The organism is Neobacillus sp. MER 74 (genome assembly GCF_023714155.1).
Window position 1 is genome coordinate 57,672 of the sequence record NZ_JAMAUV010000007.1, and the last position, 115,343, is coordinate 173,014.

The 115,343-nt window shown below is 38.1% G+C and carries 101 protein-coding genes, 3 pseudogenes and 1 other annotated feature (2 of these 105 cut by a window edge); of the genes and pseudogenes, 32 read left to right on the plus strand and 72 right to left on the minus strand.

The features are described 5' to 3' along the window. Nucleotides 1-490, plus strand: partial view of a nucleobase:cation symporter-2 family protein gene (locus tag M3610_RS13770; protein ID WP_251459797.1) — the end only. The gene continues 824 nt to the left of window position 1, outside the view; the window shows 490 of its 1,314 coding nt (coding positions 825-1,314); the start codon falls outside the window, past its left edge; its stop codon occupies nucleotides 488-490. Between the two features lie 90 nt (nucleotides 491-580). Here the strand turns inward: M3610_RS13770 and M3610_RS13775 are convergent, their stop codons facing one another. After that, nucleotides 581-808 carry a spore germination protein gene (locus tag M3610_RS13775; RefSeq protein WP_251459799.1) on the minus strand — a complete coding sequence of 76 codons (228 nt, stop codon included), beginning with the start codon at nucleotides 806-808 and terminating at the stop codon, nucleotides 581-583. A 113-nt stretch (nucleotides 809-921) separates the two neighbouring features. After that, nucleotides 922-1,407 (minus strand): hypothetical protein, encoded by a 486-nt coding sequence (locus M3610_RS13780; protein ID WP_251459801.1) that lies wholly within the window; start codon nucleotides 1,405-1,407, stop codon nucleotides 922-924. 229 nt (nucleotides 1,408-1,636) lie between these two features. On the opposite strand from M3610_RS13780, the gene M3610_RS13785 reads away from it, so the two are divergent. From M3610_RS13785 to M3610_RS13805, 5 genes are all read left to right on the plus strand, one after another. Then, nucleotides 1,637-2,536 carry a putative selenate ABC transporter substrate-binding protein gene (locus M3610_RS13785; protein ID WP_251459802.1) on the plus strand — a complete coding sequence of 300 codons (900 nt, stop codon included), beginning with the start codon at nucleotides 1,637-1,639 and terminating at the stop codon, nucleotides 2,534-2,536. A gap of 13 nt (nucleotides 2,537-2,549) precedes the next feature. Beyond that, on the plus strand, nucleotides 2,550-3,302 hold the full coding sequence (locus M3610_RS13790) for a phosphonate ABC transporter ATP-binding protein (RefSeq protein ID WP_251459804.1): 753 nt from the start codon (nucleotides 2,550-2,552) through the stop codon (nucleotides 3,300-3,302). A 1-nt stretch (nucleotide 3,303) separates the two neighbouring features. Beyond that, the gene (locus tag M3610_RS13795; RefSeq protein WP_251459806.1) at nucleotides 3,304-4,941 is read left to right on the plus strand and encodes a PhnE/PtxC family ABC transporter permease; all 1,638 of its coding nucleotides are present in this window, start codon (nucleotides 3,304-3,306) and stop codon (nucleotides 4,939-4,941) included. Between the two features lie 300 nt (nucleotides 4,942-5,241). Beyond that, on the plus strand, nucleotides 5,242-6,414 hold the full coding sequence (locus tag M3610_RS13800; protein WP_251459808.1) for an MFS transporter: 1,173 nt from the start codon (nucleotides 5,242-5,244) through the stop codon (nucleotides 6,412-6,414). A 71-nt stretch (nucleotides 6,415-6,485) separates the two neighbouring features. Continuing rightward, a complete protein-coding gene (locus tag M3610_RS13805; RefSeq protein ID WP_098576434.1) occupies nucleotides 6,486-6,815 on the plus strand; it encodes a hypothetical protein in 330 nt (109 codons plus the stop codon). Between the two features lie 54 nt (nucleotides 6,816-6,869). On the opposite strand, the gene M3610_RS13810 is transcribed toward M3610_RS13805, so the two are convergent. After that, nucleotides 6,870-7,721 carry a D-alanyl-D-alanine carboxypeptidase family protein gene (locus tag M3610_RS13810; RefSeq protein ID WP_251459810.1) on the minus strand — a complete coding sequence of 284 codons (852 nt, stop codon included), beginning with the start codon at nucleotides 7,719-7,721 and terminating at the stop codon, nucleotides 6,870-6,872. Between the two features lie 79 nt (nucleotides 7,722-7,800). Continuing rightward, complete coding sequence (locus M3610_RS13815; RefSeq protein ID WP_251459812.1) at nucleotides 7,801-8,175, minus strand: DnaJ family domain-containing protein; 375 nt, start codon at nucleotides 8,173-8,175, stop codon at nucleotides 7,801-7,803. 307 nt (nucleotides 8,176-8,482) lie between these two features. On the opposite strand from M3610_RS13815, the gene M3610_RS13820 reads away from it, so the two are divergent. After that, nucleotides 8,483-9,835 (plus strand): arsenic transporter, encoded by a 1,353-nt coding sequence (locus M3610_RS13820; RefSeq protein WP_251459814.1) that lies wholly within the window; start codon nucleotides 8,483-8,485, stop codon nucleotides 9,833-9,835. 650 nt (nucleotides 9,836-10,485) lie between these two features. Here M3610_RS13820 and tuaH read toward each other — a convergent pair. The 17 genes from tuaH to M3610_RS13905 form a co-directional block, all read right to left on the minus strand. Next, nucleotides 10,486-11,643 carry a teichuronic acid biosynthesis protein TuaH gene (gene tuaH, locus M3610_RS13825; RefSeq protein WP_396953648.1) on the minus strand — a complete coding sequence of 386 codons (1,158 nt, stop codon included), beginning with the start codon at nucleotides 11,641-11,643 and terminating at the stop codon, nucleotides 10,486-10,488. 15 nt (nucleotides 11,644-11,658) lie between these two features. After that, entirely contained in the window at nucleotides 11,659-12,417 is a 759-nt protein-coding gene (gene tuaG / locus M3610_RS13830; protein WP_251459822.1) for a teichuronic acid biosynthesis protein TuaG, read from the minus strand. An 11-nt stretch (nucleotides 12,418-12,428) separates the two neighbouring features. Next, complete coding sequence (locus M3610_RS13835; RefSeq protein WP_251459825.1) at nucleotides 12,429-13,118, minus strand: hypothetical protein; 690 nt, start codon at nucleotides 13,116-13,118, stop codon at nucleotides 12,429-12,431. Nucleotides 13,119-13,132: 14 nt separating this feature from the next. Further along, the gene (tuaE, locus tag M3610_RS13840) at nucleotides 13,133-14,575 is read right to left on the minus strand and encodes a teichuronic acid biosynthesis protein TuaE (RefSeq protein WP_251460075.1); all 1,443 of its coding nucleotides are present in this window, start codon (nucleotides 14,573-14,575) and stop codon (nucleotides 13,133-13,135) included. Nucleotides 14,576-14,599: 24 nt separating this feature from the next. Continuing rightward, nucleotides 14,600-15,541, minus strand: a complete 942-nt coding sequence (locus M3610_RS13845; protein ID WP_251459827.1) for an NAD-dependent epimerase/dehydratase family protein — start codon at nucleotides 15,539-15,541, stop codon at nucleotides 14,600-14,602. A gap of 15 nt (nucleotides 15,542-15,556) precedes the next feature. Beyond that, nucleotides 15,557-16,891 (minus strand): UDP-glucose 6-dehydrogenase TuaD, encoded by a 1,335-nt coding sequence (gene tuaD, locus M3610_RS13850; RefSeq protein WP_251459836.1) that lies wholly within the window; start codon nucleotides 16,889-16,891, stop codon nucleotides 15,557-15,559. Between the two features lie 24 nt (nucleotides 16,892-16,915). Further along, nucleotides 16,916-18,112 carry a teichuronic acid biosynthesis protein TuaC gene (gene tuaC, locus M3610_RS13855; protein WP_098576424.1) on the minus strand — a complete coding sequence of 399 codons (1,197 nt, stop codon included), beginning with the start codon at nucleotides 18,110-18,112 and terminating at the stop codon, nucleotides 16,916-16,918. Between the two features lie 13 nt (nucleotides 18,113-18,125). Further along, on the minus strand, nucleotides 18,126-19,571 hold the full coding sequence (gene tuaB / locus M3610_RS13860) for a teichuronic acid biosynthesis protein TuaB (RefSeq protein WP_251459838.1): 1,446 nt from the start codon (nucleotides 19,569-19,571) through the stop codon (nucleotides 18,126-18,128). Between the two features lie 16 nt (nucleotides 19,572-19,587). Further along, on the minus strand, nucleotides 19,588-20,169 hold the full coding sequence (locus M3610_RS13865) for a sugar transferase (RefSeq protein WP_251460077.1): 582 nt from the start codon (nucleotides 20,167-20,169) through the stop codon (nucleotides 19,588-19,590). 370 nt (nucleotides 20,170-20,539) lie between these two features. Further along, entirely contained in the window at nucleotides 20,540-21,850 is a 1,311-nt protein-coding gene (locus M3610_RS13870; protein ID WP_251459840.1) for a hemolysin family protein, read from the minus strand. Between the two features lie 69 nt (nucleotides 21,851-21,919). Continuing rightward, nucleotides 21,920-22,324 (minus strand): MerR family transcriptional regulator, encoded by a 405-nt coding sequence (locus M3610_RS13875; protein ID WP_311315825.1) that lies wholly within the window; start codon nucleotides 22,322-22,324, stop codon nucleotides 21,920-21,922. A 159-nt stretch (nucleotides 22,325-22,483) separates the two neighbouring features. Beyond that, the gene (gene map, locus M3610_RS13880) at nucleotides 22,484-23,221 is read right to left on the minus strand and encodes a type I methionyl aminopeptidase (protein ID WP_251459844.1); all 738 of its coding nucleotides are present in this window, start codon (nucleotides 23,219-23,221) and stop codon (nucleotides 22,484-22,486) included. 140 nt (nucleotides 23,222-23,361) lie between these two features. Further along, nucleotides 23,362-24,162 (minus strand): hypothetical protein, encoded by an 801-nt coding sequence (locus M3610_RS13885; RefSeq protein ID WP_251459845.1) that lies wholly within the window; start codon nucleotides 24,160-24,162, stop codon nucleotides 23,362-23,364. A 268-nt stretch (nucleotides 24,163-24,430) separates the two neighbouring features. Continuing rightward, entirely contained in the window at nucleotides 24,431-25,531 is a 1,101-nt protein-coding gene (locus M3610_RS13890) for a pyruvate kinase (RefSeq protein WP_180230247.1), read from the minus strand. A 596-nt stretch (nucleotides 25,532-26,127) separates the two neighbouring features. After that, a complete protein-coding gene (locus M3610_RS13895) occupies nucleotides 26,128-27,486 on the minus strand; it encodes an arsenic transporter (protein ID WP_251459847.1) in 1,359 nt (452 codons plus the stop codon). Nucleotides 27,487-27,973: 487 nt separating this feature from the next. Beyond that, nucleotides 27,974-28,345 (minus strand): hypothetical protein, encoded by a 372-nt coding sequence (locus M3610_RS13900; RefSeq protein WP_251459849.1) that lies wholly within the window; start codon nucleotides 28,343-28,345, stop codon nucleotides 27,974-27,976. Nucleotides 28,346-28,468: 123 nt separating this feature from the next. After that, entirely contained in the window at nucleotides 28,469-28,963 is a 495-nt protein-coding gene (locus M3610_RS13905) for a hypothetical protein (protein ID WP_251459851.1), read from the minus strand. Between the two features lie 334 nt (nucleotides 28,964-29,297). On the opposite strand from M3610_RS13905, the gene M3610_RS13910 reads away from it, so the two are divergent. From M3610_RS13910 to M3610_RS13925, 4 genes are all read left to right on the plus strand, one after another. After that, entirely contained in the window at nucleotides 29,298-30,383 is a 1,086-nt protein-coding gene (locus M3610_RS13910) for a CotH kinase family protein (protein ID WP_251459853.1), read from the plus strand. A 139-nt stretch (nucleotides 30,384-30,522) separates the two neighbouring features. Next, the gene (locus M3610_RS13915; protein WP_251459855.1) at nucleotides 30,523-31,020 is read left to right on the plus strand and encodes a hypothetical protein; all 498 of its coding nucleotides are present in this window, start codon (nucleotides 30,523-30,525) and stop codon (nucleotides 31,018-31,020) included. 59 nt (nucleotides 31,021-31,079) lie between these two features. Beyond that, nucleotides 31,080-32,438 (plus strand): hypothetical protein, encoded by a 1,359-nt coding sequence (locus M3610_RS13920; RefSeq protein ID WP_251459857.1) that lies wholly within the window; start codon nucleotides 31,080-31,082, stop codon nucleotides 32,436-32,438. 190 nt (nucleotides 32,439-32,628) lie between these two features. Next, on the plus strand, nucleotides 32,629-33,306 hold the full coding sequence (locus tag M3610_RS13925; RefSeq protein ID WP_251459859.1) for a DUF2642 domain-containing protein: 678 nt from the start codon (nucleotides 32,629-32,631) through the stop codon (nucleotides 33,304-33,306). 125 nt (nucleotides 33,307-33,431) lie between these two features. Here the strand turns inward: M3610_RS13925 and M3610_RS13930 are convergent, their stop codons facing one another. Then, nucleotides 33,432-34,073, minus strand: a complete 642-nt coding sequence (locus M3610_RS13930; RefSeq protein WP_251459861.1) for a phosphatase PAP2 family protein — start codon at nucleotides 34,071-34,073, stop codon at nucleotides 33,432-33,434. Nucleotides 34,074-34,389: 316 nt separating this feature from the next. Further along, nucleotides 34,390-34,761, minus strand: coding sequence for a DUF2500 domain-containing protein (locus M3610_RS13935; protein ID WP_251459863.1), 372 nt, complete (start codon nucleotides 34,759-34,761; stop codon nucleotides 34,390-34,392). A gap of 199 nt (nucleotides 34,762-34,960) precedes the next feature. Between M3610_RS13935 and M3610_RS13940 the strand changes: the two genes are divergently transcribed. Together M3610_RS13940 and M3610_RS13945 are read left to right on the plus strand one after the other, a co-directional pair. Further along, nucleotides 34,961-35,353 (plus strand): thiol-disulfide oxidoreductase DCC family protein, encoded by a 393-nt coding sequence (locus M3610_RS13940; RefSeq protein WP_251459864.1) that lies wholly within the window; start codon nucleotides 34,961-34,963, stop codon nucleotides 35,351-35,353. Nucleotides 35,354-35,442: 89 nt separating this feature from the next. Beyond that, nucleotides 35,443-36,633, plus strand: a complete 1,191-nt coding sequence (locus M3610_RS13945; RefSeq protein WP_251459866.1) for a M14 family metallopeptidase — start codon at nucleotides 35,443-35,445, stop codon at nucleotides 36,631-36,633. 173 nt (nucleotides 36,634-36,806) lie between these two features. On the opposite strand, the gene M3610_RS13950 is transcribed toward M3610_RS13945, so the two are convergent. Beyond that, nucleotides 36,807-37,361, minus strand: a complete 555-nt coding sequence (locus M3610_RS13950; protein WP_251459868.1) for a GNAT family N-acetyltransferase — start codon at nucleotides 37,359-37,361, stop codon at nucleotides 36,807-36,809. 1,021 nt (nucleotides 37,362-38,382) lie between these two features. On the opposite strand from M3610_RS13950, the gene treP reads away from it, so the two are divergent. The 5 genes from treP to M3610_RS13975 all read left to right on the plus strand — a co-directional run bounded on the left by treP (nucleotide 38,383) and on the right by M3610_RS13975 (nucleotide 44,376). Beyond that, the gene (treP, locus tag M3610_RS13955; RefSeq protein ID WP_251459875.1) at nucleotides 38,383-39,807 is read left to right on the plus strand and encodes a PTS system trehalose-specific EIIBC component; all 1,425 of its coding nucleotides are present in this window, start codon (nucleotides 38,383-38,385) and stop codon (nucleotides 39,805-39,807) included. Between the two features lie 79 nt (nucleotides 39,808-39,886). Further along, on the plus strand, nucleotides 39,887-41,554 hold the full coding sequence (treC, locus tag M3610_RS13960; protein ID WP_251459877.1) for an alpha,alpha-phosphotrehalase: 1,668 nt from the start codon (nucleotides 39,887-39,889) through the stop codon (nucleotides 41,552-41,554). A gap of 14 nt (nucleotides 41,555-41,568) precedes the next feature. Continuing rightward, the gene (treR, locus tag M3610_RS13965) at nucleotides 41,569-42,282 is read left to right on the plus strand and encodes a trehalose operon repressor (protein WP_251459879.1); all 714 of its coding nucleotides are present in this window, start codon (nucleotides 41,569-41,571) and stop codon (nucleotides 42,280-42,282) included. 124 nt (nucleotides 42,283-42,406) lie between these two features. Further along, nucleotides 42,407-43,084, plus strand: a complete 678-nt coding sequence (locus tag M3610_RS13970) for an SOS response-associated peptidase (protein ID WP_251459881.1) — start codon at nucleotides 42,407-42,409, stop codon at nucleotides 43,082-43,084. A gap of 257 nt (nucleotides 43,085-43,341) precedes the next feature. Next, nucleotides 43,342-44,376, plus strand: coding sequence for an ion channel (locus M3610_RS13975; RefSeq protein ID WP_251459883.1), 1,035 nt, complete (start codon nucleotides 43,342-43,344; stop codon nucleotides 44,374-44,376). A gap of 42 nt (nucleotides 44,377-44,418) precedes the next feature. Here M3610_RS13975 and M3610_RS13980 read toward each other — a convergent pair whose 3' ends face one another. Beyond that, a complete protein-coding gene (locus tag M3610_RS13980) occupies nucleotides 44,419-44,856 on the minus strand; it encodes a GNAT family N-acetyltransferase (RefSeq protein ID WP_251459885.1) in 438 nt (145 codons plus the stop codon). Between the two features lie 134 nt (nucleotides 44,857-44,990). Here M3610_RS13980 and yyaC point away from each other — a divergent pair, with 134 nt between their 5' ends. Next, complete coding sequence (yyaC, locus tag M3610_RS13985) at nucleotides 44,991-45,584, plus strand: spore protease YyaC (protein ID WP_251459887.1); 594 nt, start codon at nucleotides 44,991-44,993, stop codon at nucleotides 45,582-45,584. A gap of 153 nt (nucleotides 45,585-45,737) precedes the next feature. Here yyaC and M3610_RS13990 read toward each other — a convergent pair whose 3' ends face one another. Then, a complete protein-coding gene (locus M3610_RS13990; protein ID WP_142333007.1) occupies nucleotides 45,738-46,145 on the minus strand; it encodes an SET domain-containing protein in 408 nt (135 codons plus the stop codon). A gap of 169 nt (nucleotides 46,146-46,314) precedes the next feature. On the opposite strand from M3610_RS13990, the gene M3610_RS13995 reads away from it, so the two are divergent. Next, nucleotides 46,315-46,707 (plus strand): hypothetical protein, encoded by a 393-nt coding sequence (locus M3610_RS13995; RefSeq protein ID WP_251459888.1) that lies wholly within the window; start codon nucleotides 46,315-46,317, stop codon nucleotides 46,705-46,707. Nucleotides 46,708-46,815: 108 nt separating this feature from the next. Here M3610_RS13995 and M3610_RS14000 read toward each other — a convergent pair whose 3' ends face one another. Further along, nucleotides 46,816-47,139 (minus strand): hypothetical protein, encoded by a 324-nt coding sequence (locus M3610_RS14000; protein WP_098574619.1) that lies wholly within the window; start codon nucleotides 47,137-47,139, stop codon nucleotides 46,816-46,818. A gap of 178 nt (nucleotides 47,140-47,317) precedes the next feature. Here M3610_RS14000 and M3610_RS14005 point away from each other — a divergent pair, with 178 nt between their 5' ends. Beyond that, nucleotides 47,318-47,746 (plus strand): VOC family protein, encoded by a 429-nt coding sequence (locus M3610_RS14005; RefSeq protein ID WP_251459890.1) that lies wholly within the window; start codon nucleotides 47,318-47,320, stop codon nucleotides 47,744-47,746. A 454-nt stretch (nucleotides 47,747-48,200) separates the two neighbouring features. Here the strand turns inward: M3610_RS14005 and M3610_RS14010 are convergent. Continuing rightward, nucleotides 48,201-48,715: pseudogene (locus tag M3610_RS14010) on the minus strand (YbaK/EbsC family protein). A gap of 323 nt (nucleotides 48,716-49,038) precedes the next feature. Between M3610_RS14010 and M3610_RS14015 the strand changes: the two are divergent. Further along, nucleotides 49,039-50,418: a Mur ligase family protein gene (locus M3610_RS14015; RefSeq protein WP_251459892.1), complete on the plus strand. Its 1,380-nt coding sequence runs from the start codon at nucleotides 49,039-49,041 to the stop codon at nucleotides 50,416-50,418. A gap of 138 nt (nucleotides 50,419-50,556) precedes the next feature. Here M3610_RS14015 and M3610_RS14020 read toward each other — a convergent pair whose 3' ends face one another. From M3610_RS14020 to pruA, 8 genes are all read right to left on the minus strand, one after another. Further along, nucleotides 50,557-51,585: a YheC/YheD family endospore coat-associated protein gene (locus M3610_RS14020; protein ID WP_251459894.1), complete on the minus strand. Its 1,029-nt coding sequence runs from the start codon at nucleotides 51,583-51,585 to the stop codon at nucleotides 50,557-50,559. Nucleotides 51,586-51,690: 105 nt separating this feature from the next. Further along, nucleotides 51,691-52,908 (minus strand): ATP-grasp domain-containing protein, encoded by a 1,218-nt coding sequence (locus M3610_RS14025; protein WP_251459896.1) that lies wholly within the window; start codon nucleotides 52,906-52,908, stop codon nucleotides 51,691-51,693. 252 nt (nucleotides 52,909-53,160) lie between these two features. Continuing rightward, on the minus strand, nucleotides 53,161-53,880 hold the full coding sequence (locus M3610_RS14030; RefSeq protein ID WP_098574625.1) for a YebC/PmpR family DNA-binding transcriptional regulator: 720 nt from the start codon (nucleotides 53,878-53,880) through the stop codon (nucleotides 53,161-53,163). A 260-nt stretch (nucleotides 53,881-54,140) separates the two neighbouring features. Beyond that, nucleotides 54,141-55,406 carry a threonine ammonia-lyase IlvA gene (gene ilvA, locus M3610_RS14035; protein WP_098574626.1) on the minus strand — a complete coding sequence of 422 codons (1,266 nt, stop codon included), beginning with the start codon at nucleotides 55,404-55,406 and terminating at the stop codon, nucleotides 54,141-54,143. A gap of 90 nt (nucleotides 55,407-55,496) precedes the next feature. Beyond that, nucleotides 55,497-55,741: a binding site (T-box leader), on the minus strand. 201 nt (nucleotides 55,742-55,942) lie between these two features. Then, nucleotides 55,943-56,197 carry a biotin/lipoyl attachment domain-containing protein gene (locus tag M3610_RS14040; RefSeq protein ID WP_098574627.1) on the minus strand — a complete coding sequence of 85 codons (255 nt, stop codon included), beginning with the start codon at nucleotides 56,195-56,197 and terminating at the stop codon, nucleotides 55,943-55,945. A gap of 89 nt (nucleotides 56,198-56,286) precedes the next feature. Further along, the gene (locus M3610_RS14045) at nucleotides 56,287-57,552 is read right to left on the minus strand and encodes a Glu/Leu/Phe/Val family dehydrogenase (RefSeq protein WP_098574756.1); all 1,266 of its coding nucleotides are present in this window, start codon (nucleotides 57,550-57,552) and stop codon (nucleotides 56,287-56,289) included. A 75-nt stretch (nucleotides 57,553-57,627) separates the two neighbouring features. Further along, nucleotides 57,628-58,833 carry an ornithine--oxo-acid transaminase gene (locus M3610_RS14050; protein ID WP_251459897.1) on the minus strand — a complete coding sequence of 402 codons (1,206 nt, stop codon included), beginning with the start codon at nucleotides 58,831-58,833 and terminating at the stop codon, nucleotides 57,628-57,630. 71 nt (nucleotides 58,834-58,904) lie between these two features. Then, nucleotides 58,905-60,449 (minus strand): L-glutamate gamma-semialdehyde dehydrogenase, encoded by a 1,545-nt coding sequence (gene pruA, locus M3610_RS14055; protein ID WP_251459899.1) that lies wholly within the window; start codon nucleotides 60,447-60,449, stop codon nucleotides 58,905-58,907. A gap of 307 nt (nucleotides 60,450-60,756) precedes the next feature. Here pruA and M3610_RS14060 point away from each other — a divergent pair, with 307 nt between their 5' ends. Beyond that, on the plus strand, nucleotides 60,757-61,269 hold the full coding sequence (locus M3610_RS14060; protein WP_251459901.1) for a gamma carbonic anhydrase family protein: 513 nt from the start codon (nucleotides 60,757-60,759) through the stop codon (nucleotides 61,267-61,269). 63 nt (nucleotides 61,270-61,332) lie between these two features. Here M3610_RS14060 and M3610_RS14065 read toward each other — a convergent pair whose 3' ends face one another. From M3610_RS14065 to nirB (M3610_RS14095), 7 genes are all read right to left on the minus strand, one after another. After that, nucleotides 61,333-62,661, minus strand: coding sequence for an MDR family MFS transporter (locus M3610_RS14065; RefSeq protein ID WP_251459903.1), 1,329 nt, complete (start codon nucleotides 62,659-62,661; stop codon nucleotides 61,333-61,335). Between the two features lie 78 nt (nucleotides 62,662-62,739). Beyond that, nucleotides 62,740-63,981, minus strand: coding sequence for an ATP-binding protein (locus M3610_RS14070; protein WP_251459905.1), 1,242 nt, complete (start codon nucleotides 63,979-63,981; stop codon nucleotides 62,740-62,742). Between the two features lie 229 nt (nucleotides 63,982-64,210). Next, nucleotides 64,211-64,987: a uroporphyrinogen-III C-methyltransferase gene (gene cobA, locus M3610_RS14075; RefSeq protein ID WP_251459906.1), complete on the minus strand. Its 777-nt coding sequence runs from the start codon at nucleotides 64,985-64,987 to the stop codon at nucleotides 64,211-64,213. A gap of 25 nt (nucleotides 64,988-65,012) precedes the next feature. Continuing rightward, nucleotides 65,013-65,336: a nitrite reductase small subunit NirD gene (nirD, locus tag M3610_RS14080; protein WP_098574634.1), complete on the minus strand. Its 324-nt coding sequence runs from the start codon at nucleotides 65,334-65,336 to the stop codon at nucleotides 65,013-65,015. Between the two features lie 29 nt (nucleotides 65,337-65,365). Further along, on the minus strand, nucleotides 65,366-67,780 hold the full coding sequence (nirB, locus tag M3610_RS14085; RefSeq protein ID WP_251459908.1) for a nitrite reductase large subunit NirB: 2,415 nt from the start codon (nucleotides 67,778-67,780) through the stop codon (nucleotides 65,366-65,368). Nucleotides 67,781-67,874: 94 nt separating this feature from the next. After that, entirely contained in the window at nucleotides 67,875-70,022 is a 2,148-nt protein-coding gene (gene nasC, locus M3610_RS14090) for an assimilatory nitrate reductase catalytic subunit NasC (RefSeq protein ID WP_251459910.1), read from the minus strand. A gap of 15 nt (nucleotides 70,023-70,037) precedes the next feature. Beyond that, entirely contained in the window at nucleotides 70,038-72,422 is a 2,385-nt protein-coding gene (gene nirB / locus M3610_RS14095; RefSeq protein WP_251459912.1) for a nitrite reductase large subunit NirB, read from the minus strand. Nucleotides 72,423-72,805: 383 nt separating this feature from the next. Here nirB (M3610_RS14095) and M3610_RS14100 point away from each other — a divergent pair, with 383 nt between their 5' ends. Beyond that, a complete protein-coding gene (locus M3610_RS14100) occupies nucleotides 72,806-74,011 on the plus strand; it encodes a nitrate/nitrite transporter (protein WP_251459914.1) in 1,206 nt (401 codons plus the stop codon). Nucleotides 74,012-74,064: 53 nt separating this feature from the next. Here M3610_RS14100 and M3610_RS14105 read toward each other — a convergent pair whose 3' ends face one another. The 3 genes from M3610_RS14105 to M3610_RS14110 form a co-directional block, all read right to left on the minus strand. Further along, nucleotides 74,065-77,229 carry an ATP-binding cassette domain-containing protein gene (locus tag M3610_RS14105; RefSeq protein WP_251459916.1) on the minus strand — a complete coding sequence of 1,055 codons (3,165 nt, stop codon included), beginning with the start codon at nucleotides 77,227-77,229 and terminating at the stop codon, nucleotides 74,065-74,067. 157 nt (nucleotides 77,230-77,386) lie between these two features. Further along, entirely contained in the window at nucleotides 77,387-77,518 is a 132-nt protein-coding gene (locus M3610_RS28000) for a hypothetical protein (RefSeq protein ID WP_257148528.1), read from the minus strand. 146 nt (nucleotides 77,519-77,664) lie between these two features. Next, nucleotides 77,665-78,537, minus strand: coding sequence for a proline-specific peptidase family protein (locus tag M3610_RS14110; protein ID WP_251459918.1), 873 nt, complete (start codon nucleotides 78,535-78,537; stop codon nucleotides 77,665-77,667). A gap of 305 nt (nucleotides 78,538-78,842) precedes the next feature. Between M3610_RS14110 and M3610_RS14115 the strand changes: the two genes are divergently transcribed. Together M3610_RS14115 and M3610_RS14120 are read left to right on the plus strand one after the other, a co-directional pair. Beyond that, nucleotides 78,843-79,355: a DUF3231 family protein gene (locus tag M3610_RS14115; protein WP_251460079.1), complete on the plus strand. Its 513-nt coding sequence runs from the start codon at nucleotides 78,843-78,845 to the stop codon at nucleotides 79,353-79,355. A 117-nt stretch (nucleotides 79,356-79,472) separates the two neighbouring features. Then, nucleotides 79,473-81,424 (plus strand): annotated as a pseudogene (locus M3610_RS14120) (GTP-binding protein). 120 nt (nucleotides 81,425-81,544) lie between these two features. Here the strand turns inward: M3610_RS14120 and M3610_RS14125 are convergent. From M3610_RS14125 to M3610_RS14150, 6 genes are all read right to left on the minus strand, one after another. Next, nucleotides 81,545-82,369: a pentapeptide repeat-containing protein gene (locus tag M3610_RS14125; protein WP_251459920.1), complete on the minus strand. Its 825-nt coding sequence runs from the start codon at nucleotides 82,367-82,369 to the stop codon at nucleotides 81,545-81,547. A gap of 87 nt (nucleotides 82,370-82,456) precedes the next feature. Continuing rightward, nucleotides 82,457-83,662 carry an MFS transporter gene (locus M3610_RS14130; RefSeq protein WP_251459922.1) on the minus strand — a complete coding sequence of 402 codons (1,206 nt, stop codon included), beginning with the start codon at nucleotides 83,660-83,662 and terminating at the stop codon, nucleotides 82,457-82,459. Between the two features lie 195 nt (nucleotides 83,663-83,857). Then, entirely contained in the window at nucleotides 83,858-84,589 is a 732-nt protein-coding gene (locus tag M3610_RS14135) for a TerC family protein (protein WP_251459924.1), read from the minus strand. A 229-nt stretch (nucleotides 84,590-84,818) separates the two neighbouring features. Beyond that, the gene (locus M3610_RS28330; RefSeq protein WP_251459926.1) at nucleotides 84,819-85,940 is read right to left on the minus strand and encodes a YARHG domain-containing protein; all 1,122 of its coding nucleotides are present in this window, start codon (nucleotides 85,938-85,940) and stop codon (nucleotides 84,819-84,821) included. Nucleotides 85,941-86,159: 219 nt separating this feature from the next. Next, entirely contained in the window at nucleotides 86,160-86,648 is a 489-nt protein-coding gene (locus M3610_RS14145; RefSeq protein ID WP_251459928.1) for a GNAT family N-acetyltransferase, read from the minus strand. A 168-nt stretch (nucleotides 86,649-86,816) separates the two neighbouring features. Further along, nucleotides 86,817-87,842 carry a DUF3231 family protein gene (locus M3610_RS14150; RefSeq protein ID WP_251459930.1) on the minus strand — a complete coding sequence of 342 codons (1,026 nt, stop codon included), beginning with the start codon at nucleotides 87,840-87,842 and terminating at the stop codon, nucleotides 86,817-86,819. A 194-nt stretch (nucleotides 87,843-88,036) separates the two neighbouring features. Here M3610_RS14150 and M3610_RS14155 point away from each other — a divergent pair, with 194 nt between their 5' ends. Beyond that, nucleotides 88,037-88,510 carry a hypothetical protein gene (locus tag M3610_RS14155; protein WP_251459932.1) on the plus strand — a complete coding sequence of 158 codons (474 nt, stop codon included), beginning with the start codon at nucleotides 88,037-88,039 and terminating at the stop codon, nucleotides 88,508-88,510. A 1,114-nt stretch (nucleotides 88,511-89,624) separates the two neighbouring features. Here M3610_RS14155 and M3610_RS14160 read toward each other — a convergent pair. The 10 genes and pseudogenes from M3610_RS14160 to M3610_RS14205 all read right to left on the minus strand — a co-directional run. Beyond that, nucleotides 89,625-91,814, minus strand: a pseudogene (locus tag M3610_RS14160) (heavy metal translocating P-type ATPase); the annotation flags it as partial. A 204-nt stretch (nucleotides 91,815-92,018) separates the two neighbouring features. Then, entirely contained in the window at nucleotides 92,019-92,225 is a 207-nt protein-coding gene (gene copZ / locus M3610_RS14165; protein ID WP_251459934.1) for a copper chaperone CopZ, read from the minus strand. Nucleotides 92,226-92,270: 45 nt separating this feature from the next. Further along, nucleotides 92,271-93,443 carry an ABC transporter permease gene (locus M3610_RS14170; protein ID WP_251459935.1) on the minus strand — a complete coding sequence of 391 codons (1,173 nt, stop codon included), beginning with the start codon at nucleotides 93,441-93,443 and terminating at the stop codon, nucleotides 92,271-92,273. Then, entirely contained in the window at nucleotides 93,436-94,125 is a 690-nt protein-coding gene (locus tag M3610_RS14175; RefSeq protein WP_285851223.1) for an ABC transporter ATP-binding protein, read from the minus strand. Before M3610_RS14175 ends, M3610_RS14170 begins: the two co-directional genes overlap by 8 nt. Beyond that, complete coding sequence (locus M3610_RS14180; protein WP_251459937.1) at nucleotides 94,125-94,988, minus strand: efflux RND transporter periplasmic adaptor subunit; 864 nt, start codon at nucleotides 94,986-94,988, stop codon at nucleotides 94,125-94,127. The genes M3610_RS14175 and M3610_RS14180 overlap by 1 nt, the downstream gene beginning before the upstream one ends. Nucleotides 94,989-95,349: 361 nt before the next feature. After that, nucleotides 95,350-95,997 (minus strand): response regulator transcription factor, encoded by a 648-nt coding sequence (locus tag M3610_RS14185; protein WP_251459938.1) that lies wholly within the window; start codon nucleotides 95,995-95,997, stop codon nucleotides 95,350-95,352. Further along, on the minus strand, nucleotides 95,975-98,488 hold the full coding sequence (locus M3610_RS14190) for a PAS domain-containing sensor histidine kinase (protein ID WP_251459940.1): 2,514 nt from the start codon (nucleotides 98,486-98,488) through the stop codon (nucleotides 95,975-95,977). Before M3610_RS14190 ends, M3610_RS14185 begins: the two co-directional genes overlap by 23 nt. Nucleotides 98,489-98,629: 141 nt before the next feature. Further along, nucleotides 98,630-99,052, minus strand: coding sequence for a FosM family fosfomycin resistance protein (gene fosM / locus M3610_RS14195; protein ID WP_251459941.1), 423 nt, complete (start codon nucleotides 99,050-99,052; stop codon nucleotides 98,630-98,632). Nucleotides 99,053-99,058: 6 nt separating this feature from the next. Beyond that, nucleotides 99,059-99,235 carry a hypothetical protein gene (locus M3610_RS14200; RefSeq protein ID WP_251459943.1) on the minus strand — a complete coding sequence of 59 codons (177 nt, stop codon included), beginning with the start codon at nucleotides 99,233-99,235 and terminating at the stop codon, nucleotides 99,059-99,061. Between the two features lie 13 nt (nucleotides 99,236-99,248). After that, entirely contained in the window at nucleotides 99,249-99,593 is a 345-nt protein-coding gene (locus tag M3610_RS14205; RefSeq protein WP_180230142.1) for an avidin-fold protein, read from the minus strand. A gap of 186 nt (nucleotides 99,594-99,779) precedes the next feature. On the opposite strand from M3610_RS14205, the gene M3610_RS14210 reads away from it, so the two are divergent. Continuing rightward, nucleotides 99,780-100,469 carry a YetF domain-containing protein gene (locus tag M3610_RS14210; RefSeq protein ID WP_251459945.1) on the plus strand — a complete coding sequence of 230 codons (690 nt, stop codon included), beginning with the start codon at nucleotides 99,780-99,782 and terminating at the stop codon, nucleotides 100,467-100,469. A 50-nt stretch (nucleotides 100,470-100,519) separates the two neighbouring features. On the opposite strand, the gene M3610_RS14215 is transcribed toward M3610_RS14210, so the two are convergent. From M3610_RS14215 to M3610_RS14240, 6 genes are all read right to left on the minus strand, one after another. Next, nucleotides 100,520-101,176 carry a potassium channel family protein gene (locus tag M3610_RS14215; protein WP_251459947.1) on the minus strand — a complete coding sequence of 219 codons (657 nt, stop codon included), beginning with the start codon at nucleotides 101,174-101,176 and terminating at the stop codon, nucleotides 100,520-100,522. Nucleotides 101,177-101,211: 35 nt separating this feature from the next. Then, nucleotides 101,212-102,588, minus strand: coding sequence for a TrkH family potassium uptake protein (locus tag M3610_RS14220; protein WP_251459949.1), 1,377 nt, complete (start codon nucleotides 102,586-102,588; stop codon nucleotides 101,212-101,214). A 57-nt stretch (nucleotides 102,589-102,645) separates the two neighbouring features. Further along, nucleotides 102,646-104,223 carry a cation:proton antiporter domain-containing protein gene (locus M3610_RS14225; protein WP_251459951.1) on the minus strand — a complete coding sequence of 526 codons (1,578 nt, stop codon included), beginning with the start codon at nucleotides 104,221-104,223 and terminating at the stop codon, nucleotides 102,646-102,648. Between the two features lie 371 nt (nucleotides 104,224-104,594). Further along, nucleotides 104,595-105,605 carry a DUF3231 family protein gene (locus M3610_RS14230; protein ID WP_251459953.1) on the minus strand — a complete coding sequence of 337 codons (1,011 nt, stop codon included), beginning with the start codon at nucleotides 105,603-105,605 and terminating at the stop codon, nucleotides 104,595-104,597. Nucleotides 105,606-105,726: 121 nt separating this feature from the next. Next, a complete protein-coding gene (locus M3610_RS14235; RefSeq protein WP_251459955.1) occupies nucleotides 105,727-106,839 on the minus strand; it encodes a glycosyl hydrolase family 18 protein in 1,113 nt (370 codons plus the stop codon). A 240-nt stretch (nucleotides 106,840-107,079) separates the two neighbouring features. Further along, a complete protein-coding gene (locus M3610_RS14240) occupies nucleotides 107,080-107,376 on the minus strand; it encodes an antibiotic biosynthesis monooxygenase family protein (protein ID WP_251459957.1) in 297 nt (98 codons plus the stop codon). A 313-nt stretch (nucleotides 107,377-107,689) separates the two neighbouring features. Between M3610_RS14240 and M3610_RS14245 the strand changes: the two genes are divergently transcribed. Next, nucleotides 107,690-107,998 (plus strand): hypothetical protein, encoded by a 309-nt coding sequence (locus M3610_RS14245; protein ID WP_251459959.1) that lies wholly within the window; start codon nucleotides 107,690-107,692, stop codon nucleotides 107,996-107,998. Between the two features lie 63 nt (nucleotides 107,999-108,061). On the opposite strand, the gene M3610_RS14250 is transcribed toward M3610_RS14245, so the two are convergent. Further along, nucleotides 108,062-109,252 (minus strand): acetyl-CoA C-acetyltransferase, encoded by a 1,191-nt coding sequence (locus M3610_RS14250; protein WP_098574668.1) that lies wholly within the window; start codon nucleotides 109,250-109,252, stop codon nucleotides 108,062-108,064. Nucleotides 109,253-109,623: 371 nt separating this feature from the next. Then, on the minus strand, nucleotides 109,624-110,358 hold the full coding sequence (gene fabG, locus M3610_RS14255; protein ID WP_251459960.1) for a 3-oxoacyl-ACP reductase FabG: 735 nt from the start codon (nucleotides 110,356-110,358) through the stop codon (nucleotides 109,624-109,626). A 318-nt stretch (nucleotides 110,359-110,676) separates the two neighbouring features. On the opposite strand from fabG, the gene M3610_RS14260 reads away from it, so the two are divergent. The 3 genes from M3610_RS14260 to phaC all read left to right on the plus strand — a co-directional run bounded on the left by M3610_RS14260 (nucleotide 110,677) and on the right by phaC (nucleotide 113,149). After that, nucleotides 110,677-111,159: a polyhydroxyalkanoic acid synthase subunit PhaR gene (locus M3610_RS14260; RefSeq protein ID WP_098574670.1), complete on the plus strand. Its 483-nt coding sequence runs from the start codon at nucleotides 110,677-110,679 to the stop codon at nucleotides 111,157-111,159. A gap of 89 nt (nucleotides 111,160-111,248) precedes the next feature. Next, nucleotides 111,249-111,992: a 3-oxoacyl-ACP reductase gene (locus tag M3610_RS14265; RefSeq protein ID WP_098574671.1), complete on the plus strand. Its 744-nt coding sequence runs from the start codon at nucleotides 111,249-111,251 to the stop codon at nucleotides 111,990-111,992. A gap of 80 nt (nucleotides 111,993-112,072) precedes the next feature. Further along, nucleotides 112,073-113,149: a class III poly(R)-hydroxyalkanoic acid synthase subunit PhaC gene (phaC, locus tag M3610_RS14270; protein WP_098574672.1), complete on the plus strand. Its 1,077-nt coding sequence runs from the start codon at nucleotides 112,073-112,075 to the stop codon at nucleotides 113,147-113,149. A 233-nt stretch (nucleotides 113,150-113,382) separates the two neighbouring features. On the opposite strand, the gene M3610_RS14275 is transcribed toward phaC, so the two are convergent. Together M3610_RS14275 and M3610_RS14280 are read right to left on the minus strand one after the other, a co-directional pair. Further along, entirely contained in the window at nucleotides 113,383-114,042 is a 660-nt protein-coding gene (locus M3610_RS14275; RefSeq protein WP_251459962.1) for a DUF429 domain-containing protein, read from the minus strand. A gap of 21 nt (nucleotides 114,043-114,063) precedes the next feature. Next, on the minus strand, nucleotides 114,064-115,343 hold the 3' portion of the coding sequence (locus M3610_RS14280; RefSeq protein WP_251459964.1) for an AAA family ATPase. Its footprint extends 13 nt past the window's final position; the window shows 1,280 of its 1,293 coding nt (coding positions 14-1,293); its start codon lies off the right edge, out of view — the gene reads right to left on this strand; it ends in the stop codon at nucleotides 114,064-114,066.

Here is a 115,343-nt window from a genome sequence, read left to right on the forward strand (position 1 = left end):
AGCAAGTATTATTGGTGCGATATTTAATGCGTTCCCATACACAACCTATTCTCAAAACGTAGGACTTGTCCAGCTTTCAGGTGTTAAAAGCAATAACGTCATTTATACAATGGGCGGCATGTTAGTTTTTCTTGGGTTTATTCCGAAAATTGCAGCCTTTACTACAGTTATTCCAACACCTGTACTTGGTGGTGCAATGGTGGCTATGTTTGGAATGGTCATTGCTTATGGAATAAAAATGCTTGGTAACGTAGATTTTGCTTCACAAGAAAATCTCCTAATCATAGCTTGTTCAGTTGGGATGGGAATGGGTGTAACAGCCGTACCGGATATGTTTGCCCACCTGCCTGAGAGTGTTAAAATCCTTACCAGCAGCGGCATTGTCACAGGAAGTCTAACTGCAATCTTTTTAAACATTGTTTTAAATGTAACAAAGTCAACAAAGCAAATGAAGCAAGTAAATGAAGTAAATAATCAAATTGCCTCATAATAATAGAAAATAATGTAAAAGGACGATACTAAAAAAGGTAACGTCCTTTCTTTTTTATTTCAGGAAATGTTATCAAAAAGGCGATGCCATTCAAAGCATCGCCTTAATTATTTCTAACAGGTCTGTTATGTTTCTTTTTGTAGTGGAGCTTACTCTAGACCTTGAAGTTATATTTGTTTTTGTATTATCACTTCCCGAACCTGTATTTTCCGATGTGATTGTGATTGGACTAATACAAACCGCTCCGCCAAAGTTTACAATCCCACCAGAAATGGTACCGATTGATATTCCCTTTTCATTGATTGCCAAACGATTCACCCCTTCCCCTCTTTTTTACTATTATATGGACAAGGGTATTCATGTGTTTAAGCATCTAAAAAAATAAATAAACAGCAAAAAGAAAAGAGCCGCGGATGCAGCTCAAAATCTATTCATTCTGGTATTTTTGGTGCTTTACAGGAACTCATTTCTAACTTACATATCCACTTATAAAAACCTAATAGTATGATCAGTAAAATCGGGTCAAGAATGGCTGCGTGCCATAACTTCCACCATCCATAATGAAAGTAACCCCACGGAGCAGGCAGCAATGTGATGGCTTCATAAATCAAAATCAGAATGACAAAAATGATAATATAAAATATTTTCTTAATGATTTTTGATTTAAATGGAAAGTAATTTAAAAAAATCATATTAGCAGCGGGCACTAATAATATATGTGGAAGCAATCCTTCCCAATCAATTTCCTTATCAAAATACCAATATCCATGGTATTTGAATTCAACCATCACATCGAACAATACTTGGAAAGCGACCGTAAATGTCCATATATGGACAATTTGATTACCTGTTAGAAGTTTATTTTTCTTAAAAGCAAAATAATTAAATGAAATAATGGCAATTAGTAATCCAATCATATCTAATTCCTTTTTCTTTTATTTTGCCCTTGTTATATGGAATATTATTCAACGTAAAAATTTGAGGATATTTGGAATGCCTACCATCTATAGATAAATATGTATTGTTATCTATAATATCGATTAGTAAATATTATTTAAATCGATTTAATGAATTTATAATCAAAAATCATTTAAGTATAATTCTAAAAGTACAGAGAAACTATTACAAAACTAAGGTGGAATTAATGTGAAAAAATGGCTTTCTGCTCTTATTCTTGTTATGCTGGTATTTTCGTTAGCTGCTTGTGGGCAAAGTAATGAAAAAACGAGTGAAGGAAAAAAAGAAGCGACCAAAAATGAAGTATTTAAAATTGGAGCCATTCCTGACCAGAATGCTGCAGATTTAGATAAAGGGATGACCGCTGTTGCAAAATATCTTAGTGAAAAAACTGGTATGAAAGTTGAATTTGTACCGTCTGTGGATTATGCAGCATTAGTAACTGGTTTCCAACGTGGGGAAATTCATATGGCTTGGTTTGGCGGCTTAACAAGTGTACAAGCTAGAAACCTTGTTCCTGAAGCAGAATCAATTGTGCAACGACCACGGGACGCGGAGTTTCATTCGGTCTTTATTACCCAATCATCTGAAAATATCACAAAGCTGGAAGACTTAAAAGGGAAATCATTCACATTTGGCAGTGAAAGCTCCACTTCCGGCCATTTAATGCCAAGATACTTCCTAACTGAAGCTGGAATAGATGCCAATACCGATTTTGATGGCAAGCCCAACTTCTCCGGTTCACATGATACAACTTATAAGTTAATTGAATCCGGTGCCTTTAAGGCGGGCGCACTCAATGAGGCCGTTTGGGAAGCAGCGGTAAAAGAAGGTAAAGTGGATACGAAAAAAGTAAAAGTATTCTATACCACCCCTGCTTACTATGACTATAACTGGACTATCAATAGTAATGTCGAAGAAGTCTTTGGTAAAGGAACTAAGCAAAAAGTTAAAGATGCCCTTCTATCCATTACGGGAGACCAAAAGGAAATTGCGGATTTATTCCAAACGGAGAGTTTTGTCGAAACAAATAATGATAATTACAAAAAGATTGAAAAGGTAGCAAAAGAGTTACAGATTATTAAGTAGTAGGTGTCGTAGAATGTCTTCAAAAACAATGATTGAAGCAAAAAATATATCGAAACATTTTGAGGGGAAGATAGCTTTATCTTCCCTTTCTTTTTCTATTGAGCAAGGGGAATTGGTTGCCTTAATAGGACCAAGCGGCGCGGGAAAAACTACATTATTAAATTCCATAGCCGGACTCGTGCCAATCCAAAACGGGGAACTAATAATCGATAGCCATCCAATATCAGCCTATAAAAAAAGCAAAATTTTTGCTAAAAAAGTTGGCGTCATTCGGCAACAGTTTGATCTTATTGGGTCCATTGCCGTCATTCATAATGTCCTGGCGGGACGATTAGCGGAATGGGGCGTTATCAAATCCCTCTTCTCATTACTTGTTCCCCAAGAAAAAGAAGTTGCTTTGACAGCACTGGATCGAGTTGGTCTTTCTGATAAAATCCATGAAATTACGTCCACTTTATCTGGAGGCGAACAGCAGCGTGTCGCAATGGCAAGATTAATGGTCCAAAAACCTGAAGTGGTTTTAGCGGACGAGCCTGTAGCCTCCCTTGATCCGGCGCGTGCGGAAGATGTTTTAGCCATGCTTATCAAAATCGTTTCAGAGCAAAAACAAACATTAATCACAAGTATCCATTCCGTCGAATATGCTCGTAAATATTTTACAAGAATCATCGCCCTTAAAAATGGGGAAATTCTTTTTGATTTACCGACAGAAAAAGTAACAGATGGTTTGTTAAGAGATCTTTATCGGTTAAAGGAGCAAGGGTGAGATGTTGGGACGTAAATCAGTCTTCGGTATGTATAATCGCTTCCTTCTCACGTTACTTTTGACGGCCGTATTCGTTTGGAGCTTGTATTCGATTCAATGGAATGCCGATCTATTCCATGCAGGTGGAATACCGACATTGTTGCAAATATTTGAAGGACTCATTCAACCGGACCTTTCTGCTGAGGTATTAATGAAAGGGATTGAATCAGCTTGGATAACGCTAGCCTATGCTGTTGCCGGCATGTCACTTGCCGTTATTTATGCACTAATAGTCGGTATTCTTGCCTCTGGAACATTAACCTCAAGCAGGGTTGCTCGGTTAACGTCTAAAGTATTTTTTAGGGGAATATTAGGCTTCACGCGTTCAATTCATGAGTTAATATGGGCCTGGCTTTTCGTTGCTGCCGTAGGTCTTTCCCCTTATGCAGCCATATTTGCCCTTGCAATTCCATATGGAGGGATACTTGGCAGAATTTTTGCGGACATGTTAAATGATGTGCCTGATCAGCCAATTACGGCCTTAAAATCAGCAGGAGCATCCAAACTGCAGCTACTCACCTACGGCTATTTTCCTTTGGTTTGGGCCGACATGATCAGTTATACGATGTACCGCTTTGAATGTGCCATTCGGTCTTCTGCGATTATGAGTTTTGTTGGACTTGGCGGTCTAGGCTACCAAATTCAATTATCATTGGCTGATTTGAAATACGATCAAGTCTGGTCATATGTTTTTTTTCTAATTGTTCTTGTTATATTGGTAGATGTTTGGAGTAATTTTGTCCGTAAGGGGTTAACAGAACGGAAACGCCGAAAGGGATTCAGTCCTGGCTGGCTTTCTCTTCTTTTCACCTTGCTTTTAGTAGTTTGTTCATGGGGATTTATCAAGGTCACTGAGAATGCTCAATTTTTTGAATTATTATCTGATAAGAATATTGAATATGCAAAAAAATTTTTCGGTGGTCTGATCGGATTAAATGATGCCACCCCTGCTTTCTTCAACGCTGGCAGTTGGGCCGCTGCTTTGAAACTCACGCTTGAAACATTGGAAATGAGTATTATGGCCATTGGATTTGCGACCATCGCTGCTTTTTTTACAGTGATTCCTGCAGCTAGAAATATAGCTAATGGGGGGTTAACTTCTTCAAAGAAGTGGTATAACTGGATTCTTTATGGAATAATTCGCATCACCTATATCTTTTCTCGTTCTGTTCCTGAGTTAGTTTGGGCAATGATGATTATCTTTATTTTTAAACCCGGTTTACTGCCTGGGGCAATCGCTCTTGCACTCCACAACTTTGGGATTCTTGGTAAGCTTTGGGCAGAGGTGATTGAGGATATGGACCCGCGTCCTATAAGGAATTTAGCATCTACAGGTGCATCGAAAATCCAGATTTTCTTCTACGGTATCCTGCCCACGGTATTACCACGATTTCTCACTTATATTCTTTATCGCTGGGAAGTCATCATGAGGACAACCATTGTGGTTGGTTTTGTTGGTGCGGGTGGTCTTGGTATGGAGTTTAAGTTGGCAATGAGCTATTTCCAATATACAGAGATTACCTTGTTACTTCTTTGTTATATGATTCTCGTCATAATCGCTGACTTTGCATCAGAAAGTACGAGAAAAGCTGTTAAATAATCTTGCGAAGCCCACTCGCAGCTGGGCACTGGAACTAGATTCAGCAAAAAACACCGTTTCCCTTATGGAATGGTGTTTTTTTGTGGTTTTTATCACTCTGATATCAATTGCTAGCAATTTGCTTAATTATAGCTATCTTTTAGCTAAACAAGTGATAATTAAAGTATTGCATACTATTTCCACCCAAGGAAATAATTGATGCATGAGACTTGTTTTTCTATCAACATTTCCATTATCCTATTGATAGGAAGAAAGTATGTATTATCAACGAAATTAAATGTCATCTAGGAGTGAAATTCTTTGCAATCAAAGTCCGCTTTACCGATTTTATTTGTAGTTATGTTTTTGGTGATGGTGGGATTTGGAATTATCATTCCAGTTTTACCTTTCTATGCCGAAGAAATTGGGGCGAATCCAACCGAACTAGGATTACTTATGGCGGTGTATTCGCTCATGCAGCTTATTTTCGCTCCAATGTGGGGGCAAGTTTCTGACCGAATTGGGCGAAAGCCAGTGATGATGATTGGGATAGCTGGACTTGGTCTCTCCTTTCTAATTCAAGCATTGTCAACAGAGCTTTGGATGTTATTCGCGGCAAGAATTATTGGCGGTATTCTTTCCTCTGCTAATATGCCTACCGCCATGGCATACGTTGCCGATATCACCACCGAAGAGAATCGCGGCAAAGGAATGGGGATTGTTGGTGCAGCAACGGGCTTAGGCTTTGTTTTCGGTCCAGCAATTGGTGGTATTTTCTCAAAATTCAGCTTGAACATGCCCTTTTATCTTGCTTGTGGATCTTCTTTCATTACCTTGATTCTTGTTTTCCTTTTGCTAAAAGAATCAAAACTGAGAACAGAGGCAGGTACCAAAAAACAACCCTCTTTTTGGAAGGCGTTTAGCGGGGCTGTAACGGTTCTGTATCTAGTGCAATTATTAATTTCTTTATCCCTGGCTGGTTTGGAAGCAACGTTTGCTTACTTTGCTGCGAAAAAGGCAGATTTAGATGCTGCTCAACTTGGCTATATTTTTATGATCATGGGATTTGGGAGTGCGATTGTCCAGGGTGGTCTAGTTGGTAGATTGACGAAGAAATACGGGGAAAGGATGGTTATCCAGTCAGGTATCATTGTTTCTGCGCTTGGATTTGCTTTAATTTTATTGGTGAATAGTTTTGGTACTGCAGCTCTTTTTCTAACTATATTTGGTTTAGGGAATGGAGTCATTCGTCCAAGTGTTTCTTCTCTAATTACGAAAACGTCAAGCGCTGGCCACGGAAGTTCAACTGGCCTATTATCTTCCTTTGACTCACTTGGCCGAATTATTGGTCCTCCACTTGGTGGTTGGCTGTTTTCATTGGCCATCGGGCTTCCGTATATTTCTGGTGCAATTATCTCCATTGCTGCTTTTATTCTATTTTTACTTTTTCGACCGCAGATTGCATCTGTTAAATCAACAAATATACAAAACTAAACAAGATGCATATGTTTTTAGGACACGCATAAAATGGGTTACGAGGATGAAGTGAAAAAGGAGCCCATTTTATGAAATTAAAAACCTTTATTAGTATTTGTTGCTTATTGGCCACATTAGGTTTTGCAGCATATCTTGATTCACCGTACTCATTTATTAATAAAAACTTTACCTATTCAGCCGATCAACCTGTAATGGCACAGCCTGTAGAAGTTGAGCCTTCCAGCGATGTTCCCGTTTTGGAGGAAAAACTAGAGAAAATCGAAAAAGTGGATGGCTATATCGTAGAAACGTACCAGGAGTACGAGGTATATAAAGACAAGGATGGGAATGTATTAAAAAGTGAGCCGACAGGTAAAATCGATACTTTACATTATTGGGATGACCAAGAACAACAGTAAGACCGCTGACAAGGCGGTCTATTTTTTGAGGTCAAATGAATGGGTCCCTCCTCACTACCTACCTTCCGGAAACTCATTTTCTGACTTCATATGGGCAAATGAATAGTTTGCCATGGTTTGAATATCGCTGTATTTTGACTGTTTATCGGTTTTCATGACAACCGAGATAACTTCCTTATTTCCTTTTTTTAAGTATTCCAATAGTGTATGATGAGCCGCATTTGTAAACCCAGGTTTACCAGTAATCGAGTTTGGGCTCCTGTGAAATTTAAATAGATTACTGATTGTCTTTTCTTTCTTGCTTGTTTTAATCATTGTTTTTCGTGTAGTCATAACCTTTAGTACATTAGGATGTTTAAGCGCTTCTTTGGTGATGAGGGCCATATCGTAGGGTGTTGTATAATGGTTTGGGTCATGAAGCCCATTTGATGTAACGAAATGAGTATTTTTAAGGCCCCATGTTTTGACCCTCTGATTCATGAGAACTGCAAATCCTTCTTCACTTCCGGCCGCGTTCTCAGCAATTGTAACGGCGACATCATTCGCACTTAATAATAATAAAGCTTTCATCGCGTCTTGTTTAGAAATCATTTCCCCTGCTGTAAGCCCCAAACAGAGGCATTCTTGATTCGCCGCATGTGAGCTAACCCTTAATAAGGTCCCATCTTTTATTTGTTCATCTAAAATAATGGCCGTTAACACTTTCGTCATACTTGCAGGAAATGCTTTTGAGTGGGCATTTTTGTTGTAAAGAATTTCGCCTGTCACTGCATCAATGGCTACTCCATACACCCCCACAATATTGGGGACCTCTGATTCAGCAGCACTGATCCTATTCGGTACCATTCCTCCTATTAGAAACAGGACTGACAATAATGTTGCAGCAATCTTATTGATGGTAGACATGACGTATGTACCTCCAGTAATAAACCCTTTATCTTCTTGCAATTATTTTGTTCCATTTTTAGTGAAGCCAGACAACTACTTATTTAATTTTTCCATAAATTTTCTCCGCATAACTGCCGAAACGTCCATTCGAATTTTTCCTTCTTTGTGCCATCACTTTTTCAAACTGCAACTGTTTCCTTGTTAGTTTTTCTTGTAAACTGTTAATTTCTTCGTCATCAGTGGCGGCGGAAATGAGATCATTTAAGGTAATCAATTCTTTTCGTAAATCGACTTGGTCTGAAATGAATCCTGCATTCTTAAGCATTCGGTAACCCATTTTCATTTCTGCGCTCATCCCTGGCAGATCATCTTTAAGTTCCAACGGCTTGCCCAACCCAGGCAGATTTTCGAATTCCCCATTTTTTATTGCTTCTTTTATTTTATCTTCCGCTATTCTTGAAAATAAGTCCATGACACACCTCTTTTTAATATCTATTTTAACTTATTTGGAAGAAATTTAGTAAACATAAACTAGTTAAGAGAGCCGCCGTATTTTCGGGGGCTCTCTCTGTCTTCAACCACTATAGACTCAAGCGGAAATTCGGAAAAAACAGGTACAAACCTAAAGCCTGTCTCAGTCGGGAGACATATACATACAGTACAAAGTCACAAGAGGGATAGATGGAATGGAGGGATAGATGCGGATGCAAAACGTGGAGGTAAAGTCGCTCATGATTGATTTCATGAAATACTAGCTTCCGAAAGGAGAAATTTATTCAATGATTTGGTTAACGATAGCTTCTTTTTTACTCACCCTAGGATTTATTTTTTGGAGACCCCGAGGTATTAATGAAGCAATCCCTGCTGCGATTGGTGCGATCGTTGTCATCTTAAGTGGGAGTGTTACATTCTCTGACCTCGGTCTAATAGCGGAAACAATCAGTGGTGCCGCGATTACCATAATGGCGACAATAGTAATGGCCATCGTCTTAGAAAGTTTTGGGTTCTTTAACTGGATGGCAGAAAAGCTTGCAGAAAAAGCAAAAGGGTCTGGCATTCGATTATTCTGGTATGTCAATCTATTGTGTTTTTTAATGACACTCTTTTTTAATAACGACGGAAGTATTTTAATCACAACACCAATATTAGTTATACTGCTAAATAATATGGGCTTAAAAAACCACCAAAAAATTCCGTATTTGCTTTCAGGTGCATTAATCGCGACCGCTTCAAGTGCGCCCATTGGCGTAAGTAATATTGTCAATCTAATCGCCCTAAAAATCGTCCACATGAGTTTGTACTTGCATACGGCGATGATGTTTGTCCCTGCAACACTTGGTTTACTTCTACTGACCTGGCTTTTGTTTCTTCGCTTCAAAAAGGTCTTACCAAAAACGATCCCTACTAATGTAATTGGGCTTTCACTCTCTTCTTATCATCCACTTAAGCCAAGTCCATTGAAACATGCTTCTGAGAAAGACCGATCGAGATTTATGAGAAACGTTCTACTGTTTGTCTTTGCGGTTCGTGTCAGCCTCTTTGTCGCATCGTTTCTGTCTATTCCAGTTTCGCTTATGGCAGTTTTTGGCTCTTTTGTCCTTTTAGGTTGGAGATGGGCATATTTAAAAATACCTCCCACCGATATGGTGAAGAAAACGCCGTGGTATATCATCGTTTTCGCTTTTAGTATGTATGTGATCATTTACGGTTTAAATAATATTGGTCTAACAGAGTGGCTCATCCACTTCATGCATCCACTGGTTTCTGGAAGCCTGCTTCATGCCAGTGTACTAATGGGTGTCTTGTTATCCGTTCTTTCGAACATATTTAATAATCATCCTGCGTTAATGGTCGGCACACTAACATTAACAAATATGGATCTACCTCTGCTCAGTTTAAAAATATCCTATCTTGCCAATGTCATAGGAAGTGACATGGGATCATTATTACTACCAATGGGAACTCTGGCCACGTTAATGTGGATGCATATTGTAAGGAAAGGAAAAGTCATGATTAGTTGGTGGCAGTATATGAAAATAACCTTCGTTGTTATCCCGCCAGCTACCTTGTTTACCTTGGTAATTCTATATTATTGGGTATCATGGCTATTTGGAGGCACACTTCAGAACTAAAAAATGATTTTAATAACAGATAGAAAGGTGTTATTCAGATGAGCAAAAAAATGTCCACAAAGAAAAATCCATCCTGTTTTGGCTGACGAGGTTGGATTAATCATTCACTACTTTAGTTGTTTTTAGACCGTGTCTTGAGCTCACGGTCTTTTTTTATGAGACTTACTACATATTATAAATATATGTATTTTCCTTATATTTGTTCAAGATTATAAAAGTTTTCATATGGACCTGTGCTAAACAAGCCTCAATATCTATAAAATAAATATAACAATACTTTACAAAAGGTTAACATCGAATCAACTATTTCTTAGTATTTACTGGATAAAATGTAACTATAGCCATTCCAATACAATGGTTCATTTTTATAAGTAATTTCCAAATGGGGAGGTAGTTGTATGAATAATTTTCTTAATATTCTGTTTCTGATTTTTATTTCGGCAGCATTTATACGGATTTTTTATTACTCATTTTTTAAATCAAAATCAAATAGACATTGACTGGGTTAAGTATTTACTATTCTTTTTTGACCCGCAAGTATTTCCTTCATCAAAATTCCACACCTGTGATCATTTACACACTCAAAAAACAACTATCAAAAAAAGAAACCCTTTATGGGTCTCCAAAAATTGACGCTATCTCGGTTTGTTTTAAACCAATCTAAACATGTCCTCAAATACTTCGTTCCAATTTTTTGATTTAGCAAGTGTCTTACGCTTATGAATCATATTTTCATCATTTATAGTCCCTTCTAATTGTTCACATACTTGGATGAATTGGTTCGTACTATCGGTATCTAAATAAGCATAGACAGATTCCTCGGCATATTTTTTCGTTGAGGGCAAATGCAAACCAAGTACCGACTTCCCCGCTGCTAAAAACTCAAATAACTTTAATGGAAAGACAGCTTGATTATATTGAGAGGATTTGTATGGCATAATACCAATATCAATTAAGTTCATATATTTTGGTACTTCTGAAGGTTCGACACTTCCAGTCCATAAAACATTTCTCTCGGTTAATAAATCTTTAAATTTTGGATGATCATTCGTGCCATCTGGACCTACAAACAGAAAAAGCCATTCTCGTTTTTTTTGTGCTGCCTCCTTTATCAAATCAAAATCCAGTTTCGGTTTAATGCCACCGATAAATCCTAAAACCGTACCATTAAATTGAGCAGGTAGAATATTCTCCATTTGTGTTGGATTGTTCGCAAATAAATCATATTCTACCCCATTTTCAAAGGTGAACACCTTTTCTTGGGAACCTAAATTTTCTACTATTCTCGAACTTAGATACTCAGAGGTGCAAGTAATTACATCTGCCCTTTGAATAATCCGATTTTCAGCTTTTGATATGATATTTTTTCTAGAATTAGCTAGGATGGAGTTTTTCCCACTGATAGGCGAAGTCCATAAATCACTGCAATCATAAACGACTTTATTCCAGGAAAAGAGGTCAGAAAGGATTGGGTAACCTGGAAAGGTATACCATAAATTCACTTTATACTTTTCCTGTTCTTCTCTTAAATATTGTAATAATGGGTGAAGTTTTGATCTATGAAATTCATCAATATATCGTCCAAACCGAAACACTTTATGTGGCAATAAATCTTGTATGGTCCATTGTTTTATTCCATTTGACAATCTAGAGCAGGACTTTTCTTTTTGTGTTGGTGACGGGCATAACCAAATAACCTCTTTTGTATCTGAATGTTTTTGAAGATATTCTGCAAGCCGATGTCTTCGGTAACGTAACTGGTCCTGCCCCCACTCCCCTGTTGCCACAATGATATGTATATTCTTCATTTGTCCCATCCCTTTTTAAATTCTTTTTAGTAGAGCATGAAAGGCATAATGTGAAAAACACCAAAAAGCTTTGATGACGTTAAGTTTTTCTACCTTGCGATATACAAACCAATTCATTTTTGCTGCTTTCCACTTATTCCTTGATATTGAAGGATTCCCAGTCCGATACTCGGCCAAATTTTCATTTAATCCGTATGCATTGAACCCCTTTTTTAATATGGCTAGCCAGGTGGCTAAATCCTGTCGTGTGCGTATGTTTGGCATCTGAAAATGGCCAACCGTCTTTCGATCAATCATGACTGTCAAACATCCAATAATCGTATTCTTTAGCATATCATCGTACGAAATTTCCTCAGGAGCAGATATCTGTTTGTTCAACAACACCCCTTTATTTGTTACAAGTTCGTAGCGGGTAAATGTAAAAGCATAGTTATTGGATTGCATGAAAGAAAGCTGTTTTGCTAATTTTTCAGGTTTCCAGCAATCATCACTATCAAGAAATGCCACATATCTGCCTTTTGCATGCTGCAAAGCTGTGTTTCGGGCTACCGCAGCCCCGCCATTTTGATGTAAATATAAAACATGAATTCTTTCATCTTCTTTTTCAAGTTGCTCTAAAATAGCTGGTGTCTTGTCAGTAGAACAATCATCGACAATAATCATTTCCCAGTTTTGATAGGTTTGTTTTCTAACAGAAGTGATTGTTTCCTCGATAAACACACTGGCATTATATGAAGGCGTTATAATTGAGATCAGTGGCTGCTGTGGATTCATGAAATAACCTCCTATTCAAATGACTGTTCCTTGAAAATGATGGGAAAAACGATCCATAGAAAGCTTAATGTGACGCCCAATAATATCCCTAATACTGCTCTTTCCTTAGAGTTGAAAGCTCTATTTTCAGTACCAAGTGCATTAAAATCCGCAGGTTTTAATATTTCAGCATGTCTTATGTCGTCTTTAGCAGTCTTAAGTTCATATAAGAAACGCTGCTGGTCTACTTTTGCCTCAGGTCCTACTTTTTCATTTGTTATTGCATCGATAGATTCTTGAATGATTTTCTGTTTTTCTTGGAACCTATCTAGATCGATGGCGATAAAAGTACTAGTAATCTCGTTAAGGACCTTGGCTGTGCTTTCCTCTGAATGATCTGAATATGAAAGATTAATGATGTTATCAGGTCCCATAGTTACATGTAAATTCGTATTTATTTCCTCAAACTTTTCCTTCCATAGATCTTTCAAATGTTCTTCATAAAAAGGAGCGTTTGTTAATAAACTGATCACAGGTTTAGGATTATTTAACTCAGGATTCATATAGTTTCCCAAGGATATCGAAGTTTCTAATGTATAACTTGATTTCTCTTGTCCCACGGGAAGAAGCCATCCAATTATGCCCAGAAAAATGGTAGTTGCTAATAATATTAAGAAGTATTTGTTCATTCTTTCTTTTAATCGTTGAATCATATGTCCCATTTTAACCTTGCTCCTTAGTAGGATTTTTCATGTTGATGTTGATTTTTCGTGTCTTTAAGCACAGAAACCGTAGAAATAACTAATCCTAGAAATACCCAATGAAAAAATAGATTACTAATAGAGCTCGGACTGATACTCGAAACAGCAAATCCAATTAGCCCCATCATACACGCTTCAAGTAATCCTTTTTGGTTTCTATTTCTTCCAACTCTATAAAATTTATAAAGACGTATGAAAAGATAGGCATACATAGTTATGTAACCAAGTAAAATACCAATTCCGAAATTACCCATAATTTCCGCAAGCCAATTATGAACTTCTACAACATTATTAGTTGGATAGATGGATTCGTTTTTCAAATAGAATGAGATATTGCCTGCTCCCACCCCGAATCCGAAGCTATCTAATATGTATTGAAGGGTATTCTTCAGTAAATTTAATCTTGCTACATTAGATGGAAGCATTCCATTACTAAGATTGATGGTTGAAGCGTTAAACAAATCTACTAACTTGCCGAAAAATACAATCGTACTCAATAGAAATACGGTTGATCCGATAGTAACGGCCATTTTCTTTAAAAATCTTGGAAGAAGGATAAACATATAAACAAGTAATCCAATCATTACACCAAGCAAACTTGCCCGTGAATCTGTCAAATAAATGAGATACACACAAATAATAGCTAGAAGTATGCTGGTTGTTTTCAAAAATACATGTTTACTATTTTTTGTTAAAGCTAGATAAAAAAAGAACGATATCGTAAGAAATGTGGCAAAATCATTTTGATTAAAGAAAACAGATGTTGGATATGACAGCTTATATTCAGGACCACCGTACAATGTTGATGTAGGCAGCTGGATGTGAGCAAAATGATTGATTAATCCAATCACCATTAAAAAGACTGTCATAAACATCCAGATTCCATAAAACAAGAACAAACTAGTCATTTTTCTAAATGTAAAGACGGCCAAAAAGACAAACGTTATTCCCATACCCAAAAGAATTAACGACTTAATACCCTCTATAATTGATTTTGCCCAAAGTAGTGATACCGAACCATAAGCCATCCAAAACAGTAGAAAAAGCAATATCCCTTTTACATTTACTTGATTCCAAAATTGAGGAAGATTCCTTTCTTTTATTGCATGAAACAAAAAGACTATAACTGCTGCGATTAGAACCAAGCGATACAAAAATATGCTAAAAAATCCAACATGAATGTTTAGAACTGATTGATTCAGAAATGTTGTCATGACTAATAAATACATAACGGCGGGAAATTGCGGTTTACTAATAACATTGCTTTTTATAAGTAAAGTAATAACGATGACCGCCCATACCCCAATAAAAATCATCATTATAACCGGCATTTCAACAAGTGAATAGGTAATGGCCAATCCTGCTAAGAGAAAAGCTGACACACCTGTTGCTTGTTTAACTAGTAGATTACTTTGCATCAAACTTCCTTCTCCTTTTTCAAACTAACCATTTAATGATTGCAATTGGTTTTCCTTTGAGAACTGGAGAGTCGCCTGTAACCCTTCGAACAGGTTGACAGCCGGCACCCAATTTAGTATTGTTTTCGTTTCTTCGTTTTCAAGAATACTATGCCTAATATCGCCTGCACGCTCTTGTTTATAGATCGGGCGCAGATTCGAACCAGCGGCTTCAGTCATCGTTTCAAACAGTTCATTGATAGAAATACATGAGCCGGAAGACGCATGGACACAAATATTTTCTTTTACATTTAGTGCTTTTACATTTGCTGTTGCCACATCTTTAACAAAAATAAAGTCTCTCGTTTGCAATCCATCTCCATATATGAAAGGTGTTCTATTTTCGGTGAGTTTATCTGAAAAAATAGCTACGACTCCTCCTTCACCCTTTGCGTCTTGTCTTGGTCCATATACATTGCTGTAGCGCAAAATACTATATGGCAGCTGATACAGTTCACAAGACATTTTTAAATAATTTTCAACCGATAGCTTTGTAAGTCCATATGGTGATTCCGGATGAGTTGGGTGTGAAATGGTAACAGGCAGTGAAACCGGGTTTCCATACACCGCAGCAGACGAAGCAAATACAAATCTTTTCACCTTTGATTCAATCGCTGCTTTTATAATGTGCAGCGAACCCTTAATATTTACTTTTTCATCAAATAGAAAGTCTTTAACAGACTCCGCCACACTTACTTGTGCCGCTTGGTGAATAATATAATCTGGACTAAGAGAAACAATTAAATCAATTACGCTAGGATGGGTAATGTCGTGATTATAGATCTCAATAGGTAAGTGATCGATGTTTTTTTGTCTGCCTGTTGAAAAATTATCAATGACTGTGACATGGTAATTATTTTGAAGCAATTCCTCTACTATATGGGAGCCAATAAATCCTGCTCCGCCTGTGACGATTACTTTTCTCATCAGAATAACCTCCTCCTATATTGCCTTTGTTGTGAAAGATCCCGCTTGAATGGCTGGTCTTCCAACTGAAAGATACGTATATCCAAGTTGTTTCATCAACTCTAAGTCAAAGAGATTCCGTCCATCCACCATTAGAGGCTGTTTCATTAATTGCTTTACTAACGGTAAATCTAATGTTTTTACATCCTGCCAATCTGTTAAAATCACGCAAGCATCTGTTTCCCGAATCGTTTCATATATATTCTCTGAATAGGTGCACTGATAGCCGATCTGTTTTTTTGCTTCTACGATCGCGATGGGATCATATGCCTTAACGATTGCCCCCTGCTCTGTTAAGTAAGGAATAATATCCAGTGCCGGAGAAGACCGAATATCATCGGTGTCTGGTTTAAATGCTAATCCTAGAACACTAATTGTTTTCCCTTTAAAAGAACCTAATGCACGTAATAATTTTTTTACCAGTTGCACCCTTTGTCCTTCATTTGTATCAATCACTGCCTTGATTAATTTAAAATTGTATCCACAATCCTCAGCAATATGAAGAAGTGCAGCAGTATCTTTAGGAAAGCAGGATCCGCCAAATCCAACACCAGCTTGTAAAAATTTATTGCCAATCCTGCTATCAAGACCAATTCCCTCGGAGACTTTAGTAACATCGGCACCAACACGTTCACATATGTTCGCAATATCATTTATAAATGAGATTTTGGTTGCCAAAAATGCATTGGCAGCATATTTAATGATTTCCGCCGTTTCTAAAGAAGCTTTCACAATATTGGCCGTAAAGGGCTGATGTATTTCCTCAATCATTTGAAAAGCTTTTTCGCTTGTTGCACCAATGACGGCACGCTCCATATTCATCGTATCCTTAATAGCCGAACCTTCTCTTAAAAACTCAGGATTAGAGACAACGTCAAAAGGATGGTTTCCATTGTTGTATTCTTGAATAACCGATTCTATTAATTTTCCAGTTCCGACAGGTACCGTACTTTTAGTGACAATTACTTTATAATTATTTAAATTTTCACCAATTGATTTAGCGACTTGTTTTACATAGGTTAAGTCAGCCTTACCTGATGATGTCATTGGGGTGCCGACTGCAATGAGAATTACCTCAGCATCTTGGATCTCTTGACTGATATTAGCGCTAAATTTAAGTGTTCCTTTGCGAACATTTTTATGAACTAGTTCTTTTAATCCTGGCTCATAAATCGGCATAATCCCCTTTGTGAGTTCATTAATTTTTATTTGATCAATATCGCAACAAGTAACCTGGTTTCCTGAATCAGCAAAACATGTACCTGAAACGAGTCCAACATATCCAGTTCCAATAACAGCTATTTTTTTCATCCTTATCAATCCTTTCGGTTCGTATTACTTGATCGTTGAATAAATGGATTCTATTGTCCGTTTATAAACAGCTTTTAATAAAACGGCATTTCGGTCAGCATGATAGTTTTTTTGAATATGTTCATAGAGTTCATCCTGAACATGTGTGGTAAAGGGATTTCTGTTTAAAATCTCGTTTAATCGAGTCACTAGGCTGGATACCGATTTACTATCAATTAAAAGATGGCGATGCTCACCAAATAATTCTGGGACACTCCCCACTTCAGTACAAATTACAGGCACCTTCAAGGCTAGTGCTTCAATAACAACGGTTGGCATCCCTTCTGTATAAGATGGGAGAGCAAACACATCACTAGCAAGCAAATAATCACTTATTCTTTCATTTTCAACCTGCCCCATAAGGAACAACCGTCTATTGAAGTCGGAATGCTGGGCTAATTTTTCTTTAGCTGGTCCATCGCCAACAAACAAAATGGCTACTTCGTTAGAAAGCCATTGAAGTGAATGAGCAAGTTCAAAAACTCCTTTTGCTTCTGTTAATCTTCCTATAAAAACAATAATCTTCTTTTCTTCAGGGAGTTGGAGGCGTCTCCTGATTTGCGTTTTGGTTTCATCACTAGGTTTAAAGCGTGATAGGTCAACCCCGATGGGAAGCACCATACTATCTCTGCCTGTTAACTCCTTTGCTTTATTCCTAAGGCTTTCACCCACTGCCAAGACCAGGTTTGCCGCATGTACGGTTTGTTCGAATATTTTTTTCGATCTTGCACTATAAAAAGGATAAATATTTACATCACTGCCATGTAACGTTAAAATCCATGGCAGCTTTTTATGTTCTGCAACTATTCTCGCTGCCCCTCCAGACGGCATGGCAAAATGTGCGTGAATTAAATCGGGCTCTATTAAGCCATCAGACATTGTTTTTAAGATGGAAGCTGCCATCCGTTTATCCGGTTGAGACCATCTGAGTTGGCCCGGAAGTGCTAAATAAGGCGGACGGTAGACCGTCACTCCTTTTCGAACATACTTAAATGGGATCTCCTTATTTGCTCGATACTGCCTTTTTACATACTTGATTAAGGTTGAATGACGCGGCACAGGACAAATCACCGTAACCTCTACGCCTAAACGGATTAATGATTGAACTTGAGTTTCATGAAAAACACCTTGCCCTGGATATTCGTCACTTGGATAGACACTTGTAATCCATAAAATTTTCATTATGTTTGCCCTCTTATTTGTTTTTTACGATCTTCAAGAAAAAATCGGGATAAACCCTATACAAAAGCAAAATATAGGCGATCGCACTTATTCCTACGGAAAAAATTAGCGGCCATATGCTGGTTTGAGTAAAATAAAAGCTCGAAATCTTTTTCAAACAAAAGGCGAGTGTTGTTATGAGCAAAGATAATAAGAATGGAACAGAAATAGTTTGCAGATATTGCCGAAACCGAAGCTGAATTAACCAGTTTAATAACCATCTTCCAACTAAGAAATTTACCAGGCTTACTCCTGCATAGGTCCAGGCTACAACTTCCAAATTATTCGTCATTACCGCTATCCATAAAGAGGCCCCATAGAGAATGAGAACACCGGCATCCCAATAAAATGCTATATTAGCTTTTCCTTTGGCTAAAATAACGGATCCATTGGGATTCATTAAAACCCTAAGAATGCCTACGACTGCCATGATTTGTACAACTGGAACGGCGTCCAGCCACTTTTGTCCAAAAACAGTTAAAATAAACACATTAGATACGGCGGTGAGACCCATTAAGATGGGAAACGAAACTAGACTCAACAATTTTGTCATGTGTAAGAACCCATCAGTTATTAATACTTGGTTTTGGTGGCTTTTCGAAAAAACCGGAAAAGCAACCCTTGTAATAATCGGATTAATCTTTAAGACTGGTATGGTCACGATTTGATAGGCCAGATTGTAAATACCTAGTGCCTCAGCGCCCATAAAGCGGCCAATTAATATTACATCAAGGTTGGAACCAATTCGGTTGACTAACCGGGAGGCTAATTGGTAGGCCCCAAACGCCATGTATTCCTTGCATTCCGACAAATCAAATACGAATGATGGGCGCCATTTCTTTTGATAACAGATAAAATAAAGAATGCCTTTTAATGAATTAAGAACGACTTGTGAAATGACAAAGGCGTAAATTGGACTAATGATAAGTATGAGGATCACTAATATTAAAAAAGAGGTGAATGTTGTCCCTGCTTCAATGGCCCCAAGTAAATTAAATCGCAAATCTTTTTGCAGCAAATATTGGCATTGCTGCCCGACCGGAGCGATTAAAAACATCACAGCCAATATTCGAATAAGTTCGATTAATTCACCTCGATGAAAATATGTCGCAATCAGCGGGCTAAAGAGAAATAAGAGCACAAACAGCCCTACACCTACTACCATATTTATCCAAAACAGTGATGACAATATACGGGCAGAAACCTCTTCTTTTTGAATCACTGCTGTACCAAAACCAAGATCCAGCAAGATCTGGGCAAAAACTACAATCGTGGTAATCATTCCTACTAGCCCGAATTCGGATATACTCATTAGTTTGCCAAGCAGCCCAAACTGGATAATTTGGATGGCTGTTATCATAAGTGTAGAAATTCCCGTCCACTTAACGCCTTTATGTAATTGATCTCTGATGACTGACATAAACTTCCCGCCTTTATTAACGTGCTCCCTCACCTGTGAAAATCACTTTGAATGTCTTCACCATAATTTTGACTTCAAGTGAGAAGGTTAAATTTTGTATGTACGCCAGGTCATATCGAAGTTTTTCACTTGGAGAAATATCATACCCGCCACTAACCTGAGCAAGTCCTGTTAAACCTGGTTTGACTAACAACCGATTTTCGAATCCCTTTATCTCTTTATTAAATTTCGCTGTAAAGAATGGTCTTTCGGGTCTAGGCCCAATAATGGACATGTCTCCTTTTAAAACAGAGAACAATTGAGGCAGCTCATCAATGCGAGTCTTTCGGATGAATGCTCCCACTTTTGTAATACGTGGGTCATTTACCTCAGCCCACTTTGCCCCTTCCCTCTCAGCATCCATATTCATGGAGCGTAACTTCATCAGCTTGAATCGCTTCCCATTCTTTCCAAGTCGCTCTTGTACGTAAAATGGAGAACCAGGTGTTTCAATCACAATGAGGATTGAAAATAAAAGAACTATTGGTATTGCAATTATTAACCCTACGGTTGCAAGGAAAATGTCATACGCTCTTTTTAGATAGAGATACTGTTCCACATTCTTTGGTAATGTGAGTTTTGATGATGATACCTTTAGATAATCTTGGTAGAAATTGTAGCTTTTTTCAGTACTCACAAATTGATCACCCCAAAAGATTTATTGATAATGAGACTGGCTAGCCCATACGTAAAGTATAGGTACATAATTTGAAGCTGCTGTTGAGGAAGGGTGAAGAGTTTGTAAAAGATTTTGAATATTTATGAAGTTTATAAATACTTTGTAAAGTTCTTTACAAAATATAGGTAGAATTATCGATTAAATGAAAAAGCTGCACCAAAAAGGATGGGGATCAATCTCCTTTTTTGGGACAGCTTTTAATGATTATAAAAAAATACCCCCTTGATTAGACAAGAGGGCATTAATTAAGCTAAGCGATGGATTCTTGTTTAGCTATTTTTAAAATTTCTAGTGATTTAATATGGTAACCATCGATTTCAAGCACTTTGAATTCATAATCATCATATCTAACTTTATCACCTTCGACGAGATCCATCTTTTCAGATAAGATCCATCCGCCGATGGTGTCCATATCTGAATTTTCGAGATCAAGCCCGAATAAGTCATTGATTTCATCAATCAGAACTTTACCATCAACGATCGTTTTGTTTTCACTGATTTTATTGATTTCGGGTACTTCGTCCGCATCAAATTCGTCACGAATTTCGCCGACAATTTCCTCAAGAATATCTTCAACAGTCACTAAACCAGCAGTACCGCCATATTCATCCATTAAGATTGCCATATGAACACGTTCTTTTTGCATTTTTAAAAGCAAATCATGAATTGGAATCGATTCAATCACTTGAATAACAGGACGAACGTACTCTTGAATCGAGGTTTCAACATTCTTCCCTTTGATATATTCAGTAAACACTTCTTTCATGTTTACCATACCAATGATGTTATCTTTTTCACCATCAATTACTGGGTAACGAGTATAATTTTCTTCCGTTACAATTTGAAGACATTCATTTAATGATTGTGAGATATCAAATGCAACGATCTCCGTACGAGGCACCATAATTTCATTTGCATTCCTGTTATCAAATTCAAAGATATTGTTTACATATTTATATTCCGATTGATTAATCTCCCCGCTCTTGTAGCTTTCAGAGATGATTATTTGGAGTTCTTCTTCTGAGTGTGCAGCTTCATGTTCTGAAGCTGGTTTTAGACCGAAAATTCCAACGATTAAACGAGCAGATCCATTTAAGGCTTTAATAAACGGATACATGATCTTATAAAAGAGCATCATCGGTCTTGCAAAGATCAAAGTGACCGTTTCTGCCTTTTGAATGGCAAAAGTTTTAGGTGCTAGTTCACCCACCACAACATGAATAAATGTTACGGATGCAAACGCAAGGATAAAGGAAGTGATACTCGAAATGGATTCAGGCATGTTCAAGTAACTCAATAACGGGTGAAGGATATGCTCAACCGTTGGTTCTCCTAACCACCCAAGCCCTAAAGCTGTCACGGTGATACCTAGTTGACATGCCGATAAATACTCGTCTAGATTTGAAACGATCTTTTTTGCCGCGACTGCATTCTTGTTCCCTTCGCTAACGAGTTGATCAATACGTGTACCGCGGATTTTAACAATAGCAAATTCATACGCTACAAAAAATGCTGTAAAAGCAATTAAAATTGCTATTATTAGTAGATTACTAATTATCAATGGTCTCCTTACTTAAATATTTAAGTAAGGAATACACCTCCTGTTTTTTACGTGTTAAATTCTTTTATTCTAGCCAAATAGTAATAATAATGATTGTGCGAGTGTACGGCCTTCAGACGAAAGTCTATTAACAAGCACATCTTTTTGTTGATGGTTTAATCTTTGTAGAATGGGTTCCATCACGTTTATTTCTTCTTTCAAATGCTGCATAATACTTGCAATCTGTTCAAAATGTTTTTCTACTTTTTGTTTATCGATGGTGCTGTCTGATTTAATTAATTCAATCGAAGATTTGATTTCTTCCAGTGGCATATTTAGATTTTTATAGTGTTCAATCATATTTAAAATCTTAATACACTCTTCTCCGTACAATCGATAATTAGAATCCGTCCGAATAGGGTTTAGTAAGCCTATTTGGGTGTAATAATCAATGGTCCGTTTAGAGATATTCTTCAATTTTGCTATTTCACCAATTCGATATAACTCCCCAAATTACTCACTCCTTCCCATATATATTAATACAAATATACCACACATCAAACCATACAGTCAACGTAATGGTTTGATGTGTGGTTTGATGTTGACAAAATAAAATATAGAACTGGAAAATGTTCTATATCTTACTTTTCATTATCATGTTAAAATCACTGGTCCGTTTTTAGTGATGATCAACGTATGTTCGTATTGTGCTACAAAGCTTTTTTCTGTAACAAACGTCCAGCCATCATCCAGTTGAAACACTTCTTCGTCATGTGTTGAGATGAATGGTTCGAAGGCAATAACCATTCCTTCCCTTAATAATCCATTGTCAGAAGTTTCATTGTAATTATAAATATATTCAGGTTTTTCGTGGATAGTGCGTCCAATTCCGTGTCCAGTCAGATTTTTAATTACGGTTAATCCATGATTTTTAGCTGTTTGGAATACCACTTTACCCATTCCATTAATTTTGGAGCCGGGTTTGGCTTTTTTTAGGCCAGCTTCAAAAGCTTCTTTTGCTACAGCACAGATCTTGCTTAAAATCTCTTCCCCTTCTCCAACTACAATCGAGATGCCGGTATCAGCAAAATAACCGTTCTTGGAACCTGAAACATCAATATTTACCAAGTCTCCTTCTTTAATGACACGACTGCTCGGAATTCCATGAGCCACTTCTTCGTTTACACTAATACATGTAAAGCCAGGAAAATCGTACTCACCTTTTGGAGCTGAAATGGCTCCTTCCTTCTCAAATAAACCAGCAGCTATATCATCAAGTTCTTTAGTGGTTACTCCAGGTACCGCTTGTTTCACTAATTCATCGCGAATCATAGCAACAATTCTGCCAATTTCTTTCAAGCCATTAAAATCTTCTTCGGTCTTTGCAATCATTCTTTTTCCCACCTATAATTTTATCTTAAGTAATGTACACCTATTAGATTGTACATTTATCTACAGGTAAAATCCAAGGATTATAATTATTAAGGGTAAAAAAAATACAGAGTTAATCCAGCTACTCTGTATTTTTTCAATCATAAGGTTTTTATTTTTTTGATAAAATTAATTTCGAGTTGAAATTTTTCGAAGATTTCTTTATAGGTGGAATTAATTAATAGCGGAAAGAGGTTTTCGATCGCTTCTTCGTACTTTTGTCCTAAAGCTTCCCGAAGAAAGACATATTCATGAAAAAGCAGCGCTTTTTCAAAATCAATTCCTAATTGGTGCAGGCCTTTATACAATTCCTTCTTTGGTATTTTTAAAATTTTGTTAAATATTTTAATGTTTTTATCAATGAATTTTTCTTCTAAATACCGTGTGACATAATCTGTGTACACCATCTGCCCAATCGCATTCGTTTCATTTTTCGTATAATTAAAGCCTATCACTCGATCTTCCTTGTTTTCACGGATGATAAAAGTTTTACTGCCTCGTAAGTGGGTAATAAAATTTTTCACGCTCTTATCAAAAATTTTATCAAATTGAATGATTTTTTGCAGTTTAACGGCAAAATCAGTATGTTCTTCACCAACTACAAATAGCCGGTCAACAATCGGTAATAGTTTTAATACCCCCTCTGACAGTTGACTGGAAGCATCATAAATAATAATATCATATTCATTTTTCATGATTTTAACTTTACGTTTTTGTTCCATTAGTGATAGTTTTGAAAATTCATGGACGAGTTCGTTTGTTATTTCTTCTTTTTCTAAAGTCCCGTACGAAATAAATGCAGCAGATACATTCGTATTTAATTTAAGCCAATTATAGATGGATAAGGCCAATTCAGTGACACCTGATTTTGCTTTTGGAGAGTAGAAGCCAACTAAATACATATCCTCACATGCCTTTTATATAAATAGTATTCAATAAGGAGGGAAGTGTTAAAGACAAGCGACTACTTTATTTAAGTTTTTAGGAAATACACAATGCTCCCACGTCTCACCGGCTAAAATTATGCTCAAAATGTTGATGCTTTTCTTATATATATGTCAGGCTCCATTTAGTATGTTATTTGTACATACGTCTATTTTTTTCACAATCAAAAAAGGTTAGGAGGTTCACAGATAATAAGTGGACAAAGAAACATGGCTCAAAACAAACTCACTTTTTTGACCAACTATTAAATACATTGTATTGAGCAGTTAAATTTAAAGAACCCCTTTGTTTTTTTGGCAAATTCCTTGATTCTGTTTTTAATAATTTTGTAAGTAATACTAACGAATCAATAATATATGGACCTTTATTAAGCATGACACAATCTGCTCGTTTTCCATAAGAGGCATCTGTAATTTCTGAACGTGTGGGGAGTCCTTTTTTTGTTAATCTTTCTAAAACGCCTGTTGCCCAAATAACTGGAATATAAGAAACGGCACAGATTTTTAATATCTCATCTTGCACATATGATAAGTTTTCAGGACCTACCTCAACGGAGAGGTCACCTCTTGCAATCATAATACCAAATGACCTAAATTTTAATCCTTCACAGATTATTCTTGCTAATTGATGGACTGCATCCTTCGTTTCGATTTTTGCAACCACCGCCATATGAATAGCGCTATGTCTCTCTAATTCATCATAAAGTTTTTTAAGGTCAAGTGGAGAGTGGACAAATGATAATCCTAAAATGTCAGCGTGTTGGATAACAAAAGGTAAATCGCCAATATCCTTCTCAGTTAAGGCACTTACATTCAAACTTACTAGTGAATCAGGCAAATTCAGACCTTTCCCCTCTTTTATTCTAAATTCACGGACTACAGTTGAACTAATCTTTATTTCAATGAATTCCTTTGTAACTTTAAGAACAACTCCTGAAATCTTTCCATCATCAATAAAAATTGGATCTCTGATTTGAACATTACGAAAAGCTTTCTCTAATGTAACTGGGACACCTGCAGGATAGTTTGTTGTTGCTGGATGCGCAAGTTTTTCTGAGTCAAGGTATAAACGTAAATGGTCTCCTGTTTTTACGGTTATTTTGACATGATTAAGTTTTCCGATGCGAACCTTTGGTCCCGCTAAATCCATAAATATTTTGCATGTTTTGTTAATATATTTCCCATTTGCTTTTAGCCTTTTTTCCGCTGTTTTTAAATTTTCTATTAGTTGTTTCCATAAATCTTGATGACCATGAGCACAGTTTATTCTTGCAATGTTCATCCCATTTACTAATAAATCTTCTAGTAGGGCTTTATTGTATATCATATTCTCATCTAAGGTGACCATTATTGTTGATTGAAGTTGAGTATTCTTTTTACCTAGGAGTACCTCCGAGCGGTTCTCCATAATGGTCCGTGATTCTAGGGGAGTGGGAACAAAAATCTTTTTGGAAGGAAACTTGGTAACATTCAAATTCTCTAATATTTTTTCTAAAGAGTATAAAACGTGCATATGCGATTGCTCAAGTGTCGGAAAGCCGTTTTCCACCAACTTTTGCCGTAATTCAAGAGTATCTTGTTCAAGAAAGGCTAGATAAGCCCATAAGTTATCCCGATTTTGAATTCCATCACTTACTGGGATGCTACTAACATTCTCCTCGCTTAATTGGATTATATGGTTATAAATCTTTAATAAATGTTTCTCCAGGTCTAGATTAGTCGTTGGAGAATTAACCACATCTTTTCACATCCTTAAGTCCGAAAGGTTCTATTTTTCTTATTATTAATTAAATGTAAAAGGTTTTGTATTAATGAATATTAAGATTAAAATATTGGAATTTTTAGAAATGGATGAATGACATGAGAACCGTTTTGGGGCAAAGGTAAAGTAAAGGACTCATCAAATGATGAATCCTGTTTTTATTATGCTGCAAATACCAATAATAGCCATAAGTATAAGCTAATGAGGGTGAAGACCATAGTGGCTGGGATAACAACAATGGTAACTTTAATATATTCCATCCATGTTATTCTTATTTTATTTGTTTTTAGAATATGCATCCATAGGAGTGTTGCAAGAGTACCGATTGGAAGGATAAGCGAGCCAATATCACTGCCAATGATGTTAGATAAGTAAACGGTTTTTGTTAATAACGGAGTTAGTCCCATATCGGTCAAGGCAAAAGTGGATAACATTAAGGCTGGATGATTGTTAAAGATATTTGAGAGAAAGGCAGTGATTGCCCCCATGGTTAAGCTTGCATGAAACAAACTGTCATTAACGATTGGTTTTAAATAGCTTAATAGAAGCTGCGACAATCCAATATTGTGTAATCCGTAGATGATGACATACATACTAAAGGCGAAGATTAATATATGCCACGGTATTTTTCCTGCTACGTCTTTTGGGTTTATCTTTAAATAAATCCATCTCCAAATCAATAAGATCATTGAACCACATACAGCAACCAATGAGACTGAGATGCCAATAAAGGAAGCGACGAAGAGACTAATCCTTACAAGGAAAACGAAGATCAACATAGTGATCATGAGTTTCTTTTGTTGGTCAAATAAGCTTTCTGACCCTTGTTGGAGTGGATGGTATGGGCGGTTCTTTTGCAGTGGGATTGAGTAGGAGTGGAAGCGGATTTCTGTTGGAATATCTTTTTTGAATACTAGGTATAAAAGATAGGATAAAAATAGTAATCCTAGTACTCCGGGAACAAACATCATTTCCGTTTGAAGATACAAATCCATACCAATGATTTTCAATGCAATTAGATTAACGATATTACTAACACCGATTGGGGCGCTTGAGGCAGTTGCGATTAACGCGCCGCTTAGTAGGAATGGAATCTTCTGCCGGTTCTTTAACTTCAAATTATTTAATATTAAAATCAATATCGGTGTTGTTATTAATATACTTCCATCGTTGTTAAAAAATAGAGTCATCAAAAAGCAGAGTAATAAGGTATTCCAAAACAATCGGATTCCGGACCCCTTTGAGAGCTTTAACATTAAAGCTGCTGTCCAACTAAAAAAGCCAAAACTTTCGAGTACGATCGCCATAACGATTGTTGCGATAATAGTAATTGCTGCCCCAGTGACCTTTGAACTTATGTCAAGTAAATCTCCGATCGAAACGCTTCCACTTAAAAAGACGAGGATGGCGCCTAATGCAGCAGGTATTGCTTCGTTTATATTTTTGGGACGGATAAAGATCAAGACCATTGTTAGAATAAAAGCGGAGATGGTGATAATTACCGTCGATTGATAATACATAAAAGTTATTTTACTCCCTTCACTTAAGTTTCCTTCGTAAGTTTCCGTTTATTCAATCTTGTCCTTTACTTCATAGTACGTCCTTATGCACCAGCTTGTTCTAAACGAATATCTCGTAAAGGGAGTAAATCAGCATCTAACTAGAAATATTTTCAAAAATTTTTCTAGATTTTTACCTATTTTTTCAGTATCACTAATACTTTTTGTTGGGTTTATGTACAAATTAATGAATAGAACGCGCGATTGATTGTTTGTTTAGCGATTAACTAGCCGTATGGCGCTGGAGTTGGATTCAAAGAACTAGCTCTATTTATCAACAATTATTTTAAAATATCCTATAAAAAAACCGATACTGTTTTAGTATCGGTCGCTTACTTGTATTCTCAACCTTTAGGGCCCTTTTTTCCGCTACTGCCACTGCTTCCAGAACTGCTGCTGCTGTCAGTGCATCCGTTACTGCCAGAGCTGCCAGAGCTGCTGGAGCTTCCTATACTCCCAGTGCTGCTGGAGCTGCTGGAGCTTCCTGTACTGCCTGTGCTGCTGGAGCTGCTGGAGCTTCCTGTACTGCCTGTGCTGCTGGAGCTTCCTGTACTGCCAGTGCTGCTAGAGCTGCTCGAGCTGCTGGAGCTACTGGAGCTGCTCGAGCTGCTGGAGCTACTGGAGCTGCCAGAGCTGCCAGAGCTTCCTGTACTGCCGCTGCTTTGTTGTCCTTTAGGACCTTTTGGCCCTCTTCCACTACTAGAACTGCCACTGCTTGAGCTACTGCCAGAACTGCCACTTCCGGTACTGCCACTTCCGGTACTGCCACTTCCGGTACTGCCACTTCCAGTGCCGGTGCTGCTGCTGCCGGTACTGCCACTTCCAGTACTACTACTGCTTGTGCTGCTGCTTCCGGTACTACTACTGCTTGTGCTGCTACTTCCAGTACTACTACTGCTTGTGCTGCTGCTTCCAGTACTACTACTGCTTGTGCTGCTAGTTCCTATGCTGCCGCTGCCGGTGCTGCCACTGCTTGAACTGCCGCTGCCTGAACTGCCGCTGCCTGAACTGCCGCTGCCTGAACTGCCACTGCCTGAACTGCCACTGCCCGAACTGCCACTGCCCGAACTGCCACTGCCCGAACTGCCACTGCCCGAACTGCCACTGCCCGAACTGCCGCTGCCTGAACTGCCGCTGCCTGAACTGCCACTGCCTGAACTGCCACTGCCCGAACTGCCACTGCCCGAACTGCCACTGCCCGAACTGCCGCTGCCTGAACTGCCTTGTTGTCCTTTAGGTCCTTTAGGCCCTTTAGGTCCTTTTCCGCTGCTAGAACTTCCACTGCCGCTTGAGCTACTGCTGCCTGAGCTGCCACTGCTACTTGAGCTGCTGCTGCTACTTGAGCTGCTGCTACTTGAGCTGCTGCTACCTGAGCTGCTGCTGCTGCTTGAGCTGCTACGGCTGCCAGTGCTGCTGTCAGAACTTCCGCTTGTGTCACTACTGGTGCTACAACTGCTGGTCGTTCCAGTAGATCCTGTACTATCTGAGGATGATTTATTGCTGCTTGCTTTTTTACCTACAGGATTGTTATCCAAAAAGCCAACTAAGCCATTTTCTTTAGCTTGCGAAAGTAAATGCTCAATATCAAGCTTTAGTACCATTTCTCCACCACTTTCCTAAACATTTTTTCTATTCTATTTCAGATTATGATGAATTCATCTATTTGACATAGACAATCATATATTTTTTTAGTCTGATTTTTTTTTAGTTATATACACATTCGTTTGTGAGGATGCATATATCTAGAAAAAATATGACTTAGGAGAATTCAAGTGTTAAAATATGAAATTTTAATTAATCCGAAGTGGTTAAGAAAATTGGATAATGACATTTGGAATGATGAATTAGTACCAGCGATATTAAAAATAGGTGAAAATCGTATTAATATTAAAGTTGCTTATAGAGGAAACGTAATAAGGGATAAGAAAAAAAAATCCTATCGAATTGTGTTTCAAAAGCCGTTCAAGATTAATGGGGCTCATGAAATTCACCTCAATGCAGAATTTTCAGATGTATCATTAAGCAGGAATAAACTATCGCTTGATTTCTTTGATCGAATTGGCGTCATCTCTCCACACTCGCAGCATGTTCTGTTGTATATCAATGGTTATAATAAGGGTATATATTTAGAGATTGAATCCTTTGATCAATATCTCCTTAAAAAAAGAAACTTGCCGGATGGACCTATTATTTATGCAACCAATAATCGAGCAAATTTCTCTTTATTAACCAAGAAAAAAGAAATAAAAAAAAGGTTGGATCAAGGATACACAATAAAATATGGCGAAAAAGAGGATATCGATGATTTGCGTAACTTTATTGCTATGATTAATGCGCTAAATAATGAAGATTTTGCAAAGGAAATCCCAAAAGTATTGGATGTAGAGAAATACTTAAGATGGGTAGCTGGAGCGGTATGTGTTCAGAATTATGATGGATTTATCCATAATTATGCATTATATAAAAATGGTGAAACAGGACTTTATGAAATTTCACCTTGGGATTATGATGGTACCTGGGGAAGAAATCTTCATGGCAGAAAACTTGATTATGACTATGTACCATTAACTGGATATAACACACTTTCTGCAAGACTTTTCCACTTTCCGCAATTTAGAAACCTTTATAATGAAATTTTAACAAGTATTTTGGAAAACGATTTTACTCTAGATGTTCAAAAACCTATAATTGATGGCTTATTCGAAACCTTAAAACCACATATTAGTCTAGATCCGTATATAAAGACTACAGCTGATACCCTTGAGCAAGAAAAAAAGGTTTATTTTAATTTTATAAAAAATAGAAACGCTTATCTAAAGAAAGAATTAACATCATTTTTTAAGGTGAAGAGTATATGAAGTTCAATTATATACTTTTTTTTTGCCTATTTTTCCCCAAAACAGGAAAAAAAGGCTACTTTATTAGTACAACATCATACCGTGATACATATAGATGCAGTGTAAATGTTTATTTAATTTGAAGGAGGAAAAGATTTTTATGAATAGAGACATGATGAAGTCTTTGGTGGGTAAAATTGTTAAGATCGATCGAGGTGGCCCAGATTCAAGAATAGGTAAATTAATGGATGTCTATGATGACCATCTGGTCCTTCTTACAGAAGATGATGGTGTCGTATACTACTGCACACATCATATTAAAAGTGTAACGGAGAATGCAAAGGATCAGTTAGAGTTCGATATTGAGGTTCCTGAAGAATTCGAATTTAAAAAAGCAGATAACTTTCAGGGGATGTTATCTTCCTTAATGTACCAATGGGTCAAAATTAATCGTGGAGGCCCAGAGAAATTAGAGGGTGTATTAGGAGAAGTAGCTACGGATTATGTTTCTTTAATTAATAAAGAAGAAATCGTTCGCCTCTCGATGTTCCACATTAGAAATATTAGCTACGGATTAAAAGTCGAAAAGCCTGAAGAAGATGTAGAAGGTCAACAGGAGCCTCGGAATGGCTCAGGCAAACAAAAAAAAGACAAATAAAAACCATATCGCTTCTCATTAGGAGAAGCGATATAGTTATCTCCAAGGAGGACACTTAAATGGGTTTAGATAAAATCTCATCTTCGTTGGATTTATTATTAGGCTATAATGTAAATCTATATATAGGTGAAGAGATAGTTAATGGTAAACTGATTGGTGTAGAGAGAGATCACATCATCGTGGAAGACAATAATAATTATGTCTTTTATTATAGTTTTGAACAGATTCAAGCAATCACAAAAAATACGAAACTATTTCAGAGTGAAGAAACAACAGCCAATTTTATAAGAACACAAAGTTTAACTGAGGTGTTAAACTCCTTTAAAAACAATTGGATAACCATCCTTTGTGTAAATAAACAAAAATTTAATGGCATAATGAGCCAGGTGGATGAAGATTTTGCAACACTCATTAATGGAGAAGAAAAAATCTTAATTAAATTAAGCCAAATTTCTAACATTTTAAAAGGATACGTTAATCAAGAAGGAACAAACAGTGTATCAACTAATGCTAGTTCGCAAAGTAATTCAAAAAATGAAAACAGTTCTAACCATAAATCTGACTCTTCTTCCCAAAAAAATGACGATGCCAAAAATAAATCTGATTCTTCTTCCGATCAAAGTGATAACAAATCTAAGAATAAATCTGATTCATCATCTTCATCATCTTCATCATCTTCATCTTCATCCAAAAGAAGTGATAAAAAATCTAAGAGTAAATCTAACTCATCATCATCATCTTCCAAAAGAAGTAAAAACAAATCTAAGAATAAATCGGATTCCTCTTCCAAAAAAACTAGTAACAAAACAAAAAATAAATCAGACGTGACCTCAAAGGAAGACAGCAGCAATTCAGTTACATCTCCATCACTAATGGAAAAAAGTGAAATGGAGCATAAGATTGAAGCAATCGAACCTAATAACACTATGGTCTGGTCACAGCCAATTAAAATTGAATCTACTATGGTTCAATCCAAGGAGGAAATTCCTACAAATATCTTTAGGGCAAAAAAATCTCAAACAAATGAAAAGGACTCTTCAAAATCATCATTTGAAATGAGAACTAAGGATATTAAGTCTGAAGATACAAAGCGGAGCAATTTGAAAGAAAACCATCAATCAGATGGAATGAAAACAGTTAAAGAAACAGCAGCTATTGTAAATACAGAAAATAATCCTGCACCACCATTTAAAGTACAACTAACTGAAGCAAGAGCAACGAAAACACAAGAGACGGTAAATTCTGCTAAGAAAACAGAACATGAAACTACATTAAACAGCAGTCAAAATGTATGGAAACAAAAAGAACCTGAGCAAAAGGTCCTTCGATTTGCTGGTGAACCAGTTAATAATGACAGTCCAAGATCTTTCCCTTTTGCGGGATGGCCAAACAGAAACAATCGGGCAACTAGATTTTAAATTTATGAAATATAAATTTAAAATTGAATAGTAGTATTTGTTTACTCCCCAAAATTCCCCTGTTACGATCCCCAAACCCCATACAAATATGAGGTGGGCATTCAAAACGAAGTATCCAAGGTATCGGTTAATCGTGTTTTAAGCCCACCTCTTTTTGTAAATGGGAAAACAAAGGAGAGGATGTGAGAATATGAAGTTGAAAGATAATATCGGTAAATATATCCAATTAGAGATTTCTGGGAAGAAAATCATAAAAGGATTACTTATTGATGTAGGCAGCGATTTATGGGTTATTTTTAATGGATATGACTACCTATACATCCCAGCTATACATTGCCAAAACTGGCGTTATTTAATACAAGATGAAATTAATAACTTCGATGGAATTTCCCTTAATGACGAACCAGCACCTATTTACAATAATAACGAAGAAATCTCATTGCGAAAAACATTAACAGCTGCTAAAGGGATTTTTACAGAAATATATGTAACGAGTAACCAAGCTTTACATGGTTATATTATTAGTATTATGAATAATTATTTTGTCTTCTACTCGCCAATTTACAAAACCATGTTTATCTCATTAAACCATTTAAAATGGTTAATTCCTTACACAAATAATCAACGTCCATACGGTTTAAGTAACGCTAATCTGCCAGTGAATCCAAGTAATATTACCTTTGCAAGATCATTCGAGGTTCAAATTGAAAAGTTGACTGGGGAATTGATTGTCTTTAATATCGCGGAAAATGAAAATGTTATTGGAAAGGTAAAAGCGATTAAGGATAATTTTGTGGAATTAATTGGCGCAAAAGAAGATCCGGTCTTTATTAATCTTCAACATATTAAAACAATCCATATGACTTAATGTCTAAAATTAAGTGTTCGAGTGGGTAATTAGTGAACAAGCACCGGCTTTTCTTTCAAAAAAAACAGAGTGTCTAGAGACACTCTTTTTATTAGAAAGAATTAATACCTTATTAAAATAATAAACTATTTTTCTTTAAGAAAAGCAGTTTCTGTTTTTTGGCTAAATGCTAATAATTCGAACGCAATCCCATAAAGGAATGTAACAAGGAACATGGAACCAATCATATCGAAAATGACATGCTGCTTTACAAATAACGTTGAAACGATAATTAAAGTACCAATGATATGAATACATAAATGGTGAATGACGTGTTTATTTTTTATATGAAGTGAAGCAAGCATGATTGTAAAAGTAGTAAGCACATGGATACTTGGGAAACAATTAAAAGGACGATCATGGTCATAAATCCATTGAACCATATTGTTAAAGTAATTATTCCCAACTATGGTTGGTCTTGGAACTGTTGTTTGAAAAAAGAAATATATAACAAAACAAATTAACTCTCCCACAACAATTAATATTAACGTCTTCAGGTATACTTTTGTATCCTTAAAACAAAAGTATACAAGATACCCAAAGATATAAGCATACCAGATGATGTAGGGAATGATAAACACTGACAAAAACGGTATCGCATGGTCAATAGAAGTACTAATATCAATCGATCTATGTGAACGGGAATTTAATAATTCATATATTTTGGCCAAAGCGGGAATGACCAGCAAGAAAAGTAAGTAGGGAGCTCTTTTTATTATATTCTTCAAGTAAGTTCCCTCCTAAAAACAATTTGTATTTTCCTAGAATACTAACTTGAAAATGTCGAACACATTACATAATACCATATAAATCGTGGAAATAAACATACTTTCCTAATTTCTAAAGAAAATTCACCTGGAAAATCAAATTCCTTTAATGTCTTTAAATGGTGTTGTTACATGGTGGCTTTATATGGTGTCAGGCACCAATTGTGGACACTTTGGGGATTTGTCCGTATCCAATGGACACTGACTTTAAAAAATGGAGAAACCATTGGTTTTTGGTTTCTCATGTTTGTTCCTTTTTTGGGTTTCCTTTAGCTTCCTATGCCCCTGCTTGGTTTCGTGTAAAGCCATGGTATCTTGTGCCTTGGAAATGTAACTCGCCGACATCTCCTTCTGCCAGAAGACCATATTCCCGCCCGCCCACACTGAATTCCATCCGGTCACCACTTTCAACTTGAAATGTGGCATAGTAGCATGTACTAGAAGAATGGTCATCCCCTCCTCCACTCACTCTCATTCTTTTAGATACAACAACTGCCACTACAGTTAAGCGAGGTTGTTTATTATTATGACTCCACGTTTTAATCCCTTTTATTACCGCAAACAAAATGAAGCCTGCTACAATAACAATAAAAATAGGGATAATGATAAACATCATATCAAAGATTTCAAAACCATCATGAAAGCCCATTCTCCCCACCCCCTTCTATCTCTCTATATTTGAAGACACACAAATTTATTTTGCCCTTTGCTCAAATATATAGGATGGATTTCCCATTTTGCAAGAATATTTTTAACAATGAAAAAGTCGAAGTAGATATACAAGAACCCCTTCTGAAAATATGCTAAACTAAAGAAAAAATCACGAAGAAATAAGGTGGTGAAACACTTTGGATCGAATCATTTTATTTGATGGAATATGTAATCTGTGTAACAACAGTGTGCAATTTATAATAAAAAGAGATACTATTGGCTTTTTCAAGTTTACTTCTCTCCAAAGCGAGACGGGCCAAGCACTTTTAAAAAAGTATGGCTTGAACAAAGATTTAAATAGTTTCGTTCTTTTAGAAAATGGTAAAGCGTATGTCAAATCAAGTGCAGCACTTCGTGTGTGCAGCAAGTTGGGAAGTGCGTGGCCTATTTTATCAATCCTTCGGTTCCTCCCTCCATTTTCAAGGGACTTCCTTTATGACATTGTGGCAAAAAACAGATATAAATGGTTTGGTAAAAAAGAAAGTTGTATGCTTCCTTTACCAGAGTGGAAAGAAAGATTTTTAGAATAATGGTTCGCCTGACACTCAATTTCTAACTAATATTTTATTCCCTTAAGCATAGATATTATTAAACAATTTTTATCATGCAGGAGGGCAAAATGGAGATTATTGTTAGAAAAGGAGATTCACTATGGAATTACAGCCAGATGTTTCAGGTAAATTTACAACTCATTAATGATTCCAATCCAAAGATTGATCACAATAATCTTAGTGTTGGCCAGAAGGTACAGATCCCTGGTTTTGTTGCTAAGGAATATCAGATTCATAGAGGAGACTCCTTATGGAGCATTGCTCAAAAGATGAACCTCCCTCTAAAAGCAATGGAGTTAATTAACCCTGAAGTAAAGGCATCCACCCTAAGTCCGGGCCAAACCATAAAAGTTCCAACCAGGATAAACTGGAGATTAGTTCAAAATGGACAAAAATATGATTACAGTCAACTGCTAACAGATATCAATAAATTACATGAGATATATCCATTTTTAAAAATTTCAAACATTGGAAAGACCGTACTCGGAAAAGAAATTCCTGAGATCCTGATTGGAACAGGTGAAAAAAGGGTTCATTATAATGGTTCTTTTCATGCTAATGAATGGATTACTTCGTTGGCGATTATGACTTTTTTAAATGATTACCTATTATCCTTAACAAATCATCAACCTATTCGAGGACTAAATGCTTCTCCCCTCTACCAACAAAGTACTTTATCAATTGTCCCTATGGTAAATCCGGATGGAGTCGAGCTCGTTTTAAATGGACCACCTGATAAGGAAGAATGGCAAAAAAGAGTGGTTGAATTTAATAAAGGAAGCACAGACTTTACAGAATGGAAAGCAAATATTAGAGGTGTTGACCTTAATGATCAATTCCCGGCTAGATGGGAATTAGAGAAAGCCCGTAACCCAAATGAACCTGGACCACGGGACTATGTGGGCGAAAAACCATTATTAGAGCCCGAAGCCATTGCGATGGCAAATCTGACAAAAGAACGGGATTTTACACGAGTGCTGGCCTTCCATACACAGGGAGAGGTCATCTATTGGGGATTTGAGAATCTTGAGCCTGCTGAGTCTGAGGTGATCGTCAAGGAATTTAGCCGGGTCAGTGGATATGAACCGGTGAAAACGATTGCCAGTTACGCGGGATACAAGGATTGGTTTATTCAAGACTGGCAGCGAACAGGATTTACAATTGAGCTCGGTCGTGGTATCAATCCACTTCCATTGTCCATGTTTGATGACATTTATAAAAAGTCATTGGGAATTTTCTTAGCAGGACTTTATATGTAAGTGAGGAGGCTGAAGAAATACAGCCTCCTCTCTCTTTATTTAAGTAGATTTTGTATGATTTATATCCCAAATGACACCATAATTAATTTCCCATTGGATGAAAACCTCAGTATTTATTTACAACACATCCCTTAAAAGACCTGCTTAACAACTAATTATTTTACAGGTCCTGATTATGCCCCTTGATACGATGCCTTATGGAACCTTTCAATATACTTAAACAGTTCCTCACCTTGTTTAGGTATATTGGTGTCAGGCACCAATATTAAATACATAGCACGATAGGATTCGGGGACCCATATGTAATGGTGTATGTATTCTGTCATGGTGAAGCCGCATTTTTTCCAGAATTGGTTTCTGGCTTGTGTTTCGGGTGTCTCCTCCGATTCGACTTCAATCACTATACTTCTCGCATTTCCTTTGGTCAGTGCCCATTTTTGGATATACCGCATCATTTCCATGCCAATCCCGCGATGCTGCCACTTGGAATCAACAGCAAGATAATCAATGATTAAAGCATCGGTGCCTTCCAGTTTACCTGTTACTGCCATGGCCACTACCTGATTCTCCACGATCCCGATATGTAAGGAACAAAGTTGTTTGCGAAACATATTGCGAATGATTTTCTCCGGCTTTGCTCCCTTTCCATCGAATGCCCGGTGGTATATAGGGCTGATTTGATTCTTCCATAATTGTGCATCCCATTTACTAATTGTATTAAATTCCAATTGCTGTTTGCCTCCTGCGCCTCTCATATATTACCAAAGTACCCAGGAATCTTGATTTTTATAAAAAAACGCTAATCGTAACTTTGTTGCTGTGTTCGATTCGTGGCCGAACATCGGTCGTCTTCAGACAGCTCAGGGGATTTCAAAGGCAAGTTTGTCCGAACATCGGTCGTCTTCAGACAGCTCAAGGGATTTCAAAGGCAAATGTGTCCGAACATTGTTCGTCTTCGGAAAACTCAGGGGATTTCAAAGGCAAGTGTGTCCGAACATCGGTCGTCTTCAGACAGCTCAAGGGATTTCAAAGGCAAGTGTGTCCGAACTTTGGTCGTCTTCAGACAGCTCAAGGGATTTCAAAGGCAAGTGTGTCCGAACATTGTTCGTCTTCGGACAAATCACGTGATTTTAAAGGTAAGTGTGTCCGAACATTGTTCGTCTTCGGACAAATCACGTGATTTTAAAGGCAAGTGTGTCCGAACATTGTTCGTCTTCAGATAGCTCACGGGATTTCAAAGGCAAGTGTGTCCAAATTATAATTCCTTCTGTAGATCTTTATGTTTAAATCGGTTCCATAAACAACAATATTACGAAAACAGCCATAAAAAAGAACCTTTGAATGAATTCAAAGGTTTAAATGAGAACTTGGTGGTCTATGCCAAGTCCCTAATTAGGAGGTCTAAACTCAGAAGAATTTAAACATCTTTATATTAACATTTTCTAAAAATTCTATCAATCATTATTGCTTTAAAGTGAGAAAGTGAGACGAAAGGCACAGAAAAAAACAAGAAATTCCCTTTTTCAAAATTGAATTTTCCTAATTGGTTTTACGTTTTTTGTAATATTTAAAATATAAATTCACCATTGACACACTTGTATATACAAGTTAAAATGAAAACGTAATCACAACTTGTATATACAAGCATCTGAAGCTTAATGAAAACGTAGCCACAGTCTGTATACTAAGTGAATAAAAAAAGAAGATAAAAAATGGGGTTTTACCCATTTAAAACAGGGGGAAAGACAAATGTCGAACTACACAGATCCATCAAAAGATCTATTAAAACACATTGGAGGCAAAGAGAACATTGCTGCGGTCACTCATTGTGTGACAAGAATGCGCTTTGTTTTAAACGATCCAAGCAAAGCCGATGTTAAGGAAATCGAATCAATTAAACTTGTAAAAGGTACATTTACTCAAGCTGGACAATTCCAAGTCATCATCGGGAACGAAGTATCTAGCTTTTATAATGAATTTGTCAAAATTGCTGGTGTGGATGGCACTTCTAAAGAAGAAGCAAAAGTAGCCGCACAACAAAATATGAATTGGCTCCAACGCATGATGGCCCACCTTGCAGAGATCTTCACACCTTTAATCCCTGCCCTAGTTGTTGGTGGTTTAATCCTAGGCTTTAGAAACATCATCGGAGATATCAAATTACTTGAGGGTGGAACAAAATCAATTACCGAGGTTTCTCAGTTCTGGGCGGGCGTTCATGCTTTCCTCTGGTTGATTGGTGAAGCGGTATTCCACTTCCTTCCAGTCGGCATTACCTGGTCGGTTACGAAAAAAATGGGTGGTTCGCAAATCCTTGGGATCGTCCTTGGTATTACACTCGTATCTCCGCAATTGCTTAATGCTTATGGTGTAGCAGATGCAAAAGAAATTCCTTTCTGGGATTTCGGTTTTGCCAAGATTAAAATGATTGGCTACCAGGCCCAAGTAATCCCAGCGATTTTAGCCGGATTAGTACTAGCATTCTTAGAAACAAGATTACGTAAAATTGTTCCGAATTCCATTTCCATGATTGTCGTTCCATTCTTATCTTTAATTCCAACAGTGTTAATTGCTCATACCGTATTAGGACCTATTGGCTGGAGTATCGGTTCAGGAATTTCTCATGTGGTGTATTCTAGCTTAACTTCAGCATTTGGCTGGATTTTTGCGGCAATCTTCGGATTTGCTTATGCCCCGCTGGTTATCACTGGTTTACACCATATGACAAATGCGATTGACTTACAATTAATGAGTGAGCTTGGCGGTACAAACCTATGGCCAATGATTGCTCTATCTAATATCGCCCAAGGTTCTGCTGTTCTGGCGATGATCTTTATTAATCGTAAGGATGAAGAAGAAAAACAAGTTTCGATCCCAGCAGCGATCTCTTGTTACTTAGGAGTAACAGAGCCGGCAATGTTCGGAATTAACTTAAAGTATGGCTTCCCATTCCTAGCTGCAATGATTGGTTCTATGATTGCAGGCGTTGTCTCCGTTGGCAGCCACGTTATGGCGAACTCTATCGGTGTCGGTGGTATTCCTGGATTCTTATCAATTCAGGGGCAGCATATGGCAATGTTCGCGATTGCCATGGTAGTAGCCATTGTAGTTCCATTCATGCTAACGGTTGTCTTTGCTAAAACACGCATGAATAAATTTTCTTTAAAAAAATAACAGCAAAATCACATAGTTTGGAGGGGGACATCCTCCCTCCTTTTCCTCATTAGATTACTTTATAGGCAGGTGCTGAAAAATGACAACAGACTGGTGGAAAAAAGCAGTCATTTATCAAATTTATCCGAAAAGCTTTAATGATACGACCGGAAATGGGACCGGCGATATTAAAGGCATCATTGAAAAATTAGATTATCTAAAACAACTAGGTGTGGAAGTCCTTTGGCTTACTCCGATCTATAAATCTCCACAACGGGATAATGGCTATGATATCAGCGATTACTACTCCATTCAGGAAGAATATGGTACGATGGAGGATTTTGACTGCTTATTAGCAGAAGCCCACAAACGCGGCTTAAAAATCATTATGGATATCGTCATCAATCACACGTCAACAGAGCATGAATGGTTTAAACAAGCACGAAGCTCGAAGGATAACCCTTATCGTGACTTTTATATCTGGAAGGATGGCAAGAACGGCCAAGCACCAACGAACTGGGAATCAAAATTTGGTGGTTCGGCATGGGAATATGACGAGAACACCGACCAATATTACCTTCATTTATTCGATGTTACCCAAGCAGACCTTAACTGGGAAAATGAAAAAGTTCGTGCTGCCCTATACGAAATGATGCACTTTTGGTTAAAAAAGGGTGTCGATGGTTTCCGTCTTGATGTCATCAACTTAATCTCTAAAGACCAAAATTTCCCGCAGGATGACAGTGATGGCCGCAAATTCTATACAGACGGCCCAAGAATCCATGAATTTTTACATGAAATGAATGAACAGGTTTTTTCGAAATACGATATTATGACGGTTGGGGAAATGTCGTCGACATCCATCGATAACTGCATTAAGTATACGAACCCAACACAAGAAGAGTTAAACATGACCTTTAGCTTCCATCATTTGAAAGTCGACTATCCAAATGGTGATAAATGGACGAAAGCAGACTTTGACTTTCATTCCTTAAAACAAATCTTATCTGACTGGCAAGTGGGAATGAATCAAGGCGGCGGCTGGAACGCCCTCTTCTGGTGTAATCATGACCAGCCACGGGCTGTTTCTCGTTTTGGTGATGATCAAAAGTATCATAAAGAGTCCGCGAAAATGCTGGCAACTGCCCTTCATTTGCTGCAAGGTACTCCGTATATTTATCAAGGGGAAGAATTTGGAATGACCAATCCAAACTTTAACTCAATTGATGAATATCGGGATGTTGAATCGTTAAATATTTTTAATATCAAGAAAAATGAAGGCATGGATGAGCAGGAGATTATTGAAATCTTGAAACAAAAATCCCGTGACAATTCAAGAACTCCAGTGCAATGGAATGCAACCAAACATGCTGGCTTCACAAGTGGTACTCCATGGATTGAAACGGCTCGTAATTATCAAGAAATTAATGCGGAAAAGGCACTCAAAGATTCTAACTCTATCTTTTCCCACTATCAAAAATTGATTAAAATGAGAAAAGAGTATGATGTGATTACGGATGGAGAATATCAGCCGATTTCCAATCAGGATGATGCTGTATTTGCTTATCTAAGGACAAGTGGTACGGAACAAGTACTCGTCATTAATAATTTTTATGGCAAAGAGCATACCTTCGTCCTCCCTGCTCATTTACATCTTGAAGTAGATAATAGTGAGATGTTACTCTCTAATTATGAGGATTCGACTGCACTTGGCCAGGACATCTTATTAAGGCCATATGAGTCAATCGTGTACTACCTGAAAAGATGAACGGAGATGTCCTTATGACGAACAAGTATCTAACAATCTATAACATCATTGTGGAGCAAATTAAAAGCGGCGAGATCCCGCCCCAAACGCTTCTCCCCTCTGAAAACGAATTAAAAGATCAATTCGAGACATCCAGAGAGACCATCCGGAAGGCGTTAAATTTGCTCTCACAAAATGGCTATATCCAGAAAGTTAGAGGAAAAGGTTCGATTGTAATCGACATCAGCAAATTTGACTTTCCGATTTCAGGACTGGTAAGTTTTAAAGAACTTGCCAATAAAATGGGCAGTAAACCGAAAACGATTGTGAACGAACTTGAGTTAATCAAGCCGGATGGTTTTGTTAGACAACAGCTTCAACTCGGCAGTAAAGATCTTGTGTGGAAAGTCCTTCGGACAAGGGAAATGGGCGGTGAGAAAATTATCTTGGATAAAGATTTCTTAGCAAAAAAATACGTCCCTTCCCTTACAGAAGAAATTTGTGCTGATTCGATTTACCAATATATTGAAAATGAATTGAACTTGACAATTAGCTTTGCCAAAAAGGAAATTGTCGTGGAGGAGCCTTCATTAGAAGACAGAGCCCTACTGGACCTAGAGGGTTTTCACAATGTTGTCGTCATTAAAAACTTCGTATATTTAGATGATGCCACCCTCTTTCAATACACCGAATCAAGGCATCGTCCCGATAAGTTTCGATTTGTCGATTTTGCTCGCAGATCCCATTGATTTCAGTAAAGAAGACCGCTTTTCCATACTAGCGGTCTTCTTTTCATTTCTACTCGTTTGGAAAGGATTTTTATCCATTAAGTTTGCTACAATAGAACTATCCAAATCGTGAGGTGGAAATAATATGTGCGGCCGATTCACATTAACAGCAACGTTCGAAGAAATCATCGATCGTTTCGATATTCAAGCCTTTATGGAACAAGAAAATTATGAGCCAAGTTTTAATATTGCTCCCTCCCAGGCGGTCCTTGCTGTCATAAATGATGGGAAGTCTAATCGGATGGGATTTTTAAAATGGGGGTTAGTTCCGCCTTGGGCAAAAGATCCGGCCGTTGGCCATAAAATGATCAATGCACGCGCAGAAACTTTGGCCGAAAAACCAAGCTTTCGTAAAGCTTTCCAAAAAAAGCGCTGTCTAGTCCTTGCTGACAGCTTTTATGAATGGAAACGGCATGAGGATAAAAGCAAGACCCCCATGCGGATTAAACTAAAGTCCGATGATTTGTTTGCGATGGCGGGAATTTGGGAAGCTTGGAAATCTCCCGAAGGAAAAACACTCTATACTTGTTCTGTCATTACAACCGGACCAAATGACCTTATGAAAGATATTCAAGATCGGATGCCAGTTATATTGAAACCAGAAGATGAAAAAATCTGGTTGGATCCATCCCTGTCAAATCCCAATGATTTAAATAAACTACTCGTCCCATTCGATGAAAGCCTGATGGAATCTTACGAAGTATCTTCCTTAGTTAACTCACCAAAAAATAACTCAATTGGGCTTATACAAAAAATTTGTTAGTCCATTTTAAAAAAATGGGCCCTTTTTTTAAAATTATTTTTTTTATTATGGACAGGTTTACTACATGCCTGTACATGCTGCTACATATGATGTACTAACCCATAAAAGTTTTCCTTCTTTAAGAAAGTGGTTCGTCCACTTTCCTTTTTTTTTGGAATTAAATAATCAAAACTTCTGGTAACACTTCATTAATCTACAAAAATAGGGAAATATAAGTCATATTTACTTGATATAGATAGGGTTGGATGTATATGGGGATGAAAATGAGAAAAATGCTTTATCATTTAATAAAGGTTCGGGATAAAATTTTTATCCCATTTGTCCTTTTATACATATTAATGGCAGCCTTAGGAATTTTACTTATCGAACCGAAAACATTTAAAACCTATATTACCTCTATTTATTGGGTTTTGACTACTCTGGCAACCGTAGGATTTGGAGACTATGCCCCCGTTACCCATGCCGGTAAAGTATATACAATCTTCTTGTATATCACAGGAATCGGACTTGTCAGCGTTTTTATTGGAAAAGTCATCAATTCAATCTATCTAATTGATAAAATGAAAGTTGGGGGCAAAATGAAATATACTGGTAAAAATCATATTATCTTGATTGGTTGGAGTGCGAAGTCTAAATTAGCTATTGAAGAAATATTAAAATCTGATAAAAAAATTGAAATTGTTATTATTGATAATTTAGAAAAAGCTCCATTGATGGAGAAGCGGCTATATTATGTGCGCGGTGATGCCACCGATGAAGAAACTCTCCTTAATGCAAATTTACCAAAGGCTACAGGAGTCATTATTTTTGCCGACCAAATCACTCAGGATAATTATGCAACCACAGATCCTGTTCTCATTGACGGAAAAACATTATTAATAGCAACCGCCATCACTACCATAGAAAAAGAATTAAATAAATCAATTCACGTCACTGCCGAGGTGATTCATCAAAAACACATCCGGTTATTTGAGCATGTAAATGTCGATGAGTTTATTCCTACTCAAGAAATGATCTCACACGCCGCAGTAAGATCCTTATTTTCCCACGGTGTCATACATATGTATTCTGAATTAATGAGCATTCAATATGGAGAAGCCATGTATGAAATTCCTACTCGACCTGAATGGAAGACCTACCGGGATGCCTTTGAAGACCTTTTGAATAAAGGGGCAACCCTAGTGGCAGACCGAGGTGACCTTCAAATAAATCAAAAGCTGGATAGTAATATCCCTGAAAATGCACAGCTTTTTGTGATTTGTGATAAAGAGACCATTTCCCTTCTCCAATAGAATGACCGCACACGAAAAGGATGCCACCACCGGCATCCTTTTTTAAATGGAATAATAATAAAAATAATTTGATTCTTTTTCAAAACCAATTTTTTCATAGAGCCTTTGTGCATTGTGATTTTCCTTACCTGTTTCCAGCATAATTCCTTTTGCTCCAGTTTCTTTGGCAAACTGAATCGCCCTATTTATTAATTGTTCTCCAGCGCCCTTTCCACGGTATTGTTCCTTCACATACAAATCATTTAGTACCCATGAGCGCTTCATACTTACCGAAGAAAAGGTGGGATACAACTGAACAAAACCAACAGGATGATTTCCTTCAACCGCCAAAAAAACAATAGATTCTTCGTTCATTAATCTAGCTTTTAGAAACTCTTGTGCACCCTCAAAATCAGACTTTTGCTCATAAAAGACCCGATATAAATCAAATAATTCAGTTAACGGTCCCAATTCATTCATCGTTGCTTTTTGAATAATCATCCGTAAATTCCTCCAGGTTTTTAATTTAATATAGAAGGATAATTTCAATAAATGCAGAATATTTAAACATGATCAAACAACTACGAAATTTGCTAGTTTACTACTTCGAATTTTGGGTCTTGGGGGAAATAAAGATGAACGCTATGAATGTTAGGCTCGATCTGTTTGAAAAAATTATTCCATTTAATCATAAGTTAGCGCCATTATTTATTCGTGACAGCTTACATTCGATTATTCCAGAAGGAACAGATCATATTTTCGTGATTGGAATAGGTTCAAATGTAATAAATGGTGACAGTCTTGGTCCATTTGTTGGTACCTTGCTTCATGATCTATATCCACAACACTTAACAGTAGTCGGGAATCTGCAGTCACCCCTAGATGGACAAACACTTGTCCCTAAGGTTTCACAGATTACTCTGCCCCAAAATAGTTTTGTCATTGCCATCGATAGTGTTCTCGGTTCAGAAAGAATCTTAAATTCCATCGTGGTTCGTGATGGGTCCCTCCTGCCTGGGTCCGGATTAGGAAAAAGTCTTCCCCCGATTGGAGACTGCAGCATTATGGGAGTTGTGTTGGAAAATGACCCAACATTAGAATGCTCTCTACTATCAACGAACCTTCATCTTATTTATACAATGGCCACAAATATTGCGAAAGGGATTTCCCTAGCTATAAGACAATACTATAAATATCCATCGTTCCATCCAATTTTGCAACAATGCTAAGAAGCGAATGTTCGTTTTTTTGGACCATTTCATAATAACAGATATTTCAAATAATTAAAATATTAATGACTCAGGAGTGGCCCGGACTTTCACGTGTATTTGCACTAATTGACTCTATAACAAAGAAAAAGGACAGATGAAGCAGCGCCGCTGCTATAATCTGTCCTTTTCTCCATTTTCCGATTCATCTTTATTGAACCAAAGCGGGTCATTATTGTCTTCTTCACCATTATAGTTGATTAGGATTTCATCCCCTGCTTTGATATCTTTGTATGCATAAAAGTCAAACGTGTGATTTGGAAAATTAATTTCATATGTAGCATTCGGCTCATATGAATGGTTAAATAGCATTCCATACCCTAAGAGAAGTGCGGTGTGGTTGATTCCATATTCAAACGCATAATCAGCAAGCAGCGTTTTCTCAATATGTACATGCTCCTCATTTGGATAAGGAATAACGGGTGCTTCATGAATCAGCTCCCCTTTTGCGATATCACGAGTTGCAAATACTCCTCTATTTAATTCCCCATCACTAAGTTTGGATGTCTTTACCTCAATCATGTTAATCACCTATTCAATCTTTCCAATGAAGTTTTTACTCTTTATATAGCTTGCCATTAACTAAACAAGAAAGCAAATGTTTTTTGCTTCACCCCCATTTTTCAGGTTCTTTTTTGAAGAGGTAAATCATAAAATAAGAATATACGTTCGCAACAAGAGGAGGGCACAAATGGGGAATTTGATTACGGGTGAAATGTTGGTGAAGTATTACGAGTTGAATAAGCAGAAAAAAGAAATAGAAATGGAAATGAATACATTAAAGGATGCTTTTCAAAAATATTTTAATAATCTAGTGGGTACGGATCATAAAGGTGAAATTACCATTAGTGGCTATAAACTCCAACGGCAAATTCGTAAGACTGAAAAATATGATGAAGTTGAAACCATTAAAAGATTAGAAGAGTTACAGATGAACGAACTGATCCAGGTAGTGAAAAAGCCCGATGAGGTAAAAATTAAGGCAGCTCTAAATTTAGGCTTGTTAAATTCCAATCATTTAGAAGGATGTATTATTTCGACTACCTCCCCTGCTATTAGCGTGAAACCAATCACGCCTAGATAACGATCTAAGGCCCCCGTATTTTTTGATGCGGGGGATTTTCGTTTATAAAAATAGTGACGAAATTGAAGAATTAGTTCAGAAGCATTTTAATTATTAAATGTTTAATAGTTATAATCTTTTTAGTAGATAACAGGTGCCGTCTTCGGCAAAGAATAATGATTCGCCTTGATGAACGTTAAAATTAACATTCTTTTTGTCATAAATCAGTTTTGCCACTTTTTCAAATTTCCCTACTTCTTCTACTGTTGGATTAACAATAATATCTTGTTTTGCATTTGTTGTCACAAATCCTTTGGGGTTATATTTCCGTTGGGGTTTCAATTCTGTGCCCCACCTTCCATCGACGAGTACGGAAATGGCTGTAAACTTTGTTTTTCGCGTTTGAATGGACCATAATTTCCGACAATTACAACGATGTATTTTGAATTTCATCACAAGTTACCTTCTTTCTGTAAATTCAAAATCGGATGATTGTAAAGTGTATTCGCTCGGAAACTGAATTATTTATCTGGGTCAGGTTATGAGTTTGGACTAATTGGAAATTTGAAATTAATCCAGTAAATGGTACAATTACCAATGTTTATATTTTATAAAAAAGGGGTTATCACACATGTCAGTGGATGTTTATCTTAATTTTAATGGGAACTGTCGTGAGGCAGCAGAATTTTACGCGGAGGTATTTGGCTTAGAAAAGCCGCAAATTATGACGTTTGGGGAAACGCCGCAGAACCCAGATTATCCGCTTCCAGAAGAAGCAAAAGGTTTGGTCATGCATACAAGGCTTAATATTGATGGAAGTAACGTTATGTTTTCTGATGTTTTCCCTGGGATGCCGTTTGTAGCAGGTAATAACATAAGCCTAGCTATTGTTAATAAAGATTTGGATAAGATTAGGTCATATTTTAACCAACTGAAAGAAGGCGGTACGGTAGTCATGGAGCTTCAAGAAACCTTCTGGAGCAAATGCTATGGTTCCCTAAAAGATAAGTTTGGTATTGAATGGCAATTTAATTACGATAATGGGGAAAGTGCTATGTAATTGGTTTATGAATGATAGAAGACCGGGCAAATTGCTCGGTCTTTTTTTGATTTACTTATTGGTGAGCATATAGTCCTTTATTGATTCCCCTGGGTGGGATATTTTTGGATCAATGAGCATCAAATGACTCCTATGGTTACGGTTTGTCTTGTTTTTATCGATTAACGGGCATCAAAGGGCTCCTATGGTTACCTTTGGTCTTGTTTTTATCGATTAACAGGCATCAAAGGACTCCTATGGTTACCTTTGGTCTTGTTTTTATCGATTAACGGGCATCAAAGGACTCCTATGGTAACCTTTGGTCATGTTTTTATCGATTAACGGGCATCAAAGGGCTCCTATGGTTACCGTTGGTCATGTTTTTATCGATTAACGGGCATCAAAGGGCTCCTATAGTTACTGTTGAACGAATTCCTCCGCATAACTCAACTGGCATCTAGGGTGATCCTTTAATTTAAACCTCGATTTGATGACTTTCTTGTGATGGCACTTCCTCTTCTTCCCAACCTTTACATACATCAATCCATTTCTTTGCAAAAGAATATGTAAATACTCTTCTTTCGTTAATTCAATCGCAGAATTGGTGCTTCCGCAAGCTGGATATAGTGTTTCGAAGCGCTGCATGGAGATATCCAAGTACACGTCTAACTCTTTATTCAATCCAAACGGACACACACCACCAATGGCATGCCCGGTTTGTTCGAGGACTTCATCGGGAGAGAGCATGCGTGCTTTGTAACCGAACTGTTCCCGAAACTTCTTATTTTCGATTTTTGCATCCCCTGCGGCAACGATCAAAATAGCCTTATCTTCGCTCCCCCGAAAAGATAAAGTTTTAGCAATTCGGGCTGGAGCCACTCCAATTGTCTCAGCCGCTTGCTCTACAGTTGCGCTGGAGGTTTCAAATTCCATTACATCCTTTTCACGATCCCATTGTTTAAAATGGGCTTTTACACTTTCCAATGACATCTTATTCATCCTTTCTAGGTTGGTAATATTATGAATAATAACACACTTTAAGGGGATAAAGCGAAAAGTTGACATGTGTTGTACCTATTAAACATCTATTTGGTCCCGTGGGCTCTTTTTTTCGGAAATCATGGGAACAATTCACCTCTAATCGTTCCCTTCGCATGACAATTTCCGCTAATTGCCTGAGTTGTTATCACACACCTGCATTAGGGGACATGTCATATGATATATAAGCCTTTGAATTTTTAATCACTTCTACCTTATCGGACAGTATTAAGGGTAGATGCTTTTTTCAAAAAAGGAACTTCAGGAGGGACATTTTGAAGACATTATTATTGGAAAACATTTTAACTGCCATGAACATTCAGCCTCATGAAAAGCAAAAAGGGATCTGGATTGAGACGGTCACTGATGACAGATCTGAAATTGGGAGTCATACTTTATATTTTCGTTTTAACAATCGAGAGGTGCCGGTTGAAAGGATAAAGAAGTACAAAAATGTATTTATCGTTACAGATACCCCATTTTCTCACATGGAAAGTTTACATCCTAATCAAATCATTATGGTAAAGAATCTTAAAGATAGTTTCTTTAAATTCACCTCGTATTACAGGCACCTGTTTAGCATTCCTGTCGTGGCCATTACAGGTACATGTGGAAAGTCTACGACGAAGGAAATGTTAAAACACATTTTAGAAGATACTCATAATGTGCAGTCAACCATTTCTAGTAAAAATGCCGATTATTACAACCTTTCATATTTATTGGGAATTGAGGAAGATACGGATGTGGCAGTGTTTGAAACAGCCGTATCTAAAAAAGGGGATATGAAGGCGTCCTGTAAGTATTTTTACCCGACAATGGGGATTTTGACGATGATAGATGTGGATCATACAGACCAAATTCGTTCATTTGATGATTATCTAGCAGAAAAAGCAAAGATTATGCAAGGGATGAACAATGAGGGAATTCTCATTCTAAACTCGGACGACCCCTATCTCTCCTCGATCGATACCTCTAAATTTAAGGGAGAGATTATCACATTCGGAAAAAACAAGAATGCTATTTTTAGGATTAAGAGATATCAATATACGTCATCAAGTATGACATTTTGGATGGAATATATGCAAAATGAATACAGAGGATATATACCGGGTCTTGGGGAGCATAGTGTATATAATTCAGTCGCTTCAGTAGCAGCCGCTGCCATGTTAGGTGTCGATATTCACTATGCGTTAAAAAGATTAGCTTCTTATCCACACATGAGATCCCATTTTCAAGTAATGGATGGTCGAAATCAAACCATACTGGTGGATGATACGTGGAAGTCAAATCCAGCTTCTTTAAGAACAGGCTTAGAGACATTAAGCAAGATTGCATTGCCATCCCAAAGAAAAATTGCTGTTCTGGGAAGAATGGCGGCACTTGGAAAATATGCCGATGAAGAATACGAAAAGGCAGGACATTTAATTGCTTCTTCGGGGGTAGATATTCTCATCACTAAAGGGTTTATTGCAAAAGATTTTCAAAAGCCTGCTATAGAGGCAGGAGTAAAGCCGCAGCATGTTTATCATTTTTCAGATCCAGATGAGATGAAAAGATTTTTTGCTTCATTTTTACGGCCAAATGACATTGTATATTTCAAAACGGGCGGGAATGACTCAGACTTTGATGATATCATCGACTTTTTAAAACGATAAATAATAGAAAATTCACATATTAAAAGGCAGCTCCCTTTCTGAATAACAACCCAATTGTTCACAATTGGAGTTGAGATTCATGATCGGTACGCTGCCTTTTGTTGTATCATGTATTCGTGTTATATGTTTGTTTGCCATTTAATCTTTATTTTTATCCGCTAAATATTTTGCATACAAAATTGTATTTTTCGCTACATCTAATTCAAGACTATATATATTTGGCGGACCTGGTCTCCAGTTCACTTCAAAAAGCCATAATTTTTGGCTCGCATCAATTCCGACGTCTATTCCTAATTCATCTAATTCATTGTCATATAAAGAGTCAAAATGATTTGAAAAACTGATTGCAAACTGTTCAAGATATCTTTTAATATCAAACCAGGAGTCACCAAACTCTGTTTTTAAAAAAATGTCCAAATATGTGCTATAGCCACCACTGGCCATATTAGAAGTTATCGTCCCTAAACGCCCAATCCTTGGATAAATAGAAGTTATTACCCATTTTCCTTCTCCATTTTTTTGGACATGCAACCGGAAATCAAAAACATGACCAGAATTTGTTTGACTGGTAATAAACTGTTGAATAATGTACTCTTGTTCTTGCACTTTATGAGATAACCAATCTAGCATTCCTTTTTCATTAATAACTGATTCGACCCCTGCATCATTTATTTTGTAATAGTTTGAACCATCTTTTTCTATAAAAACAACACCTCCACCTTGATGGCCAGATAATGGTTTGATAATTACTTTTTGATAACGATCGATCATGTCAAAAAAAATTTTCACGTTTGTTATTTCGTAGTATGGGATAAGGTAATGTTTAAATTTATTTGCTTTTTTAATTCTGTTATATACCGATAATTTGTCCCCAATCGAATGACTAGTAAACGGAATCCTATCATACAAATAATCAAAGATGTGTTGCGTTTTCTCACTCGAAAGATAGCTTGCATTATATATGACATCTGGGAAAGGAAATTCTCTTTCAATCCAACGGCCATTTTCATAGGATTTCCCCAAAATTGTTTGCTGTTTAATATTCACCTTCCCTGGGGTAAAGTAAAAAAAGGTTACACCTTCTGCTTTAGCTACAGCAGCATAAGCATAAGCTTTCTTTACCTTACTTGGATCTCGACGATGATGAAGCATGCCAATTAGCGTCATTATACTTCTTTTCACCTCTCCAAAATCATTTTTCTCATTAAAAGACTAGCAATTTATGATTAATCATTAAACGATCACGATGATCATTATTGTCACTCAGGAATTTTAAATGGGGTCAATGTAGAAATGTATATTGTCTGCTGCTCGGATGGCATTTCTTTTCGCTTCTAATTTATTATAGGAGGATGCTAAAATGTATCCACAACGATCACCCATTGATAAAGGCGGACGGACGATCTGTCCTTGTCGAGGTTTAATATAAACCTCCTCTATACCCGGATATTGAGAGCTGAGTTCTTTCCCCGTTACTTTCTGTAATATTCCTCTAGAATCTACGGTTAAATAATGTGCATAAACATACTTCCTGTGTTTTTTCGTAAGGCGAGGCTCCCTTCCTAACATTAGTTGGATGGTTTCTTCTGCTAAATTAATTCCATAGCCTACTTCGATGATTCGATTCATCGCACCGCCTGAGATTCTCGGATTAATTTCAATTAATTTCCACACTCCATTTACAAGACGCATTTCAAGGTGGCAGGTACCATTTCTCATATCAAACGGCTTTAAGATGGAAGTTATTGTGTCCAGGACACTATCGTACATTCTTTGATTGACATGTGGAAGTAGGCTATATCCAGTTACGATAAATCGATGTAAAAAAGTAATTTGTTGTTCGATGATCGCGACAATATGAACTTTTCCATTGTGTACTAAAACTTCAATTAAAAATTGTGGTCCTTCTAAATACTCTTCCAGTAAAATCTGTTTATTTTTTTTCTTTAATGCTTGTATTACGAGCTTTAACTGTTTCTCGTCTTTTACCAACATCACATCTTTTGAACCGGCAGAAGTGGGGGATTTTACAATAAGAGGTAAATAGTTTTTAGCAATATCAACAAAGTACTCTAAGGAATAATCATTTGAATTATAAAGTTCATAATAGGGAGAATTGGGGTGTCCTTTCAGAAGCTCACGAGTTAAAACTTTATTCTCCATTTTTAAAATGGCATCGGTAGAAACGACCGTTGAACAAAATTCTTCTGACAGGGTTGCTGCTAAATGGACATAAGAATGTACAAAACTCATAATGGCTTTTATTTGTTTACCTTGTTGATGTAGATTGTGGATTTTTTTTCTTATTTCATCAAGATTGGATAATTCCACTAAAATCATTTGATGGACCTCTGGAAATTCTGTTCTTTGCTGCATGTACTTTTGTCTATTGGTGAATAACACCGTAAAATAGCCGAGTCGCTCCGCAGCTTTTATGGCTTCTCTACTAGATCCAGATTTATTCGTTTCAATAAATACAATAGTTCGCATAAGCTTTGTCATCCTATCTTTAAAGGTTTTTTAGTGAAGGATGTATCTTTACCAGTTTTATTCTCCATTATCTGATAAGTACATTTTATTATATTGTCATAGGACAAGACTGGTCTGGACAATCGTCATTATTCTTATGACAATTCAATAAAAAAACAAAAAAAGATGTCACATATTTATAGAGCTAATATGTGACATCTTTATATTTTATTTGACCAATTGATCTTGTATTGTACAGGTCTGCTTTAATGCTTATTCACCTAAGTCAACATTGTGATACACTTGTTGAACGTCTTCTAGGTCCTCTAATACATCAATCATTTTCTCGAATTTAGCTTGTGCGTCTTCAGGGAGTGTTACTTCATTTTGCGCAAGCATTGTTAGTTCTGCAACGGTAAAGTCAGTAATTCCTGCATTTTTAAAGGCTTCTTGAACCGCATGGAACTGTTCTGGATCAGCGTAGACAATCACAGAATCCTCTTCTTCAATAATGTCTCGTACATCGACATCCGCTTCCATTAGTAATTCAAGCACATCTTCCTCGTTTTTACCTTCCACACCGATAACCGCCGTTGCATCGAACATATAAGCTACAGAGCCGCTTACGCCCATGTTCCCGCCGTTCTTACCAAATGCCGCACGTACATCTGATGCGGTACGATTTACGTTATTTGTTAGAGCATCAACGATAACCATTGATCCATTTGGTCCGAATCCTTCATAACGAAGTTCAGAGTAGCTTTCCTCTGATCCGCCTTTTGCTTTTTCAATCGCACGGTCAATAATGTGTCTTGGTACATTATATGTTTTTGCACGCTCGAGCACGAATTTTAAAGCCTGATTGGATTCAGGATTAGGTTCGCCTCGTCTTGCTGCAACATAAATTTCCACTCCAAATTTAGCGTAAATACGGCTAGTATTTGCATCTTTTGAAGCTTTCTTTTCTTTAATATTGTTCCACTTACGTCCCATTCTGAACACTCTCTTTCCACTTTTGAATCTACACAAAATTAGTATTATGGACTAAGCTGTATCAACAGCAAAGTACAAAATAATAATTAGGAGTTCATAATTTATTGATGTTTCTATCATTGACAAATAATATTATACCTTAATTGCATCATTTGTTAAGAGTCTATTAAGCAAAATAGTGTAAGAAGTTGATTTGAATCCCATTTTAACGCCAAAAAGAGGTCGAACCGTCACGTCCGACCTCTCCAAAAAGTATGGAACTATACCAACATTTGAAACAGGGTACTGTCCTTATTGACTTCACGATATAAAAATCCTTTTGCTTTAATGCGTTCAATCAATGGCGAATAATCTCCTTTATCCTTCAACTCAATTCCCACTAATGCTGGGCCCGTTTCACGATTATTCTTCTTCGTATATTCAAAATGGCTAATATCGTCGTTTGGACCAAGAACATCAAGCAGAAACTCACGTAAGGCACCTGGACGCTGCGGGAAATTGACGATGAAATAATGCTGCAATCCTTCGTAGATTTTTGAACGCTCTTTAATTTCCTGCATTCGGCCAATATCGTTGTTTCCGCCACTGACGATACAGACCACCGTCTTGCCTTTAATTTCCTCAGCATACATATCCAAGGCCGCCACTGAAAGTGCTCCAGTCGGTTCCACAACGATGGCATTTTCATTGTATAAGGATAAGAGTGTTGTACATACCTTGCCTTCAGGAACAACAAGAATATCGTCAACGATCTCCTTACAAATATTATAAGTTAACGTACCTACTGTCTTTACCGCTGCCCCGTCCACGAATGGATCGATTTCTTTTAATGAGGTTACTTCCCCTTTTAAAAAGGATTCCTTCATGCCAGGTGCTCCTTGTGGTTCAACCCCAATTAATAGAGTTTGTGGAGAATAGTGTCTAAGGTATGTACCGACTCCTGACATTAGCCCTCCACCGCCAATGGCACCAAAAAGGTAATCAATTTTCTCCGGGCAATCATTGAGCAATTCAACGGCCACTGTCCCTTGTCCGGCAATCACGTCGGGATCATCAAAAGGATGGATAAAGGTCCGATTTTCTAATTGACTGCATTCCATTGCTTTTTCATAGGCATCGTCAAAAGTATCTCCAATCAAAACAATCTCAACATCTTCCTTGCCCCAAAATTTCACTTGGTTTACCTTTTGTTTTGGTGTGGTACTTGGCATAAAGATTTTCCCATGGATATTTAAGAGATGACAGGAATAAGCAACCCCCTGTGCATGATTACCTGCACTTGCACAGATAATTCCGTTCTTTAACTCATCCTCATTCAATTTTTTAATCCGATTATATGCACCGCGGATTTTAAAGGAACGAACGCTTTGTAAATCCTCTCGTTTTAAGTAGACATGGCAGCCATATCGTTCTGATAACAAGTGATTGTATTGCAGGGGAGTTGGTGCAATTTCATCCTTAATGTTATGGCTGGCAATAATAATATCCTCCACATTAAACACTTTCTTATCAACTTGTTGACTCATATTCCTTTTCCCTCCTAATTTTTTGCATCCATCAAGTAAAATTAATAAGTTCAACTACTATTTTTAAACACAAAAAACTCGCCCCCATAATATAGGGACGAGTGAACTCGCGATACCACCCTACTTCTGCAGCAACCAACACTACAGCTCTCGATCAACGTACCACTCTGGTACGCGTTCCATTGTAACGGCGGACATTCCGGTCTAGCTTACTCCATCGTTTCAGCTACACATCTCCGAGATGATCTTCGAATACGTCCTGACATCGACTTTCAGCAACTGTCGACTCTCTGTGGAACAAGGACTTACCCTACTCTTCTCATCATTGATTCTTCTTCAATTTTTTATAAGGTTACCACTGAAAAAATAACCTGTCAATATATTTTGACTATTTTAATTATTTTGTTAATTATAAAGCGCTTACATCTCTTCAAGCCACTTTTAACACTGTTATTACCTTATTTTAAGCCGGCAGCAAAAATATAAAAAACTCTTTTCGAATGACGAAAAGAGTTTTTTAATAGAAATGAAGTACTTTATTCAGATCCTGTAATTATCAAATCATCTTGGATGGTTGCTAGGACGGTTTGAGTGTTTACTTCTTGACCCTCTTTGACAGGTAAAGAGGTGATATGCCCGCTTATCCCGATTGAAACCTCTTCCATTCTACCGTTCTGGGTTCTTATTAAAAACAATTTCTCCCACTCATATACATGATTATTTTCCTCGGTAAAAACAGTTTCTACAGTACCAGAACATGGACTGAAGATAGCTTCTTCCGTTACTGACAATTTCTTCACTCCTTTTTAGTTTCTTACAGTCATTGAACAGATCAAGATTTCTCCATCCAAACGTTGGGAGATTCGTCTAATAATTTCTTTTATACCCATCCTCTGAAACGAGACGCTTCAGCAACTTTTCTGATACCAACCATATATGCTGCTAATCGCATATCTACTTGATGTGTTTTAGCTGTTTGATAGATATTTTCAAAAGAATCAACCATTACTTTTATAAGCTTTTCATCTACTTCTTCTTCGGTCCAATAATATCCTTGATTATTTTGCACCCATTCAAAATAAGAGACAGTTACTCCGCCTGCACTTGCAAGTATATCTGGTACAAGAATGACTCCACGTTCAGTAAGAATTCTTGTTGCTTCAAGTGTTGTTGGTCCATTTGCTGCTTCGACGACAATAGGTGCTTTAATATTGGCCGCATTTTTGGCAGTGATTTGGTTTGAAATGGCTGCCGGAACAAGAATATCACAATCTAATTCTAGTAGTTCTTGGTTGGTGATTGTGTTTTTGAAGAGCTTTGAGAAGGTACCGAAACTATCTCTTCGGTCCAGTAAGTAATTAATATCTAGTCCGTTTGGATCGTAAATACCACCATATACATCGGAAACGGCAACTACCTTCGCCCCAGAATCATGCATAAACTTTGCCAAGTAACTTCCGGCATTCCCAAAGCCTTGAATGACAACGCGCGCTCCTTGAAGTTCCTTACCAATTTTCTTCAATGCTTCTTCAATACAAATTGTTACACCGCGTGCAGTGGCTGTTTCACGACCTTGTGATCCGCCGAGGACGATTGGTTTCCCAGTAATAAAACCTGGTGAATCGAACTCACGTAAACGGCTGTATTCATCCATCATCCATGCCATGATTTGTGAATTGGTATAAACATCGGGTGCAGGAATGTCTTTCGATGGGCCAACAATTTGGCTAATCGCCCGGACATAGCCGCGGCTTAAGCTTTCAAGCTCTCTAAAAGACATGTTGCGAGGATCACAGATGATCCCGCCTTTCCCGCCGCCATACGGAAGATTAGTAATTCCGCACTTTAAGCTCATCCAAATGGACAACGCTTTTACTTCTTCCTCATCCACTTCCGGATGAAAACGGACACCGCCTTTTGTTGGACCAACCGCATCATTATGCTGAGAACGATAGCCTGTAAATATTTTGACAGAACCATCATCCATTTTTACTGGTATGCGGACAGTTAATAAACGAATTGGTTCTTTTAATAATTCATACATTTCGTTGTTATAGCCTAATTTAGATAAAGCTTGTTGGATGATCGTTTGTGTTGAATTGAATAGATTTAAAGATTCTTGTTCTTCTTGTTGTTGTTTTTCCATTTCAGTTACCATTGGTTTCACTGACATGCCTGACACCCCGTAGTATAATAGTTTATAGTTTTATATATTTTTAAATTAGCTTAAAACCGTTTTGATTTTTTCAAAGGCCCAATCGATTTCTTCTGTTGTAATGGTAAGTGGTGGTGCGAAACGAATCACTGTGTCATGGGTTTCTTTACATAATAAACCTGCTTCTTTTAATTGCTCACAGTATGGTCTTGCAGCTTCTGCAAGTTCAACCCCGATAAATAACCCTTTGCCTCTTACCGATTTAATTTTTGGATTGGTAATGGACTGTAATTTTTCAAAGAAGTATTTGCCTAATTCTAGCGAGCGTTCCGCTAGTTTTTCATCCTCAATCACTTCCAAAGCAGCAAGTGATACCGCACATGCTAATGGATTTCCTCCAAACGTTGACCCGTGGGACCCTGGATTAAATACACCTAATACATCAGAATTTGCCACGACACAGGAAATTGGGAATACCCCGCCGCCTAATGCTTTACCTAAGATCAACATATCAGGATTTACGTCTTCCCAATCGCAGGCAAACATTTTACCTGTCCGCGCTAAGCCCACTTGAATTTCATCCGCAATGAACAATACCTTGTTTTCCTTACATAAATCTGATGCCGCTTTCAAAAAGCCTTCTGGCGGTAAGATAATCCCGGCTTCACCTTGAATTGGTTCAATTAAAAATGCAGCTGTGTTTGGTGTGATGGCGGCTTTCAATGCTTCAAGATCACCATAAGGAATTAAATTGATTCCAGGCAGCATTGGCCCAAAGCCGCGCTTATATTCCGGGTCTGATGATAAGGAAACAGCACCCATCGTCCGGCCATGGAAATTTCCTACACAGGCAATTATTTCTGCTTGGTTTTCAGCGATGCCTTTTACATCATAACCCCAGCGACGGGCTGCTTTAAGTGCCGTTTCAACCGCTTCTGCACCCGTATTCATTGGGAGGGCCATATTCTTATTGGTTAATTGACAAATTTTTTCGTACCATGGTCCGAGTTGATCATTATGAAAAGCACGAGAAGTAAGTGTGACCTTATCTGCTTGGTCTTTCAATGCTTGAATGATTTTTGGATGACGATGTCCTTGGTTCACTGCTGAATAGGCACTTAGCATATCCATGTAACGGTTTCCTTCTGGACTTTCCACCCAAACACCCTCCGCCTTCGCAATGACGATTGGCAGTGGATGATAGTTATTGGCACCGAATTTATGTGTTTGTTCAATAATTTGATTCGTTTTAGTAGTTTCTGAGACTGTCATGATAGTTCCTCCTCTATTTACCTCGGGTAGGTTGAGTTCCTAAACCACCCGAGGGATCAATGATGTAGTTATTAAAGTGTTTCAGATGTTGTTTTCGCTTGCATATGAAGCAGTAAATATTCTGGACCGCCTGCTTTCGAATCTGTTCCAGACATATTGAAACCGCCAAACGGTTGGTATCCAACAATCGCACCTGTACAAGTGCGGTTAAAATATAGGTTTCCGACATGGAATTCTTCGCGTGCGCGTTCAATATGTTCGCGATTATTTGAAATCAATGCACCCGTTAAACCATAGTCCGTATTATTAGCAATGGTCATCATATGGTCAAAGTCACGGGCTTTACACATACCAAGAACTGGTCCGAAAATTTCTTCTTGCATAAGGCGTGCGTTTTCATCTAAATCAGCGAAGATTGTCGGCTGGATGAAGTACCCTTTAGAATCATCACCTTCGCCGCCCGTCATAAGTCGGCCTTCTTGCTTGCCTACTTCCATATAATTCATGATTTTTTTGAACGATTTTTCATCAATAACAGGTCCCATATAAGTAGTGGTTTCTTCAGGATTTCCAAGCGTAAGTGTTCTTGTTAGTGCCACAACTTTCTCAAGCACGACGTCATACACATCCTGATGAATGACTGCACGAGAACCTGCAGAACATTTTTGTCCTGAAAAACCGAAAGCGGAATAAACAATGCTTGAAGCAGCTAAATCTAAATCAGCATCATTATCAACAACCACTGTGTCCTTACCACCCATTTCAGCTATCACACGTTTGATCCATTTTTGACCTGGATGAACCTTCGCGGCCCGTTCATTAATACGGCAGCCTACTTCACGTGAACCTGTAAAGGATACAAAGCGTGTTTTTGGATGATCAACAAGGTAATCACCAATTTGCGCACCGCTACCTGGCACAAAGTTTAACACTCCTTTTGGAAGACCTGCTTCCTCCATTAACTCAACGAATTTTGCGGCAACTACTGGTGTTGAGTTGGCTGGCTTAAGAAGAACTGTATTACCCGAAACTATTGCTGCAATGGTTGTTCCTGCCATAATCGCTAATGGGAAGTTGAAAGGTGAAATAATAATTCCTACACCTAGTGGGATATAGTTGTACTGGTTGAATTCCCCATTTCGACTATTTACCGGTGAACCTTCTTTTAATTGAAGCATTTGACGGCCATAATACTCGATAAAGTCGATCGCCTCGGCTGTATCTGCATCCGCTTCCTTCCATGGTTTTCCGGCTTCTTTCACTAGATAAGCTGAAAACTCATGTTTCCTGCGGCGCAAAATGGCGGCTGCTTTGAATAAAATGTTGGCACGATGTTCTGGTCTCCACTTTTTCCACGTTTCAAATGTGGTTAATGCGGCATGCATCGCCTTTTCTGCTAGTTCTTGGTCTGCCATCGACACTCGACCAATAATTTCTTCTTTATTTGCTGGATTAATAGATATAATTTTTTCCTCAGTTGTAATCTGTTCTCCACCGATAACAACTGGGTAATCCTTGCCAAGCTGTGTTTGTACAAAGGCCAGTGCCTCTTGGAAGGCTTGTTTATTTTTTTCATCTTCAAAGTTTGTAAATGGTTCATGTGAATATGTTTTCAATGGTTGTTCCCCCTTGTCGTTTGCTACATCAATTATATATGCAAGTTACGTGCCAACTTGTATTTTGCATATATAAAGGGTTTTCATTGGATTTGGTGCAAATAGATTTTGCGCAAAATAAATAATTAATCAGCATACGCAAAATTTTTTGGCATTTTGCAGATTCTATTATTAAAAATAGATGCAAAAAATTCAATTTTAACGAAAATAGATTCGAATTGATAATAAAAACCCTTCTAGGACATTTTTTCATGGTATATTTAGATTAATAGAAAGATAATTCTGATAGTTAAAAGGAGAGATTGATTTGATTATCCCTTACAAAGGTATTTCCCCTGTTGTCCATGACTCAGTATTTGTAGCACCCGGTGCCTATTTAATTGGTGATGTAAGAATTGGAAAGGGTTCATCCGTTTGGTTTAACGCGGTACTACGCGGGGATGATGGACCAATTATCATCGGTGAACGGTGCAGTATTCAAGATAATTCAACAATTCATTTGTTCGAAGGGTTCCCGGTCGAAATTGCAGATGACGTGACAATTGGCCATAATGTTATTCTGCATGGCTGTAAGGTTGGGAAGCGATGCATTATTGGAATGGGTTCGACGCTTTTAGATAATGTTGAGATTGGTGAAGATTGTATTATTGGGGCCAATACACTGTTAGCTGGCGGAGTTAAAATTCCTCCTCGTTCCCTAGTGTTGGGGTCTCCAGGTAAAGTGGTCAGAGAAATAACCCAAAAGGACCTGGACCTGCTGCAGATGTCTAGCGATCACTATGTCCAGAAGGGGAAAGAATTTAAGGAAATTCTTAAATAGATTAATAGTGAAAAAAACTGCCCTCATGAAGGATTCATAAGGGCAGTTTATCAAACATATAGGTTAGGTACTCTTACTTGAAGAGGTTGTTTTTGCAGGGATAAAGAAACTTATTACAATATTAATTAGGCTTAATATCAGTGCATATAGAAATAAATTTTTCATTCCAACATGGATGTTTACAGCTTGATTGATGATCAGTCCCATAACAGTAACTCCGATGGAAGTTCCGATATTTTTTAAAAACATTTGCAATGAGGTGGACATCCCTTTGATGTGGGCTTCAGCAAATTCTTGGGATGCAATTGTTCCTACTGCAAACAACAAACCAAAAGCAACACCCTGGATTGTTAAGATGATAAACAAGCTAACATAAGATATATCTGTGATGAACAAATATAATGCTAAGCCTGAAACTGTTGTGATGAGGCTTCCAATAATAAAAAGGAGCTTATACCCAAAGCGAAGGATCCACTTTCCCGCAGGGGTGCTTCCGAAAGACCAGCCAACGGCAATACTTAGCAGGATGAGCCCGCTTTTATAAATACTCATGTGACTGCCTTCTTGCAGGTACAAAGGAATAAAGTTAGATGTTCCAAAAAAGGCCAAACAATAAACTAACATGAAAAGGTTCGTCATCAGAATTCCCATGTTCCTAAATAATGAAACAGGCAGGAACGGATGGGATTCTTTTCGTTCTATTAAAACAAAGACAATTAAACCAATGACTCCTAGAATCAATAACCAGATAGAGTGTTCTATATTAGTAGATAACAATAATAGCGTAATAGAAATCCCGAATAAGAAGAAACCTTTATAGTCAATATGTGTTTTCTTAAATTCCATCTGTTCTTTATAGGGCAGCAAACAAAGCACGCTGGCAATACCGATGGGAATATTTATAAAGAATATCCATCTCCATGTTAATGCTTCCACAAAGAAAGATCCTAGTATGGGACCAACAATAGATGAGATGGCCCAAATACTGCTAAAAACCGCTTGAATTTTCCCGCGACGTTCAATCGTAAACAAATCACCTACGATGATCATGGAAAGTGGAATCATCCCACCTGCACCTAAACCTTGAATTCCCCTAAATATAATCAGCGTGACCATGGAATTCGCCATCCCACAAAGAATGGAACCTAGTGTAAATAAGCCCACGGAAAACATTAACAGGTTTTTCCGGCCATACATATCCGATAATTTACCGTATAACGGCACAGTAACAGTGCTAGCTAACATATAAACAACAAATATCCATGCAAATAACTCCATGCCACCAAGTTGTTTGACAATGGTCGGACTGGCTGTTTGCATAATATTAGCATCTAGTGCTGAAATTAACGTCGTGATGACTAGACCCCAAAATACATACATATTCTTTTTCATAATTTCCTCCAAAACCAATTAATCGACTATCTATAGGATAGTTTATCATTTTTTCATCTACATAGAACAAGCCATTCACTAAGAATGGCTCACTTCCATCTTCAATAACGGCTGAGTAATCGTTGGTAAAATGATTTCAATTGTTGTTCCCTCATTCATTTTACTATAAATATTTAGCGTCCCATTATGACCTTCGATTATTTTGTAACAGGTCATTAAGCCGAGACCCGTTCCTTTTTCCTTAGTTGTATAAAATGGTTCTCCAAGAGTAGAAATCCGTTCTTGCGGGATACCGATCCCTTGATCGATAATCTGAATCGATATTTTTCCCTCTTCTTTTTCTTTTACGGCCACATGGATAGATCCACCCTTAGGCATAGCTTCCATCGCGTTTTTAAGTAGATTTAAAAACACTTGCTTTAATTGATTTTCCTCACAGCTGATCAACGGCAAATCATGATCAAAATCTATATTGATTTGAATATTATTCAAAAGTGATTGGTTGTTTATTAAGGTGATGACATCCTTTAAGAGGATTCTAATATCTTGTGTCTTATAGACGGCTGCAGAAGGTTTGGCCAGGACCAGAAATTCCCCGACGATTTCATTGATTCGGTCGAGTTCAGATAACAATATCTCAAAATATTCCTCTTTCTGGGTGCTGGTTTTTAACAGTTGAATAAAACCTTTGATCGAGGTGAGAGGATTTCGTATTTCATGGGCTATTCCCGCTGCCATTTGACCTAACAGCGCTAATTTTTCAGACTTTTGAATGAGGCGTTCAGTTTCTTCACTTTTTTCAGTTATGTCCTTCCCAATAGACAAGATGGCTTCTTCCCCACCAAAAACGATCAATAAAGAAGATACTTCAAATAAAAAAGTGGATCCATCCAATCGCTTGGCTTTGTAATCAATGGTGTGAACAGGCTGCTTTTCTTTCTTTATTTGTTTAAATCGTTCAAGCATCCGGCTTCTATATTCAGGAGCAATAAAATCCAAGATGGACTTCCCCGTCAAATCTTTAAGGTTCCCAGCACCAATCATGCTAAGCGCTGCTTTATTTACATATACTAATTTATGATTCCGCGTAACATAGACAGGTGCAGGCAATGAATCGATCAATTTCTTATAGCTTTCTTCACTCGCACGGGCCTTTTTTTCATAGTAGCGTGCCTTGTCATATTGCCATCCCACCACCCAGGCAATTAGGGTAAACAGAAAAAAATCAATCGAGAAAAAAGGTAGATGATCGAAAATCTTTTGGTAGCTGGTAAAAAGAATCGAAATCAGCACCAGGATAATTTGACCGGATTTATTCATGGTTCAGCCCTCTTATTTAGGTATATTTACTTATGAAATTCGACATAATTTGATTTATTCCTCTATTAAAATCAATAAATATTATTATGGAGAGAAATAGCAAAAAAATCTACCTAAATTCAATGGAAATAATTGATTACCATTAAAAAATTTTGCACTTCATTCTAGATTGTCAGATTTATAGGCAAAAAAAAGAGTCTATAATATTCATTATAAACTCCAAAATCCCTTATAAAAGTATCTCGTCTTTAACCTTTTCAGGAAACCACGATAGTTTATCCGATAGTTTCACCACTTCTCCGATTACAATCATGGCTGGATTGGTCATTCGTTTCTCTGTTACTACTTCAACGATTGTCTCTAGTGTACCAACAACTGTTCGTTGGTTCCCTGTTGTCCCTTGTTCAATAACAGCAATCGGTGTAGACGAATCCTTGCCGCAGGCTAGTAATTGGTCACAGATAAATGGAAGATGCTTGACACCCATATAAATAGCCAAAGTATCAACGCCGTGGGCGAGATGTTCCCAGCGTATATTATTGGGTTGACCGTTCAAACAATGACCTGTAACCATAGCAAAGGATCGGCTCAGATCACGGTGAGTGACTGGTATTCCCGCATAAGCTGGAGCAGCAATGCCAGATGTGATCCCTGGAACCACTTCAAATTCGATTCCATTTTGCATTAATACTTCGGCTTCTTCACCACCGCGGCCAAAAATATACGGATCGCCTCCTTTTAAACGAACGACCGTTTTGCAAGCCTTGGCTTTTTCGAGTAATATCTCATGGATGGAGTCCTGGGAAACACAATGGTTCCCCGGCTCCTTCCCGCAATAAATCAACTCAGTATCAGCCTTACCGTAACTTAGTAACACCGGGTTGACTAATCGATCATATAAAATAACATCGGCCTGCTCTAGGCATTTCATTGCTTTAATCGTGATTAATTCAGGATCGCCAGGCCCGGCTCCAACAATATAAACTTTTCCCTTTTTATCGGTCATATGAACCTGACCTCCTTTTTGTGAACTATTCAATGAGGAGAAACACTTCTTCCCCAACTATTTTCGTTTGATAGGTTTTCACACAGCCGGAATCCGGCTCTTGTACTCTTCCATTATCCAAACATATCTTCCAATCATGCATTGGACAGAATACAAATTCTCCGCTTACCAAGCCTTCGCTCAGAACCCCTCCTTTGTGCGGACATCGATTTTCTACAGCACGAATGGTTCCGTTTAATAATTTGAAAACTGCTACTTCCTTTTCCCCGACAATAACAGTTTTACCTAATCGCTCTGGCAGGTCCTTTACAGATCCGATTGACACCACTTCTACGTTTTTCTTAATCATTGGATGATTTCCTCCTTTAGCTGTAAGTTTTAAGACATTACTACGCTCTCAAATAATTCTTTTCTTACTTTTTCATCCTCATTAATAGTTTTCCAAGGATCCTTAATTACCGATAAGGCATCTTCCATCCGTTTATTTAATTCTTGACGCTTTGTTTTATCCTCTAGAATAGATCGTACATGTGTTAACCCAACACGTTCAATCCAAGCTGAAGTACGTTCCAAGTAATTAGCTGTTTCACGGTAATATTGAAGGTACGCACCAGTGATTTCCATGGCCTCTTCTGATGTTTTTACTTTATATAATAGGTCTCCCCCGCGTACGTGGGTCCCTCCATTTCCACCAACATATAGCTCCCAGCCGCCGTCAATTCCAATAAAACCAATATCTTTAAACCCAGACTCTGCACAGCTTCTCGGACAAGCGGAAACGGCCATTTTCACCTTATGCGGTGTTTGCAGTCCCTCAAATTTCTTTTCGAGGTCGATTCCCAGTCCCATGGAATCTTGGGTCCCAAAGCGGCAGAACTGTTCTCCAACACAGGTTTTTACCGTACGCAGCGATTTCCCATACGCAAACCCTGACGGCATATCCAAATCTGTCCACACTTTTGGTAAGTCTTCCTTTTTTACTCCAAGCAAGTCAATTCGTTGTCCGCCGGTTAGTTTTACTAACGGAATATCGTATTTTTCAACCACATCAGCAATTCGGCGCAGGTCTTGGGCGTTTGTGACACCGCCATACATTCGTGGTACAACCGAATAGGTTCCATCCTTTTGAATATTCGCATGCATCCGTTCATTAACAAACCGGGATTCCTTTTCATCCTGATAATCGATGGGATGAACCATCCCTAAGTAGTAATTCAGAGCCGGCCGGCATTTTGAGCAGCCTTCATCAGAACTCCAACCGAGGACATTCATGACTTCCTTGATATGGGTCAACCCTTTTATTTTAATTTCTTCCACCACTTCATCTCTAGATAAATCAGTACAGCTGCATATCGCTTCTTTCTGGATAGAGCCGTCAAACTCCGAACCAAGTGTATGCTGTAATACTTCCGCTACAAGCGGTTTACATCCGCCGCAAGACCGGGAAGCACTTGTACAAGCTTTAATTTCATCAACAGAGGAACATCCTTGATTCTGAATCGCCTCAATAATCGCTCCTTTAGAAACACCATTACAGCCACAAATTATTTCCTCGTTACTCATGGAAGCTACTAAACTACTTCCAAAATCATCATTTAGCGGTTGTAAAAGTGATACCTTCGTGGTTGAAGAAACATCCGCTTCCTTTTGAATCATCGAAAAGAGACGATTTCCATCACTGCTATCACCAAACAGCACGGCACCAACAATTTTATTGTCTTGGAGCACAATCTTCTTATAAATCCTGTCATTACCATCAAAAACCTTGATGGCTTCCTTTCCTTCGCCTTCGATAAAGTCTCCAGCTGAAAACACTTCTACCCCAGAGACCTTCAACTGTGTGGATAAAACAGATCCATGATAACCTTTGGTTTCCAACCCGCAGATATGTTTTGCTAATACTCTTCCTTGATCATATAAAGGGGCGACTAGACCGTATACTGTTCCGTTGTGCTCTGCACATTCCCCTACAGAATAAACATCAGGAATACTCGTTTGCATATAGTCGTTCACGACAATACCTCGATTGACAGCGAGCCCGCTTACCTTGGCTAATTCCGTATTTGGCTTGATGCCAACAGCCATGACAACTAAGTCAGCATCAACCGACGTTCCATCGCTGAATCTTAGTCCCTCTACGCGCTCGCCGCCAAAGATTTCTTGGGTTTGTTTTTCTAATAAAAATTTCATTCCCTGTTTTTCTAATTCAGTTTGCAGCAACTTCCCCGCTTGCGGATCTAATTGGCGCTCCATCAAATATGGGGCTAGATGAATGACCGAAACATCCATACCTAGATTTAAAAGACCTCTTGCTGCTTCAAGCCCGAGCAAACCTCCGCCAATCACGGCTGCCTTTTTATACTTTTTCGAAGTTTCAAGCATGACATCTGTGTCCTTAATATCCCGAAAAGCCGTTACCCCTTCCTTTTCAGCTCCTGGAATCGGTAAGATAAACGGAAGAGATCCTGACGCAATAATCAATTGATCATACGGTTCCATTCTCCCTAAGTCAGTAATAACGACTTTACGCTTCGAATCGACCTTGATCACTGTTTCACTTGTGAATAATTGAATATTATTTTCTCGGTACCAATCCCAATCATTAAGTGTTATATCTTCTACATTTGTATCTCCTTGTAATACTTTTGAAAGTAAAATTCTATTGTAATTCGGATGAGGCTCGCTTCCGAAAATAGTGATCTCAAATGATTCGCTTGATAGTTTAATAATCTCCTCAATCGTTTTGACACCAGCCATGCCATTTCCAACAAGAACCAACTTTTTCTTTTCCATGTTAGTTTTCCTCCCGTTTGTAAGTTTCCTAAACTATATCACAGACCATTTTAAAATTAACTTATCATGTAAGGTCTCCTAACATAAAAATTTTTTAAGTAAGGAAATCAACTACTGGGCTCACCTTAACAGCACTGACTTTAAATCCAGGCATTTTGCATTCAGGGTCCAATTCTTTCGAAACAAGGAGATTGATATTTTGCGAGTCTGCCCAGTGAAAAGGTACAAATATGGTATCGTGACGGATCGTTTCCGACCATTTGCTTCTAACCATAACACTTCCCCTTCGTGATTCAATTTTCACCAATGATTGGTCTTGGATCTGAAATTTTGCTGCGGTTGCCGGGTGGATTTCCATAAATGGTTCGATGTTTCTTGCCGCTAGCGCTGGACTTTTTCTTGTTTGCACACCTGTTAAGTAATGTGACATGACTCTTCCTGTAGTTAAATAGAGCGGAAACTCTTCACATAATTGTTCTTTCGGAATCTCTGCAATGTTCGGAACAACCACCATCGCCGCCTTTCCATCCGGGTGAGCAAAAGAGGTTTCAAACAGCCGTTTCGTCCCAATATGGTTTGTTTCTGGGCAGGGCCATAATAGTCCGCCCTCTTTTCTTAAACGCTCATATGTTATTCCAAAATAATCCGCAGTCCCTCCACGGCTTGCCATCCTTAATTCAGTAAATATTTCTTCAGCAGAAGAAAAGGAAAAATACTCTTCTTTCCCAAGCACACGGGCAAGGTCGCAGATAATTCGCCAATCATGTTTCGCTTCGCCTGGACACGGCAAGCTTGCTTCCCGTAATGTTACCCGTCCTTCCACATTTGTCATCGTTCCCTCATCTTCCAGATAGGAAGAGGCCGGGAGTATGACATCTGCTAATCTTGCAGTTTCTGAAACGAATAGATCAACGGCTACAAAGAAGGTTAATTTTTTCATAGCCTCCTTGACGAAGTGGGCATTGGGATTGGAGACAATCGGGTTGGAACACATAAGAAACAAACCTTTAATTTCCCCTTCATGAATTTTCTCCATCATTTCATAGGCTGAAACTCCTTTACGGGGTAAATCATCTGGATCAATCCCCCAAATGCTGGCCACATAGTTTCGATGTTCATCATTCTCAATTGACCGATATCCAGGAAGTTGGTCGGCTTTTTGTCCATGTTCTCTTGCCCCCTGTCCATTTCCCTGTCCCGTAATCGCCCCATAGCCACAATTCGGTTTACCGATTTTCCCTGCGGAAACCAGAATGTTCAGGAAATTACGAACAGTTTTTGACCCGTTCGTATGCTGCTCCACCCCTCTTGCTGTAAAAATCATTCCCGATTCTTCACTGCCAAACCTAACGGCCGCTTTGCGAATAAGTTGGATGGGTACCCCGGTAATCTCTTCAATTTCCTTCATACTGAGGGATAATACATACTTTCTAACCGCTTCAAACCCGTTCACACGTTCTTGAATAAACTTTTCATCCACATAATTTTCCTCAATCATCACTTTCAATAGCCCATTTGCTAATACGGCATCCGTACCTGGTCTAGGTTTTAAATGCAAGTCTGCTAGTTTCGTCGTGGCAGTTTCACGCGGGTCAATAGCGATGATATAGGCGCCATTTTCTTTTGCTCTTTCAAAATAGGGCATAATCGTCGGCTGACATTCAGCAATATTCGTCCCTGCTAAAATGATACAACGAGTGTATGGAACTTCTGCTAAGCTATTCGTGAAGCCTCGGTCCAACCCAAAGGTTTGGTTCGCAGCCGAAGCAGCCGCAGACATACATAGTCGGCCATTATAATCGATGTATTTTGTTTTTAAGGCCACGCGGGCAAATTTCCCTAATAAATAAGCCTCTTCATTTGTGATTGACGCACTGCCATACACCGCTAAGGCATTTTGACCAGATTCCTCCTGAATCTTCATAAAGTTTTCTTTAATATGATTCAGAGCTTCCTTCCAGGACACTCGGACAAATTCTCCATTGATTTTTACCAATGGGTATTTTAAACGCTCTTTATGGAAAGCGTGTTGATGGGCGTTCATACCCTTTACACATAAACGCCCCTCCGATGTTGGATTGTCTTTTCCGATGGTTATATATTTTTTTCTCGACACAATCGATTGTTCAATCAATTGCATTTTACATTGCATACTACAGTATGGACATTGAGAGTCGTATCTTTTTTCTGATTTCACTTCTTGTTCCTTTGTACGAAAATACTTTAATAGCGCTTCTGTCAAGCTGATCACCCTTTTCTATTGTTGGTTGTTGATTTCTATTCCAGACATTTGTTTTCCACTGAACCTTTTGCGGAACATAGTATCCTTTTCTAACCGGAATAATAATTGCTGACGAAGTTCAAAATCAAAAATCACTTCTCTCACATGCACTAAACCGACTCTTTCGATCCATTGCCACGTCCGTTCGAGGAAATTGGCTGTCTCACGATAGTATTGAATAAAAGCACAAATGATATCGATTACATCCTGATTCTTCGTTCCAAGGGACAATAACTTACCTGCACGTACATTTCTCCCGCTGCTGCCACCGACATATATTTCCCAGCCAAGTCCAGTTCCAATTACACCGATATCTTTTGTCGTTGAACCGGCACCGTTATGCAAACAAGCAGATACGCCTAACGTTACTCGATAGGGAGTTATGAGAAATTCTAATCTTTTTTCGAGACTGACAGCCAGCTCCATTGATGAATGTTTGTCACAATGGCAAATATGTTCTCCGATACTCGTTTTCACATTTTGAACCATATTTCCGTAAGTAGAACTTACTTGCATATCCAAATCTGCCAACAAAGCAGACAAATCTTTTTTCTTCACGCCCATCAAATGAATTCTTTGTTCACTAGTGACAGCGATATTTGTAATGCCAAACTTCTCGGCGACCGTGGCAATCATTCTCAATTGTTCTGCGGAAGTTTTTCCACCGTACATCTGAGGGATGACAGTGTACGTCCCATCCTTCTGAATAATGGCCATCCTTTGTTCGGAAATATATAGGTTTTCTTGCTTCCTCTCATATTCCGGATAGATCATGCCTAAATAATAGGCTAAAGCAGGCCGACAGGCAGAACATCCTTCCTTATTCTCCCAACCAAGGACTTCCATCACCTCCTGTACCGTTGTCAATCCTTGCCATTGCATCTCATGCACCACTTCATCTTCCGTGAGTGTTGTACAGGAGCACATTGATTTTTGTTCAATGCCCTCATCGAATTCATCGCTATGAATGTAGTTGAGTAAATCGGCTACTAATGGTTTACAGCCCCCGCATGCCCCCGAGGCTTTTGTACATTTTTTCACTTGGTCGACCGTCGTTAATCCGTTTTTTTGAACCGCTTCTATAATTGTCCCTTTCGCTACCCCATTACAATTGCAAATCATTTCACTATGGGCCATAGAAGCGGCCGAATTCCCATCCCTATTTAATGCTTGAAAAAGTGTAACTTTCTCCAAATCTGATACATCTTGTCTTTTCATAATCATGTCTAGCAATCTTGTTCGGTCACTCGTGTCTCCAAATAAGACAGCGCCAACCATTCGGGATTTTTCAAAAACCATTTTCTTATATACGCCATCTAACTCATCGAAGATCACAATCGACTGCAATCTGTCGTCACATGAAAACTGTCCAACCGAAAACACATCTACTCCTGATATTTTTAATTGTGTCGAAAGAACAGTTCCTTCGTATCCCTTTCCTCTAAGTCCGCAAATTCGTTTTGCCAACACCTTGCCTTGATCGTAAAGAGGCTTTACCAACCCATAGACCATTCCCCGGTGTTCCACACATTCACCGACAGCATAAATATTGGGGATATTTGTTTCCATATAATCATTGACAAGGATGGCTCGATTCGTCGCTATTCCACTTTCTTTAGCTAGTTGGATATTGGGTCTCACCCCTGCAGCCATCACAACCAAATCAGCAGCTGCTTCGGTACCATCTTTAAAGGAAACTCTTTCTACGCGATTGCTTCCGCAAATTTCCTTTGTTTCTTTTTCAAAAAGGAAACGCAAGCCTTGCTTTTCCAGTTCTGTTTGCAACAGTTTCGCAGCCGTTTCATCCAATTGTCTTTCCATAAGATGCGGCCCATTATGGACAACGGTTACCTCCATACCAAGATTAAGGAGACCTTTAGCAGCTTCCAAACCTAAGACACCCCCTCCGATGACCATCGCTTTATGATAGTGTTTCGCTGTTTCCATCATTTTCTGACAATCTTCTATAGTTCGAAACGTAGATACTCCTTCTATATCTTTACCTGGTACAGGGAGAAGAAATGGCATGGAACCTGTTGCGATGATAAGTCGATTATAGGGGTGCCTTCGACCTTTATCCGTTAGCAACTCTTGTTTTTCTGTATCTATTTTTAGGACCGTTTCACCAGTAAACAGTTCTATGTTCTGTTCGTTATACCAATTTCGATCATTGATGGTAATATCATCAAACGTCGTACTCCCCTGCAATACAGCTGATAATTGGATTCGATTATAGTTTAGGTGCGGTTCCGCTCCGAAAATTGTGATCTCATAAAGATCAGGTGCTTCTCGTAAAATTTCCTCCATACATCGCACACCCGCCATTCCATTCCCTATCAATACGAGTTTTTGCTTATCCATTCTAAATACCCCCGCTAGTTAATTATGTCGATTATGGCAACCGTAAATATCACCTATTATTCCATAAAACTTATGAAAAGGAATTTGTTGTGTAACATTTCCTGACACAATAAGTTTCATGTTAGAGCATCTTACATAAAAAGTGACATCATCCTTCTCAATAGGCTATTGTTGAACAAAGCAAGAGAAACACAAATACTTAAGCAGTTTAAGGAGGAAAATGAAATGAAAAACAACATCAGTTTAGCTTCATTTTTGGTTTTACTAATTAGGGTTATGTTTTCAAAAGATAGTTGTTTTGAATGGTAATAAAGATTAAATTACTGGTTTGTAAATTGTTTTGATTCATAGGAAAAACGTTTTCTAGAAAGGGGTACAATCTAATGAAGTTATCAGATTTAAAGAAAAGCGGTCATGCACCGTCGTTAGCAGCTTCATTTTTATATTTTGATGTTAGTTTTATGATTTGGGTTATTTTAGGGGCGCTGGGGGTTTATATTACAAAAGATTTTGGGCTGACCCCCTCACAAAAGGGTTTTATCGTGGCACTTCCGATCTTAAGCGGATCGTTTTTTCGACTCATCCTTGGTGTTTTAACAGATCGAATCGGACCACGGAAAACGGCAATCAGCGGAATGCTCGTGACCACCATTCCGCTGGTATGGGGTTGGTTATTTGGTCAAACCTTAACTGAACTTTATGTGATTGGGATTCTTCTTGGAGTGGCAGGAGCGAGTTTTGCTGCAGCCATCCCGATGGCAAGCAGATGGTACCCGCCGCATTTACAAGGGCTGGCAATGGGAATTGCCGGGGCCGGAAACAGCGGAACACTGTTCGCCACCTTATTTGGACCGCGACTTGCGGAACAAATGGGCTGGCATAATGTCTTAGGATTAGCACTTATACCTTTATTAACTGTATTTCTCTTGTATATCATTTTGGCAAAAGATGCACCATCCCAGCCAGCACCAAAACCTATGGTTGAATATTTGAAGATATTCAAACAAAAAGATACATGGTATTTTTGTTTGCTTTACAGTGTTACCTTCGGAGGTTTTGTAGGTTTATCCAGTTTCTTAAGCATCTTTTTTGTGGATCAATATCATTTATCGAAAGTAACGGCAGGAGATTTTGTCACACTTTGTGTGGCAGCAGGGAGCTTTTTCCGCCCGGTTGGCGGTTTTATAGCTGATAAAATCGGCGGCGTCCGTCTTTTAACTTTCCTCTTTATTGGGGTTGCACTCACCATGTTTGGCGTGAGCCAACTTCCCCACTTGGCTGTTGTGACCACTTTATTGTTTATCGGTATGCTCTGCTTGGGGATGGGAAATGGAGCAGTTTTTCAATTGGTTCCACAGCGCTTTCAAGAAGAAATCGGGATGATCACTGGGATTGTTGGAGCGGCTGGCGGGGTTGGCGGATTTTTCGTTCCGAATATATTAGGAACCCTTAAAGAAGTAACTGGAACTTATGGAACTGGCTTTATGGTATATACAGGGATTGGAGTTGTAGCATTACTAGTGTTATTTATGGCACAAATGTCTTGGCGAAAAACCTGGTCAACGAAGGAAGTCTCATTAAAAAATTAACACAAAACGCATTCGCCATAATTGGTGGCAAATGCGTTTTTTATTCCTCAAATTTACTTTTTTTGCTCGAGGCTTTGGTAAACAGCCATCATATCTCGTTTATTCAACTCGCGAATACGATTGAAAATAGGAATCTCTGCGACTGATTCCATACATTCAGGAACCACCTCACTTACTTTTCCAGTCAACCATGTTTGCACATCAACACCTTCAACGATTTCTTTACGTCCTTCATCATTGATACCACTTGCAGAACAACTCACACATGGGATGGATAATTTATGCACTCCCTCATGGAGATTATCCTCTGAAATGACTTTTTTCCCTTTACAAAATGGGCAGGGATGACTCGCCTTAATTTTGTTAATTTGGGTAACAATTTTTTTGTAGCCAAACGCCTCATAGACATAGGTAAGTTTCTTGTATTTACCTTTGGTGAAATACTTATCAATGATAGTTTCTCTTGTTTCTAAGATGTTGGCAAAATCACAAATAGTGAGTTGATTCTTGCTGCTAATTGATTCCACATTGCCTTTAATATTGCCCCAGAAAGGTAAAACATTTTGTAAAACCACCTCATAGTGGGAAAAGCTTGCAAGTTCTAATTCAAACATTTTCAGCGAGACTTGTATTTCCCGAGGAAGTAACGATACATCTTCGGTGAGTGTCATTTCGCCGCCAACAATCGATTTAAGCTTTTCGAGTTCTGGTAACTTCCCGACTGTTTTTAGAACTTGATTAATTGGCTGTTGAATCAGGTCACGAATATCTGTATCCCCAAATAATAGTTTTTTATGATGTTTAAGGACGGTTCCATGACAGACTGGACAGATAATCATTTCTTTTGATGCTTTCATTTGCTCTTTAATAATCGATTTCGAAATAAACATATAACGCCCAATGATGAAATTAAAACCTTCCCACGTTCTCGAAGCCTTGCCCGCTTTATCATAAAAGGATTTTTCCCAATATCCATATAAAAAGGTATGCTTTTCTGCATCTGTCATCTCATTAAAGCTTTTACTAATGTCTTGACCAAGTTCATTCTTAATCTCATCAAAAAGAAATTGCAATTTGGGATATTGATAATATTTTAATACTTCCATTACGTCTGGATGTAGTAAGCCATCCCAGAATGGGACATTTTTATCTTGAATAACTACGTCTATATCAAATTTTTCAATAACCCGTCGCCCAGAACAAGATGGACAATGATTGTCTTGATGATAGAAATCGAAGCTTCTCGTATCTTTATTGGTTGGATGAGCAGCCACCATATGGTTGATCAATCCACCTATCTCATAGAGAAAACTATATTGACTATACAAATGCCTTTCAAGATCAATGGCGATGACGGGTGCAATAGTGTCAGATTCGAATTCACCATAAATCAGCCGCGCCATTGATGATAAGCTTTTTAAGATGCCGCCCTTATAGATGTTTTCTGCATTCTTAAAATAGCTCATATGATTTTCTGTTAAGTAGTGAATGCCATTTTTTGACTTAAGAGTGGAAGAAATATGCTCTGGCGACACTTCAACTTCTTCGTTTCTTTGGCGATAATACTCGTCATGACCGACAACATCAAGATGTTCCACAGGCTCAAGCTGTCTTTTACCAAAATCAACAATAAAATCAGAGCTATCTAACATATAGTCATTATGTTCAATCATCATGATAGAAACCGAATCATCTTCAAGGATAACCCTTACACTATCAATAAATTGGTTTAAAATATTTTGAGATAATCCTTTTGAAGGTTCATCAAAAATAAACATCGTATGTGGATGTCTTGAGCTCCCAAACAGCTCCGAAACTAAGTGAACACACTGAAATTCACCCGTCGATAAAGTTTGTGTCTTTCTTTCCAACGTTAAATACCCAAGACCAAGTTTGATCAATAAGCTTAAACGTTTATGTGCGATGTCCTCATTTGGCAGTTCATCGATAATATCCTCAATCGAACGTTGAAAAATATCATCAATTTCTTCACTATATTTTGTAAGTTTCTTTTTAATATCAAGAAATGTTGCAACGGTTGACCGGCTGGTAATGGATTGATTTCGATCTTGCCCCACAATGACCAGTTTATCTTTTGGATAGCGCTGCAGAAAATCTTTGGCGATACACTCATTAACCAGTGTAGATTTCCCACACCCAGATTCTCCTGTAAAAGTTACCAGTCTATTTTTCGGGATCTGAATTTCAGCCATTTGGATATTGCGACAGTAAAGGTCCTTAAACTGATAGTATTCTGTTGGATTTTCCTGAATTCGGCCCCACACAATAGGCTTTGGACGTGGTGATTCCTCGACTATTTTTCCTCCATATTTGCCACTGCCAGGACCAAAGAACAATTGTTCGTCAGTAGCGTCAAGCACCGTATCCGAGTGATCAATAAGCCAAATTTGATTCTTAAATCCTAGTAGTTTGATCTGTTCAAGTATTTTAACTAATGTTTGCCGATCTAGACCAACCGAGATTTCATCTATAATAATAACGGTATCAACACTTGCTGCCATGAATTCAGCCAGATATAGTCGTGTTAATTCTCCTCCTGACAAGGTACCCATGATCCGGTCTAGTGTTAAATAACCAATATTCATGTTGATGATATTTTGAAGAATATGTTGTTTTGCCTCGCTAATATGTAATTCGTCTGCTAGAGACAAAATGGATTCAATACTTAAGTTATTGATATCGGAAATACTATGTAGTCGATCAAATAATTCAATTTTATATTGCTCTACTTCTTGATTAAAGCGCTTCCCATTACACTTAGGGCATTCGACATTTTTGGTAGTTCCGCGTCCTTTGCAAGCCGGACACCAGCCTAATTCATTATTAAAAGAAAAAACTTCTGGCGACAGATTATATTTCTGAGCGATACATTCACGTATTTCTTTAAACACACCTGTATGGGTACCGATGGTTGATCGGGGATTGGATGAAATCGATGACTTCCCGAGAAAAAGGACTAATGGCATATCTTTCATCTTAATGGCACTGAAATTGGTTTCCATGATATTGGAAAATAAATACTGATATTCAGCCTTCGGCAATAAAGAAACAAGTCTCTTTTTGGATTCTTCACCAATCGTTTGACAAAACGTTGTTTTACCAGATCCAGACAAACCGGCAATTCCTAACGACTTATCAATAGGTAGTTCTGCATCTAATTTGTTAATATTATTGGCAATTAATTCATTTATCTTCATTGTTATTTCCTCTGGATTCTGTAAATTTACTGCTTTCATGTTACCATAAGTACAACATACAAAAAAATAAAAACTCGTCCAATAAATAGAACGAGTTTTGTGATTTATTTTAATTTCCGGCTCAAGTAGTCAATTTTTTAAGGAAGATCTCTTTTTATCAAAACCACAATCTTAAATGATAGTCATATTCATAAATATCAACGTTTTCTTCCTCTTCTTTTTTAGGGTTACACTCATCACAAGGTTCTTCCGCCTGGTTATGTTTACATTGTTCAAATAAAAGTTCCATGTTTATGTCCCCTTTCTCTCTTCTTACTTTCTATTGTAATGGAAGCGTTTCCAATTGTCTTGTGGTTTTTATTGGAAATCATCGGGGGGAGCGATTTACAAAAAGTAAGAGCGCCCTCCCCGATAATTCTAAGCAAGCTTTTGAATTTAAAGAGAATCAATTTTTCTCAGGAAGTCCCCTGACACTCTTAAAAACTCATCGGGCTCCTCCACATACGGCATATGAGCACTGTGCTCATAGACATGGAACGATGAACCAGGTGTTAAAGTGCTGTAGTACTGTGTTGTTTCTGGAGTAGCCTCATCAAACCGACCACATGTATATAATGTGGGACAGGTGATTTCCTTTAATTGTGGTGTACAATCAAATTCCTTCAAATTCCCGCGAACAGTAAATTCAGAAGGTCCCCACATGATATTGTATACTTCACGATTTCTATTTTGAGAGCCTTGCTTTAACCAGTCGGGATATGGATCTAAACGGCAGACAAAGGTTTTGTTAAATTCGTCTGTCGCCTTTTTAAAATCCTCTGAATCAGTCGTACCATTTTCTTCGCACCTTTTAATGGTTTCCTGAATTTCTTGAGGCAACTTTTCAAGGTTACGTCTTTGATCCTGCTCCCATAAAGGAGCACTTAAACATGGGCTTGAAAAAATAACACTTTTCACACCATTAGGTTTGGTCAAACAATAGGCTGCTGCGAGCGTCGTCCCCCAAGAATGGCCTAGAATATGTACTTTTTCAAGATTGAGGGCTTGTCTCACCTGGCCCAACTCCTCAACAAATCTTTCAATTCTCCATAATGTTGGATCAGTTGGCCGATCTGATTTCCCGCATCCTAATTGATCGTAAAAGATTACGGGACGGTCCTCTGACAGAGCCTTTAAACCTTGGAGCGAATAGCAGGACGATCCTGGTCCACCGTGCAGAATAATGACCGGGGTTCCTTCAGCATTTTTATTAAACAGTTGATACGCAACCCTTCCCCCAGTTACATCAATGTATCCTTCTTCAAACATAAACATTCCCCTTTTATTTTTTTATGTTCCTTTAATTCAGTAATTCAACATCGATATTAAAATACCCTGTTTTTATATTTGAAAATCGTATAAGTATAGTAGAAGTTAGAGGGGATATAAGGTAATTAGTCTTTCATCAATGAACGTGTATAAACTATTTTGTTTCAGAAGTCTTGTTATTTTCATCCAACAAAAAAGTAACTACATGAATTATTGATTATCCGGACAACATAGAGAGGTGCTGTGTTAAAGGGAAGGTGGCACTTGTTATGAATAAACTTACTTATACACTGAGGAGGGCAACGATGGGTATATTAAGTGGAAATCCGAAAGAAGAGCCATTACACTACGGTGAAGTCTTTGACATTTGGTCATCACAATTAGTTGGAAATGGTATGATTGCCGGCTACCAGACAATGTTAAATCATGCCGGTGACGATGATTTAAAGAAATTATTAGTTGAAGCAATTGAACTCTGTCAGCAGGAAAAGAAACAAGTGGAAGAACTGCTAAAAGAAAATGGAATTGGCTTACCACCAGCAGCACCTGAACCTCCTGAAGCATGCCTAGAAGAAATCCCTGTTGGAGCAAGAATTCCCGACCCTGCTATTGCAGCTACACTTTCTGCTGATATAGCTGCAGGACTAGTTTTATGCAGTCAGGCAATCGGAAAATCAATCAGAGAAGATGTAGCGTTGATGTACGCACAATTTCATGCTCAAAAGGTCGCTCTTGGCGGAAAGGTACTTCGTTTAAATAAAGAAAAAGGATGGTTAATTCCTCCTCCATTACACCTTAATAAACACCATGATTGTTAATTCGTTAGAAAACACGGTTATCTCTAGCCGTGTTTTTTTCTGTTCTAAATTTTCAAGTAACATGGAACACCCATTTGGTATAATAATTATCATATAAGTAATAGTTGAGGTGGCACCATGAAAAAGACAATTGGAATGTTTGCTCACGTCGATGCTGGAAAAACAACATTGGCAGAACAGCTGCTCTACCATACGAAAACGATTAGACAAAGAGGTCGTGTCGATCATCAAGATACCTTTCTTGATACACATGACATAGAAAAACAACGAGGAATTACCGTATTTGCCGATCAGGCGGTGTTTTCATATAACGAATCCACCTTTTATCTGATAGATACTCCTGGACATGTCGACTTCTCGCCTGAAATGGAACGGGCGATTCAAGTGATGGATTACGCTATAGTGATTATTAGTGCAGTAGAAGGCATCGAGGGACACACCGAAACCGTTTGGAATCTGCTGCAAAAACATGCCGTCCCTACATTTTTCTTTATCAACAAAATTGATCGTGTGGGTGCCGATTCCGTACGAGTTTTAAACGAAATTCGCAGCTACTTAACCACAGATGTTTTTGATATCACTGACATTCTGACAGATGGTGAAATGAATGACGAACTGATTGAATTTATTGCTGAGCGGGATGAATCCCTTTTGGAAATATACATGGAATCTGGATATCAACCCCATCTTTGGTTAGAAACGATGAGGAAATTAGTAAAAAAACAACAACTTTTCCCATGTACGATTGGATCCGCTTTACAAGATATCGGTGTTGACAGCTTTCTTGAAAAATTGGAGCTATTAACGATTACAAATTATCCAAATGAAGAACCTTTTGCCGGACGTGTATACAAGATTCGCTATGATGAAAAAGGAACACGAATGACGTTTATTAAGGCACTGCGCGGGACATTAAAAGTAAGGGATGAATTATATTACAGTGTGGATGAAAATCTGCTCCACGAGAAAATCACTCAAATTAGACTTTATAATGGAAATAAATTTAAAACAGCCGACCAAGTAACAGCTGGAGATATTTTCGCTGTAATTGGATTGTCGGCCGCTGCAGCTGGAGATGGTTTGGGGACATTAGAAGAAAAAGCAGAATACGAGATGGTCTCTGCTCTAAAGTCCAAGGTTCTATTTGAACCATCGGTGAATGTGAAAGAAGTGTTGAGGTATTTTAACATGTTAAATGCCGAAGATCCTGCTTTAAATGTCAGCTGGGAAGAACGTAACCAGGAGATCCACATCCACGTCATGGGGGTCATTCAACTTGAAGTTCTGAAACATGTCATTAAGGAACGCTTTTCTTTTGATGTCTCATTTGCAGATCCGGAAATCTTATATAAAGAAACCATTGATTCAACGGTGATTGGTTATGGTCATTTTGAGCCACTTGGCCATTATGCCGAAGTGCATCTTAAATTAGAGCCGTGCGGGCGGAACACCGGGATTTCTTTCGAAAGTGTGTGTCATACCGATGATTTACCTGTTGGGACACAAAACGTTATTCATAATCACCTGTTTGAAAGGGAGCATCATGGATTACTAACTGGGTCTCCCATTACCGACCTAAAGATCATCTTGGTAACGGGACGGGCCCATGTCAAACATACCTCCGGCGGGGACTTTAGAGAGGCAACTTTCCGTGCTTTGCGGCAAGGTCTTGAAAAAGCAAACAATATTCTGCTGGAACCAATTTATGATTTTAAAATCCGAGTGAATTTAGAACATATGGGAAAAGTGTTAACAGACATTCAAAATGCACACGGCAACTTTAACGCTCCGATGACCGAAGGAAATAAAACCATCATAACGGGCAAAGTTCCCGTTGCTACCTTTATGAATTATGGCCCTGAGTTCGCCTCGATTACGCAAGGGAAAGGTTCTCTAAATCTAGTTTTCGGTGTTATTACCCTTGTCATAATCAAAATGAAGTGATGGCAAGAATGAATTACAATAAGGATGCAGATCCCGAATACACATCGTCGTCCATCTTTTGCTCCAAAGGGCAAGGCTATTCCGTGCCGTGGGAAGAAGTTGAAGATGAAATGCATTGTTTGTAGGGTTGACTTGGGTTTAACAGTCAATTGGCGACCGTCTCTTCAATTTTTCAATAGATTCGGTCGTCAAGAACCTCTATCATTTTTGATAGTTTCGGTGGACTTTCCCCTTTCAAGTTACTCTCAATCTCCTATCCAATGATCAGGTCTTTTTATGGCAGATGGTAATATAGTTGTAAGATCCCCCTTTGCTGAATTGACTTGCGCTTGCGTCAGAAATAAACTATCTGTAAGATTAGCTCCACGTAAATCCGCATCTCTCAAGTCTGCACCAATCAAATCTGCCCCTCGCAAATCAGATTTCCTTAGATCTGCTGCAATAAGCAAGGTCCCCCTTAAATTAGTTCCTCTAAGGTCAGCTCCTTTTAACTTGGCGCCAATGAAGTCCCTCTTTTTTATGTTCTTCTTTGGCGAAATCTTTGCGCGAACAAGTTCACTTGTGCGGAGAAGCAACTCATTTACTTTGGCTCTATGTGCAGGAACATTTAACGCTATGATGGAAGAAGAATTTAGAGTTGTAAGCCGTTCCGTTTCTTCAAAAGCAGTTTTCAATTCTTTTGAAATTGGCTGCGCCTCTTCTAAACCAATCGCTTCATTCAAGTAACAAAGCATTTCATGAAGTTGTTGCATAATAGGAAATACCTCAAACATTTCTTTGGCTAAAGATGGATCATCTCGCCAATCGATTCCGTTATAGATAACTTGCGAAACCTTTTGGCCTGCACCAAAACACTCATATCCCACACAGCCTCTAAATCCTTCGTTTCTAAGATTCTTATGGATCCCACACCGAAAATCGGATTGCAAATTTGAACATGGCGTACCTGCTTCTTTATCCACGGCAAAGTCAGCAGACTTCGCAAAAGGCAATGCCACACAGCACAATCCAAAACAATTCAAACAATCGGCACGTAAACCATCATTATTTTTAATATGTTGTCTAGACAATCAAACCCCTCCTACTATTCTTCTAATTTACCACAAAAAACCTCTCATCTATAAAATTAGATAAGAGGTTTTTCACGTGAAGTCTATTTAAGTTAAAGCTTTTCTTTTAAGCGCACGGCTGTTTAAATTTTTTTCATTCCAATAGGCCATTCCGCATGCAATGAATAATAAAATACCTGTTACGATAAAGACACTGTGAACAGGGAAGATTCCACCCAAAAATCCACCAACAATTGGACCGATCATCCCGCCGATTTGGTTGGCTGTTTGGTTCAAACTAAATGCGCGCCCACGGAAATCCTCAGGTGTAGATTTAACAACAAGACCATTAAGAGCAGGAAAAACAGCACAGAAGAATATTCCAAACACAAAGCGCATCAACGAAAATCCCCAAATCTGACTGAATAATATTTGAGTGATGGTTCCAATTCCACCGCCTAGTAAACCAATAAATAAGACTCGTTGAAATCCAACTTTGTCTGCCCACTTCCCCCAAAAAGGAGCAAACAGCGCACTAGCTATTCCGGGCAATGAGAACACCACTCCGGCTAATAATGAGGCATTTTCGGAAGACCCTCCCAATTTTACGATATATAAAGGGAGTACAGGCTCTATGGTCATGATGGAACAGCTTGTTACTACTGTGAGGATGAGAACAAGAAAGAATGGACGATTCGTCACGGCCAATTTAAAATCATTTCTAACAGAACCACGAACCTTACTTGGTGTAAAATTTTCCTCGACTACCCAAAAAATGATGAGGAGAGTGGCAAGGAAAACAATGATACCAGCACTGGCAAAGGCCCACCGATTTCCTACTAAATGAGAAATCCCTCCTCCTAACAAGGGACCAAGAATACTCCCCGAGGCCGAGGCTGACGAAATAAGCGAAAGAGCATAACCCACCTTGTTTCCAGGTGTATTAGTACCAATCAACGCGATGGCTCCTGGAATGAAACCACTTAATAATCCCTGCAAGATTCGTAGAACTAGTATTTGATAGGGATTGGTGACAAAAGCCATTAACGTATAGATAGCAAAGAGGGCAAAACCTGCCCGAATAATCATCGGTTTCCGCCCATATTTATCCGCCATCCTGCCCCAAAACGGTGAGGCTATCGCCCCAGAAAAGAAGGCTGCACTGAATAACAATCCTGCCCACAATTCCGTATGTTCATGGACACCAATTTGCAAGAGGAAAATGGGCAAAAAGGGAATGACCATGGAAAAGCTTGCTGCTGTAAAAAAGACTCCGATCCAAAGCACCCACAAATTACGTTTCCAGTTTAGCATGATACTCCATCTCCCAAGCCTTCATTATATTTGGTAAATTACTCCGATGTGAATATGGTCTATAATAACATACTAGTCAATTATTTTCATTTCCGAAATATTCGCATATAGAAATTTCAATTCAAAAGACCTGTAGAATCTGCTTGCAATACAAAAACCATCCAAATAAATGGATGGCTTTTTACACAGTACCTATTACAGCGTTTTTTCATTCCCAGAATTTTTTCTGACGTAATGGACAAGGAAGGTTCCCGAGAATACAGCAATTAAGATAGAAAAGAAAACAAATTCATCTAGTTGGTATCCAAATGCAGAAATAATCATTTTAATAGCAATAATGGCTATTAGGACAAAAGCAGTGATTTCAACTTCAGGGACTTTTTCAATTAATACTAAAAATAATTGAGCTACCCCTCGCATCATTAAGATCCCAATCACCCCGCCAAAAAATAGGACCCACTCTTGGTTAGAGACCCCAAAAGCCGCTATCACACTATCCATACTAAAAGCAATATCCATAAGTTCCACGGTTAAGACAGTTCTCCAGAATCCGAATTTTTTAGGTTGAACTTCATCCTCACCGTCATTATTCTTGATGAAGTTTTGAACAACAATCCAAAGTAGGTAGTGTCCACCAACTATTTTTATCCAATCAATATTAACTAACGTGACCCCTACGCCGATTGCTAATATACGAAAAAAATACGCACCAAAAATCCCATAGAACAATGCCTTTTTTCGTTGATCCTTAGGTAAATTCTTCACTAATACAGCTAAAACGAGGGCGTTATCGGCCGATAATAACCCTTCAAGAATAACAAGGGTTCCTATCACTCCCCAACTTGTTGGGTTCGTAAGAACGTCCTTGAGGGCTTCTAGTGAAAAAAACGTGCTATAACTACTGAATAATTCATGTAGAAACTCCATGTTTTCTCCCTTTCCATCACTCTATTTTATGATTCTTGACCGAAGTCAATTATTATTGGCTGGTAGTGCTTGTCCCTCAACTTGGTCAGTAATTACTCCTCATTTAAATGTATGTAAAGTAGTAGAATAAATGAACAAAATCATTCCATACTTTAACTCTTAAAACAAAATAAGCTGAGAATAGCCAATATATTCTCGAACAGGCTTTTTCTCAGCTCATTTTAGATGATTATTGGAATTGCTTCTCTCTTTCTTTAATTAACATCACATTATATTTCTCAACGGAATTTAACGAACTGCCGTCATAAGAAGGGTTAGGAAAGTACCATGATTTTTTTGAAAAGTAAATCCGCAAATCATCCGACTCAAAAATATAACCATGCCGGGCATAAATTTCATTTCTTGCTAAGCGTAGTTGTCTTGGGGTAAGTAGTTCTAGGTCACTCATGGTTAATTTGACATAATCACTTTCTGGGAAGATATATTCATTGGAAAACTCACGCGGTGGATTACTGTATGATCCACCAAACACAGTCGTATGCATGACAAGCCTTAAATTTTCTTTATTTGTTCCCTCTAGAACCGGAATAGAATACCCGCATGACCCTGAGTAATTGATTAAGTCTGATTGTGGCAGGGTAACAGGATATTCACCCACGCAATTATTGCCGACAGCAATGAGCCAATCTTCATCTAGTTCCTGGGATAACGCTTGGGCAATGGCATAAACCTCTTTAGCCCATGTTTTTAGAGGCAGTAGGTTTCCATTATCAAAAAGGTCAAAAATACGGGCTAAATCCCGGGACGGAATCTCTGAAGCCGATAAGACGACACCTTCACCTTGACGGTTTACACTCCACTCTCCAACCGAAATATCCCGGCCGGAAGTGAAGATTCGCAAGTTATTTAACTTAGCAGTGTAATAGTTTATGATCGATTGTTCACTAGTACCGGTTGCTTTTTCCGGTTTAATTTCCGTAGCTACTTCTTTTTTCGCTGATTGAGTCGTATCTACTTGATTACTTGCTTCTTTTTCCATATTATTAGATACGGTTTTGGTCACATTCTCTTTGTTGTTTGCATCTGTTTGGGTAGAATCCTTTAGATTGTTTATAATGAAATAAACCGCAATGACCGTTATTACAATCCCTAACAAAGAGAATAAAATAAGTAGGAATCCTTTATTATTCTTTCTATGTACAGAACGCTTCTCAGCCTTTTCAATGAATGTTTCTTCCTTCACCTTAATAACGGGAGTTTGCAAATCCGCACCAAGTTTCTCTCCGCAACCTGTACAAAATAGTTCTGACCCATTTATTTTTTTACCACAATTCGAACAGAATTCCCCCACTTATGAACCACTCCTTTACCAAGAAATGCTACTAAAATATCCCCTACCTGCCTAAGCAGACAAAGGGATTAATCACCATAAATTTTATTTAGGTGTACGTAGTAATATGTCATCAATTTTGGATGGCCTATTAGCAGTTAGATTCTTCGGGGAATAAAAAAACGATTCGAGAGCGTGTCTCCGAATCGTTGGTTGGGCACTATTTTCGATATAATGGAATTAATCCATCTTTTTACACATATTGTACCATCTGACGCCCCCATGTTGGGATGCAGACACACCAAAGTTACGATAGCCATACTTTTCATAGAAGGCTAATAGATCCTGCTTACACGTCAGCGTAATCGTTTCTCGTTTTTTTCTTCTAGCTTCTTTTTCAAGGTGGTCAAGTAAGGCTGCTGCCACGCCGTGCCCTTGAAATTGAGGTGCGACCGCTAATCCTAAAATACTTTGATGACCACCTATTGCTGGATTATTCTTAATCATACTAAATAAGTTATCAGTTATGTAAACTGAATCGATTACAGGACCATTTACTAATCCTGCGATTTCACCATCCACTTCTGCAACGAAGAAACTATCCGGGATCCGTTTGATTCTCTCTTTGAATGCCTCTATCGTTGCTGCCTCTTCTTTTGAGAAACATAGATTTTCGATGATCTCCAACTGAGTCAAATCTTCCATTTTAACGTTTCGTATCTTGATCATACTATCAATCCTCCAACTATCCTTATTATATTCATAATGTATTAGATAGCAAAAAGGAATGCATTGATTATAGAGATTCATTTCTTTAGTTTGAAATATTGGGAATCATTTTGATATCTAATGCAAAAAAACCAGGATTACCCTGGTTTAATCATTTCTTCTAAGATTTTAACTGTCCATACGTTCCTTTTTCCCCTTAGCTAAGGTTCGCCGGTCACTTGCTTTTGGCGGTTCCTCTAACCAGCCATTGTCAATCATAAGATTCGCTCCATCTTCAGCATATCTCAAAAGTTCAATCGTTAGAGCAATATATTTTTCCCCGAGATCCCTTCTTGCTGTAACACTTAACGCTGCTCCATAAAAAGCTATAGCGGCTTGAGTCGAGAGCTGAATTTGATACATCATCCATTTATCAGAAAATGGGGATGTGGTCGAGCTGGTTACGTATGATTGCCATGAGACTGGAGAATTTAGCTTTTCTTCACGAAAAATCTTCTCAAAGGCAGCAATATGTTTAGTAGAAATCTCCGTTCCCCTATTAATATATTTTCGGACCTTATCTGAAACAGCTACCTGGCTAAAACCAACCTTTAATGCGATATGCAGGTGCATCTTGTTCATATTAAAAGTAATATCACCAATTTCCAATGATGTTAATGGACGCCGGTCCCCAAACCATCCAGTTAAAAAGCTTTGATGCTTCACAAAATCCACCGCTTCTGCTGGGGCAATAATTGGCGGCCGCGAATAAATACCCTTAGTCAACATCGTATCGATGGTTTTTTCAAAAAGCAGCATCGTTTCAGTATTACATGACATGTTATATTGACGGAGGTCAGCCCTAATCGAAGTGCTGACAGCAAGGGCATATCCTGTTAACCCTTGTAATATCATTATGTAAATATAATAAAGATAAAACGGATCTTGAAACAGACGTGGGGCTTTTATGTTTACATCCTCATCGGTAAAGCCCTGGGGAATTGGAAATTTTTCATCTTTTAAAAACTTTTTCACATGTTCCACATGTCCTTCGGCAATTTCAAGAGATTGTTTATATATGTCACGAATGTCTTGATCTTCTATATGTTCTAAAGCGTATTTTAGGAAGCAAATGGACATTGTATCAAACATATATTGTGTCCAAAGGCTAGAAATTTCTGGAGCAGTTAATCGAATAATAGGGGTTGGTTCCATTTCACTCGTCCTTTACATGATTTGAAAATATATTTCCCAATTATTTACAAACTTATTCTAATAAAATATTGTTTCTTCTCATAGAGGTATAGGAGCCATCACAACACATATTTCAATAAATTTACCGATATGTCCTTTACAGGCTTGTTTTACAAACATACACTAGAACAATTCATCAGTTTGGAGTGAAAAAAATGTCCACACACCTAATTACAAATGTAAGAACTGCATTGGCATATACGGTACAAGCCATCCGTTATGCTGACAATGCCTTAATCCTTTTCCTCGAAATGTCTGATTTCCCCTTACCGGCTAACCCTATTAAAATCCAATACTATCAAGATGTCATCGACCATTTAACAGAGGTGTATCTTGCCATGAAAGGGTTACCCTTTGATACGTATTTTCCAAGTGATCCCATCATTACAGTCGCCCCTGTTGTTGCCCAAGTTCAAGATAATCAACACCTGATCAATCTTTCGGACAATCGGATTTCCTTAGCATTGGACAAGACGGAAGATTCCATTAACTACGTGGATCAAGCGCTGTTATTATGCGCTGACGATGAAAAACTCAATGGACAGCTTTTTTTTATTAAACTTGGTTTAGTAGAAGCACGGGATGCCTTAGTTTCGGGGCTAAATGAACCTGATTTTGTAGTAAGTTAAGCAACTAGTACGATTGGTTCTTACTTCGTTAATTCTTTTTATAACTATCAATAGGCAGCGAAGCGTTTCCGTCTTGCGCAGAAACGCTTCGCTTCTTATGATTGATTTGTTTTTTCACGAAATGGAGTCAGAATACATGGACCATTTGAACATTCACCTCAACAAACCATTCAAAACATCCTTTTTTGTAAACAGATACGGAGTTTTATTCCTTTATCTCAATAACAAACGGAAATGCTCTTACCTTTCCATTTTGTTTAAATTCAGCCCAAATTTTATAGATGCCAGGCTTATCGAAAGATGTTTCAAAAATGGGTTCCTCGTTATTGGATGGGTGAACATGAAGGAACTCTTTCCCATATTCATCAAGAATTACCACATGCCCCATTGCACCTAGATAAGGAGTCAAATTGGTTTGATCTAAATCAAAGGATAACGTTACGGGTTCACCTATCTTAAATGAACTTACCTTTAAGGAAACCGTTTCTCCTTCCACTGTTTTGTTGAACTTCGTATCTGGAATTAGTTCTTGACCATGACTCGTAATGTTTGGATCGCCAACGATAAAAGGAATCGGCTCTACTTTATATGAGAAATCGGTCGGTTTAATATCGATAAACGCTTTATAAAAACCATCCGGGAGGGTATTTTTTATCGTAAATTCTCCTTTCCCAGTTCGTTCCGGGTGCAAATGGTAATATTTCTGTAGTTGTTCATCAACGATGATTAGATGTAGTTCCTTCTCATGATTCACTTCTAACTCGTCAATCCGGTTACCAGCCTTGTCTTTTAAGAAAATCTTGAGGTTATTTCTATCATTTTGAACAAAAACATTAACCTCGCTGCCTTCATGATTTCCTGAAGCCATTTCATGCCCATGTGTGCTTTCTTTTTCCTGCTGATGACCTCCACTCTTTTCTTGGTTACTTTTGTTTTCACCCATCTCCATTTTATCTCCTTTGCTTTCTGCTTGAGCAGACGTGCCTTGATCTTCGGCAATCCATTGATCATAAGCCTGGAATCCAAAAATGACGATCGTAACATAAAGAATCCCTGCTATCGCCCATTTCCTCATACCTGTTACTCCTTTATTCATGAATTTTTTTGCCTCATTTAGTTTGATTCGCTGTAATCGCAGCGCATTTAATACTACCGATACTGAACTAAATGCCATCGCTGTACCTGCAATCCAAGGTTCTAGATACCCCGCCGCGGCAAACGGAACCCCTACCGCATTGTAAGCAAATGCCCAAAATAAATTTTGTTTAATATTCTCCATCGTCTTTTTACTCATAAAGATCGCATCAGCGATTGTTCTTAAATCTCCGCGAATGAGCGCAATATCTGCGGCCTCTACCGCTATATCTGTTCCTGTTCCTATCGCCATGCCGATATCCGCGGTTACAAGAGCAGGAGCATCGTTAATTCCGTCTCCGACCATCGCGACCTTTTTTGCTTGTTGCTGCAGCTTTTTCACTTCAGCTGCCTTTCCTTCCGGCAATACCTCCGCAATGACCTTGTCGATTCCAACTTCCTTGGCAATGGCATCGGCCGTCCTTTGGTTATCACCAGTGATCATGATGACTTCAAGTCCTAAATCCTTCAGTTGCTGGATCGCTTCTTTTGAGGTGTCTTTGATGGTATCGGCTACTGCAATCATCCCTGCATATACCCTATCAATTGCAACAAGCATCGCTGTTTTGCCGGTCTTTTCGAATGCTGTCATTTGGTTGATTTTCCTCTGAAAATCCACATCGTTCATGTTCATTAATTTTCTTGTTCCGACCAATACTTCTTTGCCATTAACGATTGCCCTGATCCCAAATCCCGGAATCGCTTCGAAATGACTTACCTCGCCAAGCTCGATTCCCTTTTCTTTGATCGCACGGACAATTGCCTCGGCCAAAGGATGTTCCGATTGAAATTCTGCGGAGCCTGTTAAGAAAAGAAATTCTGCTTCGTTTATTCCTGGTTCAATAAGAATGTCTGTTACCTCAGGTTCCCCCTTCGTCACCGTTCCTGTCTTATCTAGCAACACTGTGTTGATTTTTTGAGTGGTTTCTAGATGTTCTCCACCTTTAAAAAGGATCCCAAATTCAGCGGCACGACCAGTTCCTGCCATAATTGATGTTGGAGTAGCCAACCCTAGACCACAAGGACAGGCGATCACTAGGACAGCAATCATCTTTTCAAGGGAATCCGCTAGCTGCCCTGGACTAATCCAGAAATACCAAATGGCAAAAGTGAGAAAAGCAATCGCAACAACTATGGGTACAAAGATCGCTGATATTTTATCCGCATGACGTTGGATGGGAGCCTTTGATCCCTGAGCCTCTTTTACGATTTTAATAATTTGAGCAAGCGCCGTTTCCTTACCCACTTTCAGCGCTCTTATCTTTAAAAATCCATTCTTGTTGATGGTCGCTCCAATGACTTGATCGCCGACCTTTTTATCAACCGGAATACTTTCCCCCGTCAGCATCGCTTCATCCAAGGCCGATTGCCCTTCAATTATTACACCGTCAACGGGCACTTTTTCACCTGGCCGGACTAAAACAATATCCCCAATCATGACCTCTTCCAAGGCAATTTCCAGTTCCAGCCCGTTCCGAATGATGTTTGCCGTTTTTGCCTGTAATCCCATTAATTTTTTAATCGCATCAGAAGATTTTCCCTTTGCTTTTATTTCAAAAAGCTTCCCAAGCACAATAAATGCAATCAAGATGGCACTCGTTTCAAAGTACCTATCAAACATGTTTGGTTCCGGACCAATTGACTGAACGGAAAGATACAGACTGTAAAAATAAGCGGTAGATGTGCCTAGTGCCACTAATACGTCCATGTTTGCACTACGATTGCGCAGGGCTTTATATGCACCTCGATAAAATTGCCAGCCGATGATAAACTGCACCGGAGTGGCAAGTGCCAATTGAACCCAGGTATTCATTAGGAAATCGGGAAGGTTGATAAAAGAAGTAAATTCAAAATCAGAAGCCATCGCCCATAACAGCGGGGTCGCGAGGATGATGGAAAAAATCACCTGTCCCTTAATTTTTTCCAAATCTTTTTCGCGTAGTTCCGCTATTTCGTCATCCTGTTTTAGAATGGCTTGATATCCGATGCTCTCAACCTTTTTTTCGATATCCTCTATGGTAGTCTGAGAAGAGCTATATTCGATGACAGCTGTTTCCAGCGCTAAATTAACATGTACGGTTTTGACACCATCCAATTTTTCTAGCCCTCGCTCGATCCTTGCTGCACAGGCAGCACAAGTCATTCCGACCAAATCGAATTCGACCTTTTCGTTATAATCCATTAACAATCACTCCTTTCTATCGTCAAGTACAATACCCCTGTACTGTATTTAAAAACTAAAAGATTTTTTTCTCTATATCTACATTTTACTTTTTTTCATCATTTTTAAACCGCAAGATGTTTTCGTGTTTCCGCAATTATTTTGCAAGGTGATGAAAAAAACGTACCAATATCATGGCACGTTTTTGCACGTTTATCCAAGATCATATCCCTGTTCATCGATTGTTTCCTTAATTTGCTCCATGGTCACCAGATTGGACTGATATTCAATTGCTACATTCCCATTTTTCAAATCGACTATCACTTTTTCCACACCAGCTAGACTTCCGACACTGCCTTCTATAACCTTTGCGCAATGCCCGCATGACATCCCAATCACATTTAATTCTACCTTTTTCATAATTCATTACCTCTCTTATAGAAATTTTTCTGACAAGCTGCTTTATTAAACACTCCTCAATGCATCAATCGGATTCAGTCTTGATGCTTTCCTTGCAGGAGCAATACCAAATATTATCCCGATCGCCGCCGAGAATCCCAGAGCCAAGATGACGGTTGAGACTGACAAGGCGAAACTTGCTCCAATAATCAGGCAAACGACGAACGCGATGAACACACCAAGCAAGAATCCAATCGTGCCCCCAAAAAGTGACATAAAGACCGCTTCTAGTAAAAACTGCTGCTGGATCCGTTTCGGTTCGGCTCCGAGTGCCTTTCTTAGTCCAATTTCCGTTGTCCGTTCCGTAACAGAAACTAACATCATGTTCATAATCCCGATGCCCCCAACAACAAGTGAAATCGACGCAATCCCACCGAGCATCAGAGATAACATTGTTGTTACTTGTTTAATCGAAGAAATCATATCCTCCATATTCATCACGGTAAAACTGTCAGCCTTGTAGTTAAATGCTTGATTTAATACTGATTCGATATCACTGGTTATTTTTTCAGAGTCATTTGAATCCTTCATATACACATCAACACTTGTAATGTAGCCTGTTCCTAGCAGGCTCATGGAGGTGGTATAAGGGATAATAACTGCATCGTTAGTTGACGCTTCTGAGAAGCTGCTAGATTTCTGTAAAGTTCCGACAACCGTATAAGTAACCCCGGCAATCATCAGCTTTTTCCCAATTGGATCCTCTCCCCAAAACAAATCGTTAGCAATATCGGAACCTATCAAGCACACTTTGTTTTCACTATTGATATCTAATATATTTAATCCTCTGCCGGTATCCACCAGGTCTTTTGTCTTGGAAAAATACACATCATTTTTTCCTTGAACCATAACATCTGTTTTTTCACTGCCGTTATAGACCACATTTGTCGTTCCTGCAAGAGTTGGAGAAACACCCGCAACATCTTCAATGTCTGCCAGTTTTTGAATATCCGTATCTAGTAAACCTTTTTTGAGCGGTGTCCCGATGGCCTGAACTGAGATTTTATCTGCACCAAAGGATGAAAACTCACTGGTCATCCCATTCATGGCGCCTTTTACGATGGTAATTAGCGCAATGATTGAGGCCACACCAATCACAATCCCTAGCATCGTGAGGAAGGATCGCATTTTGTTATGAATAAGATTTATCCAAGACATCTTAAGATTTTCCTTAAACATGAACATGCTCCTCCTTCAGATTTCCGTCTAATATGTGTACAATCCTACTTGCATTTTTCGCAATTTCTATATCATGTGTAATCATAATAATGGTTTTTCCTTCTTCGTGTAGTTCATGAAAAAGCTCCATAATTTGCTGACCGGTTTTTTGATCGAGCGCTCCAGTTGGTTCGTCAGCGAGTAAAATAGTCGGTTCGGTCACCATTGCTCTCGCGATGGCTACGCGCTGCTGCTGTCCTCCTGAAAGCTGATTGGGGCGATGATGTAGTTTATCACCCAGCCCAACCCTTACCAGCATGTCACGGGCTCTTTGTTTGCGGACTTTTTCAGATACCCTCGCATAGATCAGAGGAAGCTCAACATTTTGGATTGCACTAAGTCTCGGAAGGAGTTGGAACTGCTGAAACACAAATCCAACCTCCTGATTACGAATGACGGCCAGTTGTGACTCATTAAGTTCATCCACTTTTTGATTCGATAATGTATAGTCACCGCAGGTGGGTGAATCGAGACAGCCAATCATGTTCATCAGAGTCGATTTCCCTGAACCTGAGGGCCCTAAAATGGCAACGAAATCACCTCTATGAACTGTGAGATTGATGTTATTTAAGACCACATGATCTTCATCGCCCATAAAGTAGGTTTTGGTTATATGCTCCATTTTGAGGATTTGCTCATTCATTATTCATTACCTCCGTGCATCATGGCTGTGTCGGAATTGTTTTTCTCTTGATTCGGAATGAGGACAACCTCGCCAGCGTCCACTCCGCTCTTAATTTCCACCGTCGTACCATCATTAATGCCGGTTTGAATAGATTGCTTTTTTGCCATCCCTTTTTCGGTTGGGATTAATACATAAGGTTTATTTTTACTATCAAATTGAATGGTCTTCATGGAAAGGGTAATAACTCTCTTAGCAGATTGTTTTAATATTTTCGCCTCAGTACTCATGCCCACTTTAATCATTTTGTCTTTAGGTAGATCAATCGTTGCGGTGAAGTATGAAACCCCATTCTCATGAATGGCTTCTTTAGAAATGGCAGAAACGGTACCCTTTATTTCTTTTTCAAGCGCATTAATGGCAACATTGACTTTTTGTTCCACTTTTAGGTATTTCAAGTCATATTCATCGACCTTTACATTTGTTTGTAATGTGGAGTAGTCGACAATATCGATAAGCTGTGCTCCTGACATGACTTCTGCGTTTTTCTCGACATGAATTTTGGAAATCTCCCCGTCAAGGGCTGCTTTAATTTTGTCTCCTTGTTTTGTGGTCAATAAGACATCGCCTTTTTCTACTTGCTCCCCTACTTTCACTTCAATTTCTTTAATCTGCATGGCAGTATCACTCATCATTGTCTTCCTGTTTTTTGCTTCGACGGTGCCTGAAAAGGTGTAATAAGTGGTAATATCACCTGTTATTGCTTTTTCTTCTTCAAGATCCCCCGACCCCTTTGGCATAAATAAAAAGCCAGTTAGGAGAACCGCTGCGATCAGCCCAACCACCGTCCATATGACAAACTTCTTTTTACTCTTCTTTTTCATTTTCTTTCCTCCCGAATGTTTTTTGTTTGGTTCCTGCTTCATATGGGGTTTTTCTTTTGTTTTGGATGATTTCATTGTACGGCGTTTCTATTCCATCAAAACCGCAGACTTTGAGAGAAGCACCGCAAAACTTTTGGGGTAGGCCCGCATGTGGCTTGCAGTTTTGTTTGGAAAAAGGGGTTACTCTCGGATCATTTGAATTTACTCTTGGATAAGGGGCAAATACTCTCGGATCGCATGCGAATACTTTCGGATAACAGGGGATTACTCGTGGATAGGATGCAAATACTCTCGATAACAGTTTTTACTTTCGGATCGAAAATCACAAGAAAAGGACCGGCATACGCCGATCCCATCCCATCTAATATAAATCTTCCGTCGGCAGAATCCCCAGTCCTTTAGCTTTTTTAATCGCTTCTACCCGTGAGTTGACATTTAATTTTTGAAAAAGTTCGGTCAGACTGTACTCCAATGAGCGCTGACTGATTAATAAGGTCTTGGAAATTTCCTTATTACTATGTCCCTTGGCTAATTCACGCAGAAGTGTTTCTTCCTTTTTCCCAATTGTTGTTTTTTCATTGGCACTATCCCCTTGGACAACGATCTCCTGACGTCTAAGCTGCTTAAGAAGTTGCATTGGGATAATCGCCTCTTTCCTTGCAGCGCTGCGGATCGCTTGAACTAGCTGTTCGCGTGTCGACGTTTTAGAAACAAAGCCAGACACGCCTGATTCCATCAGCAAATTAAAATGTGGGGCAATATCAAATCCCGAATAAATGAGAATAATGGCATCAGGAACATCTTCGAGCACCTTTCTCGCCAAATCAGCTCCATTGATATTCGGCATATATAAATCAAACAGGATTACGTCAAAACTTTTTAATCGAACCAAATCCGGGACGAGATAGACATCCGTTTCAATCGTCACATTCATATCTGGTTCAGACTCAATGAGCATCTTTGTTCCTTCGACGACGGATCTATGATCATCCACCAATAATATTTCCATAGTGATCACCTTTTTGCGATGTTATAGTTGGAATGGTAATATCCATATGAAAGCCCTCTTGAGGAGCAGAATGAAACTCCACTTTCCCCTCTAAACTAAGGACACGATTCTCAATCCCAGCTAAACCCATATGTTTAAACGAGCCGCCAAAGGAGGTTAAATCGATCCCAACCCCGTTATCACCATAAGAAAAATGAATATAATCCTGTTTGCTGATCAAATTCATTGTTACTTTCGATGCTTTCGAATGTTTGGTGGCATTATTTAATAGCTCCTGAACTATACGATACAAGCCGAGGATTTGATCCTCATTTAATGAATGGATTAAATCCATGGCAGTGAAGTCAATCTCATAATTAGAAAACATGCGGGCATACGAAAACAGACTCTTTAAAGATTCCACCAGCCCCATTTTTATGAGAAACGGCGGGCGAAGTTCATTACAGGTAATGCGAATTTGATGAATGGCGTCAAGCAGTCCTTCTTCAATTTGCATTAGCTCTTCCTGAATCTCATCGTTAAACTTTGATGTGGAGCGTAATGATTCCAGTTTACGGTACCAAATAATAAGGTCCTGCAATACAGAATCATGCAAATCGCTGGAAAGAGAAGCCCGTTCCTTTTCCGAAAGTCTAAACAAGAGCCGGAGCATCCATTTAGGGGTCTCATTGATATTTACCATGTCCTCAATGCGTTTCATCAAATCTTCAATAAATCCAAGATTATCATATAAAATCGTGACATAATGAACGGCCGTTTCAAGCCACTCTTCCTCTATTTTTTTCAAAGCTTGATCAGTGCTAATCCTTAAATAGATAAGCTGATCCTTTTCGGCAATTTTTACCCATTTTTCCTTTTGGTTACCTAGAGATGCTTCCTTATTTCTTGGAACTTTTTCAATGGATGCACTTGTAACTGCCAATACTTTCTTAACCTCATCAATTAAACGATTTTCTAATTCAGAAACTTTCATAACGTTCGCAAGATCATGGGAGAAACGATTAATACTTTGCTGAAGCGTCTTATATCTTTCTTCACTTTGGATTAGCTCTAATTCCTCTTTTTTACGCTCAGTTATATCCTTAACCATCCCATGTACACCCATTAATTCACCATAAAGGAAGATCGGAACAAAGGAAATATTAACAACGCGAGGATCCGGTTGCCTATAGCGTACAATCCTGCATTCAATGTCTCTTGATTCATGGGTTTGAATGACTTCCGAGAGAACTTGATAGATAGCCAAGTGATCTTCATCATAAATCAACCCTATTAAACAACGATCTGGCAATTCGTCTATTTTGATACCTGTAATTTTTTCAAACGATCGATTAGCATTGACAAAATTAGCCTTTAAATCAATGGAAAAAACTCCATCCAAATTGTTCTCAAATAACGACTTATACCTTTGCTCACTTTCTTCTAATGCTAACTCCGACCGTTTTTTCTCCGTAATATCCAACATCAACCCATCAAGACGTTCGACTGCGCCTGTATTGTCCAAAAACGGGTGGACGATCAGCCTTCCCCATCTAGTTTCATTTTCAATATGGGTATAACGAATGACTTTGTTTACAGGTAGACCCCTATCCAAGTTCTTCTTTACTTCCCCCATTAGCATCAAATTATCCTCTGGGTGGATGTGGTCATGTAGGCGAATCGGGTTATGCATAATTTCATGTCTAGGAATTCCCGATATTTTTTCAATGCTCTCTGAACAAAAGGTATAATAGCTAAAATCCTTATCCGTTGACCATACTGCTGCATTAACACTTTCTAAAATATTTTCTAATAATTGTTCAGCCTTTTTTCGTTCAGTTATATCACGTATCACCGCAACTACATATTTTACATTTCCGAAACTATCGAACACAGGTTTCACCTTGGTCTCAACATGGAGCAGTGATCCTTGGGCGTGAATGGCACGATATTCCATTTTAATTTCTGTTTTGGTTTGGACTGCTTGAAAATGCAAGTCACGAATTCGCTGCCTGTCATCAGGGTGAATTAAGTCAAAGGCGTCCATTCCTTCGTATTGTTCCGCTGTGTAACCAATCATCGAATAAATGGATGGTGATACATAACGAACAATCGTCCGTTGATCCACGAGTACGATTACATCAGATGTGTTATCTGCGACAATTTTATACCTTATATCTTCGTCTAGGAGGTGTTCCATGGTGGATTTTTGTATAATGCCAGTATAAGCAATTGGAGTTGATTCGTTTTCATTAATAGGGATTAATTGCAGTCTTACAGAGATGACGGAACCATCATGACAATAAACAACAAAGGGTTCATGCTCTTTCTTTTCTATAAAGATTAAGTTGGTTAAACCATCATCCCATTGTTTTTGGTCCGAACCAAAGAATTTTTGAAAAGCTTCGTTTACCCATAAAACTTTATTATCAAGTCCAATGATATACATCGCATCTGGCATTTTCTGCAGTAATTGTTGCGCGCTTCGTATAAATTTTAAGTCCGTGCTCATTGCCTACTCCTTTCAATAAGAAAGCATTTCCAGATAAATTCTATATGTTCATTATAATGTAGGTAATGCGGTGAAAACACGCAAAAATTAGGGGGAGGTCCGCAAAAAAGAAAAAGCCTCCAAATGCTGGGGCTGAAAAAGCTATCTGTAAATTTCCATATGAGGTTTTTCTTGTTTATAATAATCCAAGCGATCCTGTAAAGTACCTGTGTGAAACTCAAACTTATGCCCATTCAGGTCCGTAAAGTAGATGGACTTCTTGTCTTTTTCATCCCTTGGACGACCTGGTAAGATAGTAACATTCAAATCTATTAGTTTTTGAACCATACGATCAAACTCTGCTTCCTCAATAGAAAAGGCTATATGTGTGTAGGATTGCTGAATTTCATTTCGGGGGATATCTTTCTCCACATTGAGAGCTAACCACATCCCATTTAGATCAAAATAGGCCATGCTTCTTCCTTTGACCAACAGCTTAGCATCAAAGACATTTTTGTAAAACTCAATAGATTTCTCCAGATCCAAAACGGAAAATAAGAAATGATTGATACCTTTTATGGACACGAATAATCACCTCATATTATCAGGCTTCAATTTTGGTTTGATAAAAATTTGGTCAATGATTGCCAATACAATGACGATAACTATCCCAACGATTATATTTAACCATTGAATTGCCATTAATATACCAAGCGTAATTGACCCATACAAACGTATTGATTCAATTAACTTTCTATGCTTTTCCATGCGATCATCCTCCTTATCTAAACACTTCTTCAATAACAGATTCCCCCTCGGTATGCTCACCGTCTGTCCATTTCCACTTTTCATGTAATCTAATTCTTCCATCGGGAAGAGTTTCTGGAATCGAGCAGCACTTCCCGCCTCTAATTTCGTTTTTTGTGTTCACATGGTTATATCTAAATTGTAAATGGCCATTTTCCTGAACTATTCCAATCAGCGTTCCCTTTACGATCTCTCCGCCGCCATATGTAGCTGAAAGTATATTTCCTTCTTGTTTGTATTCAAATGAGGTACTTGAAGAAACCTCTCCGTTTGCTGTATTTTCAACAGATACAAATATCCGACCATTGTAATTGATCACCATTACCTTTTAACCTCCTTAATCGTTATAATATTCACATATTTTACCATATATTTTACATTTTCAAGTAGCTATAAATATAGAAACCTATTAATTTTTTTTAAATGGTTCACGTTAGAATAATCGCTCTGTTCAAAGAACATACTATCAAATGAGAATTGTTGGATTATATTGGGAGAAAAATTGATGTCAGAAACTGTTGAGATTATCATTCGAACGTTTACTTCATTTATATTATTATGGGTATTTGTCCTGGTACTCGGTAAACAAACGATTGCCCATAAGACGTATCACCTTTATATAGCTTCCATTACGATGGGAACAATAGCAGGAAATCTAGCCTTTAATATTAAAATTAGATTTCTTTATTTTATTATAGCGATGATCCTACTGGGTACGGTTGTTTTTATTCTAAATCAAGTGGCCTTACGAAATCCACGCTTAAGGAAATGGATCGCTGGTGAGCCTGCAATCTTAATTCAAAATGGAGAAATTCTTGGAGAATCAATGGAACGAATGCATTATTCACTAGACTCTCTTCAACAAGCATTACGCGGCAAAAATATTTTCAACATTGAAGAAGTAGAATGCGCCATTTTAGAAATAAATGGCTCACTGTCTGTCTTAAAAAAACACCAATACCTATCCACCACTAAAGAAGATTTAAAGCAATTATCCTCCTCTGAGACGGTACCGGTCGAGTTGATTTATAATGGGAAAATATTATTTGAGAACTTAACCAAATCCAATTACGATGAAAAATGGTTAATGGGAGAACTAAAAAAGAGAAACCTTGCAGTTAATGATATTTCGTATGCTGTGATAGGGACCAAAGGAAATTTGTCCATTGATTTAAATGACAACATAAATAACTGATCATAAAAAGACATCCCACCAATGGATGTCTTTTCGGTAAAAATGAAAGGTTATTTAAGATTTGCCAACTTATTTAAATCATCACGGTGTCCAATGACTACTGCCTTATCCCCATTTTGAATAAGATGTTCCGGAAAGGGTGAAATGATTAAATTTTCACTACTTAGAATGGCAATGACATTCACATTATATTTCGCACGTAAATCCAGTTCGCGTAAAGTTTTTCTAGCCATACACGGTGGCAGCATGATTTCTTCAATATTGTAATCCTTTGAAAGTTCTATATAGTTCAGCACATGGGGTGAGAGAAGTTGATGGGCTACACGTTCTCCCATATCTCTTTCAGGATGTACAACCCAATCTGCACCTACTTTTGTTAAAACTTGTCCATGGCGTTTATTCAGAGCTTTTGCAATCACCTGTTTCACGCCCATTTCTTTTAAAATTAATACTGTTAAAATACTTGCCTGCATATCATTGCCGATGGCAACAATAACATAATCAAAATTACGAATTCCAACCGCCTTCAGTGATTCTTCTTCCGTAGAATCAAGGACAACAGCATGGGTAACTAATAATTTACCTTCTTCGACTCTTTCTTCATTTATATCAATTCCCATTACTTCCTGATCTGCTTCAATTAGCTTGGATGCGATACTCGTACCAAATCTCCCTAACCCAATTACAGCAAAACTTTGCTTTACCATAAGTACTAAACACCCCCTAATTAAAAAATGAAACTCTAGCCGATTAAGATCTTTTCTTCTGCATATCTAACTTTTGCATCTTTACGAGTATTTAAAAGTGCAAAAGCCATCGTTAAAGGTCCAAGCCTTCCAATAAACATCATGATGGAAATCAAGACTCTACCGAAGGGCGACAGGTCGGGTGTAAAATTAGCGGACAAACCTACTGTTCCAAAGGCAGAAATGGTTTCAAACAGCAGTTTGCTCATATCAGCTTTTTCGGTAAAGGTTAATAAGAAGAAAATGAGGAAGATAAAAAACATTCCCGCCACAACAATTGATAATGATTTATTGACAAGCTCCCACGGAAGCCTTCGTTTAAAAATATTCACTTCATCCCGATTGGTAACCACCGTCCAAAAAGCTAAAATAATAATGGCAAAAGTGGTCACTTTAATACCTCCACCAGTAGACCCGGGGGACGCACCAATAAACATCAGCGCCATCATGAAAACAAGGGAAGAAAGATTCATGGCTCCAATATCAATCGTATTAAAACCGGCAGTCCGTGTTACAACGCCTTGAAAGTAAGATGCCCAAAGCTTATCATCAAATGACAGCTTCCCAATAGTTCCAGAATTATTATATTCTGAAAATAAAATGATTAATGTCCCAACGATGTTCAGTAATAGTGTCATAAAGAGGGCGACTTTCGAATGAAGGGACAATTTGCGAAAGGATCTTTTATGAAAGAGATCGAGAATAACGGTAAAACCAATTCCACCCGTTATGAAAAGAAGGGTTATCATGATATTAACCGTCGGATCACCCACCCATTTACTTAAGTTGTCTGGTTCAAGACCAAACCCAGCATTATTAAAAGCTGAAATAGAATGGAAAATACCATAGTAAATGGCTTTCCGGAGAGGCATGTCAAAGGACCAGCGAATGGCTAACGTGATAGCACCAATTAGTTCGACAATAAAGGTAATGATGATGATCCGTTTTACTAAGTTGACTACCCCCGAAAGAGAAAACACATTTAATGAATCCTGAAGTAATAAGCGCTCTTTTAATCCAATTTTTTTCCCTAAGATAATAAACAATAAGATACCCGTAGTCATAAATCCCCAACCGCCTATTTGGACTAAACAAAGAAGTACGATTTCTCCAAATAAAGTAAAGGTTGTTCCTGTATCGACCACAGCCAGCCCTGTCACACAAACAGCTGAAGTAGCCTCAAATAAAGCATCAATGAAACTAAGTCCCCGTCCCTCTTCATAGGTTGCAATCGGTAACATAAACAGTAAAGTCCCCAATAGAATTAAACATCCGAAACCGATCACAATGATTTGGGCAGGATGCAAACGAACTAAATTCCCTTTTCTTTTTATTAATTTCACAATATTGACTCTCCCTCTATACCAATACATTGGAGTACTATTTTTATGTTTTAACCTAATGTCTAAGTTTATGATTACATATATTAATTAATGTAAATCCTCTAATTCCACGATCTTATCAGTAATATGGTTATGCTCTTGGTCTGCAACTTCATTTGAGATAATATCTTCTTTGAGCAATTTCTCAATTGCTTCGTGCTGGGCATATAAGGCATGTTTATGTAGGATCGATTGTTGTTTTTCTTTCAGACTGGGATACTTTTTAAAAAGTTGCTCCATTTTGCTCTGTAATACAGAAAGTTCCTGTTCATATTCTGTAATCACCTCTTTAGCTGCTGTTTCGGTGATGAACAAATTTTTTTTAACGGTGTGTATTTCATTTATGGCTGTTTCAAATCTATGTCCCCTTGCAATCAGTTCTTCATATTCTTTATCCCCTTCTTCTTTTTTATTAAGCCCTAAGACGGATAATAGCGGTCTAATAGATATTCCTTGAAATATTAAAGAAAACAATACCACACTAAACGCGACAATTAATATATCTTCCCTACCGGTAAATTCATGAGAAAGACTTAATACAAGTGCTATGGATAAAGAGCCTTTTAACCCCCCCCAGTTGATCACGTGTTTCCAGGGAGTTGGAAAATTACTGGTGAATAATAGACTTACATAAACTGCAATACTTCTGGCAATGAGAACAATCAAAATGGCAAGAAAAACTAACCCCCATTTGTCCGCTAAGTTAATCTGGGTTATTTCCAATCCAACCATTAGGAAGACGACTGAATTGGCCAATAGTGCAGTAACCTCCCAAAAATTATTAATATTTAGCTTCGTCGTCGGGCTCATCCCAATACTTGCTCCATAATTTCCAAAAATCAGTGCAGCGACAACAACCGCGATGACTCCTGAGGCATGGACGGCCTCAGCTAGTAAGAATGAACCGTAAAAAAGGAGCACACTAAAGATAATTTCTAATGGGTAATCGTCAAAGTAACTAGTTAGTTTAGAAAAACCATATCCAAGTGCACCGCCAATGATGAGTCCAAGGGAAATCACTTTAATAAATTCCCATAATCCATATCCAATTCCGACCGCCCCAAGATCCATATATGTAAGTAAATAGAAAGCAGAAATTTTAAATAGGACGACCGCCAGTCCATCATTAAATAAACTTTCTCCCTCAATGACAGTAGCGAGCCTTTTATTTACGCCAACGCTTTTAAAAATGGAGATCACACTGACAGGGTCAGTGGCACTCATTAGAGCAGCAAACACAAATGCGGTAGGAATCGAAAAATCTAAAAGCCATATCGTAGAAAAACCGACAATAAGAAAGGATAACAGAGTAGCTCCAAAAGCTAGAGCAAGAATAGGACCTTTATTCTCTTTTAAATGGGAAAAAGGAAGCTTTAAAGCCGCTTCGCCTAATAAAGCGGGTAAGAAGAGTGTAATGATAACAAAGTTAAAAACTTCACCTTCTGTAATAAAATCCTTTAAAGGAGATAATGCTGGAATGTTTACCAGACCAATAATAGTCCCAACTATAACTAAGGCAATTGGATAAGGCTGCTTTAATTTTTTAGAGATGGCTGTGATACCAGCTGCGATCATGATTAATGTAAGTCCAAGTTCGAAAATATGATGCATATCTATTTCCTCCACCTGATTCCCCCCCTTATAAATTAATAATGTCCATTATGTGAACAACCTATCATTTAATTTTCCTCTGAAACTCAATCGTGCCATTTCTCTACGTGTCAATTTCTATAGGTATATTTAAAATCCTATTTTTTTACGTAAAAAAAATACTCCAGCCTTTTTGAACTGAACTACCTCAAACTTTTATTTAGAATTTTTTTACTAATATAACATCTAAATACTTTCTTCCTTCATCTGGATTCCCCTAAAATAAGTTCTATGTTGTACAAAATATTAATATTAAAAAAGGGATCGCGTTAGCACTCCCATCTTTTTTACATTATTGTATAGACATCAAAGGTTTGGGTTTATCATATTGAATCTCTTTTATACCCTCATTTATTCCTCATCGCTAATTCCGCTCTGTTTTCGGCTAAAGGAGGTTGTTCCAGCCAACCGATATCAATCATCATGTCGAGCCAATCGTTTCCTATTTTTACGTCACCAGAAATTGCCATCATATAATGCGGGGTTAAATCCCTTCTAGGAGACGATGCCCATCCCGTTCCGTAATACACCATCGCAGTTGTAAATAAAAATCCGACTTGATACATCATTAGCTTTTCAGAAAACGGAGAAGTGGTGGAATTCGTCACTTCCGCTTCTAATGTGGGTGGTGCAGGCAGATTTTCCTTATTTAAAAGGTCATTGAACATTTGGATGTGGCTGTCTTTTGTTTTCAATGCTTTTAATAGAAAGTCTCGAACGTTCTTAGACTGAGCGACTTGCCAAAAGGCCACTGTGACGGCTTTAGCCATTATGCTCTTCTTCAAATTAAAATAAATATCGGTAATTTCAATACAACTTAATGGTCGTTTTTCACCAAACCATCCCGCTAAAAAGTGTTCGTCTTTGACATAATCTGGCTTTTCAGGTGGTAAAACCACAGGGGGACGATAGTATAAGCCTTTTTCTAACAAAACATTCTTGGTCCGATTACACAATTCAACGGCAGATGCATTACAACGCGTGAAATATTCACGAACGTCCTGTCGAGCACTTGTGGTGATCGCGCCGCTGTACCCATGACAGCCATGGATGGTCATAATATTTAAATAATGCAAACACAAAACATCAGAAAAAAGACGTGGAGTGTTTGGTATCAGGTCATGATTCGTAAATCCGATTGGAACTGGAAAACCTTCTTGGATTAAGAACTCTTTTATTTTCTCTAAATGTTGGGTACCAAGAGACATTGCATATTCAAAAACATCTCTGATTTCCTTGTCTTCCAGGTGTTCCATCATATGTTGGTGAAAGCAAATCCCTGCTGTTTCGTTTAAATATTGTGTCCAGAGGGCAGCAATCTCGGCGGAAGTCAATTTGGTTTTATGAATGGAAGACACACAAGACACCTCATTGTTTTTTTTCATAGATTGTCTTACATTTCAGTGAAATATACCTTGTCTTTATTTTATAAAACTTCGCGATTTGATTGGAATCACTTCTGGCTTCTTGACCATTCCATCACTTTTTTACTTTTATTTTCTCGGATATGATCGTCCAGTACATCGGGTCTTCTAAGCCAAGTCTCCAAAGCCCAATTCCCCGTAAGTCATATTTCTCTACAAGATTTAGCTTAAACCGCAGACTGTGGCCATTCTCAAACCAAGCCTGGTGGCTATGATTTTTATTATCTACGTAACTGAAATGAGGTGTTTTTGTATGAGAGTCCCATTTAACTTTCGCTTTATATTTTGTTTTCTGACTCATTAACATTGCATAGGAGCTATACAAGGCTTTGTTTGCTGTTGTATCCCAGTCCCATCCATAAGTAGCGATACCGAGTAAAATTTTGGATGGTGGTACTTTATGTTTCAAAGCATAATCAATCGTTGCTTCTATCCAATTGACTGATGCTGTTGATCCGGGTGTTGTTCTTGGGTTGTGTTCATCGTATGTCATAATCATTAATCTATCTGAATATTGACCAAGCTTTTCGTAATCAAACCACGCTGACCAGGGATTAGCACGGGAATCACCTGTGTTTGCCGGAACTGAAACGGTTACTAACTTACCGTCACGATGTAGTGATTCGGACAAATTCTTTATCAGTAAACTAAAGGAATCTCGATCAGTCAAATACAAATTTTCCATGTCAATATTAATCCCGTCATAGTTAAACTGATGCATTTCATTGCGTAAGTTTTGAATGAAATCATTGCGGTTTTTATCGCTTTTAAGGATATTTCCTGCTACACGCTTTCCCTTCTCCTCCGTTTCATAAAAAAGATTATGTACAACCATATATACCTTCAGATGTTTTTCATGTGCACTTTGAATAACCGTTCTTTTATGATCTTCGGTAACGGAATCGATAAGATTGCCTGGTCGTTTATCATCAAGCTTATACCAAAAGGGTGCAATGATACTTAAATGATTGAAATGTGAAGTAACGGTAGGTTGAGACCCTGGTAACGTGCCTTCCTGTTCTGTATAGAAACCTAATACCTCGCGAGTAGTTTTGTTCGTACTGTATTCTGCCTCTTTTCTTTCTGACTGACTGCAGGAAGACAAAAGTATTAAGAACATGCTTAAAGAAAGGATCGTGAATGACCGATAACAATATTTTCCCATCATGCACCTTCTTCTAAGTCGTAGTTTTGGATAGAAATTGTTTTGTCAAAAAATTCAGATCACTAACGAATGATACAGTAACTTGCCTCCCTATATTAGGTATAATCTTTCACAATTATGTAAGGTAGAAAAATAAATTTTGCTTGCTGATGTTTTCCTAGCTCCACTTTAAGAAAAGAATAAATGAAGTGACAAATTGATAGGCTAAAACTGATCACCATAATAAAATCTTTGACCTCTAAGCTAGAATAGCGGGATGTTCTCAAAATGTTCCACAGTTGGAAAAGGATCATAGAAATGATGTAATAAGTTTTTCCAATCTTGATACTCATTAGATTGTCTAAATCCAACGGTATGATCTTCTAGAGTTTCCCACTTAATCAATAATAAATATTTCCCCTTCACTTCAAGACAACGCTGTAATTCGTGAGATATGTACCCTTTCATGGATGCGATGATTTCTGAGGCCTGACGAAATGCCTCCTCATACTCCTCTTCCATCCCTGGCCTAACCGTAAGCATAACCGCTTCCAATATCATGTAAGTCCCACCTTTCTTAATGGTAAAAATTAAATTAATTCTATCATATAATTCTAAGGTTAATTGGACCTAAAAATATCTCACACCGAGAATCCCTCCTAAAATTATCCTTGTTTCAGGTAAAAATTCACGAATATTTCATTTTTTATATGCGCTTCATGTATTTTTTGTCACACCTTTTATTCTTTGGCGGAGATACAATCAATCTGAAGCTATCCCATTAAAGGAGTTGAGAGACCTCAAGAGTTAAATAGATTAGTAGTGCATTTAATCATACATATGATTCTTAAAAAAACTTAAGGAGGGCATTCTATTGTTCAATTTATTGATTTTCGGGTTAATTGCTATTACCCTGGTGTTGCTAAGTATCTTTATGGATGGGCTGATGAGGTTATATAAGGAAGAAAAGGAAGCGGAAAAAAATAGGGTACGCGATGGAATGGAAGGATATTTACATGGTATTGGTCCTGTAAAAATCTTCAAAACAATTCATGATGCCGATGGCAATATAAGATATTTGGTTTATTTGCCGCAATATGAGTGGTTCAAAGCACCCACCTACACATGGTTTGAAGTCTATGCCACACATAACGGCTTCCAGCACATCGAAGTAGAAAGATAATCTGCACATAGTAAAATGGCTTGGAGTAATCTCCAAGCCATTTTTGTGAAAATCTATTCTTTATTACTTAATATTTTCGATGATGGTTGCTACGCCTTGTCCACCGCCAACACATAATGTAGCTAAACCATATTGGTTTTCTCTTTTCTTCATTTCATGAATTAAAGTTACCAAAATTCTTGCTCCACTTGCACCGATTGGGTGGCCAAGTGCAATCGCACCGCCGTTAACATTTAGTTTTTCTTTACTAAAATGAAGTTCGCGATCAACTGCAATTGATTGAGCAGCAAATGCCTCATTTGCTTCAATTAAGTCAATGTCTTCTAAGGATAAAGACGCTGAATTAAGAGCTTTTTTCACAGCTGGGACAGGTCCGATTCCCATAATACTCGGATCTACACCTGCAGAAGCATTCGCTTTGATAGTTACGAGAGGAGTAACTCCTAATTCCTCTGCCTTTTTACGGCTCATCACAACAAATGCAGCCGCACCGTCATTAATGCCTGAAGCATTAGCAGCAGTAACAGATCCATCCTTTTTAAATGCAGGACGAAGTTTACCTAAACCTTCTGCAGTTGCTCCAAAACGAGGGAACTCATCTTGGCTGAATAATGTTACTTGTCCTTTTCTTCCAGGTACCTCAACAGGAACGATTTCATCAGCAAAGCGATTCGATTCAATCGCTGCTTGAGCCTTTTGCTGACTCCATGCAGCAAATTCATCCTGTTCTGCACGTGAGATTTCATACTTTTCAGCAAGATTTTCAGCTGTGATTCCCATATGGTAGTTATTTTCCGCACACCATAAACCGTCTTGAATCATGCTGTCTAACATTTTCTGATCGCCCATTTTGAAACCGTTGCGTCCGCCTTTTAACAGGTATGGAGCTTGACTCATACTTTCCATTCCACCTGCAACAACGATTTCAGACTCCCCAGCAAGAATGGCTTGTGTTGCTAAGTGAACAGCCTTTAAGCCTGATCCACAAACCTTATTAATGGTAAAAGCTGGTGATTCTTGAGGAATACCCGCTGCAAGAGAAGCTTGTCTTGCCGGATTTTGTCCTAATCCTGCTTGTAATACGTTCCCCATAATAACTTCATCCACATCATTTGGATTAATTCCAGCTTTTTCAATAGCTGCTTTAATGACAGTTGTACCTAACTGAGTGGCTGATACATTTTCTAAACTCCCTAAGAAACTACCAATAGCTGTTCTTACGGCACTTACAATGACAACTTCATTTACTGACATTCTGATCTCCTCCAAAGCTGATTTATGTATTTGAATAATTCCTCACAAATTTTACACCATTTAGCCCTACTTTTTGCGACAAACAATTCGACAAATTCAGAGTTATGTATTTATTACTTTCACCCTTTATTAATCAAAAATCTATTAAACTTTTTTAAAAATTAGGGATTAAACCAATGAATGGCAACGGAAAATGTCACATTCAAAAAAAACAATAGTGTAAGGGCATTTATGTTGAAATACATTAAAAAATGACGAATTTTGTAGAAAAATATTTATTTGAATTATTTTTCAATATTATTTATTCAAAATATTAACAATAAAAAAGAGAGAGAAAACCAAATTCTCCCTCTTAGCTTTGGCTATGCAATTTAAATTACTAATCCCCCATCCACACTTAAGATCGTTCCGTTTATATAATTGGCTTTATCTGAAGCCAAAAATAAGTACGCTGCGGCAATGTCTTCTGGTTTTCCAAGTTTCTTGAGCGGTGTCTTTTCCTTCATAAACTCAAGGACTTTATCTGGCACGGCAGCCGTCATGCCTGTTTCAATGAAGCCTGGAGCGACTGCATTGACCCTAATCCCTTTTGGACCAAATTCTTTTGCCCAGCTCTTGGTCAACCCAATTACACCAGCTTTGGTTGCCGCATAATTTGTTTGACCAATATTCCCATATAAACCGACCACTGAGGATGCGTTGAGAATAACCCCTGCCCCCTGCTTTAACATATAAGGAGCAACCGCTTTCGTACATTTAAAAACCCCGGAGAGGTTTACAGAAATTACTTTTTCCCAAGCGGATTCATCCATTTTTGTAAGAAAGCCGTCTAGTGTAATTCCAGCATTATTGATGAGAATGTCGATTCGGTCGTGCTTTTCTACTGTGGCACTGACCATCTTTTCAATCTGTGCACTGTCTGTTACATCCACTTTAAAAAAAGCTAACTTTTCACTATTTAATTCTTCTAATGCATTTTTCCCAGCTGACTCATCATAATCACAAATTACAACACTTGCACCCTCTTGAAGAAATTGTTTTGCCGTTTCTTTGCCGATTCCTTGTGCACCACCAGTAATTAACACGACCTTTTCATTAAATTCCAATACTATCACCTCATTTTTACTATTCTCAAAAGAACAACTACACTCATCATCATCCCAAGGCACATTGATAAAGAAAACAACAAAACAATTATAATAAGGGGGACGAAGCCCATTATTACCATTTTTAACCATAGTATGCTGAATTCTTTCTACTTATAACTTTTGTTAAATTCCTAGGTCATTTCGCGAAAAAGTGAGAATTTTGTCAAAAAATGAAGAAATGTATTTTGTGAATTTTTAAACTTTCTCCTTTTAATATTCCAAACAAGTTAGTATGATGGATACGTCAACAAAAAAGTAATCAAGGAGGTAGAAAGAATGAACCAAGATTTTAATTTTTATGATATGTGGAAAGATTTTTATTCCCAATCTAGTAAATTATTTGATGGAAAATTGGGTACGGAAGACTTTAATGTTTATGATATGTGGAAAGATATTTATTCCCAATCCAGCAAATTATTTGATGAAAAATTCGGCAATGATTACCCTTCTCAAGGGATGGGACAGTTGTTGGAGATGAATCTTCAATTTAAAAAAATGATCGATGAATCTACATTAAAATATTTAGAGTTTATGAATGTTCCATCTCGAAATGACATCGCTAACATTTCATCGTTAATTGTTAATGTGGATGCAAAAGTTGACGACCTTGAAGAAAAACTGGAAGAAAAATTAGAAAATAATGAAGGTCAGTTGTCATTTAAATCAGAATTGTCAAATGTTAAAAAAGATGTGAAGAATTTGGATAATAAATTGAATCAAATTCTTACTCTGTTAAATACACAAAAAGAAAAGAAATAAAAACGGATTACATATTAGCATGTAATACAAAATAATGGATTAAACCAGCAGGATTATTTAAACAACTACTATAGATGAGGTGCAGAAAAATGACAGAATTAAAAGGCAAAGTAGCGATTGTAACAGGCGGCAGCAGAGGTATCGGTGCATCGATTGCATTAGAACTAGCTAAGAATGGCGCGAAAGTTGTTATTAACTATAATATCCGCAGAGAATTAGCAGATAAAGTAGTAGCAGAAATTAATGAGTTTGGTGGAGAGGCATACGCTGTTCAAGCAGATGTTTCAGAAAGTAATGAAGCAGCATACCTTGTACAAGAAACAATCAATCATTACGGCAAATTAGATATCCTTGTAAATAATGCAGGAATTACAAGAGACAGCACGTTCAAAAAATTGAGCGAAGAAGATTGGAGAAAAGTAATCGATGTAAATTTAAATAGTGTTTACAACAATACTTCTGCTGCTCTACCTTACCTTCTTGAATCAGACGCTGGCCGTATTATCAACATTTCGTCCATTATTGGCCAAGCAGGCGGCTTTGGACAAACCAACTATGCAGCAGCAAAAGCAGGACTCATTGGATATACTAAATCACTTGCTCTTGAGCTAGCTAAAAGCAATGTAACTGTTAATGCGATTTGCCCTGGATTTATTGGTACTGAGATGGTTCAAGCCATTCCTGAAAAAGTTCTTGCAGGAATCGTTGAAAAAGTTCCACAAAAACGTTTAGGTAAACCAGAAGAAATTGCTCGTGGTGTCGTTTTCTTATGTAAAGATGGTGACTATATCACTGGTCAACAATTAAATATTAACGGTGGACTTTACATGTAATTGTCATGAAGGTACAACTTTCTTTATATATTAAGAGAGTAAATAAATTTTGTAAGGAGTGAACAGTCATTAACGTTTTGATGCCAAAAGAATGGAATGGTGTACTCGAATTTGCGCCTGAAAAGTATCAAGAGATGTATCAACGTGTCTACAGGGCAACTCAAGTGTTAACGACCGAGCCTGAACCGGAAGTAGCACCTACACCGAAAGAAGTTGTTTGGACTAGAAATAAAACGAAGCTTTACCGGTATATTTCTGACCAACCAAAAAAATATAAAACTCCCCTTCTTTTAGTTTATGCTCTAATCAATAAACCATATATCTTGGATTTAACTAAAGGTGGCAGTTTAATAGAATATCTAGTTGAGCGTGGGTTTGATGTTTATCTCCTTGACTGGGGTACACCAGGTTACGAAGATAGAAATATGAAACTAGATGATTACATTATGGACTATATCCCTCGTGCAGTTCGTAAGGTATTGAGAAAATCTAAAGCTGAGGAAGTATCGATTCTTGGTTATTGCATGGGTGGAACAATTACGTCTGCATTTGCGGCACTACACCCTGAATTACCAATTCGCAACCTTATCTTTATGACTAGTCCGTTTAATTTTGAAAATAGCGGTTCATATGGTCCGATGCTGGATGAGCGCTATTTCGATATTAATAAAGTCGTAGAAACCCTTGGTGTGATTCCACCAGAAATGATTGACTTTGGAAATAAAATGATCAATCCAATGGGAACCAACTTTGGACCATTAATTAGTCTCGTAGAGCGTGCTGATAATGAGAAATTTATTAAAAGCTTTAAACTTCTACGAAAATGGTTAAATGACGGGATTCTTTTCCCTGGTGAAGCCTACCGTCAGTGGATTAGAGACTTCTACCAAAATAATAAACTGATCAAAGGCGAAATGGTTATTCGAGGTAAAAAGGTTAAACTTGAAAATATCAAGGCTAATGTGCTCAATTTAGCTGGGGTAAACGACCTAATTGCCCCGCCACATCAAGTTGAGGCATTGATGAATGTGATTTCAAGTAAGGATAAAGAATTTAAAGTGTTACCTGTTGGACATACTTCGATTACTTTTGGCAGTCAAGCCACAAAAATAACGTACCCAACGATAGCGGATTGGTTAGAAGAAAGATCCAACTAAACCAATTTTAAATGAGTGTCCCTATAGGGGCACTTCTTTTATTTTATCTAGTGAAAAAGTAATGGCAGGTAAACAATTGGGCAATAGTGGTAAAATTAATTATAGGTAATTTTTAGGAAAAAAACAAGTACAATATACAGAATTTATATTAAATTTAATGAATTCAAATAATTTAGAAATAATAAACCGTAAAGAAAAATACCACAGTATTAAATACTGTGGTAGGAATACGGCTAACAACAATATCCAAAAGGATGCAAAGGAGGATTAGGCGGGAATGACCATTTTGGCTGCAACGATGGATCCTTCCAATGCCATGCTCCTAATGCAGCAGCACAGGCATCAATCAAATGGCTTTCCTCATCAATAAAAACAGGAAGCTTGGTTAATTTTTGCTCCGCAAACCAGTCTCGAATCCAGGTTCTTGCTGAGAGAACTTGTTTGTAGCTCAAGACATATTCCAGATCCCTTTCAAGAAGTCTTGATCCAATCACTGCACCTGGATGCACCTCCACAATCGAAATCGGATATCTTGCAGCTAGATTCCCTATTTCTCTACTAAGCTTAATTCCTCTAAGAGTAAGATATACCATTCGATTTAAGGTTGGCGGCATGATGGATCCAGGTCTCATCCCAATTGAGACAATATACTGACGAAGCTGTTTATCCCCTTGCCGATCCCCTCCCCCATCTTCATACGATAAAGGGGCATCGATCCCGATAACGACTTCATCTAATTGACTTTGAGCTTCTATTTCTTTTAAAATATCCAAATCGCCTATATTCCTAATTAATTTCAAGAAATTTAATTGACCATTTTGTTGGTTAAATACAGTCAATACAGTATCTTTGTGATTACTTGGACCCGCTAAATCAATACCAATCACTCTCATAAGCAAACCACTTTATAAAAATTAATACTCATCACTAAACCCTGAAAATCCAATCGAGGTAGAAGAAAGATCTTGATCCCATTCTTGTTTTTGTTGTTTTTGCTGCAGCGATTTTAAATCCGCACAAAGACGTTTCACATCCACTTTTTGTTCATAATGCCATTCAAGGGCAATCGATGTATATAATTCATTGAGCTGCGCATAGGAGAAATCCTTAGTCGAATCAATGACCTGTTGAATCTCGTCCTCTGAAAGAATTCGAGTAATATTCTTATTTAATAAATACTGATAACGGAGCTCTTTCGTCGGCACATGAATCTCATACGCACGGTCAAATCGTCCAGAACGATTCATCAGTGCAGGGTCAATTTTTTCAGGATAATTTGTCGTCCCAATGATGAAAATGCCTTCCTTCGAAGTAGCACCGTCTAAGATATTCAAGAAGACAGAACGGACACTCGCTGGCATGGAATCAATATCCTCAATAACTAATACCAATGGTGTTAACTTCAATACCGATGCAAAGACCTCTTTTATCGTATAACTCGATGTAAATTCTGTAATCTGCCAATAAGCAACTGGAGCATTAATGCTGCTGGCGATCGATTTCACGAGGGTGGTCTTACCATTACCAGGCTTACCATAGAGCAGAATTCCGCGCTTATAAGGAATGTCATAGGTTTTGAAAAACTGGCCGCTTTCCGAGAAGAATTCGTCAATCGAACGGTAAATTTCACACTTTAATGAATCCTCTAAAAAAACATCTTCTCTTCTAACCAATGTAGTAATACTATCAATCTCTGTTTCCACACCATCTTCCGTATCCGTAAAAACAGTAACATAGTTCTTAATATATTCTCTTTTTCTTTTCAGGACATACTTCAAAAAGGCTACTAAGCACGCATCATTTTTGGCAAAAATAAAATCACGAGTCATTTCCCCATCACTTTGATAAATGACTAATCTTGCTAGCGCCAACTGATAGTTTGGATAGTAAAAGAGACCGTTGATAATCCGTGGTTTAATAATCAGCTCCATCACCTTATCGGTATGGTTAGATGAGATTGTCTTGGTCTCCCCTTCTTTATAAATATGACAAATCAATTGTACTTCCGGAGATTCCTCTTTCAAGTCTTCCTCAAGAATATCCCAAATTTCATTGGAAGTATCTTCATCAGAATACATTTGAAAGTCGATTCCCACTTCATTAACGAGTTTTTCTTGAATGGTAGAAACGATTTTGCCGTAGTCGTAATAATAAGGGAATGCTTCCCGGTCTATTTTATTAGTGTCAAACAAAA

Excerpts from the sequence above, each read along its gene's own strand:
- M3610_RS13780 (WP_251459801.1), bottom strand. The coding sequence starts at position 1,407 with ATGATTGGATTACTAATTGCCATTATTTCATTTAATTATTTTGCTTTT.
- M3610_RS13790 (WP_251459804.1), top strand. The coding sequence starts at position 2,550 with ATGTCTTCAAAAACAATGATTGAAGCAAAAAATATATCGAAACATTTT.
- M3610_RS13795 (WP_251459806.1), top strand. The coding sequence starts at position 3,304 with ATGTTGGGACGTAAATCAGTCTTCGGTATGTATAATCGCTTCCTTCTC.
- M3610_RS13805 (WP_098576434.1), top strand. The coding sequence starts at position 6,486 with ATGAAATTAAAAACCTTTATTAGTATTTGTTGCTTATTGGCCACATTA.
- M3610_RS13810 (WP_251459810.1), bottom strand. The coding sequence starts at position 7,721 with ATGTCTACCATCAATAAGATTGCTGCAACATTATTGTCAGTCCTGTTT.
- M3610_RS13815 (WP_251459812.1), bottom strand. The coding sequence starts at position 8,175 with ATGGACTTATTTTCAAGAATAGCGGAAGATAAAATAAAAGAAGCAATA.
- M3610_RS13820 (WP_251459814.1), top strand. The coding sequence starts at position 8,483 with ATGATTTGGTTAACGATAGCTTCTTTTTTACTCACCCTAGGATTTATT.
- tuaH (WP_396953648.1), bottom strand. The coding sequence starts at position 11,643 with ATGAAGAATATACATATCATTGTGGCAACAGGGGAGTGGGGGCAGGAC.
- tuaG (WP_251459822.1), bottom strand. The coding sequence starts at position 12,417 with ATGAATCCACAGCAGCCACTGATCTCAATTATAACGCCTTCATATAAT.
- M3610_RS13835 (WP_251459825.1), bottom strand. The coding sequence starts at position 13,118 with ATGGGACATATGATTCAACGATTAAAAGAAAGAATGAACAAATACTTC.
- tuaE (WP_251460075.1), bottom strand. The coding sequence starts at position 14,575 with ATGCAAAGTAATCTACTAGTTAAACAAGCAACAGGTGTGTCAGCTTTT.
- M3610_RS13845 (WP_251459827.1), bottom strand. The coding sequence starts at position 15,541 with ATGAGAAAAGTAATCGTCACAGGCGGAGCAGGATTTATTGGCTCCCAT.
- tuaD (WP_251459836.1), bottom strand. The coding sequence starts at position 16,891 with ATGAAAAAAATAGCTGTTATTGGAACTGGATATGTTGGACTCGTTTCA.
- tuaC (WP_098576424.1), bottom strand. The coding sequence starts at position 18,112 with ATGAAAATTTTATGGATTACAAGTGTCTATCCAAGTGACGAATATCCA.
- tuaB (WP_251459838.1), bottom strand. The coding sequence starts at position 19,571 with ATGTCAGTCATCAGAGATCAATTACATAAAGGCGTTAAGTGGACGGGA.
- map (WP_251459844.1), bottom strand. The coding sequence starts at position 23,221 with ATGATTGCAAAGACCGAAGAAGATTTTAATGGCTTGAAAGAAATTGGC.
- M3610_RS13885 (WP_251459845.1), bottom strand. The coding sequence starts at position 24,162 with ATGTATTTAGTTGGCTTCTACTCTCCAAAAGCAAAATCAGGTGTCACT.
- M3610_RS13890 (WP_180230247.1), bottom strand. The coding sequence starts at position 25,531 with ATGATATACAATAAAGCCCTACTAGAAGATTTATTAGTAAATGGGATG.
- M3610_RS13895 (WP_251459847.1), bottom strand. The coding sequence starts at position 27,486 with ATGTATTATCAATCGACGGTAATTATCACCATCTCCGCTTTTATTCTA.
- M3610_RS13915 (WP_251459855.1), top strand. The coding sequence starts at position 30,523 with ATGAATAGAGACATGATGAAGTCTTTGGTGGGTAAAATTGTTAAGATC.
- M3610_RS13920 (WP_251459857.1), top strand. The coding sequence starts at position 31,080 with ATGGGTTTAGATAAAATCTCATCTTCGTTGGATTTATTATTAGGCTAT.
- M3610_RS13925 (WP_251459859.1), top strand. The coding sequence starts at position 32,629 with ATGAAGTTGAAAGATAATATCGGTAAATATATCCAATTAGAGATTTCT.
- M3610_RS13935 (WP_251459863.1), bottom strand. The coding sequence starts at position 34,761 with ATGGGCTTTCATGATGGTTTTGAAATCTTTGATATGATGTTTATCATT.
- M3610_RS13945 (WP_251459866.1), top strand. The coding sequence starts at position 35,443 with ATGGAGATTATTGTTAGAAAAGGAGATTCACTATGGAATTACAGCCAG.
- treP (WP_251459875.1), top strand. The coding sequence starts at position 38,383 with ATGTCGAACTACACAGATCCATCAAAAGATCTATTAAAACACATTGGA.
- treC (WP_251459877.1), top strand. The coding sequence starts at position 39,887 with ATGACAACAGACTGGTGGAAAAAAGCAGTCATTTATCAAATTTATCCG.
- treR (WP_251459879.1), top strand. The coding sequence starts at position 41,569 with ATGACGAACAAGTATCTAACAATCTATAACATCATTGTGGAGCAAATT.
- M3610_RS13970 (WP_251459881.1), top strand. The coding sequence starts at position 42,407 with ATGTGCGGCCGATTCACATTAACAGCAACGTTCGAAGAAATCATCGAT.
- M3610_RS13975 (WP_251459883.1), top strand. The coding sequence starts at position 43,342 with ATGAAAATGAGAAAAATGCTTTATCATTTAATAAAGGTTCGGGATAAA.
- M3610_RS13980 (WP_251459885.1), bottom strand. The coding sequence starts at position 44,856 with ATGATTATTCAAAAAGCAACGATGAATGAATTGGGACCGTTAACTGAA.
- yyaC (WP_251459887.1), top strand. The coding sequence starts at position 44,991 with ATGAACGCTATGAATGTTAGGCTCGATCTGTTTGAAAAAATTATTCCA.
- M3610_RS13990 (WP_142333007.1), bottom strand. The coding sequence starts at position 46,145 with ATGATTGAGGTAAAGACATCCAAACTTAGTGATGGGGAATTAAATAGA.
- M3610_RS13995 (WP_251459888.1), top strand. The coding sequence starts at position 46,315 with ATGGGGAATTTGATTACGGGTGAAATGTTGGTGAAGTATTACGAGTTG.
- M3610_RS14000 (WP_098574619.1), bottom strand. The coding sequence starts at position 47,139 with ATGAAATTCAAAATACATCGTTGTAATTGTCGGAAATTATGGTCCATT.
- M3610_RS14005 (WP_251459890.1), top strand. The coding sequence starts at position 47,318 with ATGTCAGTGGATGTTTATCTTAATTTTAATGGGAACTGTCGTGAGGCA.
- M3610_RS14020 (WP_251459894.1), bottom strand. The coding sequence starts at position 51,585 with ATGACGCTAATTGGCATGCTTCATCATCGTCGAGATCCAAGTAAGGTA.
- M3610_RS14025 (WP_251459896.1), bottom strand. The coding sequence starts at position 52,908 with ATGCGAACTATTGTATTTATTGAAACGAATAAATCTGGATCTAGTAGA.
- M3610_RS14030 (WP_098574625.1), bottom strand. The coding sequence starts at position 53,880 with ATGGGACGTAAGTGGAACAATATTAAAGAAAAGAAAGCTTCAAAAGAT.
- ilvA (WP_098574626.1), bottom strand. The coding sequence starts at position 55,406 with ATGAGTCAACAAGTTGATAAGAAAGTGTTTAATGTGGAGGATATTATT.
- M3610_RS14045 (WP_098574756.1), bottom strand. The coding sequence starts at position 57,552 with ATGGAAAAACAACAACAAGAAGAACAAGAATCTTTAAATCTATTCAAT.
- M3610_RS14050 (WP_251459897.1), bottom strand. The coding sequence starts at position 58,833 with ATGACAGTCTCAGAAACTACTAAAACGAATCAAATTATTGAACAAACA.
- M3610_RS14065 (WP_251459903.1), bottom strand. The coding sequence starts at position 62,661 with ATGAAAAAGAATATGTATGTATTTTGGGGTCTAGTCATCACGACGTTA.
- M3610_RS14070 (WP_251459905.1), bottom strand. The coding sequence starts at position 63,981 with ATGAATAAATCCGGTCAAATTATCCTGGTGCTGATTTCGATTCTTTTT.
- cobA (WP_251459906.1), bottom strand. The coding sequence starts at position 64,987 with ATGACCGATAAAAAGGGAAAAGTTTATATTGTTGGAGCCGGGCCTGGC.
- nirD (WP_098574634.1), bottom strand. The coding sequence starts at position 65,336 with ATGATTAAGAAAAACGTAGAAGTGGTGTCAATCGGATCTGTAAAGGAC.
- nirB (WP_251459908.1), bottom strand. The coding sequence starts at position 67,780 with ATGGAAAAGAAAAAGTTGGTTCTTGTTGGAAATGGCATGGCTGGTGTC.
- nirB (WP_251459912.1), bottom strand. The coding sequence starts at position 72,422 with ATGGATAAGCAAAAACTCGTATTGATAGGGAATGGAATGGCGGGTGTG.
- M3610_RS14100 (WP_251459914.1), top strand. The coding sequence starts at position 72,806 with ATGAAGTTATCAGATTTAAAGAAAAGCGGTCATGCACCGTCGTTAGCA.
- M3610_RS14105 (WP_251459916.1), bottom strand. The coding sequence starts at position 77,229 with ATGAAGATAAATGAATTAATTGCCAATAATATTAACAAATTAGATGCA.
- M3610_RS28000 (WP_257148528.1), bottom strand. The coding sequence starts at position 77,518 with ATGGAACTTTTATTTGAACAATGTAAACATAACCAGGCGGAAGAACCT.
- M3610_RS14110 (WP_251459918.1), bottom strand. The coding sequence starts at position 78,537 with ATGTTTGAAGAAGGATACATTGATGTAACTGGGGGAAGGGTTGCGTAT.
- M3610_RS14115 (WP_251460079.1), top strand. The coding sequence starts at position 78,843 with ATGGGTATATTAAGTGGAAATCCGAAAGAAGAGCCATTACACTACGGT.
- M3610_RS14130 (WP_251459922.1), bottom strand. The coding sequence starts at position 83,662 with ATGCTAAACTGGAAACGTAATTTGTGGGTGCTTTGGATCGGAGTCTTT.
- M3610_RS14135 (WP_251459924.1), bottom strand. The coding sequence starts at position 84,589 with ATGGAGTTTCTACATGAATTATTCAGTAGTTATAGCACGTTTTTTTCA.
- M3610_RS14145 (WP_251459928.1), bottom strand. The coding sequence starts at position 86,648 with ATGATCAAGATACGAAACGTTAAAATGGAAGATTTGACTCAGTTGGAG.
- M3610_RS14150 (WP_251459930.1), bottom strand. The coding sequence starts at position 87,842 with ATGGAACCAACCCCTATTATTCGATTAACTGCTCCAGAAATTTCTAGC.
- M3610_RS14155 (WP_251459932.1), top strand. The coding sequence starts at position 88,037 with ATGTCCACACACCTAATTACAAATGTAAGAACTGCATTGGCATATACG.
- copZ (WP_251459934.1), bottom strand. The coding sequence starts at position 92,225 with ATGAAAAAGGTAGAATTAAATGTGATTGGGATGTCATGCGGGCATTGC.
- M3610_RS14170 (WP_251459935.1), bottom strand. The coding sequence starts at position 93,443 with ATGTTTAAGGAAAATCTTAAGATGTCTTGGATAAATCTTATTCATAAC.
- M3610_RS14175 (WP_285851223.1), bottom strand. The coding sequence starts at position 94,125 with ATGAATGAGCAAATCCTCAAAATGGAGCATATAACCAAAACCTACTTT.
- M3610_RS14180 (WP_251459937.1), bottom strand. The coding sequence starts at position 94,988 with ATGAAAAAGAAGAGTAAAAAGAAGTTTGTCATATGGACGGTGGTTGGG.
- M3610_RS14185 (WP_251459938.1), bottom strand. The coding sequence starts at position 95,997 with ATGGAAATATTATTGGTGGATGATCATAGATCCGTCGTCGAAGGAACA.
- M3610_RS14190 (WP_251459940.1), bottom strand. The coding sequence starts at position 98,488 with ATGAGCACGGACTTAAAATTTATACGAAGCGCGCAACAATTACTGCAG.
- M3610_RS14200 (WP_251459943.1), bottom strand. The coding sequence starts at position 99,235 with ATGGAAAAGCATAGAAAGTTAATTGAATCAATACGTTTGTATGGGTCA.
- M3610_RS14210 (WP_251459945.1), top strand. The coding sequence starts at position 99,780 with ATGTCAGAAACTGTTGAGATTATCATTCGAACGTTTACTTCATTTATA.
- M3610_RS14215 (WP_251459947.1), bottom strand. The coding sequence starts at position 101,176 with ATGGTAAAGCAAAGTTTTGCTGTAATTGGGTTAGGGAGATTTGGTACG.
- M3610_RS14220 (WP_251459949.1), bottom strand. The coding sequence starts at position 102,588 with ATGTATTGGTATAGAGGGAGAGTCAATATTGTGAAATTAATAAAAAGA.
- M3610_RS14235 (WP_251459955.1), bottom strand. The coding sequence starts at position 106,839 with ATGATGGGAAAATATTGTTATCGGTCATTCACGATCCTTTCTTTAAGC.
- M3610_RS14240 (WP_251459957.1), bottom strand. The coding sequence starts at position 107,376 with ATGATATTGGAAGCGGTTATGCTTACGGTTAGGCCAGGGATGGAAGAG.
- M3610_RS14250 (WP_098574668.1), bottom strand. The coding sequence starts at position 109,252 with ATGTCAGTAAATGAAGTTGTCATTGTAAGTGCCGTAAGAACAGCTATT.
- M3610_RS14260 (WP_098574670.1), top strand. The coding sequence starts at position 110,677 with ATGAACCAAGATTTTAATTTTTATGATATGTGGAAAGATTTTTATTCC.
- M3610_RS14265 (WP_098574671.1), top strand. The coding sequence starts at position 111,249 with ATGACAGAATTAAAAGGCAAAGTAGCGATTGTAACAGGCGGCAGCAGA.
- phaC (WP_098574672.1), top strand. The coding sequence starts at position 112,073 with ATGCCAAAAGAATGGAATGGTGTACTCGAATTTGCGCCTGAAAAGTAT.
- M3610_RS14275 (WP_251459962.1), bottom strand. The coding sequence starts at position 114,042 with ATGAGAGTGATTGGTATTGATTTAGCGGGTCCAAGTAATCACAAAGAT.